Source organism: Nocardia halotolerans (assembly GCF_042650145.1).
In the GTDB taxonomy this organism is placed as follows: Bacteria; Actinomycetota; Actinomycetes; order Mycobacteriales; family Mycobacteriaceae; genus Nocardia; species Nocardia halotolerans.
The window spans coordinates 57,088-172,430 of the sequence record NZ_JBHSDL010000006.1; the positions used below are offsets into that span (position 1 = coordinate 57,088).

Annotated in this window: 108 protein-coding genes and 1 pseudogene (2 of these 109 only partly in view); 71 read left to right on the forward strand and 38 right to left on the reverse strand. The window is 69.4% G+C overall.

The window, feature by feature from the left end; translation table 11 throughout:
* From ACFO5K_RS05770 to ACFO5K_RS05795, 6 genes are all read left to right on the forward strand, one after another.
* Positions 1-17 carry the 3' end of a replication-associated recombination protein A gene (locus tag ACFO5K_RS05770; RefSeq protein WP_378556856.1) on the forward strand. 1,330 nt of this gene lie to the left of the window's left edge, so only the last 17 of its 1,347 coding nucleotides appear in the window; its start codon lies off the left edge, out of view; it ends in the stop codon at positions 15-17.
* A gap of 70 nt (positions 18-87) precedes the next feature.
* The gene (gene alaS / locus ACFO5K_RS05775; RefSeq protein ID WP_378556859.1) at positions 88-2,754 is read left to right on the forward strand and encodes an alanine--tRNA ligase; all 2,667 of its coding nucleotides are present in this window, start codon (positions 88-90) and stop codon (positions 2,752-2,754) included.
* Positions 2,754-3,302, forward strand: coding sequence for a Holliday junction resolvase RuvX (gene ruvX / locus ACFO5K_RS05780; RefSeq protein WP_378556862.1), 549 nt, complete (start codon positions 2,754-2,756; stop codon positions 3,300-3,302). Before alaS ends, ruvX begins: the two co-directional genes overlap by 1 nt.
* On the forward strand, positions 3,299-4,810 hold the full coding sequence (gene mltG, locus ACFO5K_RS05785) for an endolytic transglycosylase MltG (protein WP_378556865.1): 1,512 nt from the start codon (positions 3,299-3,301) through the stop codon (positions 4,808-4,810). The genes ruvX and mltG overlap by 4 nt, the downstream gene beginning before the upstream one ends.
* A complete protein-coding gene (locus tag ACFO5K_RS05790) occupies positions 4,803-5,627 on the forward strand; it encodes a shikimate dehydrogenase (protein WP_378556868.1) in 825 nt (274 codons plus the stop codon). The genes mltG and ACFO5K_RS05790 overlap by 8 nt, the downstream gene beginning before the upstream one ends.
* A gap of 75 nt (positions 5,628-5,702) precedes the next feature.
* Positions 5,703-6,149: a B-4DMT family transporter gene (locus ACFO5K_RS05795; RefSeq protein ID WP_378556871.1), complete on the forward strand. Its 447-nt coding sequence runs from the start codon at positions 5,703-5,705 to the stop codon at positions 6,147-6,149.
* Positions 6,150-6,159: 10 nt separating this feature from the next.
* On the opposite strand, the gene ACFO5K_RS05800 is transcribed toward ACFO5K_RS05795, so the two are convergent.
* From ACFO5K_RS05800 to ACFO5K_RS05835, 8 genes and pseudogenes are all read right to left on the reverse strand, one after another.
* Positions 6,160-6,819 carry a response regulator gene (locus ACFO5K_RS05800; protein ID WP_378556874.1) on the reverse strand — a complete coding sequence of 220 codons (660 nt, stop codon included), beginning with the start codon at positions 6,817-6,819 and terminating at the stop codon, positions 6,160-6,162.
* Positions 6,816-7,973 (reverse strand): sensor histidine kinase, encoded by a 1,158-nt coding sequence (locus ACFO5K_RS05805; protein WP_378556877.1) that lies wholly within the window; start codon positions 7,971-7,973, stop codon positions 6,816-6,818. Before ACFO5K_RS05805 ends, ACFO5K_RS05800 begins: the two co-directional genes overlap by 4 nt.
* A 26-nt stretch (positions 7,974-7,999) precedes the next feature.
* Positions 8,000-8,446, reverse strand: a complete 447-nt coding sequence (locus ACFO5K_RS05810; protein ID WP_378556880.1) for a hypothetical protein — start codon at positions 8,444-8,446, stop codon at positions 8,000-8,002.
* Entirely contained in the window at positions 8,446-8,946 is a 501-nt protein-coding gene (locus ACFO5K_RS05815) for a DUF1772 domain-containing protein (RefSeq protein WP_378556882.1), read from the reverse strand. The genes ACFO5K_RS05810 and ACFO5K_RS05815 overlap by 1 nt, the downstream gene beginning before the upstream one ends.
* Before the next feature lie 117 nt (positions 8,947-9,063).
* Entirely contained in the window at positions 9,064-10,182 is a 1,119-nt protein-coding gene (gene aroB / locus ACFO5K_RS05820) for a 3-dehydroquinate synthase (protein ID WP_378556885.1), read from the reverse strand.
* Positions 10,183-10,748: 566 nt separating this feature from the next.
* Positions 10,749-11,270, reverse strand: a pseudogene (locus ACFO5K_RS05825) (shikimate kinase); the annotation flags it as partial.
* Positions 11,271-11,350: 80 nt separating this feature from the next.
* Positions 11,351-12,559 (reverse strand): chorismate synthase, encoded by a 1,209-nt coding sequence (gene aroC, locus ACFO5K_RS05830; RefSeq protein ID WP_378556888.1) that lies wholly within the window; start codon positions 12,557-12,559, stop codon positions 11,351-11,353.
* A 188-nt stretch (positions 12,560-12,747) separates the two neighbouring features.
* A complete protein-coding gene (locus ACFO5K_RS05835) occupies positions 12,748-13,221 on the reverse strand; it encodes a prepilin peptidase (protein ID WP_378556891.1) in 474 nt (157 codons plus the stop codon).
* Positions 13,222-13,430: 209 nt separating this feature from the next.
* Here ACFO5K_RS05835 and ACFO5K_RS05840 point away from each other — a divergent pair, with 209 nt between their 5' ends.
* The 4 genes from ACFO5K_RS05840 to ACFO5K_RS05855 are packed head-to-tail and all read left to right on the forward strand — an operon-like array spanning position 13,431 to position 15,941.
* On the forward strand, positions 13,431-14,552 hold the full coding sequence (locus ACFO5K_RS05840) for a M24 family metallopeptidase (RefSeq protein WP_378556894.1): 1,122 nt from the start codon (positions 13,431-13,433) through the stop codon (positions 14,550-14,552).
* A 47-nt stretch (positions 14,553-14,599) separates the two neighbouring features.
* Complete coding sequence (gene efp / locus ACFO5K_RS05845; protein ID WP_378556897.1) at positions 14,600-15,163, forward strand: elongation factor P; 564 nt, start codon at positions 14,600-14,602, stop codon at positions 15,161-15,163.
* 2 nt (positions 15,164-15,165) lie between these two features.
* Positions 15,166-15,675 (forward strand): transcription antitermination factor NusB, encoded by a 510-nt coding sequence (nusB, locus tag ACFO5K_RS05850; protein ID WP_378556900.1) that lies wholly within the window; start codon positions 15,166-15,168, stop codon positions 15,673-15,675.
* 2 nt (positions 15,676-15,677) lie between these two features.
* Positions 15,678-15,941, forward strand: a complete 264-nt coding sequence (locus ACFO5K_RS05855) for a YciI family protein (RefSeq protein WP_378556903.1) — start codon at positions 15,678-15,680, stop codon at positions 15,939-15,941.
* A 185-nt stretch (positions 15,942-16,126) separates the two neighbouring features.
* Here the strand turns inward: ACFO5K_RS05855 and ACFO5K_RS05860 are convergent, their stop codons facing one another.
* From ACFO5K_RS05860 to ACFO5K_RS05885, 6 genes are all read right to left on the reverse strand, one after another.
* Positions 16,127-18,499, reverse strand: a complete 2,373-nt coding sequence (locus ACFO5K_RS05860) for an NERD domain-containing protein (RefSeq protein WP_378556906.1) — start codon at positions 18,497-18,499, stop codon at positions 16,127-16,129.
* A gap of 244 nt (positions 18,500-18,743) precedes the next feature.
* Positions 18,744-20,717, reverse strand: a complete 1,974-nt coding sequence (locus tag ACFO5K_RS05865) for a UvrD-helicase domain-containing protein (protein ID WP_378556909.1) — start codon at positions 20,715-20,717, stop codon at positions 18,744-18,746.
* Between the two features lie 195 nt (positions 20,718-20,912).
* Positions 20,913-21,362, reverse strand: coding sequence for an SgcJ/EcaC family oxidoreductase (locus tag ACFO5K_RS05870; protein ID WP_378556912.1), 450 nt, complete (start codon positions 21,360-21,362; stop codon positions 20,913-20,915).
* A 54-nt stretch (positions 21,363-21,416) separates the two neighbouring features.
* On the reverse strand, positions 21,417-22,040 hold the full coding sequence (locus ACFO5K_RS05875; protein ID WP_378556916.1) for an alpha-ketoglutarate-dependent dioxygenase AlkB: 624 nt from the start codon (positions 22,038-22,040) through the stop codon (positions 21,417-21,419).
* A gap of 130 nt (positions 22,041-22,170) precedes the next feature.
* On the reverse strand, positions 22,171-22,665 hold the full coding sequence (locus tag ACFO5K_RS05880; RefSeq protein ID WP_378556919.1) for a hypothetical protein: 495 nt from the start codon (positions 22,663-22,665) through the stop codon (positions 22,171-22,173).
* 121 nt (positions 22,666-22,786) lie between these two features.
* Positions 22,787-23,665 (reverse strand): RNA polymerase sigma-70 factor, encoded by an 879-nt coding sequence (locus ACFO5K_RS05885; protein ID WP_378557668.1) that lies wholly within the window; start codon positions 23,663-23,665, stop codon positions 22,787-22,789.
* Positions 23,666-23,837: 172 nt separating this feature from the next.
* Between ACFO5K_RS05885 and ACFO5K_RS05890 the strand changes: the two genes are divergently transcribed.
* From ACFO5K_RS05890 to pyrF, 10 genes are all read left to right on the forward strand, one after another.
* Positions 23,838-24,326, forward strand: a complete 489-nt coding sequence (locus ACFO5K_RS05890; RefSeq protein ID WP_378556921.1) for a carboxymuconolactone decarboxylase family protein — start codon at positions 23,838-23,840, stop codon at positions 24,324-24,326.
* A gap of 77 nt (positions 24,327-24,403) precedes the next feature.
* Positions 24,404-24,898 carry a VOC family protein gene (locus ACFO5K_RS05895; protein ID WP_378556924.1) on the forward strand — a complete coding sequence of 165 codons (495 nt, stop codon included), beginning with the start codon at positions 24,404-24,406 and terminating at the stop codon, positions 24,896-24,898.
* A gap of 18 nt (positions 24,899-24,916) precedes the next feature.
* Positions 24,917-25,717, forward strand: coding sequence for a MerR family transcriptional regulator (locus ACFO5K_RS05900; RefSeq protein ID WP_378556927.1), 801 nt, complete (start codon positions 24,917-24,919; stop codon positions 25,715-25,717).
* Positions 25,718-26,103: 386 nt separating this feature from the next.
* Complete coding sequence (gene pyrR / locus ACFO5K_RS05905; RefSeq protein WP_378556930.1) at positions 26,104-26,703, forward strand: bifunctional pyr operon transcriptional regulator/uracil phosphoribosyltransferase PyrR; 600 nt, start codon at positions 26,104-26,106, stop codon at positions 26,701-26,703.
* Positions 26,704-26,737: 34 nt separating this feature from the next.
* Positions 26,738-27,691 carry an aspartate carbamoyltransferase catalytic subunit gene (locus ACFO5K_RS05910; RefSeq protein WP_378556933.1) on the forward strand — a complete coding sequence of 318 codons (954 nt, stop codon included), beginning with the start codon at positions 26,738-26,740 and terminating at the stop codon, positions 27,689-27,691.
* Positions 27,688-28,986, forward strand: a complete 1,299-nt coding sequence (locus tag ACFO5K_RS05915; RefSeq protein ID WP_378556936.1) for a dihydroorotase — start codon at positions 27,688-27,690, stop codon at positions 28,984-28,986. Before ACFO5K_RS05910 ends, ACFO5K_RS05915 begins: the two co-directional genes overlap by 4 nt.
* A 12-nt stretch (positions 28,987-28,998) precedes the next feature.
* A complete protein-coding gene (locus ACFO5K_RS05920) occupies positions 28,999-29,523 on the forward strand; it encodes a PH-like domain-containing protein (protein ID WP_378556938.1) in 525 nt (174 codons plus the stop codon).
* Positions 29,520-30,635, forward strand: a complete 1,116-nt coding sequence (gene carA / locus ACFO5K_RS05925) for a glutamine-hydrolyzing carbamoyl-phosphate synthase small subunit (RefSeq protein WP_378556940.1) — start codon at positions 29,520-29,522, stop codon at positions 30,633-30,635. Before ACFO5K_RS05920 ends, carA begins: the two co-directional genes overlap by 4 nt.
* Complete coding sequence (gene carB, locus ACFO5K_RS05930; protein WP_378556943.1) at positions 30,635-33,997, forward strand: carbamoyl-phosphate synthase large subunit; 3,363 nt, start codon at positions 30,635-30,637, stop codon at positions 33,995-33,997. Before carA ends, carB begins: the two co-directional genes overlap by 1 nt.
* A gap of 1 nt (position 33,998) precedes the next feature.
* Entirely contained in the window at positions 33,999-34,820 is an 822-nt protein-coding gene (gene pyrF / locus ACFO5K_RS05935) for an orotidine-5'-phosphate decarboxylase (RefSeq protein ID WP_378557671.1), read from the forward strand.
* An 89-nt stretch (positions 34,821-34,909) separates the two neighbouring features.
* Here the strand turns inward: pyrF and ACFO5K_RS05940 are convergent, their stop codons facing one another.
* Positions 34,910-35,254, reverse strand: a complete 345-nt coding sequence (locus tag ACFO5K_RS05940) for a DUF6463 family protein (RefSeq protein ID WP_378556954.1) — start codon at positions 35,252-35,254, stop codon at positions 34,910-34,912.
* Between the two features lie 30 nt (positions 35,255-35,284).
* On the opposite strand from ACFO5K_RS05940, the gene ACFO5K_RS05945 reads away from it, so the two are divergent.
* From ACFO5K_RS05945 to ACFO5K_RS06010, 14 genes are all read left to right on the forward strand, one after another.
* Positions 35,285-35,875 carry a TetR/AcrR family transcriptional regulator gene (locus ACFO5K_RS05945; protein ID WP_378556957.1) on the forward strand — a complete coding sequence of 197 codons (591 nt, stop codon included), beginning with the start codon at positions 35,285-35,287 and terminating at the stop codon, positions 35,873-35,875.
* A gap of 348 nt (positions 35,876-36,223) precedes the next feature.
* Complete coding sequence (mihF, locus tag ACFO5K_RS05950) at positions 36,224-36,544, forward strand: integration host factor, actinobacterial type (RefSeq protein WP_030203531.1); 321 nt, start codon at positions 36,224-36,226, stop codon at positions 36,542-36,544.
* On the forward strand, positions 36,544-37,137 hold the full coding sequence (gmk, locus tag ACFO5K_RS05955; protein WP_378557675.1) for a guanylate kinase: 594 nt from the start codon (positions 36,544-36,546) through the stop codon (positions 37,135-37,137). The genes mihF and gmk overlap by 1 nt, the downstream gene beginning before the upstream one ends.
* Before the next feature lie 26 nt (positions 37,138-37,163).
* Positions 37,164-37,445: a DNA-directed RNA polymerase subunit omega gene (rpoZ, locus tag ACFO5K_RS05960; protein WP_378557678.1), complete on the forward strand. Its 282-nt coding sequence runs from the start codon at positions 37,164-37,166 to the stop codon at positions 37,443-37,445.
* A 27-nt stretch (positions 37,446-37,472) separates the two neighbouring features.
* Positions 37,473-38,693, forward strand: a complete 1,221-nt coding sequence (gene coaBC / locus ACFO5K_RS05965; RefSeq protein WP_378556960.1) for a bifunctional phosphopantothenoylcysteine decarboxylase/phosphopantothenate--cysteine ligase CoaBC — start codon at positions 37,473-37,475, stop codon at positions 38,691-38,693.
* A 209-nt stretch (positions 38,694-38,902) separates the two neighbouring features.
* A complete protein-coding gene (gene metK / locus ACFO5K_RS05970; RefSeq protein WP_378556963.1) occupies positions 38,903-40,114 on the forward strand; it encodes a methionine adenosyltransferase in 1,212 nt (403 codons plus the stop codon).
* Between the two features lie 14 nt (positions 40,115-40,128).
* Positions 40,129-42,240 carry a primosomal protein N' gene (locus tag ACFO5K_RS05975; protein ID WP_378556966.1) on the forward strand — a complete coding sequence of 704 codons (2,112 nt, stop codon included), beginning with the start codon at positions 40,129-40,131 and terminating at the stop codon, positions 42,238-42,240.
* Between the two features lie 102 nt (positions 42,241-42,342).
* Positions 42,343-43,119, forward strand: coding sequence for an acyl-CoA thioesterase domain-containing protein (locus tag ACFO5K_RS05980; RefSeq protein ID WP_378556969.1), 777 nt, complete (start codon positions 42,343-42,345; stop codon positions 43,117-43,119).
* 230 nt (positions 43,120-43,349) lie between these two features.
* Complete coding sequence (locus ACFO5K_RS05985; protein WP_378556972.1) at positions 43,350-44,015, forward strand: PadR family transcriptional regulator; 666 nt, start codon at positions 43,350-43,352, stop codon at positions 44,013-44,015.
* 62 nt (positions 44,016-44,077) lie between these two features.
* Complete coding sequence (locus ACFO5K_RS05990; RefSeq protein ID WP_378556975.1) at positions 44,078-45,097, forward strand: esterase/lipase family protein; 1,020 nt, start codon at positions 44,078-44,080, stop codon at positions 45,095-45,097.
* A gap of 86 nt (positions 45,098-45,183) precedes the next feature.
* The gene (gene def / locus ACFO5K_RS05995) at positions 45,184-45,723 is read left to right on the forward strand and encodes a peptide deformylase (protein WP_378556978.1); all 540 of its coding nucleotides are present in this window, start codon (positions 45,184-45,186) and stop codon (positions 45,721-45,723) included.
* Positions 45,723-46,646 carry a methionyl-tRNA formyltransferase gene (gene fmt / locus ACFO5K_RS06000; protein WP_378556981.1) on the forward strand — a complete coding sequence of 308 codons (924 nt, stop codon included), beginning with the start codon at positions 45,723-45,725 and terminating at the stop codon, positions 46,644-46,646. Before def ends, fmt begins: the two co-directional genes overlap by 1 nt.
* 799 nt (positions 46,647-47,445) lie before the next feature.
* Positions 47,446-48,771 (forward strand): RsmB/NOP family class I SAM-dependent RNA methyltransferase, encoded by a 1,326-nt coding sequence (locus ACFO5K_RS06005; RefSeq protein WP_378557681.1) that lies wholly within the window; start codon positions 47,446-47,448, stop codon positions 48,769-48,771.
* Between the two features lie 93 nt (positions 48,772-48,864).
* Entirely contained in the window at positions 48,865-49,209 is a 345-nt protein-coding gene (locus ACFO5K_RS06010) for an MmcQ/YjbR family DNA-binding protein (protein ID WP_378556984.1), read from the forward strand.
* Between the two features lie 27 nt (positions 49,210-49,236).
* Here ACFO5K_RS06010 and ACFO5K_RS06015 read toward each other — a convergent pair whose 3' ends face one another.
* Both ACFO5K_RS06015 and ACFO5K_RS06020 read right to left on the reverse strand, forming a co-directional pair.
* On the reverse strand, positions 49,237-50,103 hold the full coding sequence (locus tag ACFO5K_RS06015) for an RNA polymerase sigma factor SigF (protein ID WP_378556987.1): 867 nt from the start codon (positions 50,101-50,103) through the stop codon (positions 49,237-49,239).
* Positions 50,103-50,525, reverse strand: coding sequence for an ATP-binding protein (locus ACFO5K_RS06020; RefSeq protein WP_378556990.1), 423 nt, complete (start codon positions 50,523-50,525; stop codon positions 50,103-50,105). The genes ACFO5K_RS06015 and ACFO5K_RS06020 overlap by 1 nt, the downstream gene beginning before the upstream one ends.
* Before the next feature lie 97 nt (positions 50,526-50,622).
* On the opposite strand from ACFO5K_RS06020, the gene rpe reads away from it, so the two are divergent.
* Complete coding sequence (gene rpe, locus ACFO5K_RS06025) at positions 50,623-51,279, forward strand: ribulose-phosphate 3-epimerase (RefSeq protein ID WP_378557684.1); 657 nt, start codon at positions 50,623-50,625, stop codon at positions 51,277-51,279.
* Between the two features lie 6 nt (positions 51,280-51,285).
* Here the strand turns inward: rpe and ACFO5K_RS06030 are convergent, their stop codons facing one another.
* A complete protein-coding gene (locus tag ACFO5K_RS06030) occupies positions 51,286-51,744 on the reverse strand; it encodes a hypothetical protein (RefSeq protein ID WP_378556993.1) in 459 nt (152 codons plus the stop codon).
* Between the two features lie 330 nt (positions 51,745-52,074).
* Between ACFO5K_RS06030 and ACFO5K_RS06035 the strand changes: the two genes are divergently transcribed.
* The 4 genes from ACFO5K_RS06035 to ACFO5K_RS06050 all read left to right on the forward strand — a co-directional run bounded on the left by ACFO5K_RS06035 (position 52,075) and on the right by ACFO5K_RS06050 (position 55,073).
* The gene (locus tag ACFO5K_RS06035) at positions 52,075-52,698 is read left to right on the forward strand and encodes a riboflavin synthase (protein WP_378556996.1); all 624 of its coding nucleotides are present in this window, start codon (positions 52,075-52,077) and stop codon (positions 52,696-52,698) included.
* A 125-nt stretch (positions 52,699-52,823) separates the two neighbouring features.
* Positions 52,824-54,068, forward strand: a complete 1,245-nt coding sequence (locus ACFO5K_RS06040; protein ID WP_378556999.1) for a bifunctional 3,4-dihydroxy-2-butanone-4-phosphate synthase/GTP cyclohydrolase II — start codon at positions 52,824-52,826, stop codon at positions 54,066-54,068.
* 40 nt (positions 54,069-54,108) lie between these two features.
* A complete protein-coding gene (gene ribH / locus ACFO5K_RS06045; RefSeq protein ID WP_378557002.1) occupies positions 54,109-54,585 on the forward strand; it encodes a 6,7-dimethyl-8-ribityllumazine synthase in 477 nt (158 codons plus the stop codon).
* Between the two features lie 2 nt (positions 54,586-54,587).
* A complete protein-coding gene (locus ACFO5K_RS06050; RefSeq protein WP_378557005.1) occupies positions 54,588-55,073 on the forward strand; it encodes a PH domain-containing protein in 486 nt (161 codons plus the stop codon).
* Between the two features lie 116 nt (positions 55,074-55,189).
* On the opposite strand, the gene ggt is transcribed toward ACFO5K_RS06050, so the two are convergent.
* Positions 55,190-57,142, reverse strand: coding sequence for a gamma-glutamyltransferase (gene ggt / locus ACFO5K_RS06055; protein WP_378557008.1), 1,953 nt, complete (start codon positions 57,140-57,142; stop codon positions 55,190-55,192).
* A gap of 121 nt (positions 57,143-57,263) precedes the next feature.
* Between ggt and ACFO5K_RS06060 the strand changes: the two genes are divergently transcribed.
* A complete protein-coding gene (locus ACFO5K_RS06060) occupies positions 57,264-57,956 on the forward strand; it encodes an HAD family hydrolase (RefSeq protein ID WP_378557011.1) in 693 nt (230 codons plus the stop codon).
* A 48-nt stretch (positions 57,957-58,004) separates the two neighbouring features.
* Here ACFO5K_RS06060 and ACFO5K_RS06065 read toward each other — a convergent pair whose 3' ends face one another.
* Complete coding sequence (locus tag ACFO5K_RS06065; RefSeq protein ID WP_378557014.1) at positions 58,005-58,418, reverse strand: hypothetical protein; 414 nt, start codon at positions 58,416-58,418, stop codon at positions 58,005-58,007.
* Positions 58,419-58,676: 258 nt separating this feature from the next.
* On the opposite strand from ACFO5K_RS06065, the gene uvrC reads away from it, so the two are divergent.
* From uvrC to tpiA, 7 genes are all read left to right on the forward strand, one after another.
* Complete coding sequence (gene uvrC, locus ACFO5K_RS06070; RefSeq protein WP_378557017.1) at positions 58,677-60,761, forward strand: excinuclease ABC subunit UvrC; 2,085 nt, start codon at positions 58,677-58,679, stop codon at positions 60,759-60,761.
* Between the two features lie 121 nt (positions 60,762-60,882).
* Complete coding sequence (gene rapZ, locus ACFO5K_RS06075; RefSeq protein ID WP_378557020.1) at positions 60,883-61,839, forward strand: RNase adapter RapZ; 957 nt, start codon at positions 60,883-60,885, stop codon at positions 61,837-61,839.
* On the forward strand, positions 61,836-62,900 hold the full coding sequence (locus ACFO5K_RS06080) for a gluconeogenesis factor YvcK family protein (RefSeq protein WP_378557023.1): 1,065 nt from the start codon (positions 61,836-61,838) through the stop codon (positions 62,898-62,900). Before rapZ ends, ACFO5K_RS06080 begins: the two co-directional genes overlap by 4 nt.
* Positions 62,891-63,874, forward strand: a complete 984-nt coding sequence (gene whiA / locus ACFO5K_RS06085; RefSeq protein ID WP_019047780.1) for a DNA-binding protein WhiA — start codon at positions 62,891-62,893, stop codon at positions 63,872-63,874. Before ACFO5K_RS06080 ends, whiA begins: the two co-directional genes overlap by 10 nt.
* Positions 63,875-64,080: 206 nt before the next feature.
* Entirely contained in the window at positions 64,081-65,097 is a 1,017-nt protein-coding gene (gene gap / locus ACFO5K_RS06090; RefSeq protein ID WP_378557027.1) for a type I glyceraldehyde-3-phosphate dehydrogenase, read from the forward strand.
* A 5-nt stretch (positions 65,098-65,102) separates the two neighbouring features.
* Positions 65,103-66,317, forward strand: coding sequence for a phosphoglycerate kinase (locus ACFO5K_RS06095; protein ID WP_378557030.1), 1,215 nt, complete (start codon positions 65,103-65,105; stop codon positions 66,315-66,317).
* Positions 66,318-66,320: 3 nt separating this feature from the next.
* Positions 66,321-67,109, forward strand: coding sequence for a triose-phosphate isomerase (gene tpiA, locus ACFO5K_RS06100; RefSeq protein WP_378557033.1), 789 nt, complete (start codon positions 66,321-66,323; stop codon positions 67,107-67,109).
* A gap of 67 nt (positions 67,110-67,176) precedes the next feature.
* Here tpiA and ACFO5K_RS06105 read toward each other — a convergent pair whose 3' ends face one another.
* Positions 67,177-67,965: an META domain-containing protein gene (locus tag ACFO5K_RS06105; protein WP_378557036.1), complete on the reverse strand. Its 789-nt coding sequence runs from the start codon at positions 67,963-67,965 to the stop codon at positions 67,177-67,179.
* Positions 67,966-68,069: 104 nt separating this feature from the next.
* The gene (locus ACFO5K_RS06110) at positions 68,070-68,570 is read right to left on the reverse strand and encodes an MmpS family transport accessory protein (RefSeq protein ID WP_378557039.1); all 501 of its coding nucleotides are present in this window, start codon (positions 68,568-68,570) and stop codon (positions 68,070-68,072) included.
* A 235-nt stretch (positions 68,571-68,805) separates the two neighbouring features.
* Between ACFO5K_RS06110 and ACFO5K_RS06115 the strand changes: the two genes are divergently transcribed.
* Positions 68,806-70,392, forward strand: coding sequence for an MFS transporter (locus ACFO5K_RS06115; RefSeq protein ID WP_378557687.1), 1,587 nt, complete (start codon positions 68,806-68,808; stop codon positions 70,390-70,392).
* Between the two features lie 34 nt (positions 70,393-70,426).
* The gene (gene secG, locus ACFO5K_RS06120; RefSeq protein WP_378557042.1) at positions 70,427-70,660 is read left to right on the forward strand and encodes a preprotein translocase subunit SecG; all 234 of its coding nucleotides are present in this window, start codon (positions 70,427-70,429) and stop codon (positions 70,658-70,660) included.
* A gap of 27 nt (positions 70,661-70,687) precedes the next feature.
* On the opposite strand, the gene ACFO5K_RS06125 is transcribed toward secG, so the two are convergent.
* Entirely contained in the window at positions 70,688-72,946 is a 2,259-nt protein-coding gene (locus ACFO5K_RS06125; RefSeq protein ID WP_378557690.1) for a thiamine pyrophosphate-dependent enzyme, read from the reverse strand.
* Positions 72,947-73,146: 200 nt separating this feature from the next.
* Positions 73,147-73,929: an AraC family transcriptional regulator gene (locus tag ACFO5K_RS06130; protein WP_378557045.1), complete on the reverse strand. Its 783-nt coding sequence runs from the start codon at positions 73,927-73,929 to the stop codon at positions 73,147-73,149.
* 89 nt (positions 73,930-74,018) lie between these two features.
* On the opposite strand from ACFO5K_RS06130, the gene ACFO5K_RS06135 reads away from it, so the two are divergent.
* The 3 genes from ACFO5K_RS06135 to ACFO5K_RS06145 are packed head-to-tail and all read left to right on the forward strand — an operon-like array spanning position 74,019 to position 78,546.
* Complete coding sequence (locus tag ACFO5K_RS06135) at positions 74,019-74,969, forward strand: alpha/beta hydrolase fold domain-containing protein (protein WP_378557048.1); 951 nt, start codon at positions 74,019-74,021, stop codon at positions 74,967-74,969.
* Positions 74,966-76,840, forward strand: coding sequence for an ABC transporter ATP-binding protein (locus ACFO5K_RS06140; RefSeq protein WP_378557051.1), 1,875 nt, complete (start codon positions 74,966-74,968; stop codon positions 76,838-76,840). Before ACFO5K_RS06135 ends, ACFO5K_RS06140 begins: the two co-directional genes overlap by 4 nt.
* Positions 76,837-78,546 (forward strand): ABC transporter ATP-binding protein, encoded by a 1,710-nt coding sequence (locus ACFO5K_RS06145; protein WP_378557054.1) that lies wholly within the window; start codon positions 76,837-76,839, stop codon positions 78,544-78,546. The genes ACFO5K_RS06140 and ACFO5K_RS06145 overlap by 4 nt, the downstream gene beginning before the upstream one ends.
* A 222-nt stretch (positions 78,547-78,768) precedes the next feature.
* On the opposite strand, the gene pgl is transcribed toward ACFO5K_RS06145, so the two are convergent.
* The 5 genes from pgl to tkt are packed head-to-tail and all read right to left on the reverse strand — an operon-like array spanning position 78,769 to position 85,314.
* Positions 78,769-79,560, reverse strand: coding sequence for a 6-phosphogluconolactonase (gene pgl / locus ACFO5K_RS06150; RefSeq protein ID WP_378557058.1), 792 nt, complete (start codon positions 79,558-79,560; stop codon positions 78,769-78,771).
* A complete protein-coding gene (gene opcA / locus ACFO5K_RS06155; protein ID WP_378557693.1) occupies positions 79,553-80,461 on the reverse strand; it encodes a glucose-6-phosphate dehydrogenase assembly protein OpcA in 909 nt (302 codons plus the stop codon). Before opcA ends, pgl begins: the two co-directional genes overlap by 8 nt.
* The gene (gene zwf, locus ACFO5K_RS06160; RefSeq protein WP_378557061.1) at positions 80,458-82,026 is read right to left on the reverse strand and encodes a glucose-6-phosphate dehydrogenase; all 1,569 of its coding nucleotides are present in this window, start codon (positions 82,024-82,026) and stop codon (positions 80,458-80,460) included. Before zwf ends, opcA begins: the two co-directional genes overlap by 4 nt.
* Before the next feature lie 4 nt (positions 82,027-82,030).
* Positions 82,031-83,167 (reverse strand): transaldolase, encoded by a 1,137-nt coding sequence (tal, locus tag ACFO5K_RS06165; RefSeq protein WP_378557064.1) that lies wholly within the window; start codon positions 83,165-83,167, stop codon positions 82,031-82,033.
* A gap of 5 nt (positions 83,168-83,172) precedes the next feature.
* A complete protein-coding gene (gene tkt, locus ACFO5K_RS06170; protein ID WP_378557067.1) occupies positions 83,173-85,314 on the reverse strand; it encodes a transketolase in 2,142 nt (713 codons plus the stop codon).
* 546 nt (positions 85,315-85,860) lie between these two features.
* Here tkt and ACFO5K_RS06175 point away from each other — a divergent pair.
* Positions 85,861-86,760, forward strand: a complete 900-nt coding sequence (locus ACFO5K_RS06175) for a heme o synthase (protein WP_378557696.1) — start codon at positions 85,861-85,863, stop codon at positions 86,758-86,760.
* 57 nt (positions 86,761-86,817) lie between these two features.
* Here the strand turns inward: ACFO5K_RS06175 and ACFO5K_RS06180 are convergent, their stop codons facing one another.
* Positions 86,818-87,783 (reverse strand): quinone oxidoreductase family protein, encoded by a 966-nt coding sequence (locus ACFO5K_RS06180; protein ID WP_378557070.1) that lies wholly within the window; start codon positions 87,781-87,783, stop codon positions 86,818-86,820.
* A gap of 76 nt (positions 87,784-87,859) precedes the next feature.
* On the opposite strand from ACFO5K_RS06180, the gene ACFO5K_RS06185 reads away from it, so the two are divergent.
* On the forward strand, positions 87,860-88,225 hold the full coding sequence (locus tag ACFO5K_RS06185; protein WP_378557073.1) for a hypothetical protein: 366 nt from the start codon (positions 87,860-87,862) through the stop codon (positions 88,223-88,225).
* A 70-nt stretch (positions 88,226-88,295) separates the two neighbouring features.
* Here ACFO5K_RS06185 and ACFO5K_RS06190 read toward each other — a convergent pair whose 3' ends face one another.
* The 5 genes from ACFO5K_RS06190 to ACFO5K_RS06210 all read right to left on the reverse strand — a co-directional run bounded on the left by ACFO5K_RS06190 (position 88,296) and on the right by ACFO5K_RS06210 (position 93,835).
* Complete coding sequence (locus ACFO5K_RS06190; protein ID WP_378557076.1) at positions 88,296-89,270, reverse strand: COX15/CtaA family protein; 975 nt, start codon at positions 89,268-89,270, stop codon at positions 88,296-88,298.
* Between the two features lie 70 nt (positions 89,271-89,340).
* A complete protein-coding gene (locus ACFO5K_RS06195) occupies positions 89,341-90,123 on the reverse strand; it encodes an ABC transporter permease (RefSeq protein WP_378557079.1) in 783 nt (260 codons plus the stop codon).
* The gene (locus ACFO5K_RS06200) at positions 90,120-91,052 is read right to left on the reverse strand and encodes an ABC transporter ATP-binding protein (RefSeq protein WP_378557082.1); all 933 of its coding nucleotides are present in this window, start codon (positions 91,050-91,052) and stop codon (positions 90,120-90,122) included. The genes ACFO5K_RS06195 and ACFO5K_RS06200 overlap by 4 nt, the downstream gene beginning before the upstream one ends.
* A gap of 73 nt (positions 91,053-91,125) precedes the next feature.
* Positions 91,126-92,844, reverse strand: coding sequence for a polyprenol phosphomannose-dependent alpha 1,6 mannosyltransferase MptB (gene mptB / locus ACFO5K_RS06205; RefSeq protein ID WP_378557085.1), 1,719 nt, complete (start codon positions 92,842-92,844; stop codon positions 91,126-91,128).
* Positions 92,845-92,926: 82 nt separating this feature from the next.
* Complete coding sequence (locus ACFO5K_RS06210; protein ID WP_378557088.1) at positions 92,927-93,835, reverse strand: rhomboid family intramembrane serine protease; 909 nt, start codon at positions 93,833-93,835, stop codon at positions 92,927-92,929.
* Positions 93,836-94,051: 216 nt separating this feature from the next.
* Between ACFO5K_RS06210 and ACFO5K_RS06215 the strand changes: the two genes are divergently transcribed.
* The 11 genes from ACFO5K_RS06215 to ACFO5K_RS06265 all read left to right on the forward strand — a co-directional run bounded on the left by ACFO5K_RS06215 (position 94,052) and on the right by ACFO5K_RS06265 (position 103,800).
* Positions 94,052-95,545 carry an FAD-dependent oxidoreductase gene (locus tag ACFO5K_RS06215; protein ID WP_378557091.1) on the forward strand — a complete coding sequence of 498 codons (1,494 nt, stop codon included), beginning with the start codon at positions 94,052-94,054 and terminating at the stop codon, positions 95,543-95,545.
* A gap of 287 nt (positions 95,546-95,832) precedes the next feature.
* Positions 95,833-96,609, forward strand: a complete 777-nt coding sequence (locus ACFO5K_RS06220; protein WP_378557699.1) for a helix-turn-helix transcriptional regulator — start codon at positions 95,833-95,835, stop codon at positions 96,607-96,609.
* Complete coding sequence (gene sufB, locus ACFO5K_RS06225) at positions 96,606-98,042, forward strand: Fe-S cluster assembly protein SufB (protein ID WP_378557094.1); 1,437 nt, start codon at positions 96,606-96,608, stop codon at positions 98,040-98,042. Before ACFO5K_RS06220 ends, sufB begins: the two co-directional genes overlap by 4 nt.
* The gene (gene sufD, locus ACFO5K_RS06230) at positions 98,042-99,220 is read left to right on the forward strand and encodes a Fe-S cluster assembly protein SufD (protein WP_378557097.1); all 1,179 of its coding nucleotides are present in this window, start codon (positions 98,042-98,044) and stop codon (positions 99,218-99,220) included. The genes sufB and sufD overlap by 1 nt, the downstream gene beginning before the upstream one ends.
* A gap of 47 nt (positions 99,221-99,267) precedes the next feature.
* Positions 99,268-100,035: a Fe-S cluster assembly ATPase SufC gene (gene sufC / locus ACFO5K_RS06235; RefSeq protein ID WP_378557100.1), complete on the forward strand. Its 768-nt coding sequence runs from the start codon at positions 99,268-99,270 to the stop codon at positions 100,033-100,035.
* A 7-nt stretch (positions 100,036-100,042) separates the two neighbouring features.
* On the forward strand, positions 100,043-101,305 hold the full coding sequence (locus tag ACFO5K_RS06240; protein WP_378557103.1) for a cysteine desulfurase: 1,263 nt from the start codon (positions 100,043-100,045) through the stop codon (positions 101,303-101,305).
* A 3-nt stretch (positions 101,306-101,308) separates the two neighbouring features.
* Entirely contained in the window at positions 101,309-101,785 is a 477-nt protein-coding gene (sufU, locus tag ACFO5K_RS06245) for a Fe-S cluster assembly sulfur transfer protein SufU (protein WP_378557106.1), read from the forward strand.
* The gene (locus tag ACFO5K_RS06250) at positions 101,785-102,177 is read left to right on the forward strand and encodes a metal-sulfur cluster assembly factor (protein ID WP_378557109.1); all 393 of its coding nucleotides are present in this window, start codon (positions 101,785-101,787) and stop codon (positions 102,175-102,177) included. Before sufU ends, ACFO5K_RS06250 begins: the two co-directional genes overlap by 1 nt.
* A gap of 144 nt (positions 102,178-102,321) precedes the next feature.
* Positions 102,322-102,756: a DUF4189 domain-containing protein gene (locus ACFO5K_RS06255; RefSeq protein ID WP_378557120.1), complete on the forward strand. Its 435-nt coding sequence runs from the start codon at positions 102,322-102,324 to the stop codon at positions 102,754-102,756.
* A 155-nt stretch (positions 102,757-102,911) separates the two neighbouring features.
* Complete coding sequence (locus ACFO5K_RS06260) at positions 102,912-103,340, forward strand: DUF4189 domain-containing protein (RefSeq protein ID WP_378557123.1); 429 nt, start codon at positions 102,912-102,914, stop codon at positions 103,338-103,340.
* A gap of 94 nt (positions 103,341-103,434) precedes the next feature.
* Entirely contained in the window at positions 103,435-103,800 is a 366-nt protein-coding gene (locus ACFO5K_RS06265) for a hypothetical protein (RefSeq protein ID WP_378557126.1), read from the forward strand.
* 13 nt (positions 103,801-103,813) lie between these two features.
* On the opposite strand, the gene ACFO5K_RS06270 is transcribed toward ACFO5K_RS06265, so the two are convergent.
* A complete protein-coding gene (locus ACFO5K_RS06270; RefSeq protein ID WP_378557129.1) occupies positions 103,814-104,437 on the reverse strand; it encodes a TetR/AcrR family transcriptional regulator in 624 nt (207 codons plus the stop codon).
* 155 nt (positions 104,438-104,592) lie between these two features.
* On the opposite strand from ACFO5K_RS06270, the gene ACFO5K_RS06275 reads away from it, so the two are divergent.
* From ACFO5K_RS06275 to gdhA, 3 genes are all read left to right on the forward strand, one after another.
* Positions 104,593-105,924, forward strand: a complete 1,332-nt coding sequence (locus ACFO5K_RS06275) for a PucR family transcriptional regulator (protein ID WP_378557132.1) — start codon at positions 104,593-104,595, stop codon at positions 105,922-105,924.
* Between the two features lie 207 nt (positions 105,925-106,131).
* Entirely contained in the window at positions 106,132-106,719 is a 588-nt protein-coding gene (locus tag ACFO5K_RS06280) for an NADAR family protein (RefSeq protein WP_378557135.1), read from the forward strand.
* Between the two features lie 208 nt (positions 106,720-106,927).
* Positions 106,928-108,277 carry an NADP-specific glutamate dehydrogenase gene (gdhA, locus tag ACFO5K_RS06285; RefSeq protein ID WP_378557138.1) on the forward strand — a complete coding sequence of 450 codons (1,350 nt, stop codon included), beginning with the start codon at positions 106,928-106,930 and terminating at the stop codon, positions 108,275-108,277.
* Between the two features lie 8 nt (positions 108,278-108,285).
* On the opposite strand, the gene ku is transcribed toward gdhA, so the two are convergent.
* On the reverse strand, positions 108,286-109,191 hold the full coding sequence (ku, locus tag ACFO5K_RS06290) for a non-homologous end joining protein Ku (protein ID WP_378557141.1): 906 nt from the start codon (positions 109,189-109,191) through the stop codon (positions 108,286-108,288).
* Between the two features lie 137 nt (positions 109,192-109,328).
* On the opposite strand from ku, the gene ACFO5K_RS06295 reads away from it, so the two are divergent.
* Both ACFO5K_RS06295 and ACFO5K_RS06300 read left to right on the forward strand, forming a co-directional pair.
* Positions 109,329-110,408, forward strand: coding sequence for a lycopene cyclase family protein (locus tag ACFO5K_RS06295; protein ID WP_378557144.1), 1,080 nt, complete (start codon positions 109,329-109,331; stop codon positions 110,406-110,408).
* Positions 110,409-110,547: 139 nt separating this feature from the next.
* Positions 110,548-112,929 (forward strand): MMPL family transporter, encoded by a 2,382-nt coding sequence (locus tag ACFO5K_RS06300; RefSeq protein ID WP_378557147.1) that lies wholly within the window; start codon positions 110,548-110,550, stop codon positions 112,927-112,929.
* A gap of 61 nt (positions 112,930-112,990) precedes the next feature.
* On the opposite strand, the gene ACFO5K_RS06305 is transcribed toward ACFO5K_RS06300, so the two are convergent.
* The gene (locus ACFO5K_RS06305) at positions 112,991-113,755 is read right to left on the reverse strand and encodes an SDR family oxidoreductase (protein WP_378557150.1); all 765 of its coding nucleotides are present in this window, start codon (positions 113,753-113,755) and stop codon (positions 112,991-112,993) included.
* A 153-nt stretch (positions 113,756-113,908) separates the two neighbouring features.
* Here ACFO5K_RS06305 and ACFO5K_RS06310 point away from each other — a divergent pair, with 153 nt between their 5' ends.
* Positions 113,909-115,343: the 5' portion of an ABC-F family ATP-binding cassette domain-containing protein gene (locus tag ACFO5K_RS06310; RefSeq protein ID WP_378557153.1), read on the forward strand. The gene runs 197 nt beyond the window's last position; the window shows 1,435 of its 1,632 coding nt (coding positions 1-1,435); its start codon is at positions 113,909-113,911; its stop codon lies beyond the right edge, outside the window.

Here is a 115,343-nt window from a genome sequence, read left to right on the forward strand (position 1 = left end):
TCATCCGCGGGAAGTAGCGGTACGGGTGGGCTCGAGCACCCACTCCGCCGCAAAACCGGTGGATTGCAGACGGTAGGCTGGTCGGCTGTGCAGACCCACGAGATTAGACGGCGTTTCCTGGACCATTTCGTCCGTGCCGGACACACCGAGGTACCCAGTGCCTCGCTGATCCTGGCCGACCCCAACCTGCTGTTCGTCAACGCGGGCATGGTCCAGTTCAAGCCCTATTTCCTGGGTCAGGAGGCGGCGCCGTACTCGCGCGCAACCAGCGTGCAGAAGTGTGTGCGTACCGGTGACATCGAGGAAGTCGGCGTCACCACCCGCCACAACACCTTCTTCCAGATGGCGGGCAACTTCTCCTTCGGCGATTACTTCAAGGAAGGCGCGATCACCTTCGCCTGGGAGCTGATCGCCAAGCCCCAGGACGAAGGCGGTTTCGGTTTCGACCCCGAGCGCATCTGGGTCACCGTCTACGAGTCCGACCCCGACGCCGCCGAGATCTGGCAGCGCGTGGCCGGTATCCCGCCCGAGCGCATCCAGTTCCGCGACGGCAAGGACAACTATTGGGACATGGGTGTGCCCGGTCCCGGCGGTCCCTGCTCGGAGATCTACTACGACCGCGGCCCCGCCTACGGCAAGGAAGGTGGCCCGGTCGCCGACGAGGACCGCTACCTCGAGATCTGGAACCTGGTGTTCATGCAGGACATCCGCGGCGAGGAGAGCCCCAAGCTGGGGTACCCACCGGTCGGGTCCCTGCCGCGCAAGAACATCGACACCGGCATGGGCGTCGAACGTGTCGCCATGCTGCTGCAGGGCGTGGAGAACGTCTACGAGACCGACCTGCTGCGCCCGATCATCGACAAGGCCGAGCAGCTCACCGGCCGGTCCTACGGCGTGCAGCACGCCGACGACGTGCGCTTCCGGGTGATCGCCGACCACGTGCGCAGTTCGGCGATGCTCATCGCCGACGGGGTGAACCCCGGCAACGACGGCCGTGGCTACGTGCTGCGCCGCCTGCTGCGCCGCATCGTGCGCTCGGCGCGCCTGCTCGGCGCCGAGAAGCCGGTGATGGCCGAACTGATGCGGGTCGTCTCCGAACTCATGGCGCCGTCCTACCCGGAGCTGGCCACCGATTTCGAGCGCATCGAGACCGTCGCGGTCGGCGAGGAGACCGCCTTCCTGAAGACCCTCAACACCGGCGAGACCCTCTTCGACAACGCCGCCTCGGCGGTGAAGTCCAAGGGTGGCGAGCAGATCGCGGGCTCGGATGCCTTCGCCCTGCACGACACCTACGGTTTCCCGATCGACCTCACCCTCGAAATGGCCGCCGAGGCGGGCCTGTCGGTGGACGAGGCCGGTTTCCGTTCGCTCATGGCCGAGCAGCGCAAGCGCGCCAAGGACGACGCCCAGGCCCGTAAGCACGCCCACGCCGATCTCACGATCTACAAGGAACTCGTCGACCGCGGCGCCACCGAGTTCACCGGCTTCGACGAGCTCACCTCCGAGGCCACGGTCCTGGCCCTGATCGCTGACGGCGTGCGGGTCCCCGCCGCCGAGGCCGGCCACGACATCGAGATCATCCTCGACCGCAGCCCGCTCTACGCCGAGTCCGGTGGTCAGATCGCCGACCGCGGCACCATCACCGCGACGGGGCTGAAGGTGCGCGTCAACGATGTGCAGAAGATCGCCAAGAAGCTGTGGGTGCACAAGGCCACGGTCGAGCAGGGCCAGCTCACCGAGGGCGATGTCGTGCTGGCCCAGGCGGATCCGGCCTGGCGTCACGGTGCCACTCAGGGCCACTCCGGTACCCACATGGTGCACGCCGCGCTGCGTGAGGTGCTCGGCCCCAACGCCGTGCAGGCCGGTTCGCTCAACAAGCCCGGCTACCTGCGTTTCGACTTCAACTGGCAGGGCGCGCTGAGCGAACAGCAGCGCGCCGACATCGAGGCCGTGTCCAACGACGCCGTCGGTGCCGACTTCCCGGTGAACACCTTCGTCACCGACCTGCCCAAGGCCAAGAAAATGGGCGCGATGGCGCTGTTCGGCGAGAACTACGGCGACGAGGTGCGCGTCGTGGAGATCGGCGGCCCGTTCTCGATGGAGCTGTGCGGCGGCACCCACGTGGCGCACTCCTCCCAGATCGGCCCGATCACCGTGCTCGGTGAGTCCTCGGTGGGTTCCGGGGTGCGCCGGGTGGAGGCCTTCGTCGGCTTGGACTCCTACAAGTACCTGGCCAAGGAACGCGCACTGCTGGCCGGTGTGGCGTCGTCACTGAAGGTGCCCTCCGAGGAGGTGCCCGGCCGGGTGGAGCAGCTCGTGGAGCGGCTCAAGGTGGCCGAGAAGGAACTGGAGCGCACCAAGATGGCCGCGGTGCTGTCCTCGGCGGGCAGCTTCGCCGAGCAGGCCGAGCGGGTCGGGTCGGTGCGACTGGTCGCCGCCGCCGCGCCCGAGGGTGTGTCGGCCGGTGATCTGCGCACTCTGGCCACCGATATCCGTGGCCGCCTCGGCGGCGATCCCGCCGTGGTGGTGCTGTTGGGCACGGTCGAAGGCAAGGTTCCGTTCGTGGTGACCGCCAACAAGGCCGCCCAGGATGCCGGCTTCAAGGCGGGCGAGCTGGTGGCCGCCTTCGGCCCGAGCATCTCCGGTCGTGGTGGCGGCAAGCCGGAGATGGCGCAGGGCTCCGGTTCGGATCCGTCGGGTATCCCGGCCGGATTGGCCGCGGTCCGCGCGCGGGTGGCCGAACTCGCCGCCTGATGAGTGCCCCTGGTTCAGACGAGGCCCCGGCCGATCGGCCCGATCCGGCTACCGATCCCGGTCGGGGCCGCCGGATCGCGGTCGATGTCGGCAGCGTCCGCATCGGTGTCGCCTCGAGTGACCCCGACGGCATTCTCGCCACGCCGGTGGAGACCGTCGCACGTGCGAAATCCAGCCGCTCCGGCGGGCCTCCCGCCGACATCGCCAGAATTGCCGATATTGTGCGAGAGTACGAGGCGGTCGAGGTCATCATCGGTCTGCCCCGGACGTTGCGCGGCGAAAACGGTACTGCGGCAAGCATCGCCAGAAAGTTTGCCAAGCAATTGCGCCGGGTGATCGACCCGATTCCGATACGCCTTTCCGACGAACGTTTGACTACGGTGTCTGCTGCACGTGCGCTGCGCGAGAGTGGAGTTCGCGCACGTGGCCAGCGGCAGATGATCGATCAGGCGGCAGCCGTGGCGATCCTGCAAGGATGGTTGGACGAGCGGAGTTCGATGGTGAAGGACGCAACAGACACGGCAAGTGCGGTCGGAGACGATGCATGACCGACCGATGGGCCAGGGCTGAGGAGCGCTACCGTGCGCGCGAGGCCGACCGGCGCTACCCGCGCCGCGACGACTGGGGTCTGGACCCCCGGGCGCCGCGCGCCGAGGAGCCGATGGCCGAACCCGTCTCCTGGGACGACTACGACGACGACACCAACGTCATTCCGCGCTACGAGGACGAAGTCCCCGAAGCCGAGCCGGAACCGGCCGCCGCGCCGCGCCGGGTCGGGCAGCGTGGCGCGGCGGCCGAGCGTGGTGACGCCAAGCCGTCAGGGCGCGGCAGACCCGCCGGACGCGGCAAAGCGTCCGGGCGTGGCAAGAAGTCGCGGATCGCCTCGCGCAAGGCCGCCGAACGTAAACGCCGCCGCCGCAACATGTGGGTGGTCGGCGCGGTGTTCGCGCTCCTCGTCGTCGCCGCGGGCGGATTCGCCGGGTACAAGGTGATGAGCAGCTTCACGCCCGCCGCCGATTTCGCGGGCCCACCCGGGGAACTGGTTGTCGTGCAGGTGCATCCGGGCGATACGGCGACCCAGATCGCCGCTGTGATGCACGAGCGAGGTGTGGTCGCCAGCTCCGAAGCGTTCTACGAGGCCGCTGTGCAGAACACGGGCATGAACAGTGTGCAGCCCGGGTACTACGCGATCGGCGAACGCAGTCCCGCCGCCGATGCCGTCGCCGCTCTGGTCGGCGGGCAGTCCCGGGTCGGGAACGTGGTCGTCTCCGAAGGCCGCCTGCTCCACGACAAGCACGATGTGGGTACCGGTGGCCGCTACGACGGCATCTACCGCAAGATCGCGGAGGCCAGTTGCGTCGGCCCCGACGGCAGGTGCGTGACCTACGAGGAACTCGACGCCGCGGGCGCGAGCCTGGACCTGGCCGGTCTCGGCGTGCCCGCCTGGGCGATGCAGGCGGTGAGCGAGTGCCCGGATCGGGCCAGGCAGCTGGAAGGGCTGATCGCCGCCGGCACCTGGGATTTCGATCCGACCGGGACCCCGCAGGAGATCCTGCGGCAACTGATCACCACCAGTGTGCAGGCCTACGAATCCACCGGGCTGCTGCAGTCGGGCGCCGACACCGAGCTGTCGCCGTACGAGACGTTGATCGCCGCCTCCCTGGTGGAGCGCGAAGCGAAGCCCGAGGACATGGGCAAGGTGGCCCGGGTCATCGTGAACCGGCTGCAGGTGGGTCAGATGCTGCAGTTCGACTCGACGGTGAACTACACGTTGGACACCACCGAGGTGGCCACCACCGACGCCGACCGGGCCCGGGTCACCGCCTGGAACACCTACGCGATGGAGGGCCTGCCGAAGACGCCGATCGCCGCTCCGTCGGTGGCGGCCCTCGAGGCCGTGGAGAATCCGGAGCCGGGCGCGTGGCTGTACTTCGTGACCGTCGACAAACAGGGCACCACCAAGTTCACCGACTCCTATCAGGAACATCTGCGGCTGGTCACCCAGGCCCAGAGCAGCGGCATCCTCGACAGTTCACGGAGTGGGTCCGGTGGCTGAGGTCCGCAAGGCGGCGGTGCTCGGTAAGCCGATCGCGCACTCGCGTTCGCCACAACTGCACACGGCCGCCTACCGGGCACTCGGACTGCCCTGGAGCTATGAACGTGTCGAGTGCTCGGCCGAGCAACTGCCCGGGTTCGTCGACGGGCTCGGCCCGGAGTGGGTGGGCCTGTCGGTGACGATGCCCGGCAAGGACGCCGCCCTGGCATACGCGCAGGAGCGCACCGATCGAGCCGTGCTGGTCGGCTCGGCCAACACGCTGGTGCGCACCGGCGACGGCTGGCTCGCCGACTGCACCGACGTCGACGGCGTGCTCGGCGCACTGCGCGAGGGGGGTGTGGAGCGGCTCGGCGAAGCGGTCGTGCTCGGTGCCGGTGGTACCGCGCGACCGGCCTTGCTCGCGCTCTCCGAGCTCGGTGCCGAGTCCGTCACGGTGATCGCCCGCTCGGCCGCGCGGGCGGGTACCGCGGTGGAGCTGGCTCGTCAGCTCGGTATGCGGGCCGCGGTGGTGCCGCTGGACGTCGAGGAGGTCCGTGCGGTGTGCGCGAAGGCCGGGGCGGTGGTCAGCACGGTGCCGGCCGAGGCGGCCGCGCCGATCGCCGAAGCGGTCGCGGTGGTGCCGGTGGTTCTCGACGCCATCTACGACCCGTGGCCGACCCCGCTGGCCACCGCGGTCGAAGCGGCCGGTCACACGGTGGTGAGCGGTTTGCGGATGCTGTTGAACCAGGCCTACGGGCAGGTCGAATTGTTCACCGGGCAGCCGGCGCCGCGTGAAGCGATGGCCGCGGCCCTGGCCGAGACCTTTCCCCGTCCGTGACAGCGGCGCGGGCGGAGATGACCCGATCCGCTGAATTGACACCTGTTCTAGTTATGTCCGGCTAGGGTGTTGCTCATGACCGTTTGGGTGTTGCGAGCCGCCGTTCTCGGTGCGCTGGTCGTCGGGTTGCGAGTGCTGCTCGGATTCGCGATGGCGTCGGCGCCGACCTACGGGACGCTGTGGCGCACCGCCTGTCTGGTCGCGATCGTCGCCGTGGCCCTCGCCTGGGGTGCACGTGACGCGCGCGCGGTGGCGGGCGGGGATCTGACCGTCCGCTGGCTCAGCGCGGGCCTCGTGGCGGGGCTGAGCAGCGGCGCGGTGTGCTGGGCCCTCGACCAGCTGCCCGGTGTCGAACTCGGTGGCTCCGGCGCTTTGTTCGAGCTCACCTCGGCGGCCTCGTTCGTCACCCTGCTGATCTTCCTGCCCGCGATGGCGGGCGTGGGCTACCGGCGCATGCGTTCGCGGCGTTCGCCCGAAACGGCCCCGGTCACCAGCGAACCGGAGCTCGTGGCGGCGCGGTAATTCCGCCGGATCAGGGCCCGCCCGGCGTGATCAACCCCGTCTCGTAGGCCAGCCGCACCAGTTGCGGCCGGTCACGCGCGTCGAGTTTCGTCAGCAATCTCCCCACATGGGTGCGTGCCGTCGCCGGACTCATCGACAGGGCACCCGCGATCTCGGTGTTGGACCGGCCTGCCCCGACCTCGGCCAGCACCTCACATTCGCGGGGTGTCAGCCGGTCCAGTAGTTCGGCGGTGCGCGGGTCGGGGCCCGCCGCGGCCGCCCGCATCACCCGTTCGGTCACCGCGGGCGACAGCAGCGCCTCACCACCCGCGACGATCCGGATCGCGGAGCGCAACTCCTGTGGGTCGGTGTCCTTGAGCAGAAAGCCGGACGCGCCGGCCCGCATCGCCGACAGCACATTCTCGTCGGTGTCGAAGGTGGTCAGCACAACCACGCGCACCTCGCGCAGCGCGGTGTCGGCGACGATGCGCCGGGTCGCGGTCAGCCCGTCACCATCGGGCATGCGGACGTCCATGAGCACCACATCGGGTCTGGTACGCCACGCCAGATCCACCGCGGCACTGCCCGATCCGGCCATCCCGACCACTTCGATGTCGTCGCTACGTTCCAGCAGGGCCCGCAGACCCTCGCGGACCAGGTGCTGGTCGTCGACCACCGCGACCCGGATCATGCGGGGTCCCGCAACGGAATCCGCGCGTCCACCACGAAACCTCCCGTCGGCCCCGGCCCGGTGTCCAGGCTGCCGCCCAGCAGCGTAACTCTTTCCCGCATCCCGGTGATTCCCCAACCGCCACCGGCGATACCCACGCTGTCGGCGCCCGTTCCGTCATCACTGACGCGGACCCTCAACCGCGTGCCGGTGCGGTCTATTTCGATCAGCACGGTGGTCGCGGCCGCGTGCCGCAGCACATTGCTCAGCGACTCCTGCACCACCCGGTAAGCGGTCAGCCCGACGATGGTGGGCAGCGTCGCGGTATCGGTGTCGCCGTCGAGCGTGACGGTCAGGCCCGCGGCCTCGGCGGCCTCGATCAGCTCACTCAACCGGTCCAGTTCGGGCGCGGGTGGTTCGGTGGTGCTGTCCGCACGCAGGGCGGCGACGGTCGCGCGCAGTTCCCGGCCCGCGTCCCGGCAGGCGGCGCGGGCGGCGGTCAGGCACCGCTGGGCGGTGTCCGGATCGTCGTGAATCGCTTCTCGGGCCACGTCGGTGTGCAGGGCGATCACCGACACGGTGTGGGCGAGGGTGTCGTGCAGATCGCGGGCGACGCGCAGGCGTTCCTGTTCGAGGCGCGCGGCCAGCAGCCGCTCGCGTTCGGCGGCCGCGGCCCTGGCGCGTTCGGCGGTCTCGGCGCGCCAACCCCGCCGCGCCCGCACACCGTCACCGAGGGCGATCATCGCCGTCATCAAGGCCACCGAAGTGGGCAGTTCCAGGCCCAATACGAATGCCGGGTCGTCGCCGTCCAGCAGCCGCGTCCCCGTCGACACCGCGAGCAGCGCCACGGCGACACCGATCGCCCACCGTGGCCGGCCACGCTCCGCGGTGGAGAACAAGGCCGCCGCCAGGGGCAGGGCGAGCCCGATCGGTGGGTAACCGAGCATGTAGTACACCGGCAGCGCCGCGGCCGAGGCCACCAGGGTCGCGACCGGCCACCGCCTGCGTACCAGCATGGCGGCGGCGAACAGGGCGGCGAAAACATAGGCGCCGAGGCCGACCGACGACGAGCCGACGTCCGCGGTGATCGCGGTTCCCACCACCACGAAGGTCGCCGCGGCGAGGGTGACATCGACGGCGCGTTGTCGATGGGCCCCGGCCGATCCTCCTACCAACCCATTGCCTTCCTCGTCGCGACCGCTCACCCGCCGCGGTGCCCGTCCGTCGCGCGGGCGAGCAGCCAGCCGATCGCACCGGCCACCGCGCCGACCAGCACACCCGTCAGCAGGCTGCTGCCGACGGACAAGACTCGCACGAGTGCGTCCTCGACGCCGGGCGCCAGCCGTCCTTCCAGATTGCCACCGAGACGTGGCGGGTCGTCGAACGCCGCGGTCCACAGGATCTGATGGGTGATCGCCGTGGCCACACCGTAGGCGGTGCCGACCGCCAGCAACGCGCGGAACGGGTGTGTGACCCGGCGCCACCACACATAACCGACCCACACCGCGATCGGGGCGAACACCAGGACCGCGTTCACCGCTGGTCCGGCCAGGTCCAGATCGTGCGCGAGCACCCGAGGCACCCCGAGCAGCGCCAGCGCGCACACCACGGGCAGCGTCAGCCCGAGCGCGGGCTCCGTCGACCTCATCACCGCACCGCCGGATCCCGGTACAGGCGCAGGAACCCGACGCAGGCGGCGAGGGCGGTGATCGCGCTCATCGCGAGCCGGCCCCAGTGCGCGGTCTCGAATTCGGTCGCGGCGCGGCGCAGCGCTTCCGTCGAATGCACGGCGGCGCCTTCGTCGAACATGATCTGGTTGCGCGGCCAGAAATACAGCACGGAGAACAGGAACTCACCGAACACCAGCGTCAGCAGGCTTGCCAGGACCCACCAGCGTGCCGCGCGCACCCGCCACACCAGCACCGTGCTCGCCAGGGCGGCGACGATCGTGGCCGCGCCGAGCGGACGGAAGAAATCGGCGGGCCCGCTCACCTCGAAGAAGGCCGAGGTCTGCGTCAACGACGCGGGCACATCGTGGAAGACATTGGGGTAGATGATGATCGTCTCGACCGCGATGGCGCTGAAAGCCACCGTCGCGATCCACGCGTACACCGCGGGGACCCCGAGCGAGAGCCAGTGTTTTGTCATGCGACGACGGTAGATCCGCGCCGGGGGCGCCCGCGTCGGTCGAAATGCCCGACTCGGATACGCGTTCGGACGTACGTGACCGCCCGGAACCTACGTCCGCCGGGCGGTCACGGTCGCTCAGAGCAGGATCGCGCCGCCGCCCGGGGCGGCTTCGCGGGCGATCGCCGAATAGGCGGCGGCGAGCAGGCTCGGGTCCGGGCCCTCGAGGCGGCCCGGCTTGGCCAGGCCGTCGAGCACCACGAAACGCAGCACACCCGAGCGGGTCTTCTTGTCGGTCTGCATGGCGTCCAGCAGCTGGGGCAGCGCGTCGCCGTCATAGCTGACCGGCAGCCCGACGCTTTCCAGAATGGTGCGGTGCCGGTCGGCGGTCGCGTCGTCGAGGCGCCCCGCCAGGCGGCCCAGTTCGGCGGCGAACACCAGGCCGACCGAGACGGCGGCACCGTGGCGCCACCGGTACCGCTCGCGGCGTTCCACAGCGTGGCCGAGGGTGTGGCCGTAGTTCAGGATCTCGCGCAGGCTCGATTCCTTCAGGTCGGCGGAGACCACGTCGGCCTTGACCTGTACGGCGCGGCGGATCAGCTCCGGCAGCACGTCACCAGTGGGATCGAGGGCGACCTCTGGGTCGGCCTCGATCAGGTCCAGGATCACCGGGTCGGCGATGAAACCGGCCTTGATGATCTCGGCCATGCCCGCGACGATCTCGTTGCGCGGCACCGTCTCCAAGGTCACCAGGTCGACCAGCACGGCACTTGGCTCGTGGAAACTGCCGACCAGGTTCTTGCCGGCTTCGGTGTTGATGCCGGTCTTACCGCCCACGGCCGCGTCGACCATCGCCAGCAGCGTGGTCGGCACGTGCACGATGCGCACGCCGCGCATCCAGGTGGCGGCCACGAAACCGGCCAGGTCGGTGGCCGCGCCACCACCCAGACTCACGATCGCGTCATTGCGGGTCAGCCCGATCCGGCCCAGGACCTCCCAGCAGAAGCCGGCCACGGCCAGCTCCTTGCCGTCCTCGGCATCGGGAATCTCGATGCGGTGCGCGTCGACCCCGGTGTCGGCCAGGGCTTTGCGCACCGCCTCGGCGGTCTCGGCCAGCGGCGGCTGATGGAAGATCGCCACGGTCCGCACGGCGTTGCCCGCGGTGACCGACTCGACGAGATCGCCGAGCAGCCCGCGGCCGATGATCACCGGGTACGGATCGGCGGTGCGGACCTCAATGGTGGTCGGCTCTGTCACGTGCGCTGCTCCGATTCTGTCTGGTCGTTGTTCCTGCGCCGGGGACCGCGTCGCCGGGGCTTGCCGCGCCGCGCGCGCTCGCCCGGTGCCGCGTCGCCCTCGCCGGGTTGTCCTTGTGCACCGCGATGGGCGGCCGGTTCCTGGGTACCACTTCGATTCTTCGCCGGGCGCGGCGGTGTGCCCGTGCCGGTGGCCGAGGAGGTGCGCTCACCGCCCGCCGCACCCGTGCCGGTCCTGTTGTGCTCGCGCTCGTTCGCGGACCGGATCCGCGTACCACCACGGCGTGATCTGGCCCGGCGTGCTCGCCGGGCCTCACCCGGTGGCGTGGGTTCGGCGCCCGATCGTGTTGTGGCGGAACGGTTCCGATCGCCGTCGGCTGTCGATGTCCGATCGCCGGTACCGGGCTGTTCGGCATTGGCCCGGCGGGCGGCGGCGGCCCTGGCTCTGGCGCGCCGGCGCGCCTTGGAACGGTTGCTGCCGATCCCGGGTCGGCTGGTGGGCGCCCCGGCACCGGCCGTGGCGGCGCCCTGAGCGGCACCGAGATCGGCGCGTACCGATTCCAGGCCCAGCCTGGACAGGATCATCCGCACCACCCGTCCCGGGCTTCGCCCGTCGGTGCGCACGCGCACCGTGGCCACCTCCTTGTAGAGGGGGCGGCGCTGCTTCATCAGCTCGCGGTACCGGGCGCCGGGGTCGGTGCCGTTGAGCAACGGGCGGGCATTGCTCGAGCCGGTGCGCCGCAGCCCTTCGCCCACACTGATTTCCAGGTAGACCACGGTGGCGCCGCGCAGCACGCGCCGCGTGCGCTCCGAGAGCACCGATCCGCCGCCGAGGGAGACCACACCGTCGTGTTCGAGCACGGCGCGGCGCACCACCTGCTCTTCGATCCGGCGGAACTCCGGTTCACCGTCGGTGGCGAAGATGTCGGGAATGCTGCGGCCGGTGTCGGACTCGATCCCGGCGTCGGTGTCGTACAGCTCGACGCCGAGTTCCCTGGCCAGCTTGCGTCCGATGGTGGACTTGCCCGAGCCGGGCGGCCCGACCAGAACCACCCGCGCGCGCGGCGTGTGCGGGGAGTCGCCGGCCAGCTCGGTGCGGTGCGCGCCGGGGGCATCGGTCCTCGCCGAGGGGGCCGCGTCGCGCGCGGTTCCCTCGTGCCCCTGCTCGGTCACGACGTGCGGCTGTCCGCTGGCACGTGGGGACGGCTGCCGATCCGCTTGACGTAGCTGGTGATGTTGTCGACGGTCTCGGTCAGCGAGTCGCCACCGAACTTCTCCAGCGCGGCCTGCGCCACCACGAGTGCCACCATGGACTCGGCGACCACGGCGGCGGCCGGCACCGCGCACACATCGGAGCGCTGGTGGATGGCGACGGCTTCCTCGCCGCTGGACATGTCCACGGTCGACAGCGCACGCGGCACCGTCGAGATCGGCTTCATCGCGGCGCGCACCCGCAGCGCCTCACCGTTGGTCATGCCGCCTTCCAGACCACCCGCGCGGTTGGTCGAGCGCAGCACACCGTCGGGGCCGGGGCGCATCTCGTCGTGGGCCAGGCTGCCGCGGCGGCGCGCGGTTTCGAAGCCGTCACCCACCTCGACGCCCTTGATCGCCTGGATGCCCATGAGGGCCGCGGCCAGGCGCGAGTCGAGACGTTGCTCACCGCTGACGAAGGACCCGAGCCCGATCGGCAGGCCGTCCACGATCACCTCGACGACGCCGCCGAGGGTGTCGCCGTCCTTCTTGGCGGCTTCGATCTCGGCGATCATCGCCGCTTCGGCCTCGGTGTCGAACGCGCGCACCGGGCTGGCATCGATGGCATCGAGATCGTGCGGGCCGGGGGTCACCCCGGTGGCGTTGGCGGCGGCGCCGATCGACACCACATGCGAGATCACCTCGACCCCGAAGGCCTGGCGCAGGAAGTTCCTGGCCACGGTTCCGGCGGCCACGCGGGCGGCGGTCTCGCGGGCACTGGCCCGTTCGAGCACCGGGCGGGCGTCGTCGAAGTTGTACTTGAGCATGCCGGAGTAGTCGGCGTGACCGGGGCGCGGCCGGGTGAGCGGCGCGTTGCGCGCCATGCCGGCCAGCGCGGCCTCGTCGACCGGGTCGGCCGACATCACCTCGGTCCACTTCGGCCACTCCGAGTTGGCGACCTCGATGGCGACGGGTCCACCCATGGTGCGGCCGTGGCGCACGCCGCCGACGAGGGTGACCTTGTCGGCCTCGAACTTCATCCGGGCGCCGCGCCCGTAACCGAGCCGTCGGCGCGCGAGCTGTGCGGAGACATCGTCCGATGTCACCTCGACTCCGGCGACCATCCCTTCCAGGAGGGCGACGAGAGCGGGACCATGGGATTCTCCGGCGGTTATCCAGCGCAACACGCCGACCATCTTCCCATGTCGACGGGTGCCACCGGGCATGCGGTCCGACGTGACGAGCGGCACGTCGCCCCATCGTGGGGCCGAACGGTGGCGACCGGTGCTCTGACCCGGCCACACCGGAGCGCTACCGACCAGCATCGGGGTCCGGGTACCCGGGCCGTGACCGGTTCGGCGTGTCGCGCTGCCGCTCATGCCAGAGCCATCGCCGTCACCGTGGCCAGACACATCGCCGGCCCGTGTGGAACCAGGCGCTGCGCCGGGTCGTGGCGCGTGGCCCCGGCGGCACCGGACAGCGCCGTGCGCAGCCACCGCCGGGCCAGCACCACCGCGGCGGCCGTGGCGGTGAGCACGGGCGCGGCGATCGCGGCCCAGGTCCAGGCGCTGGATCCGGCGAGCGCGGCCGCCGCCCCCAGCGCGACCGCCAGTTTCACATCGCCGGCCCCGAGTGCGACGGGGGAGACGAGGTGGGTCACCAGATACGGCATGGTGAGCAGCGCGGCACCGATCACCGCGCTCGCCAACTGGTCGGTGTGCAGTGCGTAGAGGAACACCGTGACCGCACCGGCGCCGGTGAGCGCGTTGGGCAGTCGGCGGGCGTGGATGTCGATGACGCCGAGGAGTAGACACCAGGCGATGAGCAGGCAGAACGCGGCAGTGGTCATGTCTCGATCGTGCGGGGCCGCGACCTCCGGAACCAGGCCCGCGCGCCGAATGTGGACAACTGCGCGGTATGTGGACACCGTGCTGTCCAGAAGTGTTGCCGCGCAACGCCCACCCCGCCGTCGGCCCGGTGAACCGGCGGACGCGCCCGAGTTGGGCAACTGCGGAGTTCGGTGCCGACGTGTCGGTGGTCGAGCGGTAGCGTTGACACATGTGTGCTGACAACACGGGACCCGATCACGCGGCACGGCGGGGCGCGCTGCGGAGCCTGCTGGTGGAGAACGGCGTCGACGCGCTGCTCGTGACCGACCTCGTGAACATCCGCTACCTGACCGGCTTCACCGGCTCCAATGCCGTGCTGCTCGTGCACTCGTGGGACATGCGCGGCGCCGAGGACCGCACCATCATCGGGACCGACGGCCGCTACATCACCCAGGTGACCGAGCAGGTGCCCGACCTGGCCGCCGAGATCTCCCGGGCCACCACGCGCCGCGTCATCGAACTCGCCGGTGAATGGCAGCTGGGGCGGGTCGGCTTCGAGGGCCACGTGGTCACCTTCGCCCAGCACGAGTCGTTCCTGGCGCTGCGCACCGGCCTGCAGCTGGTACCGACCTCCGGTCTGGTCGAACAGCTGCGGATGGTGAAGGACGAGTACGAGGTGGCCCAGCTGCGGGCGGCGTGCGCGGCCGCCGATGCGGGCCTGGCCTCGTTGCTCGAGCGCGGACTGCTGCGCCCGGGCCGGACCGAACGCCAGGTCGCGCGCGACCTCGAGTGGGCGATGTTCGAACACGGCGCCGAGGCGATCTCGTTCGAGACCATCGTCGCCGCCGGCCCGCATTCGGCCGTCCCGCACCACCGCCCGACCGGCGCGGTACTGACCGCGGGCGACTTCGTGAAACTCGATTTCGGCGCCGTCGTCGCCGGCTACCACTCCGATATGACCCGCACCCTGGTCCTGGGAGCGCCGGCCGACTGGCAGCGTGAGATCTACGACCTGGTCGCGCGCGCGCAACGGGCAGGTCGGGAGGCGCTGAAGCCGGGCGCGAAGACCGCCGAAGTCGACGCCGCCGCGCGCGAGGTGATCGAGGACGCGGGTTATGGCGCGCAGTTCTTGCACGGGCTCGGCCACGGCGTCGGGCTGCAGATCCACGAAGCGCCCGGAGTCGCGAAAACCGGTACCGGTACACTTCTTGCTGGCGTGGCGGTGACCGTCGAACCAGGTGTGTACCTTTCCGGCCGCGGCGGGGTCCGGATCGAGGACACGCTCGTGGTGCGCGAAGGGGGCCCGGAACTGCTCACCCTCACCAGCAAGGACCTGACCGTCGTCGAGTGACGACAGTCCCCAGACACGCAGTAAACGAACGAGGAGATCCGAAGACAGTGGCGGACACCAGCGACTTCAAGAACGGCCTTGTGCTGAAAATCGATGGTCAGCTTCAGCAGATCGTCGAATTCCAGCACGTGAAGCCGGGTAAAGGCCCCGCGTTCGTGCGGACCAAGCTGAAGAACGTCGTGTCCGGCAAGGTTGTCGACAAGACCTTCAACGCGGGTGTCAAGGTCGAGACCGCGACCGTGGACCGTCGCGACATGACCTACCTTTACCACGACGGCACCGACTACATCTTCATGGACGGTGACACCTTCGACCAGATCGCCATCGCGGAGTCCACCATCGGTCAGGGCGCGCGCTTCCTGCTGGAGAACATGGGTGTGCAGGTCGCCGTGCACGAGGACGTGCCGCTGTTCGTGGAGCTGCCCGTCACCATCGAACTCGTCGTGAAGCACACCGACATCGGTCTGCAGGGCGACCGGTCCACCGGTGGCACCAAGCCCGCCACCCTGGAAACCGGCGCCGAGGTGTCTGTCCCGTTGTTCATCAACACCGGTGACAAGCTGAAGATCGACTCGCGCGACGGCAACTACCTCGGCCGCGTCAACAGCTGATCGTGGCGGACTCCTCGGCAGACAAAAAGGGCTCGTACAAGAAGCTCGGCGCACGCCACAAGGCGCGCCGCCGCGCGGTGGACATGCTGTTCGAAGCGGAGGCGCGCGACGTCGACGTCTCCGACCTGCTCGCCGAGCGCGCCGATCTGGCGACCCGCGACCAGAGCGTGGCCCCGGTGCACCCTTACACCAACACCCTCGTCGAGGGCGTGGCCGACGACCTCGATCGGGTCGACGGCACCATCGAGTCGTATCTGCAGGACTGGACGCTGGGACGGCTGCCCGCCGTCGACCGGGCGATTCTGCGGATCGCGGTGTGGGAGCTGTTCCACGCCGGCGATGTCCCGCCGGTCGTCGCGGTCGACGAGGCGGTGGAGCTGGCCAAGGAGCTGTCCACCGACGATTCCCCGTCGTTCGTGAACGGGGTGCTCGGCCAGGTCGTGCAGGTGGCACCGCAGGTGCGCGCCGCCGCGGCCGCCACCCGCGCCCCCCGGCCGGAACCGGACGCCTGAGTATGGCGAAGTACCTCGTGCTGGTCGCGCGGACCCAGGCTTTCGACGCGTCGGTCATCGAACCGCATCGCGACTTCCTGCGGGAACTGCTCGCCGACGGGCAACTGCAGGAGAGCGGCGGTTTCACCGACGGATCCGGCGGCGCCTACATCGTGCTGGCCGAAAGCCTCGACGGCGCAACGCAGATCGCGCACGCGGACCCGCTGCACACCACCGGTGCCGCGGAACTGACGATCCACGAATGGGAGATCACCGTCTCGGTGTGAACCCTTCCGGCAGCCGCACTTTCGCCATGAAAGTGCGGCTGTGCGTGTGAGTGTCCCCGACGGCCTCCGCCGGTGGGTGTACGTGGGACCGGCGGAGGCGCGACCGGCGCCGGGTGGCGCGGTGTCGGGTGTGCGCTGGGCACCAGACGATCCTGCTACCTCGAGTGCGCTTCAGGTCAAGTGGTTCAGCGGGCAGCGTGGACCAGGGGAGTGAGGAAGCCGGTGAGCTGGGCCGCCGAGGGTTGGCCCAGCCGGCGGCCGAGGTAGTCGGGGGCGTCGGCAGCGGCGCGGCAGCGGTCGGGATCGGTGTTGGCAGGATCGGCGGAATAGCGTTCGCCGAGCATGGTCGCTTTGGCCACTTCGCGGCCGGTGCGCAATTCGTAGACGACGATCTCGTAGGTCGCGCGGAACAGGTTGACGGTGCGCCCGACCGGCTCATCCGGTGCCGGACCGTATTGGCAGGTCTGCACCAGATCGCGCAGTTCGAGCTGCCGCATACAGGCGATGAGCTGTACCGATGACGGGTCTTTCGGGTTCCACGCGCTGGAGTCGTCGGCGCGGACCATTGTCGTGAGGGCGCCGGACAGGTAGATCGGGCGCGCACCGTCGCGCTGGTACGGCGCGGCATTCGCAAACGGCTTCTTGTCCTCGCCACACATGCGGTCGTAGTCCGACATCTCGAATCCGCTCGCCTGTACCAGCGTGATCGCGAAGAACCCGGCTCCGAACAGCGCGATGAACAGCAGCAAGCCGACACCGGGCCCGATCCGCAATGTGCGACGCGGTGCACTGTCCTCCCGGACGGGCCGGTTCTGCCACCGCTGTCGCAGCGAGGGGCCGGTCTTCACTTCGTTCGCGCGTTCGCGCAGCCGGCTCAGCAGGGACCGGCGATGTGGGGCTCGCTCACTGTCGACCCATTCGGACCAATGTTCCGAATCATCCTCGGGTGGTCCGGTTTCCGGACGTGGCGGTGCCGTCTCGGGGGATCGGCTCGCCGAACTCGCCCCGGTGGCACCGAGTGTGGGAGCAGCGCTGCTGGCGACGGGCTCGCCGTAATGCCCGGGGCGTGCGGTCGCCGTAGTGGTGCTGATGTGGCCGGGCCCGGGGGGCGGGGATTCGGCACCGGACTGATCTTCTTCGGACGCGGGTTCGCGGCGATGTTCCGTTGTTTCGGTGATCGGCGGTGTGGGTTCGTCGTAGTCGGGAAGTAGCGGACGCGGATGGTCATCACCCGCGTCCGTGGTGAATGTGCTCATCGCCGGGTCGAAACGAGTGTCGTTCCCGGCTGCGCCGGACCACAGTTCGGGGTCGGGCTGATTGCTGTCGAAATGAGTGTCAGCAGGCGATGTCCGCAGTGCGCCAACGCTTGCCGCGGGTGCGACGGGTGCCGAACCGGCTTTCGTGAGCGATGTTGCCGGGAAGGCTCGCTCGGCTTCTGGGGCGTCCTCATCGGCCGACACGTCGACCTCATCGTGATCCCGGTGGACGATGCCGGGCTCGGAATCCCCGGACACCGCAGCGTCGCGGGCGGTGGTGTCGGCGAGTTCGCTCTGCTCGGCATCGACCGCGACGTCGTCGCGGACGACCTGCTCGGCCTCGGCATCCGTACGATCGGTGGCATCAGCGGTGCGAATATCTGTGTCGGCTCCGTCGCCCCGGATCCGTGCCGGTGAGGAACTGTGTCCGCCCGAAGACGAGCTCTCCAGCCGCTGCAGCACTTCGGGGCGCGGCCGGTGTGCGAGCCGGTCGATCGCGGCCAGGAAGGCGGGAGTCGGTGACTGCGGGCCGCTCGGGGTTCCCCGCGAGCCGCCGCGGACCGCCGTCTCGGTTCCCGTGGCGGCGGATTGTGTTGTCCGGGTGTCGGATACGGACGTCTTTGCCATCTCCACGGCCGGCGGTGCCGCGGGTCGGCCGGTTACCGCGGGGTCGAGCGCGAGGGGAAAGCCCTGCGCGGTCAAAGCCTCCGGAGCCGGCAGCAGATGGCCGAGGTTCAGTGCCGCGAAGACCCGGCCCACGTCGTCGACGCTGAGCCGGACGGTGCGCCCGGTCTCAGCGTCGAAGTAGCCGTGCAGGGCGCTCGGGTCGTCGCGGTCGACGAGGACTGCCCGGTACCCGTCGGCGATGCGGGTTTCTTCGATGGTGATCTGCGCGCCGGGCTGGGGAACCAAGGCGATCACCGCGTTCACCCAGCCGAAGATCCCGGTCTGTTGCAGCAGGCTTTTCGCCGCGAACACCTGCCTGCGCACCTGGACGAACGGGTTCGGTACCCGTGCGGCGTGATACAGCGCGGCCGGTTCGCCGTCGATGGTCCACGGCCCGTTGGGTGGGGTGGCGAGGGTGCCCTCCTGGCGTGTGGTGAATCCCTTCACCTCCACGATGGTCACCGTCTGTGGGGTGCAGACCAGTGCGTCGACCTCGACCGATCCGCCCCGGTTCTCCGGCACATGGCAGCGGAACACGGCCACACCGCCCGCGCGCAACGCCGGGTCGCGGATCGCCGCACCGACGATCTGTTCTGCGCCTTCGAGTTCGGTCTCGTCCGCGACGACGACGATCACCACGACCCCCTGTGCACCCGATTGCGGACTGTTGTCAGGATACGGCCTCCACTAGCCGCACCGAAACCGAAACTCGTTCCCGAACACTATTGCCGGCAACGTAAAACAGTGCTTTCACCGCCGCGCTCCCGGATTTCGACGCGTCACCGGTACCGGACCGACCGGGCACGCGGCCAAAGTTGACTCCCCATGCCCGGAATCCTACGGCCGGCCACCGACAATCCGCCATGTCGGCGCGGTCGTCTCAGTCGCGCACAATGCCCAGCCAGACGTAATCTCTAGCCCTCGTCACGGCGACGAACTGCTGGCGCCGGAGCAACTCACGGCGTTCGATCTCGGCATCGGTGCGCGGCGGTGCGAGTTCGGGGAACGGGTGGATCACCGCCCGGAAGTCCAAACCCTTGGCGCGGTAGACAGTGCCGACCTTGACGCCGCTGTCGGTGTCGGCGCAGCGGTACTCCACGAGCTTCTGCGCGGCGATCCGCCACCGGTACAACTGGCGCAACATGGCGTCGGCTTCTGCGTTGGTGGTCGTGATGATCGCTGTTTCCGAGAGCGAAATGCCCTGTCGCACGATGTGTTCCAGCTGGCGGCGGATCTGTTCGGGCAAGTCCGCTCGCGTGCAGGACCGCTGCTCGGCGAACCCGTCCGGTAGCGCGGCGTCGGTGAGATCGAGGCTCTGTCGTTCCTCGGTGTCGAGGTCGTCGACGGGGTGAGCGCCCGGCAGGCTCGCCGCGAGGGTCAACACCGCCCGCCGGTTGCGGTAGTTCCTGGTCAGCTTCTCGCTGCGGCCCACAATGCTGACCCCCGCGTCGATGAACCGCCAACCTCCCGCGTAGATCTGCTGCTGGTGGTCGCCGACGAACAGCAGCGCGTTCGGTTCGTCGCCGGTCAGTGCGTGCACCAGGCGCACACTCTGCACGGTCATGTCCTGCATTTCGTCGACCACGACCATCGCGTACGGCCTGGGTAGCGGGCGTGCGCGCAGTTCGTCGAGGGCGGCGGTGATGATGTCGTTTCCGTCGAAGCACTGCCGCTGGGTCCGGTACGACTCATAGGCCCGGTACAGCTCCCACACATGTCGGCGTTGACCGGTACGCAACGACACTCGCCGACCCCGGCGATCCACCTCGGCGTACCCGTCGAACCCGGCGTCGGTGGCGGGCAGTCCACGCCCTTTGATCACTCGGTCGACTTCCTCGCGCCAGTAGGATCGATCCGTCGAGATCCCCGCCAGCGGACCGGATTTGCCGATGCGGGCCCAGGCGAGATTGAACGCGGTGTCAGCGCGCGTGAGTTCCATCTTTCGTGCGATCCCACGCTCGGCCAGAAACGCCTGTGCCCACGAGTGCAGGCTCTTGAACTCCGTACGGCCGGCCGAGTCCGGCAGCAATCGCGCGAACGCCGACTCCTGGCACGGTGGCAAACTCTTCACCAGCGTGGTGAACAGCAGCCGCCCGGTGCTGCGCCGGGCGCGGTGCGCCATCCGGTGCAGCGCCAGCACAGTCTTGCCCGATCCGGCCGGACCTACGATCCGCGCGGGCCCGTTGTGGTTGCGGGTGACCAACGCGAGCTGGGCCGGGTCGAGGAATGCCGGCCACGTCGGGAAAGGTTTGGCAAGCGCGCCGGCGATGTGGTCGGTCCGCAGCGTCTCCACATCCAGCAGTCCACCGGTGTCGGCGGCTGTCGCCACCGGCTCGAGCTGCGGAATCGGCTGGTAGTCGGCGTGGCGGCGGGCGGTGTGCGCGGCGAGTTCACCGGCCAGCCGGGCCGGTATCACCGACCGTCGGGCCGGCAGCGTGCGTACCGTCGCATCGGTGACGACCACGAACCGGCCGTCGCCCGTTGCCCGCCGCCCGGGTGGCAGCACGAACACCGATTCGACTGTTTCGCGGACGAATTCGTTGCGATTCGGCCCGATCGCCACGCTCGTGAACAACTGCTCGGCGTGCGCGCGTAGCCGCCGGATCAGTTCCTCGCCCGGCAACTCCTCGACCACCGAGAGGGCGAACACCCCACCCGGTCCGACCAGCAGCGCATCGCACCGACCGGCCGGTGCGGGCTGTGTGCGGTGCATCAGCAGCCGCCACCGCTGTCGTCCCGCCAACAGCAATGCGGTGTAGACCCCTCGCCGCCGCCCCGGCAGTTCACCGACGCTCGCCGCGAGCACCCCTTCCGCTCGCAGGCGCAGAAATTCGTGATCATTACCCGACGTCATCTCGGCCACCCCCGCTTGGTCCGCACTGCTCCGTCCCATCGAGTATCAGCGAAGACGCAGCCGCAGAACGGGATTCGATCAAAAGTGGCCGCTTCGGTCCGTGGTCGGAGCGGGCTGCCGGACGCGCTGCGCGTCGGTCGGCGCGAATCCCGGCCACGCCGTGTTCCCGGTCGGACGAAGCCGGTCCGGTCGGGTTCAGTCCGCCGAGGGCACCAAGGTGTTCTGCCGGGCCGCGGTCCACCACTTGCCGTCCTGCCGGACCAGCACGTACAGCGCGACCATCGCCGGTTCGGGGTCGAGCAGGGTGCCTTCGGCGGTGGTGGCGCGCGCCGTTTTGTGTGCGATGGCCACGTCCGGGCGCAGGAAGCTCACCTCGACGACGTCGTATCGGACGTACTCGTCCCGCAGGAATCCGGCCAGCCCGCGCCGGTTCGACTCGAGCAGTGCGTCGCGTCCGCTGATCACCATGCCGACCGCGTTGCCCACCACCGCGTTCGCGGTGAACTGTGCGGTCATGAGGTCGGCATCGTTGGTGTTGTACCCGGTCTGGGTATCGGCGATGATCTGGCGGATGGCCGCGATATCGGCGGCGTGGTCCACGCTGTCGTCCTCGACGATCGGAGCCTGCGTCCTGTTCGTGCTCATGTGGACGACTCTGGGCCCTCAACCGTTGTTCAGGTCAAGGACGGGTGTGCTGAGTCACCGCACGCCACGTGGCCGGAACTGGATGCTGATGCGGGGACCGACCGGGCGCGCCGTCTTCGGCACCGCGTGTTCCCATGCGCGTTGGCACGCTCCGCCCATCACCAGCAGGTCCCCGTGGCCGGCCGTGAACCGCACGCTCTCGCCGCCGCCGCGCGGCCGCAACAGCAGTGCACGGGCCGCGCCGACCGAGATGATCGCGACCATCGTGTCGTGGGTGGCGCCACGGCCGATCGTGTCACCGTGCCAGGCCACGCTGTCGCGCCCGTCGCGGTAGAAACACAAGCCCGCCGTCCGGAACGGTTCACCGAGTTCGGTGGCGTAACGGTCGTTCAACGCTGCTCGCGCCTCGACCAGAATTCGGTCCGGCAGTGGATCGTTCTCCCCGAAGAACGACACCAACCGCGGCACGTCCACCACCCGGTCGTACATCGGCCGGCGCTCGGCATGCCAGGGCACCCGCTCGGCCAGTCGCTCGAACAGCTCACTCGCCCCGCTGAGCCAGCCGGGCAGCGTATCGACCCAGCTCGACGCGTCGAGCCGGGTCCGCCGGATCGTCTCGATCGAACCCAGGCCGACCGCATCACCGTCGAACAGTGAACCTTGCAGGGGCAGCGACATGACTCCCATCCTAGCGTGTATTCGAATGTATGTTCGATAGCGTGGTTCCGGTGAACTCGCCGAGGAGTTCGGTCCGCAGGGACCGCGCGCGCTTACAGCTCGCCGCAGCTCTGCGGCGCGAGGGACCTTGTCAGTCGGCCTTGGTGCTCTGTCTTCGCAGCCGCGGCCGACGATTGGTCAGGCACAGGATCAGCAGTAAGGGGAAGGTGACCAAGGGAGTCAGGAACACGAGGTTGGCGGGGGAGTGATGGTAGAAGGCGTTGACCGGGATCCACGCAAGTACGGCCGCGAACAACTGGCCCAGCACCACCAGCCATGCCCCCGTGAGCAGCACGGGGCGGCCGGACGGTAGGCCCAGCAGGAGCGATACCGTGCCCCAGCCGAGCAACGCGGCGACCAGCAGGCTTGCCCTGCTGAGCATTGTCAGCAGGTCGTCTGCGTCGAGTGTGGTGCTGCCGAACGCGAGGTAGTCGCTGTGCTGCCACTTACCTTCCTGCGATTGCAGCCACGCGCCGAGTGCCTGCATCGTCCACAGCAGCGCACCGGCGATCGCCAACACGGCCGCGATGCCGTAACGCACTCTCCGAAACCGCGCCCAGCAGAGCCCGACCGCCACTGCGTCCATCTCATCCTCTCGCTCTATGTCGTCGAGCACAACGTATCGGCGCGAGGTGGACGTTCGTGGGGTCGCGTGTGGAGATTCTGTGCGGAGTGGACCGCAAGGGTGTACGGCCTGTGTGGCCCGATCAACGGGTGACGGCGGTTTCCTGACCGATTCGCGACAGCTTCTCCGGATTTCGCACGACGTAGAGGCCCGTGATCGCGCCGTCGTCGAGGCGCATGGCGACCACGTTGTCGACCACGCCGTCGATCCGCACGATCAGGGCGGGGCCGCCGTTGAGCTGCACCAGGTCGGTGGTGACGGTGCCGGTCAGCCGTGGCAGGCCCGCTGCCAGCAGCCGGGCGACCTTGTCGGCCCCGGCGATCGGGCGTACCACCGCCTTGACGATCCCGCCGCCGTCGGCGAGCAGCACGACATCGGGGGCGAGCTGGTCGACCAGGGTTTGCAGGTCGCCTGTTTCGACGGCCCGGGCGAAGGCGGCGAGCGCGCTGCGGCTCTGCTCCGACGACACGCCCCCGCGTGGGCGGCGGGCGGCGACGTGCGCGCGGGCGCGGTGCGCGATCTGGCGGACCGCGGCGGGGGTCTTGTCGACCGCCGCGGCGATCTCGTCGTAGCCCAGGTCGAACACCTCACGCAGCACGAACACGGCGCGTTCGACCGGGGCGAGAGTCTCCATCACCAGCATCATCGCCATCGACACGCTGTCGGCCAGTTCGACGTCCTCGGCCACGTCGGGGGTGGTCAGCAGCGGCTCGGGTAGCCACGAGCCCACGTAGTTCTCCCGGCGCCGCCCCATCGTGCGCAGCCGGGTCAGCGCCTGGCGGGTGGTGATCCTGACCAGGTAGGCGCGGTGGTCACGGACCGTGTCGTGGTCGACGTCGACCCAGCGCAGCCAGGTTTCCTGCAGCACGTCCTCGGCGTCGGCGGCCGAGCCGAGCATCTCGTAGGCCACGGTGAACAGCAGATTGCGATGGGCGACGAAGGCCTCGGTGGCGGAGTCCATGCTCACGGGTGATTCCTTGTCTGTCGGCACTCGGGGTCGCTCACCAGACGCCGCCCGGCGCCGCGTTGTGACACCTCGGCGCCGTGGGGTGTGTCACAGGTCCAGGGTGTCACGTCCGCGCACCCACCCGCGTCTTGTGTGCATCCATCCCGACCCGAGTGAGGAACACATCATGAACGCCCGATTCGACATGCTGGCCAACACGCTCGCCACCTCCTTCGCCAAGCGGTTCGCCGCGGCGGCGCTGGTGCTCGAACAGTCGACGCTGCCCAAGGCGACCAGGGAGCTGGTCAGCCTGCGGGCCAGCCAGATCAACGGGTGCGGCGCCTGCACCGATATGCACACCAAGGACGCCACCGTCGCCGGTGAATCGGCGGTGCGGCTGCACCTGGTCGCGGCCTGGCGCGAAGCCACCGTGTTCACCGAGGCGGAGCGGGCCGCGCTGGCCCTCACCGAGGAGGCGACCCGGATCGCCGACGCGGCCGGTGGTGTGTCCGACCGGACCTGGGACGCGGTGCGCGAACACTATGACGACGACGAGATCGCCACCCTGATCGCGACGATCGCGTTGATCAACGCAGCCAACCGGATGAATGTGATCGCGCGTACGCCGGCGGGATCCTACGAGCCGGGGATGTTCGCCGGCGCCTTGGCCGACTGATCCACCGCCCGGTCCGGCTCCGACCGGACCGGGCAGGATTTGACCCTCACGTTACGTCAGGGTCGACGATCGGTGTCATGACCTACCCAGCCTTCGACCTCAGCCCTGTCCCGGTGCCCGGCCCCGATGCCGTCGCCCCCGAACCCTTCCGCGGCCTCTACGGCATGCCGATGTTCGTGATTCTGCCGACCACCGACCTCGCCGCCTCGGTCGACTTCTGGATCCGCGGGCTCGGCTTCTTCGACCTGTTCTCGGTTCCGCAGCAGCTGACACACCTGCGGCGCTGGGCGTTCCAGGACGTCCTGCTCGTGCCGGGCTCGCCCGCGGCGGAACCGTCGGGGGCGACGGTGAGCTTCTCGTGCGTGCTCGACCAGATCGATGCGATCGCCGAGGCCTGCGAGAGCCTGGTGCCCGGATGCACCACCGGTCCGCAGGTGAAGCCGTGGAACTCGGTCGAACTCGAGATCATCACTCCCGAGAACACCCGGGTGGTCATGACCGCGGCCCGCCCCCTCGATCCGGACAGCCCCGAGGCCGCGCACCTGCGGTCGATCGGCATCGAAGCGCCCTGACCGGGCAGACTGGGCGAGGTGACCACCCAGCCACGCACCGTCGGCGCCGCGGCCCGGTTGCTCGGCGTCACCACGCGCACACTGCACCACTGGGACGCGGTCGGCCTGGTGCGCCCCTCCGAGCGCACCGGCGCCGGCTACCGCCTCTACACCGCGCCCGACCTGGCCCGCGCGCACCGCGTGCTGGTCTACCGCGAGATCGGGGTGCCGCTCGACGAGATCGGCACCCTGCTAGACGCGCCGGCCGCCGATGCCGTTGTCTCGCTGCGTAATCAGCGCGACGAACTGCGCACGCGGCTGGATCGTCTGCGGCGGATGGCCGAGGCACTCGACCGCATGATCGAGGCCAGGGAAGCCGGCATTCTGCTCTCGGCCGAGGAGCAGATCGCGATCTTCGGCGACGAGTGGGAACCGTCGTGGATCGAGCAGGCACGGCAGCGGTGGGGCGAGACTCCCGAGTGGACCCAGTACGCCGAACGCGCCGCGACCCGGACGCCACAGGACTGGCAGCGGATCGCCGACGACCTCACGGTGCTGCACGCGGATCTGGCCGAAGCGCTGCGCGCGGGCGTCGCGCCGGGTAGTCCCGCCGCCGACGCGCTCGCCGAACGCCACCGCGCCACCCTTTCGGTCTATTTCGACTGCACGCTCGCGATGCAGGTCTGCCTGGCCCGCAGCTACGTGCACGATCCCGGCTACACCGCCTTCTACGAGGCCATCGCACCCGGCCTCACCACCTGGCTCCGCGACATCGTCTACGCCGGTGCCCGCGCACACGGCCTGGACCCCGAGACGGCGACCTGGCCCTCGGCGCGGTGAACGGCGCACCGTTCGGCAAGAGCGCCGATCCGCCTCGCGTGAACGCGATCACGCAGCCCAGTCCGGAGTGTGTCACCCGGCCCGCGAATCACCGGCGCCGCCAGGGCATTCCACCTTCCTGTGATCGCGGCCGCGACGGTACGGCGCGAGCCGGCCGCGTGGCAGTGCTCACAGGCGGGCCCAGCTGGTCAAAGGGTGCGGGAGGCGCTGATAAGCTGGCCGGCGAGTGAGACATCCTTTAACGGACCGTCCGGTGAGGCGGGGAAGGAGGTCGGCATGGCTGTGCCCGAACGGGCGGCCGGAACCGGCGTGAGCGAGCGTGCGAGCGAACCATCAACACAGCGCGCATCGCGCACCTGTCCGCCGAGCGCCAGCGAGGTGGGCAGGTGAGCGAAACATCGCAGCGGCACACCCCGGAGTGGGTGGCGGCCGGGCGCGAATTGTTGTCGCCGTCGGATGTGCAGCGCACCGTGGCGCGTATCGCGCACCAGATCATCGAGAAGACCGCCCTGGATTCCGGCGACGCCGACGCACCACGAGTGGTTCTCATGGGCATCCCCACCCGAGGCACCACGCTGGCGAACCGGTTGGCGGACAAGATCGAGGAATTCTCCGGTGTGCGCCCCGCGCTCGGTTCCCTCGACATCACTCTCTACCGCGACGATCTGCGCAGCCGCCCGCACCGCCCGCTCGAGCGCACCTCGGTGCCCGACGGCGGGATAGAGAACTGCCTGGTGGTCCTCGTCGACGACGTGCTGTTCTCCGGTCGCACCGTGCGCAGCGCCCTCGACGGCCTGCGTGACCTGGGTCGCCCCCGGGCGGTACAGCTGGCTGTCCTCGTCGACCGTGGTCACCGGGAACTGCCGATCCGCGCCGACTACGTGGGCAAGAACGTGCCGACCGCACGCGCCGAGGACATCTCGGTGCTGATGACCGAACACGACGGACACGACGGCGTGTACCTGCATCAGGAGGCGAAAGCATGAGCGCGCGCAGCGACCGCATCGGTGGGGTGGCGGCGTGAAGCATCTGCTGACGGTCGCCGACCTGGATCGCGGCACCGCCACCGAACTCCTCGACGAAGCCGAACGTTTCGAACAGGCCCTGCTGGGCCGCGAGGTGAAGAAGCTGCCGACGCTGCGGGGCCGCACCGTGATGACGGTGTTCTACGAGAACTCCACTCGCACCCGGGTGTCCTTCGAGGTCGCCGGTAAGTGGATGAGCGCCGACGTGATCAATGTGAGCGCGTCGAGTTCCTCTGTCTCCAAAGGTGAATCGCTGCGCGACACCGCGCTGACCCTGCACGCGGCCGGCGCCGACGCGCTGATCGTGCGCCACCCCGCCTCCGGCGCCGCGCACCAGATCGCGCGCTGGATGGAGCAGTGGGCCCGCGAGGAGAACACCGTCGCGCCCTCGATCATCAACGCGGGCGACGGCACCCACCAGCACCCCACCCAGGCCCTGCTCGACGCGCTGACTCTGCGTCAGCGCCTCGGTGACGTCGAGGGCAAGCGCGTCGTGCTGGTCGGCGACATCCTGCACAGCCGGGTCGCGCGCTCGAACGTGCTGCTGCTCGACACGCTCGGCGCCGAAGTGGTGCTGGTCGCGCCGCGTACCCTGCTGCCGGTCGGGGTCGAGTCCTGGCCGTGCCGGGTCTCGACCTCCCTCGACGCCGAACTGCCCGGCGCCGACGCGGTGATGATGCTGCGGGTGCAGGCCGAGCGGATGAACGGCGGGTTCTTCCCGTCGGCGCGCGAGTACTCGATCAACTACGGACTGTCCGAGCGCAGGCTCGCGCTGCTCGACGACGACGCGGTGGTGCTGCACCCCGGCCCGATGCTGCGCGGCATGGAAATTGCGTCCGCGGTGGCGGACTCGCCGAAAGCCGCTGTGCTGCAACAGGTGTCGAACGGAGTGCACATGCGAATGGCCGTGTTGTTCCGGCTGCTCGTCGGCCAGGAGGAAACGGTATGAGTGAGCTGCTGATCAAGAACGTCAAGCCCTACGGCGAGGGCGAGCCGGTCGACGTGCTGGTGCGCGACGCCGTCATCGCCGATATCGGCCCGGGCATCACGGCTCGCGACGACGCCGAGGTGATCGAGGGCAACGGCCAGATTCTGCTGCCCGGCTTCGTCGATCTGCACACCCACCTGCGTGAACCCGGCCGCGAAGACACCGAGACCATCGAGACCGGTTCCGCCGCGGCGGCGCTGGGCGGATACACCGCGGTGTTCGCGATGGCCAACACCAGCCCGGTCGCCGACTCGGTGGTCATCACCGACCACGTGTGGCGCCGCGGCCAGGAGGTCGGCCTCGTCGACGTGTTCCCGGTCGGCGCGGTCACCGTGGGGCTGGCCGGCAGGCAGCTCGCCGAGATGGGCACCATGGCCGCGGGCGTCGGCCAGGTCCGGATGTTCTCCGACGACGGTCACTGCGTTTACGACCCGCTGATCATGCGCCGCGCCCTCGAATACGCGAACTCTCTGGGCGTGCTCATCGCCCAGCACGCCGAGGAACCGCGCCTGACCGAGGGGGCCATCGCCCACGAGGGCGCCAATGCCGCGCGCCTGGGCCTGCAGGGCTGGCCGCGCGCCGCCGAGGAGTCGATCGTCGCGCGTGACGCACTGCTGGCCCGCGACGCGGGCGCCCGGGTGCACATCTGCCACGCCTCCACCGCGGGCACCGTCGAACTGGTGAAATGGGCCAAGTCCCAGGGTATTTCGATCACCGCTGAGGTCACCCCGCACCACCTGCTGCTCGACGACTCCCGCCTGGAAACCTACGACGCGGTCAACAAGGTGAATCCGCCGCTGCGCGAATCCGCCGATGTCACCGCCCTGCGGCAGGCACTGGCCGACGGTGTGATCGACTGTGTCGCCACCGACCACGCCCCGCACGCCGAACAGGACAAGTGCTGCGAGTTCGCCGCCGCCCGCCCCGGCATGCTCGGCCTGGAGACCGCGCTGTCGATCATCGTGGCGACGATGGTCCGGCCCGGCCTGCTCGACTGGCGCGGTGTGGCGCGAGTGATGAGCGAGCAGCCCGCCGCGATCGTCGGCCTCGACGACCACGGCCGCCCGATCGCCGTCGGTGAACCGGCCAATCTCACGCTGATCGACCCCGACACCGAGTGGACGGTGCGCGGCGCCGAACTGGCGAGCATCTCGAACAACACACCGTTCGAGGACATGACGTTCCCGGCCGAGGTCACAGCCACCGTGCTGCGCGGTCGGGTAACTGCCCGCGAGGGCAAGGCGGTCGGGATCTAGGGAGGCCAGGACGTGGAAAGAACACTGTGGGTACTGGGGCTGCTGGCAGTATTCGTACTGTGCGTGTGGTTGATGTACCGGGCCTGGCAGAAGAAGGCCTCGCGCCAGCAGTCACAGATCGGTGAACTGCCGACGGTGCCTGCCGAACTGGGCGCCCAACTACTGGAACCGACCACCGGCCTCTACCTGGGCAGCACTTTCGCGCCCAGCTGGCAGCACCGGGTCGCGGTCGGTGACCTGGGATTCCGGGCGACCGCCGAACTGACGCGGTTCGAACGCGGAATCCTGCTCGAACGCGACGGGGCGACGCCGATCTGGATTCCGCAGGAATCCGTGACGGCCGTGCGCACCGAGCGCGGACACGCGGGCAAAGTGATGACAGACAATGGTGTGCTGGTAATTCGCTGGACACTGCCGACCGGAACCGAGATCGATACCGGATTCCGCGGCGACGACAAAACGGTGTACCCGGCCTGGACCGCCGGTACGACCGGAACAGCGGATGCGACCAGGGTGACGACGGGAGACGACGAATGAACAATACGAAGGCAGCTCTGGTGCTGGAGGACGGCCGCGTGTTCCGCGGTACCGCCTTCGGTGCCGAGGGCCAGACGCTCGGTGAAGCGGTGTTCTGCACCGCGATGACCGGGTACCAGGAAACCCTGACCGATCCCAGCTACGCGCGCCAGATCGTGGTGGCCACGGCCCCGCAGATCGGCAACACCGGCTGGAACGACGAGGACGACGAGTCCGGCAAGGTCTGGGTCGCCGGCTACGCCGTGCGCGACCCCTCCCGAGTCACCTCCAACTGGCGTGCCACCGGCACGCTGCAGGATCAGCTCGACAAGCAGCACGTGGTCGGCATCGCCGGTATCGACACCCGCGCGGTGGTGCGCCACCTGCGTACCCGCGGTTCGATGAAGGCGGGCATCTTCTCCGGCGCCGCCCTGGCCACCGACGAAGAACTCCTCGCTCGGGTCAACGGCCAGCCCTCGATGCTGGGCGCCGACCTCGCCGAAGAGGTCAGCACCGAGTCGATGTACACGATCGAACCGGCGGGCGAGCACAAGTTCACCGTCGTCGCGGTCGATCTGGGCATCAAGACCAACACCCCGCGCATGTTCGCCGAGCGCGGTGTGCGCACCCATGTGGTGCCGTCGAACACCTCCCTCGACGACATCCTCGCGCTGAACCCGAACGGGGTGTTCCTGTCCAACGGTCCCGGCGACCCGGCCACCCAGACCGGCGCGATCGCGCTCACCCAGGGTGTGCTCGAGCGCGGGGTCCCGCTGTTCGGCATCTGCTTCGGCAACCAGATCCTGGGCCGGGCGCTGGGCCGCAGCACCTACAAGATGAAGTTCGGCCACCGCGGCATCAACATCCCGGTGGTCGAAGCGGGCACCGGCCGGGTCTCGATCACCGCGCAGAACCACGGCTTCGCCCTCGAAGGCGAGAAGGGCGAGGTGTTCGACACCCCGTTCGGCAAGGCCGAGGTCTCCCACATCTGCGCCAACGACGGCACCGTCGAGGGTGTGCGACTGATCGACGGTCGCGCCTTCTCGGTGCAGTACCACCCCGAGGCCGCCGCAGGCCCGCACGACGCCGCATATCTGTTCGACCGTTTCGCCGGTCTCATGGAAGGAGCCTGATGCCTCGTCGCGAGGATTTGAAGCACATCCTGGTGATCGGCTCTGGCCCGATCGTGATCGGCCAGGCGTGCGAATTCGACTACTCCGGTACCCAGGCGTGCCGGGTGCTGCGGTCCGAAGGACTGCGCGTTTCGCTGGTGAACTCCAACCCGGCGACCATCATGACCGACCCGGAATTCGCCGACGCCACCTACGTCGAGCCGATCACCCCGGAGTTCGTCGAGAAGGTCATCGAGAAGGAACGCCCCGACGCCATCCTGGCCACCCTCGGCGGCCAGACCGCGCTCAACACCGCGGTCGCCCTGCACGAGAACGGGGTACTGGCCAAGTACAACGTGGAGCTGATCGGCGCGGACTTCGACGCCATCCAGCGCGGTGAGGACCGGCAGAAGTTCAAGGACATCGTCGCCAAGGTCGGCGGTGAGAGCGCCCGCAGCGCTGTTTGCTACACCATGGACGAGGTCCGCGAGACCGTCGCCGAACTCGGTTACCCGGTGGTCGTGCGCCCGTCGTTCACCATGGGCGGGCTCGGCTCGGGCATGGCCTACAACGAGGCCGACCTCGACCGCATCGCCGGTGGCGGCCTGTCGGCCTCGCCGACGGCGAACGTGCTGATCGAGGAGTCCATCCTCGGTTGGAAGGAGTTCGAACTCGAGCTCATGCGCGACCGCAACGACAATGTGGTCATCGTCTGCTCGATCGAGAACGTCGACCCGATGGGTGTGCACACCGGTGACTCGGTCACCGTCGCCCCCGCCATGACGCTCACCGACCGCGAATACCAGAAGATGCGTGACCTGGGCATCGCGATCCTGCGCGAGGTCGGCGTCGACACCGGCGGCTGCAACATCCAGTTCGCGGTGGACCCGGCCGACGGTCGCCTGATCGTCATCGAGATGAACCCGCGTGTCTCGCGTTCCTCCGCGCTGGCCTCGAAGGCCACCGGTTTCCCGATCGCCAAGATCGCGGCCAAACTGGCCATCGGCTACACCCTCGACGAGATCGTCAACGACATCACCGGCGAGACCCCCGCGAGCTTCGAGCCGACCCTGGACTACGTCGTGGTCAAGGCGCCGCGGTTCGCGTTCGAGAAGTTCCCCGGCGCCGATGCCACGCTGACCACCACCATGAAGTCGGTGGGTGAGGCGATGTCGATGGGCCGCAACTTCTCCGAGGCGCTCGGCAAGGTGCTGCGCTCGCTCGAGACCAAGGCCACCAGCTTCTGGACCGTCGACGACGGTCAGTGGGCGCCGCGGGATCCGAGCGATCCGGCCTCGGTGCGCGCGGCGATCGACGCCATCCTGGCCGACCTGCGCGTGCCCACCGAGGGCCGCATCTACCAGGTCGAGCGGGCCCTGCGCTTCGGCGGTTCGATCGAGGAAGTCGCCGCCGCCTCCGGTGTAGACCCCTGGTTCGTGGCCGAGGTCGCCGGACTGGTCGAGCTGCGCCAGGAAGTGCTCGACGCGCCGGTGCTCGACGAGGATCTGCTGCGCCGCACCAAGCATTACGGTCTGTCGGACCGTCAGCTCGCCGCCCTGCGTCCCGAACTCGCCGGTGAGGCGGGTGTGCGTTCGCTGCGCCACCGGCTCGGGGTGCGCCCGGTCTACAAGACCGTCGACACCTGCGCCGCCGAGTTCGAAGCCAAGACCCCGTACCACTACAGCTCCTACGAGCTGGACCCCGGTGCGGAGTCCGAGGTCGCACCGCAGCGCGAGCGCGAGAAGGTCATCATCCTGGGTTCGGGCCCCAACCGCATCGGTCAGGGCATAGAGTTCGACTACTCGTGTGTGCACGCGGCACAGACGCTCTCGGCCGCCGGGTACGAGACCGTGATGGTCAACTGCAACCCCGAGACGGTCTCCACCGACTACGACACCGCCGACCGCCTCTACTTCGAGCCGCTCACCTTCGAGGACGTGCTCGAGGTGTACCACGCCGAAGCCGAGTCGGGCACCGTCGCCGGTGTCATCGTGCAGCTCGGCGGCCAGACCCCGCTCGGGCTGGCGCAGCGGCTCACCGACGCCGGTGTGCCGGTGGTCGGCACGTCGGCGGCCGCGATCGACCTGGCCGAAGACCGCGGCGAATTCGGTGACGTGCTCATCGCCGCCGGCCTGCCCGCGCCCAAGTACGGCACCGCCACCACGGTCGAGCAGGCGAAGAAGATCGCCGCCGAGATCGGCTACCCGGTGCTGGTGCGCCCGTCCTATGTGCTGGGCGGACGCGGCATGGAGATCGTCTACGACGAGAAGTCCCTCGAGGGCTACATCTCCCGCGCCACCGAACTCAACCCCGAGCACCCGGTGCTGGTCGACCGTTTCCTCGAGGACGCCATCGAGATCGACGTCGACGCCCTGTGCGACGGCGAAGAGGTCTTCCTCGGCGGTGTGATGGAACACATCGAGGAAGCCGGCATCCACTCCGGTGACTCCGCGTGCGCGCTGCCCCCGATCACCCTGGGCCGCAGCGACATCGAGGCCGTGCGCCGCTCCACCATCGCCCTGGCCAAGGGGATCGGCGTCAAGGGACTGCTCAACGTGCAGTACGCCCTCAAGGACGACGTGCTCTACGTCCTGGAAGCCAACCCGCGCGCGAGCCGCACGGTGCCGTTCGTCTCCAAGGCCACCGCGGTGCCGTTGGCCAAGGCGTGTGCGCGCGTCATGCTCGGCGCCACCATCGCCGAGCTGCGCGCCGAAGGCATGCTGCCGCCCGAGGGCGACGGCGGCCACGTGCCGCTGGACGCGCCGGTCGCGGTGAAGGAAGCCGTGCTGCCCTTCTTCCGGTTCCGTCGCGCCGACGGCACCGGCGTGGATTCGCTGCTCTCCCCGGAGATGAAGTCCACCGGTGAGGTCATGGGCATCGACGCCGACTTCGGCACCGCCTTCGCCAAGAGCCAGGCCGCCGCCTACGGTTCGCTGCCCGTCGAGGGCACGGTGTTCGTCTCGATCGCCAACCGCGACAAGCGCGCCATGGTGTTCCCGATCAAGCGCCTGCACGATCTGGGCTTCCGCATCCTGGCCACCTCGGGCACCGCGGAAACCCTGCGCCGCAACGGCATTCCGTGCGAGCAGGTGCGCAAGCACTCCGACCCGGATGCCACCGACCCGGCCACCGGTATGCCGGAGGCCTCCATCGTGGAGCAGATCCGCGACGGCGAGATCGACATCGTGTTCAACACCCCCTACGGCAACTCGAGCCCCCGCGTGGACGGCTACGAGATCCGCACCGCCGCGGTGGGTGCCAACATTCCGTGCATCACCACCGTGCAGGGCGCGGCCGCGGCGGTGCAGGGCATCGAGGCGAGCATCAACGGTGGCATCGGGGTGCGTTCGCTGCAGGAACTGCACTCGAAACTGCGTGGCTGACATGACATTCGGTCACCGATTGCAGCAGGCGATGCGGCAGTTCGGACCCGTGTGCGTCGGTATCGACCCCCACCCCGCCCTGCTGCGGGCGTGGGGGCTCACCGAAGACGTCGACGGGCTCGAGGCTTTCGCCGAGATCTGTGTCGAGGCGTTCGACGGCCGGGTCGCTCTGGTGAAGCCGCAGGTCGCGTTCTTCGAGACCTACGGTTCCGGCGGTATCGCGGTGCTCGAGCGCACCATCTCGGTGCTGCGGGCCTCGGGCACCCTGGTGCTGGCCGATGCCAAGCGCGGCGACATCGGCTCCACCATGGACGCCTACGCGCACGCCTGGCTCGCCGACGGACCGTTGGGCTCCGATGCCGTGACGGTGTCGCCCTACCTCGGGTTCGGCTCGCTGGACCCGGCGCTGAAACTGGCCGAAGCCAATCACCGCGGGGTGTTCGTACTCGCGGCGACCTCGAACCCCGAAGGGGCCCGACTCCAGCGGATCACCGCGGCCGACGGTCGCACCGTCGCGCAGACGATGGTCGACGAGGCGGCGGCCCGCAACGCCGGTGCGGACTTCGGCTCGGTCGGCGTGGTCGTCGGCGCGACCCTGACCGAAGCGCCGGACCTGTCGGCGCTCAACGGTCCGATCCTGATGCCCGGTGTCGGCGCCCAAGGCGGGGGAGCGGACTCCATCCGCGCTCTGGTGCCGGAGGCGAACCTGTCCGCCGTCGTGCCCAACGTGTCCCGCGAGGTCCTCAACGCGGGGCCGTCGGTGTCGGCGCTGTGTGACAAGACAGCTCAGCTGCGGGAGGAATTCGCCTTCCTGCAGAACTGAAGACGTAGACGACGAGGCCGGGGTGGCGAACGCCACCTCGGCCTCGTCGTTTCACCGGGCGCGCACCGCGGCACGGCACCGGATCGACCTCAGGCCGCGACCCGCGTGTTCCTGGCCCGCCACCAGCCGAATCCGCCGACTCCGAGGGGTGCCAGCACGGTCACGAACCCCGACAGGGGCATGAAGGCCAGGCCGAACACGGTGCACGCCGCGAGTGCGAGCAGCACCGCACCCGGCACGTACCCCAGGGTGCGTTCCAGCGCGCTCATCGCGATGCCGAAACCGATGGCGAGCACGCCGAACTCGGTGAACCAGAACGTGAGTTCCGCGTCCTGATCGCCGACGGTGAACATCGCGATGCCCAGCGCGGTGTGCACGGCTCCGATGAAGATCAGTAGCACCCCGGCCAGCGGAAACCTAGTTATTGAATGCATATTCATAAACTGTGCCACTAGGCTGACCTGGTGGCAAGACCCCGGTTGTTCACCGACGATCACGTTCTCGACGCCGCCCGTGACCTGCTCGCCGACCCCGCCGTCGCCCGGCCGACCATCGCGGCCATCGGCCAGGCCGCCGGCGTGCACGCCGGTTCGATCTATGTGCGGTTCGCCTCCCGTGACGAATTGCTCGCCCGGCTGTGGTTGCGGTCGATCCGCCGCTTTCACGAAGGGTTCGTCACCGCCCTGACCGGGCCCGCGCCGCTGCTCGCCGCGGCCACCTTCCTGCCCCGCTACTGCCGCGAACACCCCACCGAGGCCCGGGCGATGAAGATGTTCCACCGCGACGAACTCCTCGGCATCGGGCCCGACGATCTGCGTGCCGCGATCGAGTCCGTCAACGACGGTATGCACGCCGCCCTGCGCGCCGCCGTGGTGGCCGAATTCGGGTCGGCCGAGGGTGAGGCGATGGCCATCGCCGAGGCGGCCGTGAAGGCGATTCCATACGGTTTGGTCCGCGACTACATCGCGCGGGCGGTGCCGATTCCCCCCTGGATCGACGCGATCACCGCGACCGCCTCGGGGGCGGTGCTGACCGACTTCCGCACCCGAACCTGACGACACGCGGTACGAAAACTTGCGACACGCGAAGGTTTTCGGGAAACCCGCTGGTCGGGCGGCATCGAGTTTGCCGGACCCGTCAGCCCCCGGCACGCTACCGGGTGGCTAACATCGCCCATATCGGTATAACCGCAGGTGAGGGGGCATTGTGGGAATTCGGCGCTACGATCGGTACAGCGGAATCAACCGTCACCGCATCTGGCCCGCGCGCCCCATACGGCATCCGTAATCCCGCCCTGACCTGGGGGTCGGGTTCGCAATCAGGGCGCGCCGTGGGTACGGTCGCACAGACCGTTCGGGTAACCGGCGGTAGATCTAGCAATGAACGATGAGACGGAGGAACCCGTGGCCCTTCCCCAGCTGACTGACGAGCAGCGCGCCGCTGCTCTGGAGAAGGCGGCTGCCGCTCGCCGCGCTCGGGCAGAGCTCAAGGAGCGCCTGAAGCGAGGCGGCACCAACCTGAAGCAGGTCCTCACCGACGCCGAATCCGATGAGATTCTCGGCAAGATGAAGGTGTCGGCGCTGCTCGAGGCTCTGCCCAAGGTGGGCAAGGTCAAGGCGGCCGAAATCATGACCGAGCTGGAGATCGCCCCAACCCGGCGGCTCCGCGGACTGGGCGACCGTCAGCGCAAGGCGCTGCTGGCTCGCTTCGACTTCGACTCCTGATCCAGGTGGTCGAACAACACACGCAGAAGGGCCGACTGGTTGTACTGGTCGGCCCCTCGGCCGTCGGCAAGTCCACGGTCGTGCGGTGCGTGCGGGAACGTCTGCCCGAACTGGTCTTCAGTGTGTCGGCCACGACCCGGGCCCCGCGCCCCGGTGAAGTCGACGGACGTGACTACCGCTTCGTGTCCCGAGCCGAGTTCGACGCCATGATCGAGGCGGACGAACTGCTCGAATGGGCAGACATCCACGGGGGGTTGCAGCGATCGGGCACCCCCGCCGCCCCGGTGCGCGAAGCACTGGCGAGCGGACATTCAGTTCTGATCGAAGTCGATCTGGCCGGTGCACGGTCGGTTCGCGCGGCGATGCCGGAAGCGCTGCTGGTGTTCCTGGCACCGCCGAGCTGGGAAGAACTCGTTTCGCGTCTGCGTTCGCGCGGCACCGAGACCCCCGAGGTGATCGAGCGCAGGCTCGCGACCGCCCGGGTGGAACTGGCGGCCTGTGACGAGTTCGACACGGTGATCGTGAACAGCGAGGTGACGACAGCCTGCGAGCAGTTGGTATCGTTATTCGTTAGCACAAATTCGAGTTCTTGACCCACTAACCCCGCAGGAGCCTCCCCATCGTGAGCACCGACATCACCGCAGTACCCGCGTACGACACTCCGATCGGGCTCACCAACCCGCCGATCGACGAGCTGCTCGAGCGCACCTCGTCCAAGTACGCCCTGGTGATCTACGCGGCCAAGCGCGCCCGCCAGATCAACGATTACTACAACCAGCTCGGTGACGGCATCCTCGAGTACGTCGGCCCCCTCGTGGAGCCGGGCCTGCAGGAGAAGCCGCTGTCGGTCGCCATGCGTGAAATCCACTCCGACCTGCTCGAACACACCGAGGGCGAGTGACAATCTCTAGTCCGGAGGCGTAAGACCATGCGGATCGTCGTCGGGGTCGGCGGGGGCATCGCCGCCTACAAGGCGTGTGCCCTCGTTCGCCGGTTCACCGAGACCGGGCATCAGGTGCGGGTCATTCCCACCGAATCGGCGCTGCAGTTCGTCGGCAAGGCGACCTTCGAGGCGCTGTCCGGTCAGCCGGTGCACACCGATGTGTTCACCGACGTGCCCGAGGTGCCGCATGTGCGGCTCGGCCAGGAGGCCGACCTGGTCGTCATCGCCCCCGCCACCGCGGACCTGATGGCGCGCGCCGCTCAGGGGCGCGCCGATGACCTGCTCACCGCCACCCTGCTGACGGCCCGATGTCCGGTGTTGTTCGCGCCCGCGATGCACACCGAGATGTGGGAGCATCCGGCAACGGTGGCCAATGTCGCGACCCTGCGCGCGCACGGCGCCAATGTCATGGAACCCGCGTCGGGCCGGCTCACCGGCACCGACACGGGCCCGGGCAGGCTGCCCGAGCCGGAGGAGATCTTCGGTCTGGCCTCGCTGCTGCTCGAACGCGCCGACGCCCTGCCGCGCGACCTGACCGGTCGCCGCGTGGTGATCACCGCCGGTGGCACCAGAGAGCCGCTCGACCCCGTGCGCTTCCTCGGTAACCGCAGCTCCGGCAAGCAGGGTTACGCCCTGGCCCGGGTCGCCGCCCAGCGGGGCGCCCAGGTGACGCTGATCGCGGGCAACACCATCGAACTCGCGCCGCCCGCCGCGGTGGAACTGATCCACATCACCACCGCCGATCAGCTCGAGACCGCCGTCGACAAGCACGCGGTCGGGGCCGACGCGGTGATCATGGCGGCCGCGGTCGCCGATTTCCGGCCGACCCACATCGCCGCGGCGAAGATCAAGAAGGGCGCCGCCGACGAGCCCGACACGATCCCGCTGACCAAGAATCCCGACATCCTCGCCGGTCTGGTCCAGGCCCGCACCGAGGGCACGCTGGCGGGCACCGCGATCGTCGGCTTCGCCGCCGAGACCGGTGACGACAACGGTGACGTGCTCACCCACGCGCGCGCCAAGCTGGCCCGGAAGGGCTGCGACCTGCTCGTGGTCAACGCGGTCGGGGAGGGCAAGGCTTTCGAGGTCGACACCAACGACGGGTGGTTGCTCGGTGCCGACGGCACCGAACAGGCGCTCGACCACGGTTCCAAGGCGCTGCTGGCCAGCCGGGTGCTCGACGCACTCGTCCCGCTACTTCGCTGACCGGGGCCTGCTCGCTGTTTCACGTGAAAGTTGTTGCGCTGCAACAGCTCGCGCAGTGTACCGCCCGCGGGAATTCGTCGGGTGGCTTGGTGTTTACCCGCCATCATGTCGGTGATTTGGAATAGTCTGAACAGAAGGGTTGCGCGGCGACTGCGAGAAGTCGCTGTCACAAGCCGAACGAGTAACCCGTTGAGGGAGAGGGAATAACTGTGCGTACGACAGGTAGTCGGCTATTCACCAGTGAGTCTGTGACCGAGGGGCATCCGGACAAGATCTGTGACGCGATCAGCGATTCCATCCTCGACGCCTTGCTCACCGAGGATCCGGGCAGCCGGGTCGCCGTGGAGACGATGGTGACCACCGGGCAGGTCCACGTCGCGGGCGAGGTCACCACCTCCGCTTACGCCGACATCCCGCGGATCGTCCGGGAGAAGGTCCTCGAGATCGGATACGACTCCTCGGCAAAGGGATTCGACGGTAACTCCTGCGGCGTCAACATCGCGATCGGCGCCCAGTCGCCCGATATCGCCCAGGGTGTCGACACCTCGCACGAGGCGCGCGTCGGCGGTTCCGACGACGCGATCGAGCGCCAGGGCGCCGGCGACCAGGGCCTGATGTTCGGCTACGCCAACACCGACACCCCCGAACTGATGCCGCTGCCGATCGCGCTCGCGCACCGGCTCTCGCGCAAGCTCACCGAGGTCCGCAAGTCGGGCGTGCTGCCCTACCTGCGTCCCGACGGCAAGACCCAGGTCACCATCGAATACGAGGGTGACCGGCCGGTGCGCCTCGACACGGTCGTCATCTCCACCCAGCACGCCGCCGACATCGACCTGGACAACCTGCTCGCGCCCGATATCCGCGAGAAGGTCGTCGATGCCGTGCTCGCCGATCTGGAACTGCCCTCGCTCGACATCTCCGACATCCGGCTGCTGGTCAACCCGACCGGCAAGTTCGTGCTCGGCGGTCCGATGGGTGATGCCGGGCTGACCGGCCGCAAGATCATCGTCGACACCTACGGCGGCATGGCCCGCCACGGTGGCGGCGCGTTCTCCGGCAAGGACCCGTCGAAGGTGGACCGCTCGGCCGCCTATGCCATGCGCTGGGTCGCCAAGAACGTCGTGGCCGCCGGCCTGGCCGAACGCGTCGAGGTACAGGTCGCCTACGCCATCGGCAAGGCGGCGCCGGTCGGTCTGTTCGTCGAGACCTTCGGCACCGAGAAGGTCGACCCGACGCGCATCGCCACCGCCATCTCCGAGGTGTTCGACCTGCGTCCGGGCGCGATCATCCGCGACCTGGACCTGTTGCGCCCGATCTACGCGCCGACCGCGGCCTACGGGCACTTCGGCCGCACCGACGTCGACCTGCCCTGGGAGCACACGGACCGCGCCGACAAGCTGCGCGCGGCCGTCGGCCTGTAGTACCCCAGGACCGCGTGGCAGCGGAGGAACCACCGACAGCAGCGGGACACCCGATCGCCCGGGTGCTCCCGCTGCTGTCGCCTGCCCACCTGGACCGCGACTTCGACTATCTCGTCCCACCCGAACTCGATGAGATCGCCCGACCCGGCGTGCGAGTGCGGGTGCGCTTCGCCGGGCGCCTCGTGGACGGCTACCTGCTCGAACGTCTCCCGCACACCGAGCACACCGGCAAAATGGTGAAGCTCGAACGTGTCGTCTCCCCGGAACGCGTCCTCACTCCCGATATCCTGCGCCTGGCCACCGCCGTCGCCACCCGCTACGCGGGCACCCGCGCCGACGTGTTGCGCCTGGCCATCCCGCCCCGTCATGCCCGCACCGAAAACGGTGGGGCCAAGAAGACCGCTGCTGCCCAGGATGGCGGATCGCATACGGGCGAGCAGAGTTCGTCGTCAGCTGCCGGCCGTTCCGATCCGAGCGTCGATGAGCACGGGCTGGTCGCCGCCGGGGCGGGAACGCAACCGCCTACCTCCCTGGACGCGTCGGCGTGGGATCGGTACCTGTACGGCGGTGCCTTTGTCGGCGCGCTGGCGCAGGGGCGGGGGCCGCGGGCGGCATGGCAAGCGATGCCGGGCGAGGACTGGGCGGCCCGGTTGGCCGAGCTCGCGGCGACCGTGGTGGCCGGTGGGCGCGGGGCGGTACTGCTGGTGCCGGACCAGCGGGACCTGGATCGAGTGCTCGCCGAATGCATTCGGCTAGTGGGGGATTCGGCCGTCGGGTTGTCGGCCGGGCTGGGACCGGCCGCGCGGTACCGGCGGTGGTTGGCGGTGCTGCGCGGACAGGCGCGCATCGTTGTCGGTACGCGGGCCGCGGTGTTCGCACCAGTGCGTGATCTCGGCTTGATCGCCATCTGGGACGACGGCGACGACACCTACGCCGAACCCCGCGCCCCCTACCCGCACGCCAGGGAAGTGGCGATGCTGCGCGCCCACGAGACCGGGGCGGCCTTCGTCGCGGCCGGTTTCGCCCGCACCGCCGAGATCCAAGCCGTGGTCGAATCCGGTTGGGCACGCGACCTGCTCGCTGAACGGCAGACCCTGCGCGAGGTGATGCCACGCATCAGCGCGCCCGGCGACAGCGATTTCGCGCTGGAACGCGACGCGCTCGCCCGCGCCGTACGCATCCCCGGTGTCGCCTTCGCGGCCGCGCGCGCCGCCATCAAGGAGAACGCGGCGGTGCTGGTGCAGGTGCCACGACGCGGGTACGTGCCGTCGCTGGCCTGCGCGAAGTGCCGCGCCCCCGCCCGCTGCCGACATTGCCACGGCCCGTTGGCATTACCGCAGTCGAGCACCGGGGAGGCCGCCAGTCCGCACTGCAAATGGTGCGGCATCACCGAGGCGGCGTTCCGCTGTCAGGCGTGCGGTGCCCGCGCCCTGCGCGCCATGGTGATCGGTGCTTCGCGCACCGCCGAAGAGCTCGGACGGGCCTTTCCCGGCGTGCCGATCCGGGGGTCCGGTGGTGGGGAAGTGCTCGACAGTGTCGAGCCGGGGGCGCAGGTCGTGGTCGCCACGGTCGGGGCCGAACCGCTGGTGCCCGGCGGTTACGGGGTGGCGCTGCTGCTCGACGGGTGGGCCCTGCTCGGCCGGGCCGACCTGCGTGCCACCGAGGACACCCTGCGCCGCTGGATGGGCGCGGCCGCCCTGGTCCGCCCGCGCGGCCAGGTGATCGTGATGGCCGAACCGTCGCTGCCCACCGTGCAGGCCCTGGTGCGCTGGGACCCGGTCAACCATGCCGCCGCCGAACTCGAGGCCCGCGCCGAGGTGGGGTTTCCGCCTGCCGTGCGGCTGGCCGCGATCGACGGGACCACCGCTTCGATCGCCGAACTGCTCGAGGCCGCACAGCTGCCCGACCTCGTGGAAGTGCTTGGCCCGGTGCCCCTGCCGCCGACGGCGCGCAAACCGTTCTCCGGTTCCGACGAACCCGCCGAGGTCGAACGCATGCTGCTGCGGGTCGCGCGATCCGCGGGCACCCCGCTGGCGCGGGCGCTCACCGCGGCGCAGGGGGTACGCAGTTCGCACCGGTCCGACGCACCGTTGCGGGTGCAGATCGACCCGGTCGACATCGGCTGAGGCGCACCACCGCCGCGACCGGGCCCCGCCCTGTCCTACGATGGCGCGGGGCGAGTGGAGAGGATCGTGGTGGAGTTCTTCACGACACGCGATGGACAGTATGTGCCGAGTCAACTGGCGGTCAGCCGCTGGTCACCGAACCAACTGCACGGTGTCGCGGTGTGTGGCCTGCTCGCCACCGAAGCCGAGAAGCACAGTCCTGGAGCAGGGTTCGTTCCCGCCAAGTTCACCGTCGACCTCTTCCAGCAGGTGTGCGCCGAACCGATCGAACTGCGCAGTGCGGTGGTGCGCACCGGTAACCGGATCAAGGTCGCCGACGCCTGGCTCGTCCAGCAGGGCCGGACCCGTGCCAGAGCCTCGGTGACCTTCCTCGCCGCCACCGAGGACCCGCCCGGCACGGTCTGGCGACCGCCGCACACCCTGCCGGTCCCGGACCAGCGCCTCGATCACCCCGAGGGCGCCACACCGCTGTTCAAATCCGGCGACGCGGACTGGATCACCGACTTCGCCACTGTCCGTGACGCCGAACGCAAGGTCGCCTGGCACAACCTGCCCACCCTGGTGGCCGGCGCGCCGTTCTCCCCTTTTCAGCGTGCGGCCGCGATCGGCGACCTCACGAATCTGGTCTGCCACTGGGGTTCGCACGGTGTCGGCTACATCAACGCCGACATGACCCTCACTCTGTCGCGGCTACCGGCGGGCCCGGAGCTGGGCTTGCAAGCGCTCGACCATGTCGCCGACGCGGGGGTCGCGGTGAGCACGGCCTCGCTCTACGACCGTGCGGGCAGGCTGGGCACCTGCATGATCACCGCCATCGCCAATGATCGCCGCCGCTCGGTCGCGCCGCGCGGCGCGACGGTCGCCGCGGCCGCCGAATAGGGCCGCTGGTCCGTCCGATCGAGCGCCTCGACCATGGTCGGGGCGCGTTCGTCGCGTGCGCACACGAGCCGGTCCCAGTTCTCCGGTCCGGCGGTCTGCTCGAGCGTGCCGACGCTGTCGCCGTGTGTCGACGGCCTCTCTCGTGCATCGCGATTACCCCTTGCTGAAGATGCATTGTCGATATATCGTTGATAGAGTCAAGGACATCGAGAGAGCCCGAGGAGGCTGTCATGCATCACCCAGAAGAACGAGAATTCGGACACTTCAGGCGGGGTCACGGACCGGGCCACCCGGAATTCGGGCCCGACCGGCGGCACTTCCGCCGCGGCGGCAGGCCCGGGCACGGCCCCGAGTTCGGTCCCGGTTTCGGCCCGGGCTTCGGGCCCGGCTTCGGCCGCGGACGCGGCCGTGGTGGCCGCGGCAGGCGTGGCGACGTGCGGGCCGCGGTGCTGCTGTTGCTCGCCGAGCGGCCCATGCACGGATATGAACTCATCCAGCAGATCCGCGACCGCAGCGACGACATCTGGCGCCCCAGCCCCGGCTCCATCTACCCCGCATTGGCCCAGCTCGAGGACGAGGGACTGGTCCTCATCGAGAAGGTCGCCGGCCGCAAGACCGCACAGCTGACCGGCGCGGGCAAGGCCCATCTCGAGGCTCATCGCGAGGAACTGGGCGATCCGTGGGCCGAGGTGCGAGACGATGTGGGCGCCCAGGCGCTGGATCTGCGCGGTCTGGTCGGACAGGTCATGGGCGCGGTCGGGCAGGTCGCTCAGGTCGGTACCCCGGAACAGGCCGCCAGGGCGGCCGAGGTGCTCACCGAGACCCGTCGAACCCTGTATCGCATTCTCGCCGAAGACGATCCGGCCCCCGGCCCCAGCGCAACCCCCGAGAACTGAGGGCGGCGCGCACCCGCCCGCCGGGGTGCGGAAGCCGGTCCGATGGAGTAGATCTTTGGAGTATGGAACAGCCGCGAGGTGTGTGGGGTTGGGGAAGATCACAACTGGGCAGGGCGGTGCCGTTGAAGGCATTGGCCTGCGCGGCGGCGATCGGGGTGGCACTGGCCCCGGTCGCGGCCGCTGAACCGGCGGGCTACCGGCCGCCCGTCGTGCCCACCGATCCGGGACCGGTACAAACCGACCATCTGGCCGCGGCTCGCTACATCAAGGACAACCCTGATGCGGTTCCCCTGGGGGTCAACGACTTCGAGTGCACTCCCACCGCCGGGCACCCGCGCCCGGTGATCCTCGTGCACGGTACCGACTCGAGTGCGTACTCCGACTACGCGGGTATCGGACCGCGACTGGTTTCGGCCGGATTCTGTGTCTTCGCGCTGAACTACGGCGGCGCCCCGGGCGCGGACACCTACGGCACCGAGGACATGCGGGTCAGCTTCGCCCAGCTCGCCGCCTTCGTCGAAAACGTACGCACCGCCACCGGAGCGGCGAAGGTGGACCTGGTCGGGTTCTCGCAGGGTGCGAACGTCAGCCGGTACTACGTCAACAAGCTCGGCGGCGCAGCGAAGGTCGGCACCTGGGTCGGGTTGGCCTCGCCCAGCTACGGCGGTGTGATGTACGGCCTGGTCCCGGTCGGGCAGGCGGTGCCGGGCATGATGGACGTCTACGCCAAGGTCACCTCGAAGGCCGCCGTGCAGCAGGCGCAGGGCGAACCCATCATGGTCGAGCTCAACGCCGGTGGTGACACCGTGCCAGGTGTCCGTTACGTCACCGTGGGCAGCCGTGTCGACGAGATGATCCAGCCGTTCGAGAACATCGCCCTGCACGGGCCGGGCGCGCAGAACCTCGTGCTGCAGGACCTGTGCGCCGACAACCTGACCGGCCATTTCAACCTTGTCTACGACCCGTTCGTTCAGCAATTGCTGCTCAATGTGCTCGACCCGCAGCGGGCGGTGCCGCCGGTGTGTGAGCCGGTGGCGCTGGGCACCGGGATCCCGCAGGTCATCATCGCCGGCAACTCCTGAGGTCCGCGCCGGACACGGCGGACGGGAGCACCCCCGGCGGGTCTCTAGAATGGGGCGACCGCCATTCGTCCTCCCCGGGAGCCGCCGTGACCATTCAGCCCGTTCGCCTGTTCGGCGATCCCATCCTGCGCTCGCGTGCCGACGTGGTCACCGAGTTCGGCGCCGAGCTCACGCAGCTGGTCGCCGATCTCACCGAGACCATGCACGACGACGGCGGGGTCGGGATGGCGGCGCCGCAGATCGGCGTCGGGCTGCGCGTGTTCGTCTACGACACCGGCGACGCCGCCGGGCACGTGGTGAACCCGCAGTGGACGCCGATCGGCGCCGACGAACAGATCGGCCCCGAAGGCTGCCTGTCGATCCCGGGCGTGCGCTACGACGTGTGCCGTGCCCAGCGCGTGGCCGTCACCGGCGTCGACAGTGCCGGTGCCCCGGTGGAATTCGAGGCCGAAGGGCTGCTCGCCCGCTGCGTGCAACACGAGACCGACCATCTCGACGGCGTGCTGTTCATCAACCGCCTCGAGCCCGCCGATCGCAAGGACGCGATGCGCACCATCCGCGAATCCGACTGGTTCCGCGCCGGTGTCACCGTCCGCGAATCCAGCGGCGTGGGCGGTGGCCGCTGATGCGCCTGGTCTTCGCCGGTACTCCCGAACCGGCCGTCCCGTCGCTGCGCAGGCTGCTCGACAGCGACCGCCACGAAGTCGTCGCCGTGGTCACCCGGCCCGACGCGGTCGCCGGTCGCGGCCGCAAGATCATGCGCTCCCCGGTGGGCCGGCTCGCCGACGAGCACGGCATCCCGGTGTACACCCCCGGTAAACCCACCGACCCCGAATTCGTCGACGCGCTCACCGAGCTGGCGCCGGACTGCTGCCCGGTGGTCGCCTACGGCGCGCTGCTGCCCCAGCAGGTCCTCGACATCCCCACGCACGGCTGGATCAACCTGCACTTCTCGCTGCTGCCCGCGTGGCGCGGTGCCGCACCGGTGCAGGCGGCGATCAAAGCCGGTGACGAGATGACCGGTGCGTCGACCTTCCAGATCGAGGCGGGTCTGGACACCGGCCCGGTGTTCGGGGTGATGACCGAGAAGATCGGCACCACCGACACCGCGGGCGAACTGCTCGCCCGCCTGGCCGAGGCGGGCGCGGTGCTGCTGGAGAAGACCATGGACGGCGTGGCAGACGGGACGCTGCAAGCGGTCCCGCAGTCCCACGACGGCGTGACCTACGCACCGAAAGTGACCGTGGAGGCAGGCCGGGTCCGGTTCGACGAACCCGCGCTGGCCATCCAGCGTCACATCCGCGCCGTGACCCCGGCGCCCGGTGCGTGGACCGAGGTGAACGGGCTGCGCCTCAAACTCGGCCCGGTGGAGATGGTGGAGGAAACCTTGCCCGAAAACGAGATCGAGGTGCGCAAATCCGGCGTCTTCGTCGGAACGTCGACCACAGCGGTCCGTCTCGGCCAGGTGCAGCCACCCGGTAAGAAGATGATGAACGCCCTCGACTGGGCTCGCGGTGCCCGGCTGACCCCCGGCGCGGTGATCGGATGAGTACCCGTGCCACATCGGCCGTGCCGGTGCCGAGCCTGCGCGAGGTGCGCGCATGAGCGCCTCCGACCGCCGTCGCCGCCGCGAAGCCGACGCCGCGAAGGGCGCCGCGCCCCGCGACGACCGCAAACCCACCGGCAAAGGCGGGGACCCGGGCGGTAGCTCCCGCGACGACCGCAAACCCCGTGGGGCAGGCGGGGACCCGGGCGGTAGCTCCCGCGACGACCGCAAACCCGGTGGCGAAGGGCGTGGCGGTGCTCGGCGTGCCGACCGCAGGCCCTCCGGGGGAGGTGGGCAGTCGCGTGGTAGTAGTCCCCGTGACGACCGCAAGATCACCGGCAAGAACGTCGACGGCGGTTGGGCCGCCCGCGCCGCGAAGGGCACCACCACCCCGCGCTCGGACGGCGACCGCTGGACCGGCCGCGACGACCGCGGCGGCTCCGGTCGCCCCCGCCGCGACGACGACCGCCCGGGTTTCGGTGGCGGCCCGCGCAACCATGAAGTGGGCAATCAGCGCGGCGACTCTTCGCGCTCGGGTGCGGCCCGCCGTGAGGACGACCGCCCAGGCTTCGGCCGTGGCGCGTCGCGCTCTGGTGCAGCTCGCGGTGAGGACGACCGCCCAGGTTTCGGCCGGGGCGCGGATGACCGAGCGCCGGGTCGCGGCGCGGGTGATTCGCGTGGTCGTGGTTCGGTCGGCAAAACGGGCACTCGCGGTGCGGGGGCAGGCAAGGCGCCCGTACAGCGTCGCCCCGAGCGGCCCGATCCCAGCGTCCCCAGTCCGCGTAAGCGGCGCGGTGAGCCTGTGGATCCGGCGCGTGAGGTCGCCCTCGACGTGTTGCGCGCGGTACGCGAGCGCGATGCCTATGCCAACCTCGCCCTGCCGAAGTTGTTGCGCGAGCGCAAGATCAGCGGACGTGATGCGGCGTACGCGACCGAGCTCACCTATGGCACGAGCCGTTCGCAGGGGCAGCTCGACGCCGTGATCGCGGCCTGCGCGGGCCGCCCCGTCGAGGAGATCGACGGGCCCATCCTCGATATCCTGCGCCTGGGCGTCTACCAGTTGCTGCGCACCCGGACCAGCGCGCATGCCGCGGTGGACACCTCCGTCGACCTGGCCAGTGCCGAATTCGGGCAGGGCCGTGCCGGTTTCGTCAACGCCGTGCTGCGGCGGGCGGGGGAGAAGACCGCCGAACAGTGGATCACCGAGTTGGCCCCCGCCGACCCGGTCGGCAAGCTCGCTTTCGAACACGCGCACCCGAAGTGGATCGCCCAGTCCTTCGCCGACGCGCTCGGCGCCGAGGCCGGTGAGCTCGGCGAACTACTCGCCGCCGACGACGAACGCCCGGTGGTGCACCTGGTCGCCCGGCCCGGTGACATCACCGCCGAGGAGCTCGCCCTGGTCACCGGCGGCGAGGAAGGGCGCTGGTCGCCGTACGCGGTGTACCTCGACGGTGGCGATCCGGGTCTGCTCGAACCCGTGCGCGACGGCATCGCCGGCGTGCAGGACGAGGGCAGCCAGCTCGTTGCCCTGGCGCTCACCCGGGCGCCGCTCGACGGTCCGGATCAGGGGCGCTGGCTCGACCTGTGCGCCGGTCCCGGGGGCAAGGCAGCGCTGCTGGGCGCCCTGGCCGCGATCGACCTGTTCACCGTCGACGCCGTCGAACCCGCCGAACACCGAGCCGAGCTGGTCCGCAAGTCCACTCGCGGCCTGCCCGTCACCGTGCACGTCACCGACGGGCGCGACAGCGGTCTGACTCCCGGCTACGACCGCATCCTCGTCGACGCACCGTGTACCGGCCTGGGCGCACTGCGCCGCCGCCCCGAGGCTCGCTGGCGCCGCACCCCGGCCGACGTCCCGGAACTGGTCACCCTGCAGCGCGAGTTGCTCACCGCCGCTTGGGATCTGCTGCGCCCCGGCGGGGTGGTGGTCTATTCCACCTGCTCACCGCACTTGTCCGAAACGGTGTCGGTGGTCGCCGATTTCGTGCGCCGCACCGGCGCCGAACAACTCGACACCCGCGACTACCTCCCCGGCGTCACGGGCCTGGGCGAGGGCCCCTCAGCCCAGCTGTGGCCGCACCGGCACGGCACCGACGCCATGTTCGTCGCCGCGTTGCGCAAGCAGTAGACCGAACACGATTCGACGGCGCCGCTCCCACCCGGGGGCGGCGCCGTTCCATTCATCCGAGCGCACGTGATCGCCGAAGCGGAGAATCGATGCATGACGATGACATGGGAACAGGTGGTGGCAGTCGCGACAGCACTGCCCGGCACGGAAGAAAGTACCTGGTGGAACAGTCCCGGCCTGAAAGTGGGCGGGAAGGGCTTCGCGCGGTTGCGCGTCGAAGCCGAGGGCGGACTGGCCCTGCTCTGTGAGCTCGCGGAGAAGGAGGCGCTGCTGGCCTCGGGGGACCCGGCGTTCTACACCACACCGCACTACGACGGGCATCCGTTCGTGCTCGTGGATCTCGCGGTGGTCGACCCGCGACAGCTGGCCGAATTGATCGACAGCGCCTGGTGGTTGCGGGCGCCGGCACGGCTGCGCCGCGAACGTTCGCGCGCGTAGGGGACGACGTTGTCCCGGCGGCGGTCGTCAGTCCCGCTCGGACAGTTCCCGCAGGCGGGCAAGGGTTTTCGCGAGAATTCGCGAGACGTGCATCTGGGAGATGCCGAGCTGGTTCGCGATCTGGGTCTGGGTCATCGACTCGAAGAATCGCATGGTGAGGATGCGGCGTTCGCGTTCGGGCAGGCCGGCCAGCAGCGGGCGCACCGCGATGTATTCCTCTACCCGGTCGAACTGGGACTCTTCCTCGCCGAGGGTGTCGAGCAGGGAGGCGTCGCTGTCGCGGCCCACCGAGGCGGCATCGATCGAGGTGGGCTGGTAGGCATTGCCCGCGATGACGGCCTGGGTCACCTCGTCGGGGTCGACATCGAGCTCGGCCGCGATCTCCTTGGCCGTGGGGGCGCGGCCGAGCCGCTGCGACAACTGGTCCACGGCGGCGCCGATGCGCAGGTGGGTCTCCTTGACCCGGCGCGGAACCCGCATGGCCCAGGTGTGGTCGCGGAAGTAGCGCCGCACCTCACCCATGATCGTGGGCACCGCGAAGGACAGGAAGTTCGAGCCACGGCTCAGATCGAACCGGTCCACCGCGTGCACCAGCCCCACCCGCGCCACCTGCGACAGGTCGTCGAAAGGCTCACCGCGCCCACTGAACTTGCGGGCGATGTGATCGGCCAGTGGAATACACCGGTTGATCAGCGCGTCTCTGGCCACCGCGTGCGCGGTGCTGCCGGGTTCGGTGGCGGCCAGCCGTTCGAACAGGGCGCTGACGTCGTCGTAGCCGGAGACGGGCTCGTGCGGTTCCTCGGCCGGGGTCTGCTCGGCGGCTTCGGCCTGCGGCGCGGGTTCGGGTGTCTGCTGGTCGGGCTTGTGATCTTCGGTGGTGTCCTCGCCGTGCACTACGCCTTCCCCCGCACCCGACGGATGCGGACCGTCGTCGGATAACCGGAGACGGCGGGGTCGAAGCCCTGCTGCTCGGCGTTCACTTCGTCGCTGAGCGTGCGCAGCACGTGCCAGCCGAAACTACGCTGATCAGGCATCCCCTCGTTGCCGGCCACCCCCTCGACCCGCACCAGCAGTTCGGTCTCGCCCACGACGAATTCACAGGTCAGCATCGAACCGGGCGCGGCGATCGCGATCAGCGTCGAGCACACCTCGTCCACGGCCAGACGCACGTCGGCCACCTCGTCGAGGGTGAAATCACTGAGTAGGACCAGTGTTTCGGCCAGCCCGCGCAGAATGGGCAGCTGGGTCAGCGATGCTGCCACGCGAATCTCCACCGGGGCGCTGAAGAGCCCTTGTTCTGCCGAAATATTGGTCACGATATGCAGGCTACCCATAACTGGGCGGGCAATCACCTTGCGGTCGCTACACTTGCGGGCTGTGTCCACATCGACGTTCTCCCGCCCGGCCCAGCCGATGATCGCCCCGTCCATCCTGTCCGCGGACTTCGCGAACCTGGCTGCCGAGGCCGCCGCCGTCGAGGGGTGCGACTGGTTGCACGTCGACGTGATGGACGGCCACTTCGTACCGAACCTGACTCTCGGACTGCCCGTGGTGCAGAGCTTGCTGAAGGCCACCACCATCCCGTTCGACTGCCACCTGATGATCGACGACCCGGGCCGCTGGGCGCCGGGCTACGCCGAGGCCGGTGCCCACAACGTCACCTTCCACGCCGAGGCGACCGACGATCCGATCGCGGTGGCCCGCGACATCCGGGCAGCGGGCGCGCTCGCCGGGCTGTCGGTGAAGCCGAAGACCCCGATCGAGCCCTATCTGGAAATTCTGCGCGAATTCGACACTCTGCTGGTGATGAGCGTCGAACCCGGTTTCGGTGGGCAGTCCTTCATCGCCGACGTGCTGGAAAAAGCGCGGATCGTGCGCAATCTCGTCGACGCGGGCGAATTGCGGCTCGTCGTGGAAATCGACGGCGGCATCAATACCGACACCATCGAACAGGCCGCCGCGGCCGGTATCGATTGTTTCGTCGCCGGTTCGGCGGTGTACAACACCGCCGATCCCGGCGCCGCCGTGCAGACGCTGCGCAATATGGCAACAGCCGCCTGGTTGCGGTAGCTGCGGCTAGAGGCGTTCGTGGGTGCCGAGGACGGCGTCGAGCACCGCGGGTAACGGCGGCCGGTGGTCGCCGGCCTCGGGAGCCTGCACCCAGGTGCGGTAGCCGGTGCGCTCGTCGTCGGGGGAGGGCAGCACGATGTGGCTGCCCACGCACGCGACCGTGGCGTAGAGGCGGAACAGCTCGGCCGAGGTGGTCGGTGTCAGCGCGTCGGGGCTGCCCGGACCGGTGAGGAAGGTCCAGCAGCTGGCGCGCGGATGGTCGACGACCGGACCGGCGACGGCCTCCTCGCGCAACCGGGCCTGCACCCGCTCGCCGAGATCACCCGGCATGGTGACCGCGCCGTAGTGCGTGCCGATCTGTAACAGGATGCGCCGGGAATCCGGATCGATGGTCGCGGGTAGATGTAATTCCCGCCGATAGCGGACGCAGCGCATTTCCAGTGTGGAATCCAGTAATGTGCTCACGCGGCAGCCTCACATGTGTCGAACCTGTTGTGACCCACAGTGTTGTCTGACTTCCTCGAGTGGTGGACTTTCCCTGGGTCGAACTTCCGGCGGCTTTTCCTTGAACAGCCGGAATCGGTGACGTAACAATATTGCTTCAGCGGCGCGCCGCTGGCAAGCCTCCGCACCGCAATATCGCGTCCTGTTTCCGGGCGCCCCTACGGGCCTGCGGTCGGGTTCAGTCGGCGCCCACCCCGCCGTTAGGCTGTGCCCGAACGGGTACCGGGAATAGCGGTCACCCACCTGCTGTTGGGCCCAACGGGCACAGATGACGCGACAAGGGAGTCAGGCATGTTCACAGGGATCGTCGAGGAACTGGGCGAGATCGTGGCCACCGAAGAGCTGGCCGACGCCGCCCGGTTGACGATCCGCGGCAAGCTGGTGACTTCCGATGCCGGACACGGCGACTCGATCGCCGTCAACGGCGTGTGCCTGACCGTCGTCGACGTGCTCGACGGCGGCAGCTTCACCGTCGACGTGATGGCCGAAACCCTCAACCGTTCCAGCATCGGCGCGCTGGTGCCGGGCTCGCGGGTCAACCTCGAACGCGCCGCCGCCCTCGACAGCCGCCTCGGCGGTCACCTCGTGCAGGGCCACGTCGACGGCACCGGCACCGTGCTCGCCCGCACCCCTTCGGAGAACTGGGAGGTCGTGCGCATCTCGCTGCCCGACGCGATCGCCCGCTATGTGGTGCAGAAGGGCTCGATCACCGTCGACGGTGTCTCGCTCACCGTGTCCGGTCTCGGCATCGCCGACGACCCGGCGACCGACGGCAGTCGCGACTGGTTCGAGGTGTCACTGATCCCGACCACCTTGGCGCTGACCGTGCTGGGCACCGCACCGGTCGGTACCACCGTGAACCTCGAGGTCGACGTCATCGCCAAGTACGTCGAACGCCTCGCGCAACGCGGCTGACCCGCACGCGCGCCGGGCCCCACCGGGTGGACCGGGCGCACGCCGTACTGTAGTAGTCATTGCCATCCCCAGGGTCGGCCGAGAAACTCGCGGCGTCAGCCGCCAAGATTACGGAGCAAGCAGACGTGACCAGGTTGGACAGCATCGAGCGCGCGGTCGCCGATATCGCGGCCGGCAAGGCTGTTGTCGTCATCGACGACGAGGACCGGGAGAACGAAGGCGACCTCATCTTCGCGGCCGAGAAGGCCACTCCGGAGCTGGTCGCGTTCATGATCCGCTACACCTCCGGCTACATCTGCGTACCGCTGACCGCCGACGACTGTGATCGCCTCGGCCTGCCGCCCGCCTACGCGATGAACCAGGACAAGCACGGCACCGCCTACACCGTCTCGGTCGACGCCCGCGAAGGCATCACCACCGGTATCTCCGGCGCCGACCGGGCCGTCACCATGCGCCTGCTGGCCAGCGCCGAGGCCAAGGCCGACGAGTTCACCCGTCCCGGCCATGTGGTGCCGCTACGCGCCAAGGAGGGCGGTGTGCTGCGCCGCCCCGGCCACACCGAGGCCGCGGTGGACCTGGCGCGGATGGCCGGCCTGCGGCCCGCCGGGGTGATCTGCGAGATCGTCAGCCAGAAAGAAGACGGGCACATGGCCCGCACCGACGAACTGCGCGTGTTCGCCGACGAACACGACCTGGCGATGATCTCGATCGCCGACATGATCGCCTGGCGGCGCAAGCACGAGAAGCACGTGGTGCGGGTGGCCGAGGCCCGGATCCCGACCGCGCACGGTGATTTCAAGGCCGTGGGCTACCAGAGCATCTTCGACGAGCCCGAACACGTCGCGCTGGTGCGCGGCGACATCGGCGACGGCGAGGACGTGCTGGTGCGCGTGCACTCCGAATGCCTGACCGGCGACGTGTTCGGTTCGCTGCGCTGCGATTGCGGCCCGCAGCTGGACGCGGCCCTGGACATGGTCGATCAGGAGGGGCGCGGCGTCGTGCTCTACATGCGCGGCCACGAGGGCCGCGGCATCGGCCTGATGCACAAGCTGCAGGCCTACCAGCTGCAGGACACCGGTCGCGACACCGTCGACGCCAACCTCGATCTCGGCCTGCCCGCCGACGCCCGCGACTACGGCACGGGCGCCCAGATCCTGGTCGACCTCGGAATCCGGTCGATGCGCCTGCTCACCAACAACCCGGCCAAGCGCGTCGGCCTGGACGGCTACGGGCTCGCGATCACCGAGCGCGTTCCGATGCCGTTGCGCGCCAACGCCGAGAACCTGCACTACCTGCGGACCAAGCGGGATCGGATGGGCCACGACCTGGTCGGCCTCGACGACCTGGATCTGGGCGAGACCGCGCAGTGAACCTCCGCGCACCGAACACCACTTCCGAAAGGCGGCAACGATGAGCGGCACCGGTGTCCCGGCCTTCGCACTGGCCCAGGCCACAGACGTCAAACTCGGCATCGTCGCCTCCCGCTGGCACACCGAGATCTGCGACACCCTGGTGGCCAACGCGGAACGGGTCGCCACCGAAGCCGGGGTCGAGCAGGTGACCGTGGTGCGCTGCGCCGGCGCGATGGAACTGCCGGTGGTGGCCCAGGAACTGGCGCGCACCCATGACGCGGTCGTCGCCCTGGGCGTGGTGATCCGTGGTGGCACACCGCATTTCGAGTACGTCTGCGATGCGGTGACCGCGGGCCTGACGCGGGTGTCGCTGGACGCGGCCACCCCGGTGACCAACGGGGTACTCACCACCGACACCGAGGAGCAGGCACGCGATCGGGCCGGTCTGCCCGGTTCGGCCGAGGACAAGGGCGAACAGGCCTGTGCCGCCGCGCTCGACGCCGCGCTCACCCTGCGCGCGCTGCGATCGGCCTAGCCGTGCCGGTGGTGCGGACCTGGCGTCGCGGGACGCCCGAACCCGCGACGGGCTGGGAGTTCGAGGTGCGTCCGCGCCGGGCGATCCGCACCGCGGTGGTGGTCGCGATCGTCATCCTGCTCGCCTTCACCGCCGGTGGGCTGCTGTTGCGCACCGGCTCGACGGGGGTCAACTTCCGGGTGGCCGATCAGGTGGCGATGATCCTCATCGGTGTGCTCGGGGCCGGCGCGGTACTGCTGCTCACCCGGCCACGCGTGCGGGCGGGGGCGCCGGGCGTCGCGGTGCGCAACATCCTCGGTGACCAGGTGTATCCCTGGGCCTACGTCCGGGGTGCGTCGTTCCCCGACCGCAAGTCCTGGGCGCGGCTCGAGCTGGTCGACGACGATTACGTCCCCATGCTGGCGATTCGCTCCAACGACAAGGCGCACGCCGCCGACGCGATCGAACGACTTCGTGAGCTGGGCGCGCGCTACTCCGCGCCCGACTGACCCCGCCGGCCGCAGCCTGCGCGGTCCGTCTGCCCGCGACATCATGCGATCGACGTTCCGAATCAGAAAACCGACTGTCGGCAGCCCCATCGCACGATTACGCCGGGCCCGCGCCGTCAGCGCACATCGCCCAGCACCGCACCTTCGCGCCGCGGGTCCGCGCCGCCGACCCATCCGTCCATCCCCTCGCGCTGTAGCACGCTCAGACCGCTGGACTGCGGCGCCACCGACACCTCGTGGCCCATCTCCCGCAGTCGCTGTACCAGGGGGTCGTCGTCGCCGTTGTGGGCGGCATCGATGGCGGGGTGCTCACCGCCGACGCCGGTGACCGGCGTATTGCCCGCGCCGAAGGACACCGCCGACACCGCCTGCTGCGGGTCCAACCCCCAATCCAGCATGCCCACCAAGGTTTTCACGACGAACTGGATGATCACCGAGCCGCCGGGCGAACCGACCACCAGGGCGATCTCGCCGCGGTCGCCGCTGTCGTCGCGGTCGAAGACCAGGGTGGGGCTCATCGAGCTGCGCGGTCGCTTGTTCGGCTGCAGACGATTGGCGACCGGGACGCCCTCGGGATCGAGCGGATCGGCGGCGAAATCGGTGAGCTGGTTGTTGAGCAGGAATCCGTTGACGAAGTGGAACGAACCGAACGCCGACTCCACCGTGGTGGTCATGGCGGCGGCATTGCCGTATTTGTCGACGACCGAGATGTGACTGGTGCCGTGCTCGGGCGGCTGTGGCCCCTCGCCGCGCGGAGCGGGGCCGAACTCGCCCGGTTGCGCCGTACCCATGCTGCGCTGCGGGTCGATCAGCGTCGAACGCTGCTTCAGGTACTGCGGGTGCACCAGTGACAGCACCGAATCGCCCGGCAGCGGCACGAAGTCGGTGTCGGCCACGTATTTGTTGCGGTCGGCGTAGGCCAGTCGTTCGGCCTCGGCGATCAGGTGCACGGCGCGGGCGTCGGGGCGGCCGCCGTTCGCGTCGGGGTCCTGTGGGCCCAGCGCGGCCAGGTCGAAGTTGGCGAGGATGCCCATGATCGCCGCGACGGTGCTGCCACCCGAGGACGGGGCGGGCATACCGCACAGTTCGAACTTGCGGTAGCCGGTGCACACGGCGGTGCGCTCGACCGCCTCGTAGTTCGCGAGATCGGAGGTGGTGAGCAGCCCGGGGGTGCGGCCACCCTCGGTGCTGCGGACCGCCTCGACGATGTCCTGGGCCAGGGGTCCGCTGTAGAAGGCTTGCGCGCCGTCGGTCGCTACGGCCGACAGCGTTTTCGCGTAGGCGGGGTTGGTGAGCACGGTGCCCGGCTGTTTGGGAGCGCCGTCGGGGTGGAGGAAGTACGCGCGGGCGCCCCCGTCGGTGGCCAGCTGTGACGCCGACTCGGCGATCTGGGCGGCCAGCCGGGGGCTGATCTCGAAACCGCTGTCGGCCAGATCGATCGCCGGTTCGAACAGCTCCCGCCAGGTGGTCATCCCGTGCTCGCGGTGGGCGAGTTCGAGCATCCGCAGCACACCGGGTACCCCGATCGAGCGGCCGCTGGCGCGGGTGTCGGGGGCGGGCTCGGTCCGGTCGGTGTCGCTGACCCAGCGCAGATAGTTCTCGGTCGCGGCGGCGGGAGCGGTCTCGCGGCCGTCGTAGGCCTCGACCGTGCGCGCGGCCGCGTCGTAGTGCAGCAGGAACGCGCCGCCGCCGATGCCGGAGGCCTGAGGTTCCACCAAACCCAGTACGGCCTGCGCGGTGACCAGGGCATCGGTGGCGGTGCCACCGGCGCGCAGCACCCGGCACGCGGCTTCGGTGGCGAGCGGGTTGGCGGTGGAGACCGCGTAGGTGGTGGTGCGCACCGCCGTCATGCCGGTGCGGTAACCCGACGCGATCTCGGGGTTGGTGCGCAGATCCTGCGAGGTCGGCCGGGCGCCGGTGTTCGCGGGTTCGGTGGGTACCGGGGTGCCGTTCGGTGCGCTCACACACTCGGTGCCGGTGCGGCTGTCGGCCGCACATCCGGACAGCATTCCCACCGTGAGCACTGCGGCCGCCGCGGCCCCGATCCACGTCCGTCGCCTTGGCGTCATGCTGGCAGCGTAACGCCGAACTGTTGGTCGCCACGCGGATTTCCGGGTGGCGTGAGGGTCGGCGCACGTCCGCCGGGCCGAGTCGGGTCGGCGCCTTGGCCGGGCTCGCTACCCTGGTGGGATGGCCATCGACGCGGTGCTGTTCGACTTCTCCGGCACGGTATTTCGACTCGAGGACGACCCGAGCTGGGCGGACGAGCTGGTGGGGGCCGACGGCACACCGTTCGACGTGGCCGCCAAAGCCGAAGTGCTGCGCCGGATGACGGCCCCGGTCGAGCAGTTCATGACCTTCGACGCCGCGGGGCAGCACGCCTGGGACAATCGCGATCTGGATCCGGCGCTGCACCGGCACGCCTACCTCGACGTGCTGCGTGGCTCGGGGGTTCCCGACACCCAGGCCGCGCGGCTCTACGAACGGCTCATCGACCCGCTGGCCTGGACGCCCTACCCGGACACCGGGACGGTGCTCAAAGCCCTGGCAGCCCAGGGTATTCCGATCGGCGTGGTCAGCAACATCGCCTTCGACATCCGACCCGCCTTCGCCGCCGCCGGCTGGGACGCGCTGATCGGCGCGATGACACTGTCCTACGAGGTCGGTGCGATCAAGCCCGACGCGCTGATCTTCCGCGACGCCATCGACCGCCTCGGCGTCGATCCGCAGCGGGTGCTGATGGTGGGTGACAGCGCCGAAGCCGACGGCGGCGCCACCGTACTCGGCGCCCACTTCGCCCTCGTGGAACCGCTGTCGACCGCCGAGCGGCCCCGAGCCCTGATCGACGCGCTGCGCGCCCACGGGATCACCACCGAGACCTGAGGCCGGTCGCCGCGGAAGACCGAACCAGCTTGTCAGCGCGAGTGGGATTCAGCGTTCGCGGGTGAACCAGGTGCGGGCGGAGGGGCGCAGCAGCATGGCGGCGATGGCACCGTTGGCGACGATGCCGACCGCGCCCGGTGGCAGTCCGGTGAGGATGCCGGTCGACGACACCACGCACGCCAGCCCGGCGACGCCGACCGCCGCCTTGCGCACCAGATCGCCGCCGCGCCGGAACAGCGCCACCAGCGGCAGCAGGGCGAAGGTGGGCAGGTAGCCGGCGAGCAGCAGACCGAGCGAGCCGCCCAGCGCGATCGTGAGCGAGATCAGCACCAGGCCGACGGCGGCGGCGACCACGGCGACGAGCCGGGCACCGCGCACGGCACCGGGCATCATCCAGGACGGGGTCGCCTCGTCGTCGAGGTCTTCGTCGTGCGGTGACCCGAGGGCGGGAGCGTTGGTCATCGGCGGTCCTTTCCGGCACGGCAGCCGGACACCGACGCTACACAGGCCCGCCGGGGCGGCTCCGGTCGGCAAGCCCGGGGGCGGCCCGCGTCACACCCGCCGTCACCTACCCGCGCGTCGAAACCGAACCGCCGTGATCACCGACCGCGCATTCGACCGGCGCCGCGCGTCCGCTGGAACGCGCCCGGGCGAGTGGACGGTGCGCGGGCCGGAACGGACGAGAACGGAGCTGTCGGTGCCCCTCGCTAGGCTGGATGGGTGGCAGATCCCGCGACGTACCGGCCGGCGCCGGGCACCATCCCCGTCGAACCCGGTGTGTACAAGTTCCGGGACGTGCACGGGCGGGTGATCTACGTCGGCAAGGCCAAGAGCCTGCGCAGCCGATTGAACTCCTACTTCGCCGACGTGTTGTCCCTGCATCCGCGCACCAGGCAGATGGTCACCACCGCGGCCGGGGTGGAGTGGACGGTGGTGTCCACCGAGGTCGAGGCGCTACAGCTCGAGTACAACTGGATCAAGGAATTCGATCCACGCTTCAATGTGCGCTACCGCGACGACAAGTCGTACCCGGTGCTCGCGGTCACACTGAACGAGCAGTATCCGCGCCTGTTCGTCTATCGCGGTGCCCGGAAGAAGGGCGTGCGCTACTTCGGTCCCTACGCCCACGCCTGGGCCATCCGCGAGACCCTCGACCTGTTGTTGCGGGTGTTCCCCGCCCGCACCTGCTCCAACGGAGTCTTCAAGCGCCACAACCAGATCGGCCGCCCCTGCCTGCTCGGCTACATCGACAAGTGTTCGGCGCCGTGCGTGGGCCGGGTCAGCGCCGGGGAACACCGCGCGATCGTCGAGGACTTCTGCGACTTCCTGTCCGGCAAGACCGACAAGATGGTGCGCGCGCTCGAACGCCGGATGCACGAAGCCGCCGAGGACCTGGACTTCGAGACCGCCGCCCGCCTGCGCGACGACGCGCAGGCCCTGCGCCGGGCACTGGAGAAGCAGGCGGTGGTGCTGGGCACCGGCACCGATGCCGACGTGATCGCCTTCGCCACCGACGAACTCGAGGCCGCCGTCCAGATCTTCCACGTGCGCGACGGCCGGGTGCGTGGTCAGCGCGGCTGGGTGGTCGACAAGTCCGGCGACGCGCTCGATGTCGCCGAATCCGGCACCGAACTCGCGGCGCTGGTCGAACAGTTCCTCACCCAGTTCTACGGCGAGCAGGCCGCACTGGCCGAACAGAACGCGATCGCCGACCCGAACGCCGAGGTGGCGGCGGCCGCCATCGTCCCGCGCGAGGTGCTGGTCCCCGAACTGCCCGCCGACGCCGTCGAGATCCAGGAATGGCTGAGCCGGCTACGTGGTTCGGCGGTGTCGTTGCGCATCCCGCAGCGCGGCGACAAGAAGGCACTGGCCGAAACGGTCCAGCGCAACGCGGGCGAGGCGCTGGCCCAGCACAAACTCAGACGCGCGGGCGACCTCACCTCGAGATCCCAAGCGCTACAGGACATCCAGGACGCCCTCGAACTCGACAGCGCCCCGCTGCGGATCGAGTGTGTCGACATCAGCCACGTCCAGGGCACCGATGTGGTCGCCTCGCTGGTGGTGTTCGAGGACGGCTTGGCCCGCAAATCCGACTACCGCCACTACACGATCAAGGAGGCGGCGGGAGAGGGCCGCTCCGACGACGTGGGCAGCATCGCCGAGGTGACCCGGCGCCGCTTCGCCCGCCTGGCCCGCGACCGTGAACAACCGGTCGACGTCGTCACCGGTGACCTCGCCCCCGGTGACCTCGCCGCCGAGGGCCTGGCGACCGCGACCCCCGCAACGGGGGAACTCGTGGCAGAGGAGGCCGACGAACCCGCCTCGCGTCCGGGCATCGACCCGACCACCGGCCGACCACGCCGGTTCGCCTACCCGCCGAACCTCTACGTCGTCGACGGCGGCGCACCGCAGGTCGCCGCGGCCGCCGAGGTGCTCGACGACCTCGGCATCACCGATGTCGCGGTGATCGGCCTGGCCAAGCGCCTCGAAGAGGTGTGGGTGCCCGGCGAACCCGACCCGGTGATCATGCCGCGCAACAGCGAGGCGCTTTTCCTGCTGCAACGGGTGCGTGACGAGGCACACCGATTCGCCATCACCTTCCACCGCAGCAAGCGCTCACGCCGGATGACGGCGTCGGCGCTGGACTCGGTGCGCGGGCTCGGCGAAGCCAGGCGCACCGCGCTGGTGACCCATTTCGGTTCGGTCGCCCGGATCAAGGAGGCGACCGTCGAGGAGATCACCTCGGTGCCCGGCATCGGCGTCTCCACCGCCAAAGCCGTTCTCGAAGCGCTCAACAGCCCATAGCCGGCGGCGGGGTGGGATCGCAGGACGCCACATTGCGAGTGCCGTACGTTGTGTGTCTGCGCCCGATACCCGAACCGGTGCGGGATGATCGAAAGGCACCCAGAAACGGATCCGGTAGGACATGACACGCGTCGAATCGAACAACAATGCGGGGGCAGGACCCGAACACGCCGGGTCGGTCACCGAAAAACAGCAACCAGTAGAAGTGGTCATCGTGACCGGCTTGTCCGGCGCGGGCCGCGGCACCGCCGCGCGCGTATTGGAGGATCTCGGCTGGTACGTGACCGACAATCTGCCACCCGAACTGATCGGGCGGATGATCGAACTCGGCGCGGCGGCCGATCCGCCGATCCGCCGGCTCGCCCTGGTGATGGACGTGCGGAGCCGGTTCTTCACCGGTGACCTGTCCGGTGTCACCGAACAACTACGCTCGGCGGGCATCCGCACCAGGGTCCTGTTCCTGGAAGCCTCCGACGACGTACTGATCCGGCGGTTCGGCTTCGCCCGGCGCAGGCACCCCCTGCAGAGCGACAGCGCCGACGGCACCCTCTCGGCCGGTCTGACCGCCGAACGGGTGCGCCTCGGCGCGGTGAAGGGCGCCGCCGACCTGGTCATCGACACGACCGAACTCTCGATTCACCAGCTGCACCGCAAGCTGGAGGAGGCCTACGGCGCGGGCGCGCCCGCCGCGCTGCAACTGACCGTGCAGTCCTTCGGCTTCAAGTACGGTGTTCCACTCGACGCCGACACGGTGCTGGATGTGCGATTCCTGCCCAATCCGCACTGGATTCCGGAGTTGCGCGAACACACGGGACAGGAAGCGGTGGTCAGCGATTACGTGCTGTCGCGACCGGGCGCGCAGGACTACCTGCGGACCTGCGGCCACCTGGTCGACCTGACCACGACCGGATACCGCCAAGAGGGGAAGCGATACATGACGGTGGCAGTGGGGTGCACCGGCGGCCGACACCGCAGCGTCGCGATCGCCGAGGCACTCGGCGAACTCGTCGGTGACGGGACCGGGCACGCGGCGGTGGACGTCGTGCGCGTGGTCCACCGGGATCTGGGGCGCGAATGAGTGGCTGGGAGTCCGATCCCGCCGTCGTCGCGCTCGGCGGCGGGCACGGGCTGTACGCGACGCTCACCGCCGTGCGCAGACTGACCAGGCGGATCACCGCGGTGGTCACCGTCGCCGACGACGGCGGCTCGTCCGGGCGCTTGCGCGCGGAACTGGGCATGCTCCCGCCGGGTGATCTGCGCATGGCACTGGCCGCGCTGTCCGAGGACGCCGGCGGCGTCTGGACCACGACGGTGCAGCACCGCTTCGGCGGCACGGGTGCGCTGTCGGGGCACTCGGTGGGTAATCTGCTGCTGGCCGGGCTCACCGACGTCCTCGGTGACCCGGTGGCCGCGCTCGACGAGGTGGGCCGGATATTGCGCGTCACCGGTCGGGTCCTGCCGATGTCACCGATTCCGCTCGACATCGAGGCCGAAGTGTCGGGGCTGGAATCGGATCCGCGGATCGGCCGGTGCGTGCGCGGGCAGGTGGCGGTGGCCACCACACCGGGTAAGGTCCGGCGGGTGCGGCTGATTCCGTCCGATCCCCCCGCCGTCCCCGCGGCCACCGCGGCCATCGAACACGCCGATGTCGTTGTGCTGGGCCCGGGTTCGTGGTTCACCAGCGTCATCCCGCACGTGCTGGTGCCGCAGTTGCACGATGCGCTGGTGCACACCGGAGCGCGTAAGGTGCTGGTGCTGAACCTGGCCGCGGAGCCGGGGGAGACGGCCGGCTTTTCGGCCGAACGTCATCTGCATGTATTGTCCCAGCACGCACCGGATTTCGCGGTCGACGAGGTGCTCGTCGACTCGGCGTCGGTGCCCGAGGGGCGGCAGCGGGAACATGTGGCAAGAGCCGCCGAACAGTTGCGTGCACGGGTAACGTTCTGCGATGTGGCCGAGCCGGGAACGGATCGGCATCATCCCGGAAAACTTGCCGCCGCACTGGATCAGCTGATCCGGTCGCCGCGGCCGCAACTGGCTGGGCTTCGAGTCGATGGACGACACAGTGTCTCAGATGTGCACAGTGTTGCAGATGAGCGTCCGCGGTCGGTGGGAAAGGAGCGCGTCTCGTGGCGATGACAGCCGAGGTGAAGGACGAGCTGAGCAGGCTCGTGGTATCGCAGGTCAGCTCACGCAAGGCGGAATTGTCGGCATTGCTGCGGTTCGCGGGTGGTCTGCATATCGTCGGTGGCCGGGTGATCGTGGAAGCCGAAGTGGACATGGGCTCCATTGCGCGCAGGCTGCGCAGGGAGATCTTCGAGCTCTACGGTTACGGCTCCGACGTGCACGTACTGGGCGCGGGAGGATTACGCAAGACCTCCCGCTATGTGGTGCGCGTGTCGAAGGAAGGCGAGGCGCTGGCGCGCCAGACCGGTTTGCTCGACGTGCGTGGCAGGCCGGTGCGCGGGCTGCCCGCGCAGGTGGTCGGCGGCAGTATCGGTGATGCCGAAGCGGCATGGCGCGGGGCGTTTCTCGCGCACGGGTCGCTCACCGAGCCGGGGCGTTCCTCGGCACTGGAAGTGAGTTGCCCCGGTCCGGAGGCGGCGCTGGCCCTGGTCGGCGCGGCGCGGCGGCTCGGTATCACCGCCAAGGCTCGCGAGGTGCGCGGCACCGACCGGGTCGTGGTGCGTGACGGTGAGGCGATCGGCGCGCTGCTCACCCGGATGGGTGCGCAGGACACCAGGCTCACCTGGGAGGAACGGCGGATGCGCCGCGAGGTGCGCGCCACCGCCAACCGGCTGGCCAACTTCGACGACGCCAACCTGCGTCGTTCGGCGCGTGCGGCGGTCGCGGCGGCGGCCCGGGTGGAGCGAGCGCTCGAGATCCTGGCCGACGACGTGCCCGATCATCTGGCGGCGGCGGGCAGGCTGCGGGTGCAGCACCGGCAGGCCTCGCTCGAGGAGCTGGGACAGCTGGCCGAGCCACCGATGACCAAAGACGCGGTGGCCGGACGGATCCGGCGGCTGCTGTCGATGGCCGACCGGCGTGCCAAGGACCTCGGTATCCCGGACACGGAGTCGGCGGTGACGGCGGAACTGCTCGACGACGCCTGAGGCGGCAGCCGAGCGGAAAACAACGTGGTGAATCCGACGTTCAGGGCAGAGCGGTCATGCGTGACCGCTCTGCCCTTTATTCTGGGTGCTCCACGGGCAGGGGGCCGGGGAGCTCACAACGCACAGGTGGCTGTCGTGATGGGGAGGGCGGCTACTACTGTGGTTACGGTCGGAATGAATCCGCTTGAAAGCTGAGGAGCGATAACGTGACTGTCCGGGTAGGTATCAACGGCTTCGGTCGTATCGGACGAAACTTCTTCCGTGCGGTGGAGGCGCTGAAAGCTGTCGGCAAGACCGATATCGAGATCGTCGCGGTCAACGACCTCACCGACATCAACACGCTGGCCACCCTGCTGAAGTACGACTCGATCCTGGGCCGGCTGCCGCAGGACGTCTCCGTCGACGGCGACACCATCGTGGTCGGCGAGCAGCGCATCAAGGCGCTCGCCATCAAGGAGGGCCCGGCGGCCCTGCCGTGGGCCGACCTGGGCGTCGATGTGGTCGTCGAGTCCACCGGCATCTTCACCGCCGCCGAGAAGGCCAAGGGCCACCTGTCCGCGGGTGCCAAGAAGGTCATCATCTCCGCGCCTGCCACCGGTGACGACATCACCATCGTGATGGGCGTCAACGATGACAAGTACGACGGCAGCCAGAACATCATCTCCAACGCGTCGTGCACCACGAACTGCCTGGGCCCGATCGCCAAGGTGCTCAACGACTCGTTCGGCATCGTGAACGGCCTGATGACCACCGTGCATGCCTACACCCAGGACCAGAACCTGCAGGACGCGCCGCACAAGGATCTGCGTCGCGCCCGCGCCGCGGCCCTGAACATCGTGCCCACCGGCACCGGCGCGGCCAAGGCCATCGGCCTGGTGCTGCCCGAGCTGCAGGGCAAGCTCGACGGCTACGCGCTGCGCGTTCCGGTCCCGACGGGCTCGGTCACCGACCTGACCGCGACCCTGGCGAAGCCGGCCACCATCGAGGAAGTCAACGCCGCGATGAAGGCCGCTGCCGAGGGCCCGATGAAGGGCATCCTCAAGTACAACGAGGACCCGATCGTGTCCAGCGACATCGTCACCGATCCGCACTCCTCGATCTACGACGCGCCGCTGACCAAGGTGATCGACAACCAGGTCAAGGTCGTGTCCTGGTACGACAACGAGTGGGGCTACTCCAACCGCCTCGCCGACCTGGTCGATCTCGTCGGCAAGTCGCTCTGAACGCGATGACGGTCCAGACACTCCAGGATCTCCTGGCCGAGGGTGTCGAGGGCCGGGGCGTGCTCGTGCGCTCCGACCTGAACGTCCCCCTCGACGACAACGGACAGATCACCGACCCCGGCCGCATCATCGCCTCGGTTCCCACCATCGAGGCACTGGTCGAGGCCGGCGCCAAGGTGGTCGTGATGGCGCACCTGGGCCGGCCCAAGGGCGAGCCCGATGCCAAGTTCTCGCTCGCCCCGGTGGCGGCGAAGCTGGCCGAGCTGCTGGGTCGCAACGTCCAGCTCGCCGGCGACGTGGTGGGCTACGACGCGCTCTCGCGCTCGGAGGGCCTCACCGACGGCGACGTGCTGCTGCTCGAGAACGTGCGTTTCGACCCGCGTGAGACCAGCAAGGACGAGGCGGAACGGGCGAAGCTCGCCGCGGCGTTGGTCGAGCTGGTCGGCGACGACGGCGCGTTCGTCTCTGACGGTTTCGGTGTGGTGCACCGCGAGCAGGCCTCGGTCTACGACGTGGCGAAGGTGCTGCCGCATTACGCGGGCACCCTGGTCGCCGCCGAGGTCGACGTGCTGCGCAAGCTCACCCAGGACCCGGCCCGCCCGTACGCGGTGGTGCTCGGTGGCTCCAAGGTCTCGGACAAGCTCGCGGTGATCGAGGCGCTGGCCCCCAAGGTCGACACCCTGGTGATCGGCGGCGGCATGTGCTTCACCTTCCTTGCCGCACAGGGGCTTTCGGTGGGCACCTCGCTGCTGCAGGAAGAGATGATCGACACCTGCAAGGAACTGCTCGAGCGCTTCGGCGACGTGCTGCACCTGCCGGTCGACATCGTCGCGGCCGACAAGTTCGCGGCCGACGCGGACTCGAAGACGGTGGCCGCGACCGAGATCCCCGACGGCTGGATGGGTCTGGACATCGGCCCCGAGTCGGTGGCCCGGTTCTCCGCGCTGCTCACCGAAGCCAAGACGGTGTTCTGGAACGGCCCGATGGGCGTGTTCGAGTTCGAGAAGTTCGCCGCCGGCACCCGTGGTGTCGCCGAAGCCATCGTGACCGCCACCGCCAAGGGCGCGTTCACCGTGGTCGGCGGTGGTGACTCGGCGGCCGCCGTGCGCACCCTCGGCCTGCCCGACGACGGCTTCTCGCACATCTCCACCGGCGGTGGCGCTTCCCTGGAATACCTGGAAGGCAAAGAGCTGCCCGGTATTTCGGTGCTGGAGGGCTGAGCGATGGCAGCACGTAAACCGCTCATCGCGGGCAACTGGAAGATGAACCTCAACCACCTCGAGGCCATCTCGCTGGTACAGAAGGTGGCGTTCGCGCTGCCGGACAAGTACTTCGCGAAGGTCGACGTCGCGGTGATCCCGCCGTTCACCGATCTGCGCAGCGTGCAGTCGATCGTGGAGGGCGACAAGCTCCTGCTCACCTATGGTGCCCAGGACGTGTCGGTGCACGACTCCGGCGCCTACACCGGCGAGGTCAGTGCGCCGATGCTGGCCAAGCTCGGCTGCAGCTATGTGGTGGTCGGGCACTCGGAGCGGCGTCAGTACCACCAGGAAGACGACGCGACCGTGCTGGCCAAGGCCAAGCAGGCGCTGAAGTCCGAGATCACCCCGATCGTCTGCATCGGCGAGGGGCTGGGTGTGCGCGAGGCGGGCACCCACGTCGAGTACAACCTCGAGCAGCTGCGTGGTTCCCTCAAAGGCCTGAGCGCCGAACAGATCTCGCAGATCGTCATCGCCTACGAACCGGTGTGGGCGATCGGCACCGGCAAGGTGGCCTCGGCGGCCGACGCGCAGGAAGTGTGCGGTGCGATCCGCGGCGAGCTGGAGAAGCTGGCCTCCCCGGAGGTCGCCGCCGGAGTGCGGGTGCTCTACGGCGGGTCGGTGAACGCCAAGAACATCGGCGAGCTGATCCGGCAGACCGACATCGACGGCGCCCTCGTCGGTGGTGCTTCGCTCAAGGGTGACGAGTTCGCCACCCTGTCAGCGATCGCCGCGGGCGGGCCGCTGCCCTGATCGGGTAGGACGACACCACACGACGGGCCGGAAACCGACCAGGTTTCCGGCCCGTCGTCATCGATGCCTATTCGGTGTGCAGAACCAGGCCGTGGCCGTTGTCGTTGCGCAGCGTGAGGGTGTCGGCGTCGACGGTGGCGGTGGTGTGCCCGTCGAGGGCGCGCAGCACCTGCTGTTCGACGTCCATCACGTCGGGGGCGCACATCACCTTGGTGGTGGCGACCGCGAAGGTCACCGACTCGCCCGGCCCGAGTTCGGCGGTACCGGTGAGCCGATTGCATCCCGCGTGCCCGCTGACCCGGCCGTCTTCGGTGATCGTGAGATTGGGCGCCACTTCGTCGAGCACCGTCGAGCGCACCTGGGCGTCGGGGGTGAGCAGCGCCGTGACCACCCACTCGGTGCCGGTGAGCGGCTTGTCGGGGTGCACGATCTCCTTGTCGGTGAGCCGCACGGTGATGTTGTCGCCGGTCAGTGTCAGGGTGGGGCCGTCGAGGTGCCAGCGCGGGTCGGCTTCGAGGAACGAGTTCTGCCAGGCATCGGCTTCGCCGCGGCCGTCGGTGCACGCCATCAGGGTGCTCGTCAGTTTGTCCACCCGCAGCGTGTGCTCGCTCAGGTCGACCGGACCGCTGGCGGTGTTGCAGCCCGAGTGCGCCGAGATCCGGCCGTCGGCGAAGGTGAGCGTCATCGGCCCGCCGCCGGGAATCGCGCCGCCCTCGACCTCGGTCGAGATGTAGGTGTGGCCCATCGGCATCGCGGTGTCCTGCGGCGGTTCGTCGTCGTCGGCGGATCCGCAACCGGCCACGACCGTGCCGGCCAGTGCGAGGAGAACGACGAGACGACTGGGGGTTATCCGCATGGAGCCGATGGTACGGCCGCGCCCCGGACACCGATCGGCGTTGCGCGGGTGTGTCCCGGCGAGCGCGCGAACGTGGTGGTGTCCGGGGCGGGTGGGCGAAACGCTCAGTCGGCGGTGCCCGAGCAGGTGGCGGTCGCGAACTGGCCGCTGGCCTGCTCCTCGGCGATCACCTTGCCGTCGGCGGTGATCTTGCAGGACACCTGCCCGCCGTCTACGCCCGCCATGACGCTCAGGGACATGAACTTCGCGAGGCCGTCCATGGCGATGTCCTTGGACCACGGCAGCGCGACATCGGACTCCTGCCCGACGTCGAGACCTGAACCGGAGTAGGTGATCGAGGAGGCGGTGCCGGTTCCGCCCGCCTCGTAGGAGACGTTGACCACGCGCTTGGACTCGTTGTCGATCTCGTTGGCGACCGAGCCGACCAGTGCGACACAGCCGCCGATGATCAGCAGCAGCACGAGCAGGATGCCGCCCAGTACCCAGGGCCACACTTTCTTCTTCTTCGGCGGCTGGGGGTATCCGCCGTGGGGCGGGTAGCCGCCGGGTGGCTGCTGGCCGTAGGGCGGCGGTTGCTGGCCATAGGGCTGCTGCGGGACAGACATGCGATTCCTTCGTGTCGTGAAAAGCTCCCCCCGAACGAAACGGGAGCTCGTTACTGCGTGCTCGAGAGCGATCAGAAATTAGCACTTTTCACGATATTGCGTTGGGCCACAGGTTGTCCGGCGGTTCGCGGTGGTCGTCGCGGCCGGCGGTCGAGTGCCGGCCGCGACGGCCGGAGCCGGGGAGGACGTCGCCTCCGGGGCCGGTCGCCAGGGATATGCTCGACGCGTGGGCAATGTGGCGGCGGATCGGATCTCGACCTGGGCGCCGCTGCGGTCCCCACTGTTCCGCGCGCTGTGGATCGCGCAGCTGGTGTCGAATCTGGGCACCTGGATGCAGACCGTCGCCGCGCAGTGGCTGGTGGTCGACGAGCCGAACGCGGCGGTGCTGGTCGCGCTCGTGCAGACCGCGCTCACGCTGCCGGTGATGCTGCTGTCGATCCCGTCCGGTGTGCTGGCCGACCTGCTCGACCGCCGTCGCCTGCTGCTCGGCGCGCAGACCGGGATGGCGCTGGTCTCGCTCACCCTCACGATCTTCACCGCCACCGGTCACACCACGCCGGCGGTGCTGCTCACCCTGCTGTTCCTGCTGGGCTGCGGGCAGGCGCTCACCGCGCCCGCGTGGCAGGCCATCCAGCCCGAACTGGTACCGCGCGACCAGATCTCCTCCGCGGCGGCGCTGGGCTCGATGAGTGTCAACATCGGCCGGGCGGTCGGGCCCGCCGTGGCCGGTGTGCTCATCTCGATCCTGGGGCCGACGGTCGTGTTCGGTTTCAACACCCTGTCCTTCATCGGCATCGTCGCGGTGCTGGTGGTGGCGAAATGGCCGACCCACCACTCGACGCTGCCCACCGAGCGGCCGCTGGCCGCCCTGCAAGCGGGCACCCGGTTCATTCGCGCCGCACCGGCGATCCGGCGGGTGCTGTTCCGGGCCATCCTGTTCATCGCCCCGGCCAGTGCCGTGTGGTCGTTGCTGCCGGTCATCGCGCACGACCGGCTCGGGCTCAGCGCCGACGGTTACGGCTTGCTGCTGGGCGCGCTCGGGCTGGGCGCGGTGTGCGGTGCGCTGGGGCTGTCGCGGTTGCGGTTGCTGTTCACTCCCACCCAGCGGCTCGCGCTCGCGGCGGTGCTGTTCGGTCTGGGCGCGCTCGCGGCCGCGCTCGTGGACAGCGTGCCGGTGGTGCTGGTGCTGCTGGTGGGCGCCGGGCTGGCCTGGTTGCTGGCGATGTCGACGCTGAACTCCACCATGCAGTTGCTGTTGCCGGCCTGGGTGCGGGCACGTGGGCTGTCGGTGTACATGCTCGTGTTCATGGGCGGGCAGGCGATCGGCTCGCTGGTGTGGGGTCTGGTCGCCGGTGCCTACGGTGCGGTGACCGCGCTGCTGATCGCGTCGGCACTGCTGGCCGGTTGCGCGGTGAGCGCGCTGTGGTTGCCGATCCGGCACAACGCGGAGCAGATCGACCTCTCCCCGGCGGCGTTCTGGCCCGAACCGCAACTCGTCGTCGAACCCGAACCCGCGGACGGCCCGGTACTGGTGATGCGCGGCTACGACGTGCCGCCCGCCGAAGTCGCCGGATTCACCGCATCGATGGCGCTGGTGGGGCGCTCCCGGCAGCGGACCGGGGCGATGGAATGGCGGCTGTATCGCGACGTCGGCACCGTCGACCGGTTCGTCGAGGCCTTCGTCGTGCGGTCCTGGGCCGAACACATGCATCAGCACCAGGTGCGCCTGACCGCCCGCGACCGGGAGATCGAACAGACTGTCGCGCACTTCGCCGCGGGCCCCGAAACCGTCTCCCACCTGGTGGCGGTCGAGCCTGGTTAGACCAGTCGGTCGCCGACCGCCTAGGATGAACGCCATGTCGCTGTTCCTCGATATCCTCCTCATCGTCACCAGCGTGCTGCTGGTGCTGCTGGTGCTGCTGCATCGCGCCAAGGGAGGTGGCTTGTCCAGCCTGTTCGGCGGCGGCGTGCAGTCGAGCCTGTCCGGCTCCACCGTCGTCGAGAAGAATCTCGACCGCATCACCATCTTCGTCGGCATCGTCTGGCTGATCGCGATCCTCGGCATCGGCCTCGAGATCAAGTTCGCCTGAGCCCGGCGCCGGCTCGCTGATCGCCGCTCACCGCAGCAAGCGGTGCGCGGCTTTCTCGATCGCGGCCTCGCTCAACAGCACGGTCTCGGCGGCCGGGCCGAGCGGGACGAAACTGTCCGCGCTGGTCGCGCGGGCCAGCGCACCGCGGTAGTCCGCGTCGACGAGAGCGGCATACACCGACTCGGACACCCCGCCACCGCGCCGCGTCTCATCGGCCACCAGTACGCGACCGGTGGCCTCGGCATGGCGGACCAGGTCGGCGACCGGCAGCGGATTCAGCCAGCGCAGGTCCAGCACTCGTGCGTGCAGGCCCTGCGCGGTGAGACGATCCGCGGTCCGCAAGCTCATCGGTACCCCGTTGCCGAAGGTGACGATGGTCAGGTCAGCACCCGTCCCGTGGACGCGGGCGCGGCCGATCGGGACGTGCTCGGTGGTGGGGGAGGCGAGCCAGGATTCGTCGCCGGGATGCAGGTCCCGGGTGTGGTACAGCGCGATCGGTTCGACGAACAGGCACACCCGGCCCTCGACCCGGGCGGCCGCGACACAGGTGCGCAGCATCGCGGCGGCGTCGTCGGCGCGGGCGGGCACCGCGACCACCACGCCGGGGATGTCACGCAGTGCGGCAAGGGAATTGTCGTTGTGGAAGTGGCCGCCGAAACCCTTCTGATAGGCCAGCCCGGCGATCCGTACCACCATCGGATTGCGGAACTGCCCGTCGGAGAAGAACCGCAGGGTCGCGGCCTCACCACGGATCTGATCGATCGCGTTGTGCACGTAGGCCAGGTACTGGATCTCCGGGATCGGCACGAACCCGGCCAGCGCGGTGCCGAGCGCGGTACCGAGCACGGCTTGTTCGTCGAGCAGGGTGTCGAACACCCGCCGGGCACCGAACCGCTTCCGCAGGCCCTTCGTGACGCCGTACACCCCGCCCTTGCGGCCGACGTCTTCGCCGAAGACGAGCACATCGCGGTCGCGGGACAGGAGTTCGCCGAGGGTGTGGTTGATCGCCTGGGCGAGAGTCATCGGCGGTGGCGCCGCGGGCGCTCCCGAGCTGTTGGGAGTCGAAATCGTGGAAGCCGCAACTGTCGGAGCCGGAGCAGTCGAGGTTGCCGGAGTCGGGGTTCCGATCGCCGGGGTTGCGTGCGGCGGGTTCGAGGTGGGTTCGGCGGTGGGAGGCCAGTCGCTGACGATCGCCGCCGCTGATGCGCGCATGACCTCAGCTTGTACGGCACCCGGTCGCACCGGGGCCAGCGCGGCGGTGACAGCTTGTGCTGAATCGAGCCGCGCCTCTCGCACGACCTGCGCGCCCACCTCGCGCACGTGCGCCCCGATCCGGTCGTAGCGGGCGAGCAACTCGCCCGGCTCGGCGACACCGGCGGCCACGAGATACCGGGCGGTGCCGACCAGCGGATCCCGGGCCAGGTCGGCCGCGATCTCGGCCGGACTGCGATAACCCGACTCGACATCGGAGCCCGCGTGCCCACCCAACCGCACGGTGCGCACATGCAGGAACACCGGCACCCGCCACGTCCGTGCCAGATACACCGCGTCCTCGGCCGCGCCGAGCACATCGGGTAGCACGCACCCGTCGGCGGCCAGGTAGGTGAGCCCGGGGCGGGGACCGTAGGCGCGTTCGATCCAGTCCGGGGGAGTCGGCACGCTGATGCCGAGACCGTTGTCCTCACACACGAACACGATCGGCATCGCCACGCCCTGATGGGCGGCATGCACGGCGGCATTGATCGCCCCGGCCGCCGTGGAGTGGTTGGCCGAGGCATCCCCGAAGCTGCACGCCACCACCGCGTCGGCCGGCCACGGGCACGCAACACCTTGTCGCGCGGCACGATCCAACGCGAAGGCCAGCCCCACCGCGCGCGGCAGATGCGACGCGACGGTCGAGGTCTGCGGGATGACCGAAGCCGCCGCGCTCCCGAAGACCTTGTGCCGGCCACCTGAAATCGGATCGGCCGCCGCGGCGACCACCCCCAGCAGCACATCCCGGATCGGATCCACTCCCTGGATCTGCTTGCACCGCTGCACGAAGAACGCGCCCGACCGGTAGTGCAGCAATGCCGGATCGTCCACCCGCAGCGCCGCCGCCACCGCCGCGTTCCCCTCGTGCCCCGAGGACCCGATGCTGTAATACCCCTGCCGGTCCGCACCCAGCCGCCGTGCCACCAGATCCAGATGCCTACTGGCGGCTTGGGATTCGAAAAGCTCCAGCCCGAACGCGGCATCGATGCCCGTGGCCGCGTCGAGTCCGCCGGGCGCCGCGAGCCCGTTCATCGCGGCCCGGAAGGCCCCATCCAGGTCGAGCGATCCCAGCGCCACCGCACCAACTCCTCGCCCGTAGTCGAGTCGACATCCGAACCTCGCCTGTGCCGTGTAGCCGATGCTAGTGCGTGCCTGCCGGGGATCGGCCACCATTCCGGCACCGACCCGCAGCACGGGAAGTACCGGGTCCTGCGTCCCGCAGCCGGCGGCGCTCAGGTGTCAGCGGAAGTCCCGAGGTCGAAACGCACACCGGCGCGCAGGATTCTGGTCAACGAGGTGCCGAACATCCGGTGGACCGTCTCGCTGAAATGTGAGGGGGTGGCGAACCCGGCGTCGATGGCACAACGGGTGAGGTCGTGACCGTCGGCCACGGCGCGTATCGCGTGCATCACTCGTGACCACTGCTGGTAGCGGCGGAACGTGGTGCCGCACTGCTGGGCGAACAGGCGCAGGAAATGTGAGGTGGACAGGTCGAGTCGGGCGGCCACGGTGTCGGCCCGGAAGGTGCGCTGCGGGTTGCGGCGGATCGCGTGGGCGACCGATTCGATCCGTGGGTCGATGAGCTGGGTGCGCCCCGGCGCGGCGGCGGCGAAGATCCGCTCCGGGCTCACCTCGCCGGCGCGGCACAGCTCGACGAGTTCGGCCTCGCGGCGGTGGCCGAGCCGGTAGGGGCCGACGGTGCTCGTCATCTCGGCGGCGATGGCGGTGGCCGGTGAACCGGCGATGTCGACGAACAACAGCAGGATCCACGCCTCGGGTGCGTTCACGCGGTGCACCGCGCGGGCGGGGGCCAGCGCGCTGCCGGTGCGCAACTCGCCGTGGGTGGCGGTCTCGAGCACGAACGGCCCGTCCAGACCGGCGCAGAACACCGCCACCGAGGTGGAATGCGGGTCGACGCCGATCTCGGGCCCGATGTAGCCGGCATGGCCGGGCCGGATCCACACCAGTGGTGACCGCGGGGGACCGCATATTTCCGAAAGCGCAACGACGGTCACACCTGCCAGGGTATCGCTACACCGCCCACCTCGGCCGGTGCGCGGCAGGATCGGAAAGGCACATCATGCGAGGCAGGATTCCCCTTCGGATGCGGGCATTGTCCGCACTCGACAGCGGCCCGGACTGGGATTCGATCACCCCCGCCCAGCTCGTCGAAGCACGCGAAGCCCAGGAGCGGGTGCGCCGGAGCGCGCTCGGTGCCCTCGTCAACGGCAGACCCGACCGGGGCGCCCACATCAGCACGCACGCACTCGAGCTGCCCGGTCGCACCCTGTCGGTGCGCGTGTACCGGCCCTCGGGCGGTGGCACCGACCTGCCGCTGATCGTGGCCTTCCACGGCGGCGGGTTCATCACCGGCGTCCCCGGCCAGGACGACTGGCTGCTCAGTCACCTGGCCGCCGCAGGCCCGGCGGTGGTCGCCTCGCTCGACTACCGGCTCGCCCCCGAGCATGTGCTGCCCGCCGCCGTCGAGGACGCCTGCGAGGCGACACCGCTGCTCCTCGCGCGGGCCACGCAGTGGGGAGCCGACGGCACCCGGCTCGCGTTGCTCGGCAGCAGCGCGGGCGCCACGCTCGCGGTTCGCGCCGCCGACCACGCCGCAGCACTGGGCCTGCGGGTGCGCACCCAGGTGCTGATCAACCCCCAAATCGACTGGACCGACGCGGTGTTCGAGTACCCGTCGTTCACCGAGAACGCCGAGAGCCCCACCGCCACCCCCGCGAATTGCCGTGCGGTACAACGCCTCGCGATGCGCCCGGGCTTCGACGCCCGCACCGTCTCACCGATGTACCTCGACGTCACCGGCACCGCCCCGGTCCTGATTCAGTCCGCGGGCCTGGACCCCTTGGAAGACCACTCCCCGGCGTACGCCGAACGGTTGCGCGCGGCGGGGGTGGAGGTCACCCTCACCCGGTATCCCCGCGCGACGCACGCCTTCCTGAGCATGCCCGGCCTGGTCTCCGCCGCCCGTCCGGCCCGCGCGGAGGTGCTCGCGCATCTGCGCAGCCGGTTGGCGGCGACGAAAGCGGTACAGCGATGACCATCGACAGCGGCACGGCGAAGCCGACGAGCAGCGATGGTGGTACCGGGGCCCCCGTGGACAGTGGCGTGGCGGGGACTGCGGCCAGTGGCATGGCCGAGTCTGCGGACAGCGGCACGGCGGGGACCGCGGATTCCGGTGCGGCGGGTCCGCCGGGCGTGGCCGGACTGCTGCGCCCGCACGCGTCCCGATTCGCCGCCGTCGCGGTGTTGCAGGTGATCGGCGCGGTGGCGGGCCTGGCGCCGCTGCTCGCGGTCGTGGAGGTGGGCCGGGAACTGTTGTCGCCCGGTCCGATCGATCAACGGCACGTATGGGTCGTCGTGGTGGCCGGTGCGCTCGGACTGTTCGTCCGACTGTTGTGCTCGGCGGGTTCGGCGGCCATCGGGCACCTGCTCGACGACCGGGTGCAGCTGGATCTGCGCAGGCGGCTGGCCGCGCGACTGGGGCAGGTGCCGCTCGGGTGGTTCTCCCGGCGCCGCACCGGTGAGCTGGCCAAAGTCGTGGGCGAGGATGTCAGCGCCGTGCACCCGATCATCGCGCACACACCGGGTGAACTGGTCTCCGCGTTCGTGGTGCCGCTGGTGTCGCTGATCTACCTGTTCACCGTCGACTGGCGGCTCACCCTGATCACCCTGATACCGGTGGTGCTCGCCGTCGCGTTGGTCCCGCTGATGATGACGCCCACCCGCCTGCGTGAACAAGCCGACTTCGACACGGCGATGGGCGCGATCGCGAACTCGGTGGTCGAATTCGTCCAGGGCATCGCCGTGGTCAAGACATACGGCGGATCGGCGCGGGCGCATCGCCGTTTCCTGCGCGCCGTGGACGATTTCGCCGACATCTTCCTGCGCATGGTGCGCGGGCTGGCCGGGCCCGCCGCGGGGATGCAGGTGGCGTTGTCGCCACCGTTCGTGCTGCTGGTGGTGCTGGTCGGCGGCACCGTACTGATCACCACAGGCGGCATGGCCCCGGCCGATCTGCTGCCGTTCCTGCTGCTCGGGATCGGGCTGACCGCGCCGGTGGCGGCGCTGGGACACGGGTTCGACGACCTGCAAGCCGGCCGTCGCGCGGTCGGGCGGATCAGTGCGGTCCTGGCCGAACCCGCGCTGCCCGAGCCCGCGCACCCGCGAATCCCGCAGGGGCACCGGGTGGAACTGCGCGATGTCGGTTTCGGCTACGACGCCGACCGCGCGGTGCTGCGCGGAATCGACCTCGTGCTCGAACCGGGTACCACCACGGCACTGGTCGGCCCGTCCGGCAGCGGCAAGTCCACCCTGGTGCAGTTGCTGCCCCGGTTCTTCGACCCCACGCACGGCGCGGTGCTGCTCGGCGGTGTCGATCTGCGTGAACTCACCGGCGCCGAGCTCTATCGGCGGGTGTCGTTCGTGTTCCAGGACGTGCGGCTGTTGCGCGCGTCGGTCACCGACAACATCGCGCTGGCGGTGCCCCACGCCGCCCCCGACGCGGTGATCCGCGCCGCCCGGCTAGCCGGTATCCACGACCGCATCCTCGAGTTGCCGCACGGCTACGACACCGTGCTGGGTGAGCAGGCGCGGCTCTCCGGTGGCGAGGCGCAACGGATCTCGCTCGCTCGCGCCCTGCTCGCCGACACCGCGGTACTGGTGCTCGACGAGGCGACCGCCTTCGCCGACCCACAGACCGAACAGGCGGTGCGCCGCGCCCTGGCGAGCCGCGGTGCGGATCGGACGCTGCTGGTCATCGCCCACCGCCTGGAAACGATCGCCGACGCCGACACCGTCGTCGTACTCGACAACGGTGTGATCGTCGAACGTGGCACCCCCGCCGAACTTCTGTCCCGCAACGGCCGATTCGCCGATATCTGGCACACACACCGAACGGTGACCTCATGATTCGCTTACTGCTACGCGTCCTCGGTGACGAATACGCCCAGCCGGTGCGCCGCACCGTCGTCCTGATGACCACGACGGCCGTCGTCGAAGGTCTGTCCTACGCGCTGCTGGTGCCCGTGCTGCGGGCCCTGTTCGGCAGTGACCCCAGCCAGGCCTGGCCCTGGCTGATCGCGCTGGCCTTCGCGGTCGCGGGCTTCGCCGTGCTGCGCTACCTCAGCGACCTGTCCGGCTTCCGTGGCGGCACCACCCTGTTGCGCGGGGTGTACCACCGGCTCGGTGACCAACTGGCCCGGCTGCCGATCGGCTGGTACACCACCGGGCGCGTCGGGGACGTGTCGGTGCTGGCCAGCCGGGGCGTGCTACAGGCGATGAGCGTGATCGCGCATCTGCTCGCACCGATCATCAGCGCCGCCGTCACCCCGTTGACGATCGTGGTGGTGATGCTGGCCTTCGACTGGAGGATGGGGGCGGCCGCCCTGGCCGCGGTGCCCGTCGTGGTGGCGATCCAGGCGTGGGCCGGGCGACGGATGGACGAGGGCGACGCCGAACGCCACGAACGTGACCACGAGGCCGCCCGTCGGGTGATCGAATACTTGCAGGCCCAGCCGGTGCTGCGCGCGGGCGGGCGCAGCACCGAAGGTTTCCGGCAACTCGACGACGCCCTGCGCGAAGCCGGCCGGGCCGCACGCCGACGCACCCGGACCGCCGTACCCGCCGTGCTCGGGCTCTCGCTCGCCGTCCAGACCATGTTCACCGTGCTCCTGGTCCTCGGCACCTATCTGGCGCTGGGCGCCGACATCGGTACCGCGGAGGTGCTGGCCGTCCTGGTGCTGGCCGCCCGCTGCGCCGACCCGCTGCTGTCGCTGGCCGACCTCGGCGGTCAGCTCCGGGCGGCGCGGTCGGAACTGATCCGGCTCGACGAGGTCCTGCGCACCGAACCACTTCCCGAACCGTCCGCGCCCATCGCACCACGGGGCCACGGTCTGGCCTTCGAGTCGGTCACGTTCCGGCGTGACGGCCGCACGGTCGTCGACGACCTGACCCTGACCGTGCCGCAAGGGCAGCGGCTGGCGATCGTCGGGCCCTCGGGTGCGGGCAAGACCACCCTGCTGCAACTGCTGGCGCGGTTCTACGACGTGGACGCGGGTACGGTGCGCGTGGGCGGTGTCGATGTGCGCGACATCGGCACCGAGACGCTCAGCTCCCTGTTCGCGATCGTCTTCCAGGACGTGTACCTCTTCGATGCCACCATCGAGGAGAACATCCGCCTCGGCTGCCCCGACGCCGACACCGCCCGAGTACACGCGGCGGCGAGCGCGGCGGGTCTCGACGAGGTGATCGACCGCCTCCCCGACGGGTGGTCCACCCCGGTCGGCGAAGCGGGTGCGCTGCTGTCCGGCGGTGAGCGCCAACGGGTCTCGATCGCCCGAGCGCTGCTGAAGGACGCCCCCATCGTGCTCCTGGACGAGGTGACCTCCGCCCTGGACCCGCGCAACGAAGCCGTGGTCAACAACGGCATCGAACGACTGATGGCGGGCCGCACGGTGGTCATGGTCGCGCATCGGCTGGAAACGGTGCGCCGCGCCGACCGCATCGTCTTCCTCGACGGCGCCACCGTCATCGAAGACGGCACCCACGCCGAACTGCTCCGACAGGAAGGTCGCTACGCCCAGTTCTGGGCCGCTGGGCTCACACCGACCACCTGATCTCGCCGGTCCCACAGCTCACTGGTCGTAGCTTGCCCGGGCAGGCGCCCGGCGCGAGCGCGGATTCGCGGCAGCGGTGAGCACGGTCGAATACGGCGACCTGCACCGCCGCATCGTGGCGAACAGCGCACGGCTACGACCGTCCGCGCCGCCTGGCGAGCCGTTCCCGACGAGTGAGCCGGGCCGCGATTCGGACCCAGCCCACTCGAGTACGAGTGGCGTTCAGTCGGTTCCGTCGTCGAGCAGCAGGTCGGCGGCGGCCGCCTCGTCGATCACCCAGGTGGTCGAGTCGATGCCGACCGCACCGGCCGACGGGACATCGTCGGGCGAGGCGCCGCTGACGGCGGCGGCGACCGCGGCCGCTTTACCCTCGCCGCTGACCACCAGCATCACGTGGCGCGACCGGTGCACCGCGGGCAGGGTCAGGGTGACCCGGGTGGGCGGCGGCTTCGGGCAATCGTGCACGGCCACGACATAATCGGTCTGCTCCCGGACGGCGGGGGAGTGCGGGAACAGCGAATCGATGTGGCCTTCGGGTCCCATACCGAGCACCGTCAGATCGAATTCGCCGCGCTCGTCGAGTTCGGTGTGGATCGCCTGGGCGTAGGCGGCGGCCGCTTCCTCCGGGGAACCGTACGGGCCGTCGGAGGCGGCGATGGGGAACACGTGAGCCGGGTCGAGCGGGACGAAGTCCAGCAGCGCCTGCCTGGCCTGCAGTTCGTTGCGTTCCGCGTCACCCGCCGGGACGAAACGTTCGTCGCCCCAGTACACGTAGAGCTGGGACCAGTCGATGTCGCCCGGCGCCTGACGAACCTTCTCGAGCAGGCGGATGCCGTCGCTGCCGCCGGTGAGCGACACCGAGGCGGTGCCACGTTCGGCCTGCGCGGCCGCGAGCACCGCCACGAAACGTTCGGCGGCGGCGTCGGCGAGCAGCTCTTTGTCGTCGTGGATCTCGATCGTGTCGGCCGGGAACTCTTCGCCGAGGTCGTCGTGCACGTCGATGTGGTCACTCATAGGTCACCTTCTCGATTCCGGCGAGCGCCTCGGCGTAGATCTCGTCGGCATCGAGCCGGCGCAGTTCTTCGGCGAGACAGTCGCGAGTTTCCCGGCGCGCCAGCGCGATCCGCTGGTCGGGTTCGCCGGTCCGGGTCAGCGTTGCCGTCCTTCCCAATTGAGGTCGTGAGATCGCGATCGAATCGGCCCCCCGGTGGATCTCCACCCGCAGCTCACCCGACTTGCGGATCACCGGGCAGTGCAACCGTGAAGCCAGCCAGCCGGCCAAGGTGTCCAACGCGGGCTCGCTGGACAGGCCCGACACGGTGACCGAGGTGATCGGCTCGAACGGTGGTTCGTCGAGCGCGGCGGCCAGCAGCGCGCGCCAGTAGGTGATGCGGCTCCACGCCAGATCGGTGTCGCCGTCGGCGTAGGAGAATCGGCGTTGCTTGATCGCGGCCTGTGGATCGGCGGCGAAGGTGGCGTCGGTGATGCGGCGCTTGGCCAGCCTGCCCACCGAGTCCTGCGAGGGGAACTCCGGTGCGCCCCGCGGCCACCACGCCACCACCGGGGTGTCGGGCAGCAGGAACGGGGTGACGACACTGCTCTCGTGGTTCACCAGCGGGCCTTGCAACCGCAACACGATCACCTCGGCGGCTCCGGCGTCACCACCGACCCGGATCTGGGCGTCGAGGCGGGCCTCGGCATCGCGGTCACCGCGGGCCAGCACGATCACCCGGCAGGGATGTTCACGGCTGGCGTCGTTGGCGGCGTCGATCGCGTCCTCGGCCTCGGAGGAATCCAGCGTGCACACCACCAGGGTGAGCACCCGGCCCTGGGTGATCACACCGTTGGTCTCGCGCAACTGCACCATCCGCTTGCCGACCTCGACGGTGTCGGTGTCGGGCATGTCGACGATCACGGGCGCCGCCATTCGCGCCCGCTGCGCGCGAGCATCTCATCGGCCGAGGTGGGACCCCAGGTACCGGCCTCGTAGGGTTCGGGTTTGCCCTCCGCCGCCCAGTGCGCGAGCACGGGATCGAGGATGCGCCAGGACAATTCGACCTCCGCGTTGACCGGGAACAGGGACGGGACACCGAGCAGCACGTCGAGGATCAAGCGTTCGTAGGCCTCCGGGGAGGACTCGGTGAACGCTTCGCCGTAGCTGAAGTCCATGTTCACATCGCGCACCTCCATCCCCGAACCCGGCACCTTGGAACCGAAGCGCAAGGTGATGCCCTCGTCCGGCTGCACCCGGATGACGAGCGCGTTCTGGCCCAGTTCCTCGGTCATCGTCTGGTCGAAGGGCAGGTGCGGCGCGCGTTTGAACACCACCGCGATCTCGGTCACCCGCCGTCCCAGCCGTTTTCCGGTGCGCAGGTAGAACGGCACACCGGCCCAGCGGCGGTTCTCCACGTGCAGGGTGATCGCGGCGTAGGTCTCGGTGCGCGACTGCGGATCGAAACCTTCCTCCTGATGCAGGCCGACCACATGTTCGCTGCCCTGCCAGCCCTCGGTGTACTGGCCGCGCGCGGTCGTCTCGTCCAGTGGCGCGACGAGTTTGGTGGCCGAGAGCGCCTTGATCTTCTCGGTGGTGAGCTGCATCGGCTCGAAGGAGGTGGGTTCCTCCATCGCGGTCAGCGCGAGCAGTTGCAGCAGGTGGTTCTGGATCACGTCCCGCGCGGCGCCGATACCGTCGTAATAGCCCGCGCGCCCGCCCAGTCCGATGTCCTCGGCCATGGTGATCTGCACGCTGTCGACGTAGTTGGCGTTCCAGATCGGCTCGAACAGCTCGTTGGCGAAGCGCAACGCCAGGATGTTCTGCACCGTCTCCTTGCCGAGATAGTGGTCGATGCGGAACACCTGCTCCTCCGGGAAGACCCGGTTCACCAGGGCATTGAGCTCCTTGGCGCTGGCCAGGTCGTGCCCGAAGGGCTTCTCGATCACCACTCGCCGCCACGGGGTGTAGCCGTCGGGGTCCGGGGCGGCCTGGGCCAGCCCGTGCTCGGAGAGCTGATCGAGCACCACCGGGAACATGTTCGGTGGGATCGACAGGTAGAAGGCGTAATTGCCGCGGGTGCCGCGGGTTTCGTCGAGATGACGCAGGGTCTGCGCGAGCGAGGCGAAGGCCGCGTCGTCGTCGAAACTGCCCTGGGTGAAGCGCAGCCCCTCGGCCAGATGGTCCCAGACCTCCTGGCGGAAGGGGGTACGCGCGTGCTGTTTCACCGCCTCGAGCACGACCGACGCGAAATCCTCGTCGGCGTAGTTGCGCCGGGCGAAGCCGACCAGGGCGAAACCAGGGGGCAACAGCCCCTGGTTCGCCAGGTCGTAGATGGCCGGCATCAGCTTCTTACGGGACAGATCTCCGGTCACCCCGAAGATCACCATGCAGCACGGGCCCGCGATGAAGGGCACCCGCTTGTCGCGTTCGTCGCGCAGCGGGTTGTGCCACAGCCCCGCCTGATCCGTCGATGCTGTGCCGACCATCGATTCAGTTGTCCTCTGCCGCCGCCGTGCGCAATTCCGCGGTGGTCGCCTCGATCAGCTCACCCCACGAAGCCTCGAACTTGTCGACGCCTTCGCGCTCGAGCTGGACGAACACCTCGTCCAGGTCGACACCGGCCGCCTCGAGGTCGGCGAAGACCTGCGCGGCCTCCACCGCCCGCCCGCTGAGGGTGTCACCGCGCACCTCACCGTGATCGGCGAAGGCCTCGAGCGTCTTCTCCGGCAGGGTGTTGACCGTGTTCGGGCCCACCAGCTCGGTGACGTAGAGGGTGTCGGAGTAATCCGGGTTCTTCACCCCGGTCGAGGCCCACAGCGGCCGCTGCCGGTTGGCACCCTGGGAGGCCAGGTGGTTGTAGGTGGAGGTGTGCGCCCCACCGTCGAACACGTCCTGGTACTCGGCGTAGGCCAGCCGGGCGTTGGCCACGCCCGCCTTGCCGCGCAGCGCGAGCGCCTCGGGGGTGCCGATCTTGTCCAGGCGCTTGTCGATCTCGGTGTCCACGCGGGAAACGAAGAACGAGGCGACCGAATGGATCTTGGCCAGGTCGTGGCCGCCGATCTTGGCGTTGCGCAGGCCGTCGAGATAGGCGCCCATCACCGCGCGGTAACGCGGCACCGAGAAGATCAGCGTCACGTTCACACTGATGCCCTCGCCGATCACCGACGTGATCGCGGGCAGACCCGCCTCGGTGGCCGGGATCTTGATGAACAGGTTCTTGCGGTCGACGATCTTCCACAGCTCGATCGCCTGGGCGACGGTCTTGTCGGCGTCGAAGGCGAACCGCGGATCGACCTCGATCGACACCCGGCCGTCGGTACCGCCGGTCGACTCGAACACCGGGGCGAGCACGTCGCAGGCGGCGCGCACGTCGTCGGTGGTGATGGTGCGGATCGCGGCGTCGGCGTCGGCACCCTCGGCGGCGAGCGCTTTCACCTGCGCGTCGTAGGCGTGGCCCACGCTCAGCGCGGCCTGGAAGATCGACGGGTTCGTGGTGACCCCGACGACGCCCCGGGTCGCCACCAGATCGGCCAGATTGCCGGACTGGATGCGGTCCCGCGACAGATCGTCGAGCCACACCGAGACCCCGGCGGCCGAGAGCGCGGCGAGATTCTCGTTCTGTGCCATGGTCTTTACCCCTTAGCCTTGTCGGTCGAACGCAGCGCGGCGCGCACGACGGCATCGGCGGTGATGCCGAATTCGCGGTACAGCGTCTTGAAGTCGGCCGACGCGCCGAAGTGATCGATGGACACGATCTCGCCCGCGTCACCGACGAATCGGTGCCACGGCATCGCGATACCGGCCTCCACCGCCACCCGGGCGCGCACCGACGGCGGCAGCACCTCGTCGCGGTAGCCCTGGTCCTGCGCGTCGAACCACTCCACACACGGCATCGAGACCACGCGGGTCGCGATGCCCTGCTCTTCCAGCGTAGTGCGCGCGGCCACCGCGAGCTGGACCTCGGAACCGGTGCCGATCAGGATCACCTGCGGGGTGCCGGTGGACGCCTCGGCCAGCACGTAGCCGCCCTTGCGCACGCCCTCGTAGCTGGTGCCATCGAGCGTCGGCACGTTCTGGCGGGTCAGCGCCAGCGCCGACGGGCCATCCTGCTTGGGCTCCTCGTGCACCGGGAAGTGCGAGCTGTGCTCGTCGGAATCGCGCTCGAGGATGGTGCGCCAGGCGTGCACGGTCTCGTTGGCGTCGGCGGGGCGCACGACATTGAGGCCGGGGATCGCGCGCAGCGCGGCCAGGTGCTCGATCGGCTGATGGGTGGGGCCGTCCTCGCCCAGGCCGATGGAGTCGTGGGTCCACACGTAGATGGCGGGCACGCGCATCAGCGCGGCCAGGCGCACCGGCGGGCGCATGTAGTCGGAGAACACCAGGAAGGTGCCGCCGTAGGGGCGGGTCGGGCCGTGCAGCGCGATGCCGTTGAGGATCGCGCCCATGGCGGCCTCGCGGATACCGAAGTGCAGGGTGCGACCGTACGGGTCGGCCTTCCACGTGCCGGTGGAGATCGACTCGGGGCCGAAGCTCGGCTGACCGGGCATGGTGGTGTTGTTCGACTCGGCCAGGTCGGCCGAACCGCCCCACAGTTCGGGCAGTTCGTCGGCGACGGCGGCGAGGAACTTGCCCGACGCCTTGCGGGTGGCCAGGCCCTGCGGGTCGGTCTCGAAGCTCGGCAGCGCCTCCACCCAGCCCTTGGGCAGCGAACGGGTCTGCAGGCGATCGAAGAGCGCCTTGTTCTCCGGGTTCGCCTCGGCCCACTTGTCGAAGTCCTGCTGCCAGCGCGCCTTGGCCTCGCTGCCACGGCCCAGCGCCTTGCGGGTGTGCTCGATGACGGCGGGGTCGACCTCGAAGGACTTGTCCGGATCGAAGCCCAGCGCCTTCTTCACCTCGGCGACCTCGTCGGGGCCCAGTGCCGCGCCGTGCGCGCCACCGGTGTTCATCTTGGTGGGCGCCGGGAAGCCGATGATGGTGCGCAGGATGATGATCGAGGGCTTGTCGATCTCGGTCCTGGCCGCGGACAGCGCATTCTCGATCGCCACCACGTCTTCGCCGCCCTCGACGATCTGCACGTGCCAGCCGTAGGCCTCGTAGCGCTTGGCGACGTCCTCGGTGAAGGCGATGTCGGTGTCGTCCTCGATGGAGATCTCGTTGTCGTCGTAGATGACGACGAGATTGCCCAGCTGCTGGGTGCCCGCGATCGAGGAGGCCTCGGCGGTGACACCTTCCTGCAGGTCACCGTCGGAGGCGATGGTGTAGATGAAGTGGTCGAACGGGCTGGTGCCGGCCGGGGCGGCGGGGTCGAACAGGCCGCGCTCACGACGAGCGGCCATCGCCATGCCGACCGCGGAGGCCAGGCCCTGACCCAGCGGGCCGGTGGTGATCTCGACACCGTCGGTGTGGCGGAACTCGGGGTGGCCCGGGGTCAGCGACCCCCACTGGCGCAGCTGCTCGAGGTCGGTGAGTTCCAGGCCGTAACCGGCCAGGTACAGCTGGATGTAGAGGGTGAGGCTGGAATGCCCGCACGAGAGCACGAAGCGGTCGCGCCCGGCCCAGCTGGGATCGGCGGGCGCGGAGCGCATGACGCGCTGGAACAGGGAGTAGGCGACGGGAGCGAGGCTCATCGCGGTGCCCGGGTGACCGTTGCCCGCCTTCTGCACCGCGTCGGCGGCGAGAACACGGACGGTATCGACGGCCTTGGTGTCCAGGTCCGTCCAGTCGCTGGGATAGTTCCGCTGAGTGAGGGCGCGAATGTCGTCTGTGACTGACACGACCGTGGTTCTCCTGACCTAGGTTTCGTCGACGGCGATAACTGGCAGCGGCGATCGTGTCGTACGGGATCGCACGCGGCCGGGGTGCGTACCGATGTACAGGAATACCCTAAAGGTGCCGCTGCACCGGATCAGCGCGAACCCTGGTAGTGAGTGTAGTTGGCGGCACAGCGATCCGGTGGGGCGTCGTGGATGCTCGTCGGCGCGCCGCGCGCCGGAGCCCGCGCGACGGCGTTCACCTGCGCGTCGGCGGCAGTTCATCGCCGCGTCGGTGCGCTGGGAGCCCGGTCGGGGCACAGTGACCGCGCCCACGGTGGCAGGGCCCTGGCGCGGAGCGGTACCCCTGTGGGTCTACCATCGTCTGTAGTAGTGGCCGCGCCGCAGCCGCGCGCTGCTCGTTCCATTACCGGAATGCGAAGTGTAGCGAAGCACAGCGTGCGAGGAGATACAGTGCGGATCGGTCACGAGCCGGGTAGTAGCGGTGCGCACGGATCATCGTCGACGGCACTCGCCGATCGACTCGACGGCGACGGACTCGCCGCGCGGATCGTGCGCAAGCCCCTGGCCTACATCGCGCTCACCAAGCCGCGCGTCATCGAGTTGTTGCTCGTCGCCACCATCCCCACGATGTTGCTGGCCGACCGCGGCAACGTCGACATCCGGCTGATCCTGGTCACCCTGTTCGGTGGCTGGATGGGCGCGGCCAGCGCCAACACCCTCAACTGTGTGGCCGATGCCGACATCGACAAGGTGATGAAGCGGACCGCGCGCCGCCCGCTGGCGCGCGAGGCGGTACCCACCTCGCACGCGTTCGTCTTCGGCGTGGTGCTCGGCGCCGCGTCCTTCGCCTGGCTCTGGTGGCAGGCCAACCTGCTCAGCGGCCTGCTGGTCGTGGCCACGATCCTGTTCTACGTCTTCGTCTACACCAAGGGCCTCAAGCGCCGGACCTCGCAGAACGTGGTGTGGGGTGGCGCGGCCGGGTGCATGCCCGCCCTGGTCGGCTGGTCGGCGGTCACCGGCGACATCGGCTGGCCCGCGATCGTGTTGTTCGCGGTGATCTTCTTCTGGACACCGCCGCACACCTGGGCGCTGGCCATGCGCTACAAGGAGGACTACCGCGCGGCCGGCGTGCCGATGCTGCCGGTGGTGGCCACCGAACAGGTGGTGACCAAGCAGATCGTCATCTACACCTGGCTCACCGTGCTCGCCACCTTGGCGCTGGTGCCCGCGACCGGTGTCATCTACGCCGCCGTGGCCCTGGTGGCCGGTGCCTGGTTCCTGCTGATGGCCCACCAGCTCTACGCCGGTGTGCGCCGCGGGGAATCGGTGAAGCCGCTGCGGTTGTTCCTGCAGTCCAACAACTACCTGGCCGTGGTGTTCTGCGGGCTGGCAGTGGACTCGGTGCTCGGCTGGGACACCATCGGCAGTCTCGTGGGGCTCGGCTAGCGATACTTCGCGAACCGGCGGTCGGGCAGTGGATGCCCGGCCGCCGGTTTTTCGTCGCTAGGGCAGCAGCACGATCGAGCCGGTGGTCTGACGGGCGGCCAGGTCGCGGTGGGCCCGGTCGGCTTCGGCGAGCGGATAGGTGGCGCCGATGCGCAGGTCGAGGGTGCCCGCGGCGATCCCGTCGAAGACATCGGTTGCCCGCCACAGGAACTCCGTGCGGTCGCGGGTGTAGGCACCCAGCGACGGGCGGGTCAGCCACAGCGATCCGGCCGGATTGAGCCGCTGCGGATCGAAGGGCGGTACCGCGCCGCTTGCCGCGCCGAACAGGGCCAGGGTGCCGCGCACCCGCAGCGAGGCCAGGCTCGCTTCGAAGGTGCTCGCACCGACACCGTCGTACACCGCGGCCACCCCGAGGCCGTCGGTGCACTCGCGGACCCGTTCGGCCAGGTCGTCGCCGTAACGCAGGACTTCGGTGGCGCCCGCCGCGCGGGAGAGTTCGGCCTTGGCGTCGGTGGACACCGTGGTGAGCACCCGCGCACCCTTGGCGACGGCCATCTGGGTGAGCAGCAGGCCCACCCCGCCCGCGCCCGCGTGGATGAGCACCGGATCGCCCGGTTCGGGAGTGAACACCGATTCGCACAGGTAGTGCGCGGTCATGCCCTGCAACAAGGCGGCGGCCGCGACGGTCGGTTCGACGCCGTCGGGCACCTTCACGGCCACCGCCTCGTCCACGGCGACCTTGTCGGCGTAACTGCCCGGTGCCGCCGCCCAGGCCACCCGGTCGCCGACAGCGAATTCGGTGACACCGGACCCGACAGCTGCCACCACACCGGTGCCCTCGGACCCCGGCACATAGGGCGTGGCCTGCGGGTAGAGGCCCGTGCGGAAGTAGATGTCGATGTAGTTGACGCCCACGCCCTGGGTGTCGACCAGTAGCTGACCCGGCCCGGCCGACGGGTCGGGCACCTCCTCATACCGCAGAACCTCGGGGCCACCGTGCTCGGAAACTCGAATCGCGCGCATGAGTTCCTTTTGTACACCCCGTGTTCGGTGTCACTCGGGGGTGGACGGAAATCTACCGGCCGGTAAACTCTCGCTCATGAGTACAACCGCCGCCCCCGAGGCCGTGAAGGTGCCGGCCGAGGTCGAGAAGTCCATCGTGAAGTTCGTCGCCGAGCACGGTGGGTCGGGGACGGCCGTGCTGCAGTATCTCGGCGAGCAGGGCGTGCGGATCACCCTCGTCGGCGCCGACGGCATCCTCGGCGACCGGGTGGTGACCGATATGGCGACCGCGAAGGCTGTCGTCGAACGCGTCGCTGGGCTCGAGGAGACCGACGAGTGGAACCGTGAGCTGGTCTCGGTGGTGACACCTACCGCCAAGCACTGGAAGAAGATGGCCGGCTGGGTCGCCCATCAGACCCGGTTCCCGAAGGCACGCAACTGGAAGTTGTTCGCGGGAGCCTGATCCCGGTCACGACGCACAGCCCGCGATCAATATTGATCGCGGGCTGTGCTGTCGGCGGGGGTGTCGCGGTTCAGCGCGTGGCGGGCTGGGCCACCACGGCAGGGACCGCGACCGTTTCCCTGGTGCGCAGCGAGGCCCACAGCGCGGCGGTCGCCGCGGTGCAGGCCGCGGCCCCGCCCACATGGATGGCGACCAGCGCGGCGGGCACATCGGTGAAGTACTGGACCACGCCCACCAGCGACTGCGCCAGCACCAACCCGAGCAGCACGAACAATCGCTTGCGGATCGCCGCCGACATCCCGACCGCGAACAGGCCGAACGCCAGGCCGATCAGCAGCGCCAGATAGCCGATGAGCAACTGCGAGTGCAGGTGCACCAGCGTGACGATCTCCACCTGCAACCGCTCGACCGGCCGTTCGATGCTCTTGTCCCCGGCGTGCGGCCCCGCGGCGGTGACCAGCGTGCCCGCGATCAGCACGCCCGCGAGCGCGACCCCGCTCAGGGCGGTGAGCCAACGTAGCGGAGCGGGTACCTGCACGGTGTCGATACCGTCGTCGGGTTCGCCGATCTTCGCGTACAGCACCACCGCCAGCCACACCATCGCCATCGAGGCCAGCAGGTGGATCGCCACGGTCCACCACAGCAGACCCGTGCGCACGGTGATGCCGCCGATGATCGCCTGCACCACGGTGCCACCGGGCATCAGCCACGCGTACACCAGAACTTCCCGGCGACGCCGGGCCCGGACCACGGCCAGCACGATCAGGGCGGCGCACAGCGTCACCACGAAGGTGAGCAGCCGGTTGCCGAACTCCACGGTCTGGTGCAGCACCGGCACTTCCGAGACGCCCACCGGGGTGAAGCTGCCGGGGAAGCACTGCGGCCAGGTGGGGCAGCCCAGGCCGGAGGCGGTGACGCGCACGATGGCGCCGGTCACCGAGATCCCGGCCTGGCTCAGGATCACCGCGACGGCGATGAGCCGCTGAGTCCGCAGCGAGGGGAGCGGCAGCCGGTCGACGAGTCCCAAGAAGGCGCGATACAGCACGTCACGATGGTACTGGGCGCGAAACAGCGCTCGATACCCGGGCTACTACAGTGCGTCGTTTGTCACTCGATCAGTGGAACCGGAACAGCCGCGTCGCGAGCCACCCGCACACCGCGCCCCACACCGCGAGCACCGCCACGCCGAACCAGTCGACCGAGCCCGCCAGCGCCAGTTCCAGCGCATGCGCCAACGCTCCCGACGGTATGAGCCGCGCCGGCACCGACAGCGCGGCGGGCAACGAATCACCGACGAGCACCAGGCTCGCCACACCCAACATGACGAACCACAGGATATTGGCCAGCGCCAACACGGCCTCGGCCTTGAGCGTGCCACCCAGCAGCAGGCCCATCGCGGCGAAGGTGGCCGTACCCAGCGCGATCACCAGCGCGCCCAGCGCCAGCCCGCCGAGCCCCGGCCGCCAGCCCAGCGCCAGCCCGATCACCCCGAGCAGCACCGCCTGCAGGACGACCACGATCAGCACCGCCGCGCACTTGCCGGCGATCACCCCCCAGCGGGGCAGTGCGGTGGCGCCGAGGCGCTTGAGCGCCCCGTACCGGCGATCGAAGCCGACCGCGATGGCCTGGCCGGTGAACGCGGTCGACATCACCGCCGTCATCATCACCATCGGCACGATCTTGTCCACCCGGTGCTCGCCCAGCTCGCCGAAGGGCAGCAGACTGAGCCCGATCAGCAGGGTGATCGGGATGAACATGGTGAGCAGCAGCTGTTCGCCGTTGCGCAGCAACAGCTTCAGCTCCAGCCCGGTCTGCGCGGTGAGCATCGCCGCACGCGAGGCGGGACGTGGATCGGGGGCGAAGGTCCCGGGCCGGAAACGCCGTTCGGTCTCGGTCATCCGCGCAGGTCCCGTCCGGTCAGTTCGAGGAAGACGTCCTCGAGGCGGCGCTGATCGATGCGGATGTCGGTGGCGAGCACGTCCATCCGGGCGCACCAGGCGGTGAGCGTGGCCAGCACCTGCGGGGTGATCTCACCCTCGAGCAAGTAGGTGCCCGGCGCGGTCTCCTGCGGCGCGAAGCCTTCCGGCAGCGCCGCGGTGAGCAGCGCCATGTCGAGTTCGGGTGGGGCACAGAACCGGAGCTGGCCCGCCGCACCGTGCGCGGTGACCTCGGCCGGGGTGCCCTGCGCCACGATCCGGCCGTGGTCGATGATCACCAGCTGGTCGGCGAGCTGTTCGGCCTCGTCCATCATGTGCGTGGTGAGCACCACGCTCACCCCGTCGCGGCGCAGGGCGTCGATGAGCTCCCACACGATCAGCCGGGCATGGGCGTCCAGGCCCGCGGTCGGTTCGTCGAGGAACACGATCTCGGGTCGGCCGACCAGGGCGCAGGCCAGCGCCAGGCGCTGCTGCTGGCCGCCGGAGAGCCGACGATAGGGCGTGCGGCGGTTGTCCTGGAGTCCCAGGGTGGCCAGCAGCCAGTCGGGGTCGATCGGGTCGGCGGCGTAGGCGGCGACCAGGTCGAGCATTTCCCCGGCGCGCGCACCCGGGTAGGCGCCGCCGCCCTGCAACATCACGCCGATGCGCGGGCGCAACTGCTCGGAGTCGGCGATCGGATCCAGGCCGAGCACCCGCACCGTGCCCGCGTCGGGGCGTACGAAGCCCTCGCACATCTCCACGGTGGTGGTCTTGCCCGCGCCGTTGGGGCCGAGCAGCGCGAAAACCTGAGCACGCTCGACATCGAAGCGCAGGCCGTCGACCGCGGTGATCTCGCCGAAGCGTTTCACGACACCCTCGATACGGACGGCGGGTCCCGAGTGCGCGGTCACCACAGCGCCCCGCCGGCACTCGGCTCCGTCGCGCCGAAGGGTGCTGTGCCCATGGTTCGCTCGCTTCGCTCCCTCACGACGTCACACGGTAAGCCGTGGCCTCCTGTGACGGAGCCGACACCCCCGCCTGTGCCCGCCAGGGCAGGGTGTGCCGGGTGAGGGCGAAGAACAGGGCGAAGCAGACCGCGGCGGCCAGGGCGGCCCCGATGATCTGGAAGACCTGGAACTCCGCGCCGCGCGGCATCACCAGCATCGAGACGACCGCCGAGAAGGCCACGGCGGGTACGCGGAACACCGGTTGGGTGGCCCAGGCGGCCAGCGGCACGATCGCCCACAGCAGGTACCAGGGCTGGACCACCGGGAACAGCAGCACGATCGCACCGAGCGAGACACCGAGCGCGCCGACCGGATGCAGGCGGCCGGTGCCGGCTGCGACGAGCATCCGGATCGTCACCCAGGCCGCCACCAACGCGGCGATCGGCCGGGTGATCGACAGCAGCGCCGTGGTGTGGTCGCCCAGGCCGAGCAGCACGCCACCGAAGCCGGTGATGATGCCGGTGACGGTGGGTAGCGACATCCAGCTGCGCACCGCGCTCGCGGTGTTGAGGGTGAAGATCCAGCCGAAGCCCAGCCCGCTGGCCCAGCTCACGAACAGTGTTGTGGCCCCAGCGATCAGACCCAGTAGAACGGCGGCTTTGACGATGGCTGTGAAACTGCCGCCCCAGCGTCTGGCCAGGGCCATACCGACGAAACCGAGCGCGATGATGGAGGTGAACTTCACCGACGACGACAGGGTGATCACCACCGCGCCGCCGACTAACAGGCCGTAACCCCGCGCATCCAGTGGCGGCAGGTTCTTCGCGGTCAACTGGTCGCGTGTGCCGCCGTCGCCGTAGATCGCGCGCAGCATGAGTTCCACCCCGGCCAGCATCAGCCCGAGCATCAGCGCGTCGTTGTGCACGCCACCGACCAGGTGGAACAGCACCAGCGGGTTGGCCGCGCCGAGCCACAGCGCGCTCACCGGCGCCACCCCGCAGCGCACCGACAGCCGCGGCAGCGCCCACACGATCAGCGCGACACCGGCGAGGGCGAGCAATCGGTGCACCCACACCCCGGCGATGATGTTGTCCCCGGTCAGTTCGGCGATGCCGCGCCCGATCCACAGGAACAGCGGGCCGTAGGGCGCCGGGGTGTCCCGCCAGATCGTGGGCACATTGTTGGTGAGCACATTGTCGATGCCGAGCCCGGCGACCGGCCCCTCCGCATAGGGGTCGATGCCGCGCGCGGCGATCTCGCTCTGAGCCAGGTAGGAGTAGACGTCGTTGCTGAACATCGGTGGTGCCACCGACAGCGGGATGATCCACAGCAGCAGGGTGCGGTCCAGTTGCGAGCGGCTCAGCCGGTGCAGCGGCGAACCGGCCAGTCCGCCGATCGCGAATCGGCCCAGCAGCAACCACGCGCCGATCACCAGCACGGTGCCGAACATGCACATCGCCAGCGACCCGGTGTGTGCGCGCGCGAAGATGCCGAGCACCCGCACTCCCGACACCGGGTTCTGGTGCACCGGTTGCGCGCCGATGCCCAGTGCGGCGATCGCCATCAGCACGGCGCCGGTCGCGCCCATCAGGCGGATCCGGTCCAGTTGCGCGCGTTCGCGCTTGTCGAGTCCGGGCACCTCGGTCTCGTCGCGGTGCAGGACCGCGACGGTGTGATCGGGCGTCGTCACGTCGAGCCCGAGAGCCCGTCGCCCGAACGCCGATATCTTGCGCGCCGCGCCCTCCAGTACCGCCACGAACGCAGAGCCTAGTTGTCCCGGGCGCGGTCCACGCTCGGCCGGTCAGTGCGCCGCCGCGACCTGGGCGAACCCGCGAAGCCTAGGGGACCGTGATGACGGTGGGCGGCACCGGCGGCAGCTGCGAGTGCACCTGCACCGTCGCGACGACCGCCACGAGCAGACACAGCGCCGCGACCCCGCCGAGGCAAGCCCAGCCGATCCGCCGCGCCGCCTCCGGAGTGCGTGCGGACAGCCACGCGGGTGCGAACAGGATGCCCAGCGCGCTGAGTGTGCCCGCCGCCAGGCCACCGAGGTGGCCCCACAGCGAAATGCCGGGCAGCGACACACTGATCAGCACGTTCACGCCGATCACGACCAGCATCGGGGTGGGGCTCTGCCGCAGCCGGATCAAGGTCACCGTGACCGCGCCGAACAGGCCGTACACCGCGCCCGAAGCGCCCGCGGTGGCGGTGATCGGGTCCGACAACAGCATCACCGCGGCCGACCCGCCCAGCAGGGAGAGCAGGTAGACGCAGCCATAGCGCACTCGGCCCAGCACCTTCTCCAGGTCGCGGCCGACGATGTAGAGGGCGAACATGTTGACCAGCAGGTGGATCGCGCCGTAGTGCAGGAAGCCCGAACCCAGCAGCCGCCACCACTGGCCGTCGGCCACCAGCAGCGGCACCAGCACGAAGTCCCCGAACAATGCCGAGCCGCGGAAGTTGTCCATCGGGTCGCCCGCTTGGGCGGCGGTGAGCACGTAGACGAGCACGTTGATCGCGATCAGCCCGTAGGTGACGTAGGGCACCGCCACTCCGACCGGGCCACCGCCTACGGTGCGCGCCTGGCGCACGTCGCGCTGCCCCTGGCGCACGCAGTCCACGCAGTGCTGCCCGACCGCGGCCGGGCGCAGGCACTCAGGACAGGCGGGCCGCCCGCAGCGCGTACAGGCGAGTCCGGTAGGTCGATCGGGGTGGCGGACACACGAGGGTGTGGGCGGGTTGGACACGCTGCCATCGTGCCATGCGGCGCCGAGCGCGGCGGGGGAGCCGCATGGCTGCCACCGTTGCTGTGCGGCCGGGCGCGAGTCGCGGTCGGACGGGCCGTGACGGCAAGGCAGCCGCCGTCACCTCCGCGGCCGGGTGAGAGCCGCGTGCCCCAAGGATCATCCGACTGGTTGGGAGTGTTCTCGTTTCGGTTGCGCCGGCCGGGCTATGTCCGGGACATGACGTCACTGTGGTTGAACCATGCCGAGGTCCCCGCCCGACTACGTCTCACCCCGGGCTCCCGGTACGACACCGTGGTCATCGGTGCCGGGCTGGTCGGGCTGGCGACGGCGTTGTTGCTGGCCGAAGACGGTCGTGAGGTGGCGGTGCTCGAGGCGAAACGGGTCGGGGCGGGCACCACCGTCTCCTCGACGGCCAAGATCTCGGTACTGCAGGGCACCAGAGGCCAGACCATCGCGCGGCGGCACGGCATCGCGACGTTGGCGCGCTATGCCACGGCCAATCTCGCGGGCCTGGACTGGTTGCTCAACTTCTGCGCCGAACACGACGTCAGCGCCCAGCGGGTGGCGGCGCTGACCTACGCTCAGCACGCTGGTGAGAAGGCCGCCGTGCGCGCCGAGCTCGACGCCACGCGCGCCGCCGGTCTGCCCACGGAGTTCGTCGACGATCTCGACGTGCCCTACCCGTTCCACGGCGCGGTCCGGTTGCGTGAGCAGGCCCAGGTCGACCCGATGGCGCTGCTGGCGGCGCTGGCCGCGCAGGTCGAGTCGCACGGTGCCCCGATCTTCGAGTCCACGCGCGCGCAGAGCCTGCACCACCGCGACGACGAGGTCGTCATCGGCACCGAACACGGGGAGGTGACCGCGTCCGACGTGGTGGTGGCCACCGGTACCCCGATCTTCGACCGCGGTGGCTTCTTCGCCCGGCTCACCGCGCAGCGCTCCTATCTGGCGGCGTTCCGGGCGCCCGGCCCGGTGCCGCAGGAGATGTTCGTCAGCGCGGGGGCGCCCATCCGATCGATGCGGGTGTTCCCGGCTCCGGACGGTGAGGTCCTGCTCGTCGGTGGCAGCGGCCACGACGTGGGCCGCGAACAGTCCGCGAACACCCACGTCCAGGAATTGCTCGACTGGACCGGGCGATGGTTCCCCGGCGCGGAGCTGCTCTACCGGTGGTCGGCCCAGGACTATCACCCGGTGGGCGAACTGCCCTACGTCGGCCCGCTGCTACCCGGCCGTGACAACGTTCTGGTGGCCACCGGTTTCGCGAAGTGGGGCCTGACCAACGGCGCGGCCGCCGCGCTCGCCCTGTTCGGCCGCCTGACCGGAAACCGCCCGCCCTGGGCCGAGACCCTGGCCACCTGGCGCCCCGGCGACGTGGCCTCGGTGCCCGCTGGCGCCCGAGTCAACGCCACCGTGGCCCAATACCTGTCCACCGGCTGGCTACACCTCATCGGCGCGGGCGAACACACGGTCCCCCCGGAAGGCTGCGGCCGCATCCAACGCCACGGCCTCCACCCCACCGCGGTAGCCACCGTCGACGGCAAAACCACCGAAGTCTCAGCCATCTGCCCCCACCTCTACGGCATAGTCCACTGGAACGACGCCGAACGCACCTGGGACTGCCCCCTCCACGGCTCCCGCTTCACCCCCCAGGGCACCGTCATAGAAGGCCCAGCCACCCACCCCCTCGCTCCCCGGAAACTGGGCGATTGACCACTAGGCTCTGAGGTAAGTATCGCCCGAGAGGGGACAGCCACGAGAGCCTGGTGATCGGCCGTTCAGGCTTCTGGTATGTGGATGGGCGGGTGTGCGATGGGTCACCGGTGCGGGGTGGGGGCGGTTGGGGTGTGAGGGCTGCACCTGGGGTTTTGGTGGGGGTGCGGGTTCGGTGGGGAAGCTCTTCGCAGGTCAGGGGAGCCTTGGGTAGGGGACCCTTATTAGATTTAGGGAAGTAATTCCGCCACACTGGTGTTGTGAAAACCGTGGGTTTGCGGACAGATATGGAAGGGACCGGGCGTAAAACGGCCGGTGCCCGGAGCTCTGCTGTGCCCGCTGCGACCGCGCACGAGGGCCAGACTCGGGCGGCCATCGTCCAGTTGCTGCTCGAACAGGGGCCGATCACCGCTACCGCGATCGGTGCCGAGCTCGGGCTCGCGCCCGCCGGGGTGCGCAGGCACCTCGACGCGCTCATCGACGCCGGTCAGGCTCGGGCGAACCGGTCCGCGCCGTGGCAGCAGAAAGGCCGCGGCAGGCCCGCCAAGCAGTACCAGCTCACCGCGGCCGGACGCGGCAACCTCGGACACGCCTACGACGATCTGGCCGGGGCGGCGATCCGCCAACTCGGGGAGCTCGGTGGCGACGCGGCGATCAGCGAATTCGCGCGCCGGCGGGTACGCACCATCGTCGACGGGATCGAACCGGTCGACGAACACACCGCGCCGGTGATCGAGGCCAAGGTCGAAGAGATCGCCGAAGCGTTCGCCGACGCCGGATTCGCCGCGACGACCCGCCAGGTCGGGGCCGGCGTGCAGATATGCCAACATCATTGCCCGGTGGCCCACGTGGCCGAAGAGTTCCCGCAGCTGTGCGCGGCCGAACTGGACGCATTCCGCGACCTGCTCGGCACGCACGTGCAGCGCCTCGCGACCATCGCCAACGGCGATTGCGCGTGCACCACCCATGTGCCGCTGGCTGCGGTGCCGAAGAAAGCTTCCCCCTCAACCGCCGCACAGCCCGCGGCGGGACGAACGAACGACTCCGGAAGGAGTGCCGAATGACGACAACCACCGACCAGGTGCAACCGCTCACCCAGGACGAAACGATCGCCTCGCTGGGCAACTACGGTTACGGCTGGGCCGATTCGGATGTGGCCGGTGCCAGCGCACAACGTGGCCTGTCGGAGGCTGTCGTCCGCGACATCTCGGCCAAGAAGAGCGAGCCGGACTGGATGCTCGACATCCGCCTCAAGGCCCTGCGCATCTTCGATCGCAAGCCCATGCCGAACTGGGGTTCCGACCTCGGTGGCATCGACTTCGACAACATCAAGTATTTCGTGCGCTCGAGCGAGAAGCAGGCCGAGACCTGGGAAGACCTGCCCGAGGACATCAAGAACACCTACGACAAGCTGGGCATCCCCGAGGCCGAGAAGCAGCGCCTGGTCTCCGGTGTCGCCGCGCAGTACGAGTCCGAGGTCGTCTACCACTCGATCCGTGAGGACCTCGAGAAGCAGGGCGTGCTGTTCCTCGACACCGACACCGCGCTGCGCGAGCACCCCGAGGTCTTCAAGAAGTACTTCGGTTCGGTGATCCCCGCCGGTGACAACAAGTTCTCCGCGCTCAACACCGCCGTGTGGTCGGGTGGCTCGTTCATCTACGTGCCGCCGGGCGTGCACGTCGACATCCCGCTGCAGGCCTACTTCCGGATCAACACCGAGAACATGGGCCAGTTCGAGCGGACGCTGATCATCGTCGACGAGGACGCCTACGTCCACTACGTCGAGGGCTGCACCGCGCCGATCTACAAGTCCGACTCGCTGCACTCCGCGGTCGTGGAGATCATCGTGAAGAAGGGCGGCCGCTGCCGCTACACGACCATCCAGAACTGGTCGAACAACGTCTACAACCTGGTCACCAAGCGCGCCAAGGCCGAGGCGGGCGCCACCATGGAGTGGGTCGACGGCAACATCGGCTCCAAGGTCACCATGAAGTACCCGGCGGTCTGGATGACCGGTGAGCACGCGCACGGCGAGGTCCTCTCCGTCGCGTTCGCCGGCCCCGGCCAGCACCAGGACACCGGCGCCAAGATGCTGCACCTGGCCCCGCACACCTCCTCGACCATCGTGTCGAAGTCGGTGGCGCGTGGCGGTGGGCGCGCGTCGTACCGCGGTCTGGTCCAGGTCAACAAGGGCGCCTACGGCTCCAAGTCGACCGTGAAGTGTGACGCGCTGCTGGTCGACACGATCAGCCGCTCCGACACCTACCCCTACGTCGACATCCGCGAGGACGACGTGACCATGGGGCACGAGGCCACGGTCTCGAAGGTGTCCGAGGACCAGCTGTTCTACCTGATGAGCCGTGGTCTGTCCGAGGACGAGGCGATGGCGATGGTGGTGCGCGGCTTCGTTGAGCCGATCGCCAAGGAACTGCCGATGGAATACGCGTTGGAATTGAACCGGCTCATCGAGCTGCAGATGGAAGGGGCCGTGGGCTGATGTCGACGCTCGAGACGCCGATCCAGAATCCCGGCGCGGGCGCCGCGATCAACAAGGGCGAGGTCTTCACCTCGTTCGATGTGGACGCCTTCGAGGTCCCGTCGGGTCGCGACGAGGCGTGGCGGTTCACTCCGCTGCGCCGTCTGCGCGGCCTGCACGACGGCACCGCGGTGCGCGACGGACAGGCCACCGTCGAGGTGAGCGAGGTCGCCGGTGTCACCGTGGAAACGGTGGACCGCACCGACGCCCGCCTCGGCCAGGCCGGCACCCCCGCCGATCGCGTCGCCGCTCAGGCCTATTCGGGCTTCGAGACCGCGACCGTGATCACCGTCGGCAAGGAGACCGAGGTCTCGGATCCGGTCACCGTGACCATCACGGGCCCCGGCGAGGGCAAGACCGCTTACGGTCACCTGCAGGTGCGCCTGGACGCGTTCGCCGTGGCCACCGTGGTCATCGACCAGCGTGGCAGCGGCACCTACGCCGAGAACGTGGAGTTCGTGCTCGGTGACAGTGCCAAGCTCACCGTCGTCGCCGTCCAGGAATGGGCCGACGACGCCGTGCACGCCACCGCGCATCACCTGAAGCTGGGCCGTGACGCGAACCTGCGCCACGTGTCGGCGACGCTGGGTGGCAACCTGGTGCGCCTCACCGGCACCGTGCGCTACGCCGGTCCGGGCGGGCAGGCCGAACTGTTCGGCCTGTACTTCGCCGACGCCGGTCAGCATTTCGAGCAGCGGCTGCTGGTGGATCACTCCGAGCCCAACTGCAAGTCCGATGTGCTGTACAAGGGTGCGCTGCAGGGCGACCCGGCCTCACCCAAGGGTGACGCCCGCACGGTCTGGGTCGGCGACGTGCTGATCCGCGTGGCCGCGGAGGGCACCGACACCTACGAGGCCAACCGCAACCTGGTGCTCACCGACGGCGCCCGCGCCGATTCGGTGCCGAACCTCGAGATCGAGACCGGCGAGATCGCCGGTGCCGGACACGCCAGTGCCACCGGCCGCTTCGATGACGAGCAGCTGTTCTACCTGCGTGCGCGCGGCATCCCCGAAGATGTCGCCCGCCGCCTGGTGGTGCGTGGCTTCTTCTTCGAGATCATCCAGAAGGTCACGGTCCCCGAGGTCCGGGAGCGGCTCGAGGCGGCCATCGAGGCCGAACTCGCCACTGTCGGTATCTGAGACCACGACCTGACTCCCCAAAAACTTCCACGAAGGATTCGAATTCGATGACCACCTTGGAAATCAAGGACCTGCAAGCCGAGATCACCACTCCCGAGGGTGAGTCCAAGCAGATCCTCAACGGCGTGAACCTCACCGTGAAGTCGGGCGAGACGCACGCCATCATGGGCCCCAACGGCTCGGGTAAGTCCACGCTGTCCTACGTGATCGCGGGCCACCCGAAGTACACCGTCACCCAGGGCACGATCACCCTCGACGGCGAGAACGTGCTCGACATGTCGGTCGACGAGCGTGCCCGGGCCGGGCTGTTCCTGGCCATGCAGTACCCGGTGGAGGTCCCCGGCGTCTCGATGTCGAACTTCCTGCGTACCGCCGCCACCGCCGTGCGCGGCGAGGCGCCCAAGCTGCGCACCTGGGTCAAGGAGGTGAAGGAGTCGATGAAGGAACTCGACATCGACTCGGCCTTCGCCGACCGCTCGGTGAACGAGGGCTTCTCCGGTGGCGAGAAGAAGCGTCACGAGGTGCTGCAGCTGGGTCTGCTCAAGCCGAAGATCGCGATCCTCGACGAGACCGACTCCGGCCTCGACGTCGACGCGCTGCGCATCGTCTCCGAGGGCGTGAACAGCTACAAGGAGCGCGAAGACGGCGGCGTGCTGCTGATCACCCACTACACCCGCATCCTGCGCTACATCAAGCCCGACTTCGTGCACGTGTTCATCAACGGCCGCATCGTCGCCGAGGGCGGCGCGGAGCTGGCCGAGGAACTCGACGCGAACGGCTACGAGCGCTTCACACCTACGACCACCGGAGCCTGAGGCGACGATGACCGCTGTCTCTGTGTCGGGTCCGGCCCTCGATGTCGCCCGGATCCGAGCCGACTTCCCCATCCTGAACCGCACGGTTCGGGACGGGAAGCCGTTGGTGTACCTGGATTCCGGTGCGACCTCGCAGCGTCCGCTGCAGGTGCTCGACGCCGAGCGTGAGTTCCTGCTCACCCGTAACTCGGCGGTGCACCGCGGCGCGCATCAGCTGGCCGAAGAGGCGACCGACTCCTACGAGGACGCGCGCGTGGACATCGCGCGCTTCGTCGGCGCCGACGCGGGCGAGATCGTGTTCACCAAGAACGCGACCGAGTCGCTGAACCTGGTGGCCAACGCGTTCGGTGACGACCGGTTCCCCCACAAGGTGGGCCCGGGCGACGAGATCGTGATCACCGAGCTCGAGCACCACGCGAATCTCGTTCCGTGGCAGGAGCTCGCGCGTCGCACCGGTGCCACGCTGAAGTGGTACGGGCTCACCGACGACGGCCGCATCGACCTGGATTCGCTCGAACTGTCGTCGGCGACCAAGGTTCTCGCCTTCACCCACCAGTCCAATGTGACCGGTGCGGTGGCCCCGGTGGCCGAATTGGTGCGCCGGGCGCAGGCCGTCGGTGCGCTGGTCGTGCTCGACGCCTGCCAGTCGGTGCCGCACGCGGCGGTGGACTTCCGGGAGCTCGGTGTCGATTTCGCCGCGTTCTCCGGTCACAAGATGCTCGGCCCGATGGGTGTGGGCGGACTGTACGGTCGCCGTGCGCTGCTCGAGCAGGTGCCGCCGTTCATCACCGGTGGGTCGATGATCGAGACCGTCACCATGGAGAAGACCACCTACGCGCCGCCGCCGCAGCGTTTCGAGGCCGGCACCCCGATGACCTCACAGGTCGTCGGCCTGGCCGCCGCGGTGCGCTATCTCGAGGATCTCGGCATGGACGCGGTCGCCGCCCACGAGCACGCGCTCACCGGCGCGGCGCTCGAGGGTCTCGGCGCGATCGAGGGTGTGCGGATCATCGGGCCCACCGAGAACGTGGACCGTGGTGGCGCGGTGTCGTTCGTGGTCGACGGGGTGCACGCGCACGATGTGGGCCAGATCCTCGACGACCAGGGTGTCGCCATCCGGGTCGGGCACCACTGCGCGTGGCCGTTGCACCGCAAGTTCGGTATCGCGGCCACCGCACGCGCGTCTTTCGCGGTCTACAACACACTCGACGAGGTCGACGCACTGGTCACGGCCGTGCGGAAGGCCCAGACCTTCTTCGGAGTTGTCTGAGTCATGCGCATGGAGCAGATGTACCAGGAAGTGATCCTGGATCACTACAAGCACCCACACCACCGGGGGTTGCGGGATCCGTTCGGTGCCGAAGTGCACCACGTGAACCCGACCTGTGGTGACGAGGTGACCCTGCGGGTGCACATCGACGGTGCGGGCGAAGTCGCCGATGTGTCCTATGACGGCCAGGGTTGTTCGATCAGTCAGGCCGCCACCTCGATCCTCACCGATCAGGTGATCGGGCTGCCGGTGCAGCAGGCGCTGAAGGTGGTCGACTCGTTCAGCGAGATGATCTCGAGCCGCGGCGCCGTCGAAGGCGACGAGGACATGATCGGCGACGGCATCGCCCTCGCCGGTGTCGCCAAGTACCCCGCGCGCGTGAAGTGCGCACTGCTGGGGTGGATGGCGTTCAAGGACGCCGTCGTGCAGATCGCCTCGGCCGAAGATGCCAAGCCTGCCATGGGAAATGGGGAAGCGTGATGAGTGAGACCAAGGCCGATGACGCCACGACCGAAACCGCCGCGCGCACTCCCGAAGCGGAGTTGACGCCCGAGCAGATCCAGCACATCGCCGACCTCGAAGAGGCCATGCGCGATGTCGTCGACCCCGAACTCGGGATCAATGTCGTCGACCTGGGCCTGGTCTACGGCCTGTCCGTCGACGACGACAACATCTGCACTCTCGACATGACGCTCACCTCGGCGGCCTGCCCGCTGACCGACGTCATCGAGGACCAGTCCCGCAACGCGCTGGTGCGCAGCGGCCTGGTCGAGGACCTGAAGATCAACTGGGTCTGGATGCCCCCGTGGGGCCCGGACAAGATCACCGACGACGGCCGCGAACAGTTGCGCGCGCTCGGTTTCACCGTCTAGCAGTACTTTTCACCGCAGGCCCGGATCCGCACGGATCCGGGCCTGTGGTGTCTCACCGGCGCTTTCGAGTGGCGCCCGGCACCCATCGGTGGTTGGCTGGACTGTTCCGGACTTCCGGAGCAGTTTCCAGAGGAGAATTTTCGAATGAGTTTCATGGGTAAGGTCGGCTTCGCGGTCGCGGGGCTGGGCCTTGCGGCCGGGTCGGTGCTCGGCGCCGGTCCGGCGGACGCGGCCGGCGACCAGTGGGCCGCGTACGGATTCAGTGATCTGCAGCACGGCACCTGGGCTGCGGTGAACGCCGACAGCGAGGAAGCGGCAATAGCGTGGGTGCTCGAGCAGTGCGGCGGTGGGCCGGACTGCACGATCCTCAACTCGTGGGCCAACGGTTGTGGCGCCATCGTGCACAGCAACGAGGGCTGGATCACCGCGGCATCGGGACGCGACCGTGGTGAGGCGGTGCGAAACGCCGTCGACAAGCTGGCGAAAGACGCCCCGATGGCGCAACTGGCCAACTTCGGTTCGTCGGATCTGAGCGGTACCACGGTCGTCGACGTGATGTGCACGCAGAACGCGAGCTGACCTCGCGGTGTACCGGGCCGGACCGCTGCGTTCGTGATCATGCGCAGACCGCCACACTGTGACACTTCCCGGCCCGGTTTTGCTCTCGGCGGTCAGCCGGTGATGATCTTGAAGGTTCCGGGCATCCGGAACTGTTTCCAAAGGAGAATTTTCGAATGAGTTTCATGGGTAAGGTCGGCTTCGCCGTCGCGGCGTTCGGCCTTGCGGCCGGTTCCGTGCTCGGCGCCGGTTCGGCGAGCGCGGCAGGCGACCAGTGGGCCTCGATCGCGCTGAGCGACAGCCAGGCGATCTACGGCATCGGCGTCAACGAGGCGAGTGCCGATGCGGCGCGCGCCGCCGCGATCGCGGACTGCCACCTGTCGGACTGCCGGGTGGTCAAGACCTGGGCCAACGGTTGCGGCGTGATGGTCCAGAGTGAGAACACCCTGGCGTGGGCGACGGGTGCGACGCGCGCCGACGCCGAGCGCAAGGCCTACGAGAACCTGGCGGAGCGGCATCCGGCCGCGCTGCTGGCCAACACCGGTTCGGCCGGCCTGAGCGGCACGGTTCTCGTCGACGCGATCTGCACCGCGAACGCACGCTGATCGTCCCCCGGGTACTCGGGCCCGGATCCTCTCGTGGGATCCGGGCCCGTGGTGTCTCGACACCCGGACACCGGAAGCAGGCGATGATGGAGCCATGGTCGACGACAGCACCGCGCAGCGGATGAAGCACGCCCTGGTCGGTGGGCTCGCCGCCATCGTGCTGGCCCCGGCCGCGGCGGCGGTGACGGCCACCGTCTATCGCTTCCCGGTCCCGATGGTCGGCTACACCAGCGGGTTCGGGGGTGCGCTCACCGCCGCGGTGGGCAGCGTGTTCTACCTGGTACTCGGCGGTGCGCTGGTGCTGGGAGCGCTCGGCGCGGTGGGTGGCTACGTGGCTGTCGGCCCGAAGCGCCCGGCCGGCGCGGGCACATACGCCCTGGCTGTCCTCATCGGGCTGGGCGTCGCTGTCGCCGGTGCCGTCGCGCTGGCATTGCTCGAGTACGTCATCGGGCCCTGGTGACAGCGCGCACCGGTCACACCGGTTCGGTGACGGTGGCCAGCCAGGCGCCGATCATGTCGGCGGTGTGGTCGATGACCACATCACGGTCCAGGCCCTCGTCTTCCATCTCGACCGAACGCAGGGCGGTCGCGAAACCGGCGTTGAGCACCACGAACGCCATGATGTCGATGTCCACGCCCCTGGTCGGTCCGAGCAGCGAGATCAGGTACAGCTTGATGATCATGCGCAACCGTGGCTCGAATTCGGGGATGCCGCTGCCGTAGAAGTGCAGGTCGGCGACGAGCGCGCGGACCAGTGGTCCGTTGGCGACGAGGATTTCGACCGCCGTGCGGATCACGTCGGCCACCGCATCGCGTGGGCTCATGTCGGCGGCGACGGTGAGCAGCTTGCTGTATCGCTGTTCGACCTGCAGGAACAGCCCGTCGGTGAGCTCCTTGACGATCTCGTCGCGGTCGGTGAAGTACCGGTACAGCGTGCCGATGCTCATGCCCGCCTCGGCGGCGATCCGGTTGGTGGAGGTGTTGCCGATACCGCGGGTGCCGAAAAGCTGAGCGGATACCTCGAGAATGCGGGTCCGCGTTTCCTTCGCCCGGTCCTGTTTGGGTCGTTTGCGCTGCTTATCGGGTTGCACTGGCATCGGATGACCTCGGTGGAAAGAGGAGTAGAAGGTGAGCAGTCACTCACCCTACAGTCATGTTCACCGAGAAACCGGAGTGCGGGCCATCACAGTCGCTCGCGCACCGGAAGATTGACACCGCCGGCGGCACCGGGCGGGTGTGAAAGGAGTCGACGATGACGATCCCACTGGACGCGATGACGATGTGGCAGCCCCTGCGCGACGTGCGGGGGTTGACCGGCACGCTGGTCGGCCACTTCGTGGACAACGTGGCCACCTGCCGCACACTGCCGGGGGATGCGATCTCCGGCGACATCACCACCGTCACGCGCATGTGCCTGGAAATCGTGAGCGGCATGCTCGACGGGCGCGACGAGGCAGCCAAGCTGCACCGGCTCTCGATCGCCGCGGCCGACTGGGCCCGTGAGGGCGTGCCGATCGACACCATCCTGCACGCCTTCCACGAGGGGTTCCGGCTCGGCTTCGACGCGGTGTGCGCGGGAGCCGCCGACGGCGACCGCACCAACCTGATCGACGAATTCCGCCGGTGCGCGGCCATTTCCGACCTGCTGTGCACCACGGTGGCCCGCGCCTACATCCGTGAGCACCGTGAGATCGCCGGCGAACACCACACGGCCGTGCACACGCTCACCTCCGCGCTGCTGGCCGGGCAACAGACCAGCACGATGGCGCGCGAGTGCGGTGTCACCGTGGCGCAGGCGTATTCGGTGGTGGCGCTGTCGATTCCCGAACATCCCGACGAGCGCGACCCGCGCCTGAACGCGGCCGTGGTGGCCCGGCGCAAGCTGCGCAGGGTGCAGGCCGCGCTGGCGCATCAGTGCGGCGAACAGGTGCTGTCGCTGCTGTCGGTGGACGGGGGCACCCTGCTGGTTCCGGCCGAGCTGCTGGTGGGCGAACAACTCGACACGCTGATCGAGGCGCTGTCGCGGGCGGCGCGCGTGGAGGTGATGGCGGCTCTGGTGCCCGCGCCCACCGACGAGATCCCCGACGCCACCCAGCGCGCGCACGAACTGCTCGACATGGTCGAGCGGCTGGACTGCGCGCCCGGTCTCTACCGTTTCGGTGACCTGGCCCTGGAATACCAGCTCACCCGCCCCGGGCCGGGCCGCGCCCGCCTCGGTGAACTGCTGACACCGCTGGACAAGCACCCGGAACTCTACGAAACCCTGCGAGTGCACATCGCCAACAACATGAACCGGCAGCGCACCGCCCGGTTGCTGCACATCCACACCAACACCGTCGACTACCGCTTGCGCCGCGTCGCCCAGCTCACCGGGCTGGATCCGGCGCAGGCAGCGGGGTTGTGGCAGTTGCGTTCGGCGATGATCGCGCGCAGCTTCCACACCGGACCGACGGTCACCGCCGAGTCGCTCGGACCCGACGCGTTCGCCGCCCCCGTCGGGGTGGGCGCCGGCCGGGCCCGCCGGCGACGGTCGGAGACCCGGCCCCGTCCGTCGCCGGACCCGGTCGGGGTGCGCTCGGCGTAGTCATCGACCCCGCACTCACCGCCAGGCCACTCCGGCGGCCGGAGCAGGCACGCACATCGCCCGCGGCGAAACACCCGGCACGGGCGGTAGCGGAGTGCGGCGGTCAGGTCACGTCGACGATGCGCCGACGCCGGTGGTCGACCGTAATCGCCTCGCGCAGAGCGCCTTCGCACCCCTATCGTTGCCTGACCGAAACCAGGAGGGGCGATGCCAGTCGAATCGGTAGAAGAGTTGCGCGAGGCGATCGCACAGGGCGCTGTACCGAAGTACCTGCTGTTCTGGGGGCACAGTCCTCGCCGTGACGCGACGATCGGGTCGAGTTGCCTGAGCCAGTGGTGGCCGGCGAGTTTCGTCGTCGACGGAGTGGACTTCGCCACCGCCGAGCACTACATGATGTGGCGAAAGGCGCTGCTGTTCGGTGACGCCGACATCGCCACCCGGGTACTCGAGGTGGCGCATCCGAGCGAAGCCAAGAACCTCGGCAGGCGCGTGCGCAACTTCGACGAGCAGGTCTGGGATCGGGCGCGTTTCGACATCGTTGTGGCCGGTAGCGTAGCCGAGTTCGGGCAGGACGAGGCGCTGGGTGGCTATCTGGCCGGCACCGCGGGCCGGGTGCTGGTGGAAGCGAGTCCGATGGACCGGGTCTGGGGGATCGGGCTGACCGCCGACGATCCACGGGCCGCCGATCCGGCGCGCTGGCGGGGCCTGAATCTGTTGGGGTTCGCGTTGATGCGGGCGCGCGGCGAGCTGATCGCGGCGCACGATCGTGGTGTGGCGGGAACTCCGAGCTCCTGACCGGTTGTGTCGGGTGTGGCGGGTCGATCGGGGCGGCGCTGCCCCGGCGCGAAACCGATGCGTGTCCGAACCTCACCACCGGTGCGGCTAGCCTGTGAGGCATGGCCGGGAATGTCCGGATGACCGACATCCTCGGGGTGACAGCCGGTGCCGTGTGCGCGCACGCGGTCCGGCCGCGGAGGCAACGACAACGACAAGGAGTCCACGGGTGGCTGTCCTGGACGCGAAGCTGAGCGACATCTACGACGAGGTGTTGCATCGCAACCCCGGCGAATCCGAGTTCCACCAGGCGGTTCGCGAGGTGCTCGACAGCCTCGGCCCCGTCGTCGCCAAGCACCCGCAGTACGCCGACGCGGCCGTGATCCGCCGGTTGTGTGAGCCCGAACGCCAGATCATCTTCCGGGTGCCGTGGGTCGATGATTCCGGCAACGTGCAGATCAATCGGGGCTTCCGGGTGGAGTTCAATTCCGCGCTCGGCCCGTACAAGGGCGGGCTGCGCTTCCACCCGTCGGTCTACCTGGGCATCGTGAAGTTCCTGGGCTTCGAGCAGATCTTCAAGAACTCGCTGACCGGACTACCCATCGGTGGCGGCAAGGGCGGTTCGGATTTCGACCCGAAGGGCCGCTCGGAGGGCGAGGTGATGCGCTTCTGTCAGGCGTTCATGACCGAGCTCTACCGGCACCTCGGCGAACACACCGACGTCCCGGCCGGTGACACCGGAGTGGGTGGCCGCGAGATCGGCTACCTGTTCGGCCAGTACAAACGGATCACCAACCGCTACGAGTCCGGTGTACTCACCGGCAAGGGCCTGTCCTGGGGTGGTTCGCAGGTGCGCCGCGAGGCCACCGGTTACGGCGCGGTCTACTTCGTCAACGAGATCCTCGCCGCGGCGGGCCGGTCGCTCGAAGGCCAGCGCGTGGTGGTGTCGGGCTCGGGCAATGTCGCCATCTACGCGATCGAGAAGGTCCACGAACTCGGCGGCACCGTGGTGGGGTGCTCGGATTCCAGCGGTTACGTCGTCGACGAGCAGGGCATCGATCTCGAACTGCTCAAGGAGATCAAGGAGGTCCAGCGCGGCCGGATCGCCGACTACGCCGAGGCCCGCTCGCGGACGGCGCGATTCGTCCCGGGGGGTTCGCTGTGGGAGGTGCCCTGCGATATCGCCCTGCCGTGCGCGACCCAGAACGAACTCGACGGCGCCGACGCGGGCAAGCTCATCGCCAACGGTTGCCGGATCGTCGCCGAGGGCGCCAACATGCCGTGCAGGCCGGACGCGGTGCGGTTGTTCGGCGAGGCCGGGGTGATCTTCGCGCCCGGTAAAGCGGCCAACGCCGGCGGCGTGGCGACCAGCGCGCTCGAGATGCAGCAGAACGCCTCGCGCGACTCGTGGACCTTCGAGCACACCGAGGAGCGGCTGGCCGAGATCATGCGCGGCATCCACGATCGTTGCCTGGCCACCGCCGACGAGTACGGCGTACCGGGCAACTATGTGGCGGGCGCCAACATCGGCGGCTTCATCCAGGTCGCGGACGCGATGCTGGCCCTGGGCGTCATCTGAGCGGTACCTCAGGCGCCCTTGCGGGTCTGGGATTTGCTCGCGGTTGATTTGCTCGCCGACTTGCGGGGCGCGGACTTCTTGGCGGCGGCCTTTTTGGCCGGCTTCTTCTTCGGCGCGGATTCACCCTCGCCGCGGCCGCTGGCCGCCAAGCTGCGCTGCAATGCCGCGACCAGGTCGACCACTTCGGCGTCGGCCTGTTCGGCGGGTTCGGCGGCGGCGGATTCCACCTTGCCCGACCCGCTGGCAATGGCCTCGTCGAGCAACTTCTGCAATTCGATCTGGTATTCGTCGGTGTAGTCGCCGGGGTCGAAGTCACCCGACATCGATTCGACGAGGGTTTCGGCCATTTTCAATTCCTGTGGGCGCGGCGCCGGGGCGTCCTCGAGTGACGGAAAATCGACGGCGCGCACCTCGTCGGGCCACAGCAGCGTCTGCAGCACCAGTACCCCTTCGCGCACTCGCAGCGCCGCCAGCCGGGTCTTCTGGCGCAGTGTGAAGTGCACGAGCGCGGTCTTGTCGATGCGTTCGAGGGTGGCCGCCAGCAGCTGGTACGCCTTGGGAGTGGCCGAATCGGGTTCGAGGTAGTAGCTCTTGTCGAACAGCACCGGGTCGATCTGATCGGAGGGCACGAATTCCAGTACCGGGATCTCGTGCTTCTCCGCCGCGGGCAATTTCGAGAAGTCGGTATCGGTGAGCACCACCTGGTCACCGTCGGGGGAGACGTAGGCCTTGTCGATATCGGAATACTGCACCGATTTACCGCACACCTGACAGACACGGTCGTATTTGATCCGGCCGCCGTCCTCGGCGTGGACCTGATGGAACCGGATGTCGTGGTCCTCGGTCGCGGTATACACCTTGACCGGGACATTGACCAGCCCGAAAGCGATCGAGCCTTTCCAGATCGACCTCATGCCACCATCATTACCGATAGCTGTGGCCGCCGGGAGAAAGCGATGCCGAACCGGTGCGCCGCCGTAACCCGCCGTCACTTGAAATCATTGTGGGCACCGAGTGGGGCCGGTGGCATTCGATCTGATCGAATCTTGGCGTGCGTACCGATCTGATCGTTTGCGGGCTCGGCCCAGCGGGGCGGGCCGTCGCCCACCGCGCGGTGGTTCACGGCCTGTCGGTGCTCGCGATCGACCCGCGCCCCGAGCGGGTGTGGACACCGACCTACGCGGCGTGGGCCGACGAGCTGCCCGGCTGGCTCGACCCGGCGGCGGTCGCGGCGACCGTGGCGGTGCCGAGGGCGTGGGCGCTGCGCGAGCATCGGATCGAGCGCGCGTACCGGGTGCTCGACACGGCGGGGTTGCAGCGGTCGCTGACGCTGGACGGGGTGCGGGTGATCGCGGACCGGGTGGTGGCGGCAAACAGGCAGGGGGTCCGCACCGCGAGCGGGGCGGTGTACAGCGGGCGGGTGGTCGATGCGCGTGGGCTCGCGCGCGCACCGGAGCGCGCCGAGCAGACCGCCTACGGCGTGGTCGTGGACCGGCAGCGGCTCACCGCCGCCCCGCCTGCGGTGTTCATGGACTGGCGACTCGACAACGGGGCCGCCGCCGACGAACCGGCCTCGTTCCTCTACGCGGTGCCGCTGGGCGCGGACACGATGCTGTTCGAGGAGACCTGCCTCGTGGGCCGGCCGGCGCTCGCGCCCACGGTGCTGCGCGATCGGCTCGCGCATCGGTTGCGGGTGCGTGGCATCGACCTCGACGGCACCGAACCGGTTGAACGAGTGCGGTTCCCGGTGCAGGGCGGGCGTCCCGGCGATGGACGCTACGGCGCCGCGGGCGGTCTTGTCCATCCCGCCACCGGGTACAGCGTTGCCGCCTCGCTCGCCGCCGCCGACACCGTCGTCGCGGGTGAGCGGCGGTGGCCGGCGCGGTCACGCGCGGTGGCCGCGCTGCGGCGGGCCGGCCTGCGCGCCCTGTTGAGACTGCCGCCGCGCGATGTCCCGGTCTTCTTCGAGGCCTTCTTCGGTTTGCCGGCGCCCCGGCAGCACGCGTACCTCTCCGCCCACGACGACCTCCGCGGCACCCTCGCCGCCATGGCCTCCCTGTTCGCGGACCTGCCACCACACCTGCGGACCACGGTCATCTCCTCGGTTCTCGGCATAACGCACTCCGGCTGAAGCACAACGGGTTACCGGGTTCTCGCAGCCGGGGCGGGGACACCGTGAAGTTGCTACGATCTGCGGGCGAACGCGCCGACCCGCCATCAGGATCGGGCCGACGAGACGGGCCGACCACGGAAGCCCCGCACGTCGAAATGTGCGTGCCGCACTGTTGCTCGACCAGACAGGGGTATATCCGGTGTTCGAATTCACCAAGCGGCGTGGCCGCTGGGTGCTCGGTGTTTTCGCGGTGCTCGCGCTGGTGCTCGGTGCACTCGGCGCCACGCTGTTCGATCGCGTGGAGGGCGGCGGATATACCGACCCCGGCGGTGAGTCCAGCCGGGCCCTCACCGTGCTGCGCGAGGAGTTCGGACAGGGCACACCGAACCTGGTGCTGCTGGTGGACACCGAGAACTCCGTCGACGACCCCGAAACCACCGCCGCCGCCACGGCACTCGTGGCCAACCTGCACGAACGTGACGGTGTCACCGATGTGGTGTCCTACTGGACCACCCATCAGCCCGCGCTGCGCAGTGTCGACGGCAAGCGGGGCCTGATCGTGGCCAGTGTGCTCGGCGGCGAACGCGAAGTCGACGAACGGGTCGGCGCCGTCGCCGACGACCTGTCCGGCGAGCAGGGTGCGCTGCGGGTGCGCGTGGGCGGGTTCGCCATGCTCATGCACGAGACCGTCGAACAGAGCAAGACCGACATCATCAAGGGCGAGGCCATCGCGTTCCCGCTCACCCTGATCGCGCTGCTGTTCGTCTTCGGTGGTCTCGTCGCCGCCAGTCTGCCGATGCTCGTCGCCTTGGTCACCGTGCTCACCACGATGGGCGCGCTGTGGTTGCTCACCCTGTTCACCCCGCTGGCGGTCACCGCGACCAATGTGGCCAGCCTGCTCGGGCTCGGCCTCGCGATCGACTACAGCCTGCTGATCGTCAACCGGTACCGCGACGAACTCGGTGCCGGCCGCAGCCCGTCCGACGCGGTGGCGACCACCTTGCGCACCGCGGGCCGCACGGTCGCCTTCTCCGCGCTCACCGTGGCGGTCGCGCTGGCCGGGCTGCTGTTCTTCCCGCTGCTGGCGATCCGGTCGATGGGCTACGCGGGCATCATCGTCGCGGCCCTGGCGGCGCTGGTCTCGCTCACCGTGCTGCCCGCCACGTTGCTGTTGCTGGGCAACAACATCGACCGGGGCCAGCTCGGCTGGTGGTTCCTGCGCGCGCCGCGGCCCGCACCGGGGGAGGGTGCCTGGCACAAGCTGGCCACCGCGGTGATGCGCAAGCCGGTGCCGATCGGGCTCGCCGTGGCCGCGCTGCTGCTGTTGCTCGGCACCCCGTTCCTCGGTGTGCAACTGGGCTTCCCCGACGAGCGCACCCTGCCCGCGTCGATGACTTCGCGCCAGGTCACCGAGATCGTGCAGCGCGACTTCGGCGACAGTGATCAGCAGAGCCTGGTGGCCGTGCTGCCCGACAGTGCCTACAGCGCGAGCGGACTCGACGCCATCGCCCGCGAGATGTCGGATCTGGACCACGTGCGCCGCGTCGACACCGCCACCGGCAGCTATGTCCAGGGCGGGCTGTTCGCCGAGCCGACCGCACAGAACGCGCGCTTCCGCGTCGATCGTGCCGCTTATCTGTCGATCGTGCCCGCCACCACCGACACCGATGAACTGAACGCACTGGTCGGTCAGCTTCGCGCCCAGCAGGTTCCGAGTGAACTGCTGGTGGGCGGGGTCGCCGCGGCCAACGCCGATTCGATCGGCGCCATCGAGGACGCGCTGCCGTGGGCGATCGGGTTCGTGGTGGTCCTGATGCTGGTGGTGCTGTTCCTGCTCACCGGCAGCGTCGTGCTGCCCGTGCTGGCGGTGATCCTGAGCGCGCTCAGCCTCACCGCCGCCTTCGGCGCGCTGGTCTGGATCTTCCAGGACGGGCATCTGTCGGGTCTGCTGGGCTTCACCGCCACCGGTGATCTGGCCGCGACGGTGCCGGTGATGCTGTTCGCCGCCGCGTTCGGTCTGGCGATGGACTACCAGGTGTTCCTGCTCTCGCGCATCCGCGAGGAATACGACCGCACCGGTAAGAACGAGGCGGCCGTGGCGCTGGGGCTGGAACGGATCGGGCGCATCGTGACCGCCGCCGCGATTCTCATCTCGCTGGTGTTCCTCGGATTCCTGGCCTCCGACATCACCTTCATGAAGGCGTTCGGCATCGGCCTGCCGCTGGCGGTGCTCGTCGACGCCACCCTGGTGCGCGGGTTCCTGCTGCCTGCGGCGATGAAGGTGCTCGGCGACGCCAACTGGTACGCCCCGGAATTCCTGCGCCGCCTGCACGACCGGTTCGGGATGGACGAGGGCGGGGCGAAGCGGTCACGGCTGCCCGAACACGATGTGGCAGTGCGTGATCCGCTCGGGATGGCAGCGGGCAGAACGATGGTCGAGGATCCGGTCATCGTGGTCGATCCGCTCGCCAGGGCCGAGGCCGCCCGCGCGGAGGAAGCGCTGACGGCCGCGGCCGCCCGGCGCGACACCGCGGACTGAGCCGGCAGCGGCGGGGCGGGCAGCCGGAATCCGGTGCCCGCCCCGCCGTTTCGCGCAGAACTCAGATGCCGCCGGTGGCGAGCAGGCCGCCGTCCACGCGCACGCAGTCGCCGGTGATCCAGGCGGCCTCGTCGGAGGCCAGGAACGCGATCAGCCGCGCCACATCCTCCGGGACGCCGAGCCGCTTCATCGGGTACACGCTCGCCGCGCTCTCCTCGTCGGCGGAGTAGAGGGCATCGGCGAACTTGGTCTTGATCACGCCCGGCGCCACCGCGTTCACCCGGATCTTCGGGCCCAGCTGCCAGGCCAGCTCCTCGGTGAGCCGGATCAGGGCCGCTTTGGAGGCACCGTAGGCCGAGATCACCCCGGAGGACCGGATCCCGGCGACGCTGGCCACGTTGACCACCGCGCCACCGTGCTCACCCATCCACGCCCGGTAGGCCTGCTGGATGTAGCCCAGCGCCGCGACCACGTTCACGTCGAAGATCTTGCTCACCGCGCCGAGGTCGGCGTCCATCAGCGCGCCGTAGACCGGATTGATGCCGGTGTTGTTGATCAGGATGTCGAGCGAACCGAACTCGCTCACCGCGCGGGCGACGGCCTCGGCGCGGGCGTCGGCGTCGCCGGCGTTGCCCGCGACCGCACTCACCTGACCGGGATGGCCCAGTGCCCGCAGCTCGGTGGCCGCGGCTTCGAGTGGTTCGGGTTTACGGGCGGTGATCAGCACGTTCGCGCCTCGGCTCAGCAGCTCGGCCGCGGTCGCGAGGCCGATACCCCGGCTGGCTCCGGTGACGAGGGCGGTCCGGCCCAGTAGATCGGTAGTCATGCGAACAGAGTAACCACGCTCACAGTCGGCAACGCCGGGTTCGGCCGCGATATCGACCGGGCGGTAGAATTGGTGATTCTGGCCGAGTCGACGGTGCGCGACGCCTCGATACGGCGGCCACCGAATTCGCTTGCTACCTCGAGGAGAACACCTGTGATCACGGCGACCGACCTGGAGGTCCGGGCCGGAGTCCGCACCCTGCTCTCGGCCCCCGGGACGGCGCTGCGGGTGCAGTCCGGCGACCGGATCGGGCTGGTCGGGCGCAACGGTGCGGGCAAGACCACCACCCTGCGCATCCTGGCCGGCGAGGGTGAGCCCTACGCGGGCAAGATCACCCGCTCCACCGATATCGGCTACCTGCCCCAGGATCCCAAGGAAGGCGATCTCGATGTGGTGGCCCGCGACCGGGTGCTGTCCGCGCGCGGCCTGGACGTGCTGATGCGTGACATGGAAAAGCAGCAGCTGCGCATGGCCGAGGTGGCCGACGAGAAGGAACGCGAGAAGGCGATCCGCACCTACGGGCGCCTCGAGGATCAGTTCTCCTCGCTGGGCGGTTACGTCGCCGAGAGCGAGGCCGCCCGGATCTGCAACAGCCTGGGGCTGCCCGACCGCGTCCTCGATCAGCAGTTGCGCACCCTCTCCGGTGGTCAGCGCCGCCGTATCGAGCTCGCGCGCATCCTGTTCTCGGCCTCCGACGGCAGTGGTGGGCGTTCGGATCGCATCCTGCTGCTCGACGAACCGACCAACCACCTCGACGCCGACTCCATCACCTGGCTGCGCGGATTCCTGCAGAACCACGACGGTGGCCTGATCGTGATCAGCCACGATGTGGAACTGCTCGACGCGGTGGTGAACAAGGTGTGGTTCCTCGACGCGGTGCGCGGCGAGCCCGATGTGTACAACATGGGCTGGAAGAAGTACCTCGACGCGCGCGCCACCGATGAGCAGCGCCGGGTGCGCGAACGCGCGAACGCGGAGAAGAAGGCGGGTGCGTTGCGTCAGCAGGCCGCCAAGCTCGGCGCCAAGGCCACCAAAGCCGCTGCCGCGCATCAGATGGTGCGCCGGGCCGACCGGTTGATCGCCGAACTCGACGACGTGCGCGTGGCCGACAAGGTGGCCCGCATCCGCTTCCCCGAGCCTGCGGCGTGCAGCCGGACACCGCTGATGGTCAAGGATCTGACCAAGCTCTACGGTTCACTCGAGATCTTCACCGGCGTGAACTTCGCCGTCGACAAGGGCAGCCGGGTGGTGGTGCTCGGCCTCAACGGTGCCGGTAAGACCACCATGCTGAAACTGCTGGCCGGTGTCGAGACGCCCACCGCGGGTGGTGTCGAGCAGGGCCGTGGCCTCAAGGTCGGTTACTTCGCGCAGGAACACGACACCCTCGACGATCAGGCCACGGTCTGGGAGAACATCCGCAATGCCTCGCCCGACGCGGGCGAGCAGGAGCTGCGAAGTCTGCTGGGCGCGTTCATGTTCACCGGTCCGCAGCTCGAGCAGCCCGCGGGCACGCTCTCCGGTGGTGAGAAGACCCGGCTGGCGCTGGCCGGGCTGGTATCCTCGGCGGCGAACGTGCTGCTGCTCGACG

Coding starts and splice junctions, on each gene's coding strand:
- ruvX (WP_378556862.1), top strand. CDS start 2,754: ATGAGTGCCCCTGGTTCAGACGAGGCCCCGGCCGATCGGCCCGATCCG.
- mltG (WP_378556865.1), top strand. CDS start 3,299: ATGACCGACCGATGGGCCAGGGCTGAGGAGCGCTACCGTGCGCGCGAG.
- ACFO5K_RS05795 (WP_378556871.1), top strand. CDS start 5,703: ATGACCGTTTGGGTGTTGCGAGCCGCCGTTCTCGGTGCGCTGGTCGTC.
- ACFO5K_RS05800 (WP_378556874.1), bottom strand. CDS start 6,819: ATGATCCGGGTCGCGGTGGTCGACGACCAGCACCTGGTCCGCGAGGGT.
- ACFO5K_RS05810 (WP_378556880.1), bottom strand. CDS start 8,446: ATGAGGTCGACGGAGCCCGCGCTCGGGCTGACGCTGCCCGTGGTGTGC.
- ACFO5K_RS05815 (WP_378556882.1), bottom strand. CDS start 8,946: ATGACAAAACACTGGCTCTCGCTCGGGGTCCCCGCGGTGTACGCGTGG.
- ACFO5K_RS05835 (WP_378556891.1), bottom strand. CDS start 13,221: ATGACCACTGCCGCGTTCTGCCTGCTCATCGCCTGGTGTCTACTCCTC.
- ACFO5K_RS05840 (WP_378556894.1), top strand. CDS start 13,431: ATGTGTGCTGACAACACGGGACCCGATCACGCGGCACGGCGGGGCGCG.
- ACFO5K_RS05855 (WP_378556903.1), top strand. CDS start 15,678: ATGGCGAAGTACCTCGTGCTGGTCGCGCGGACCCAGGCTTTCGACGCG.
- ACFO5K_RS05865 (WP_378556909.1), bottom strand. CDS start 20,717: ATGACGTCGGGTAATGATCACGAATTTCTGCGCCTGCGAGCGGAAGGG.
- ACFO5K_RS05870 (WP_378556912.1), bottom strand. CDS start 21,362: ATGAGCACGAACAGGACGCAGGCTCCGATCGTCGAGGACGACAGCGTG.
- ACFO5K_RS05875 (WP_378556916.1), bottom strand. CDS start 22,040: ATGTCGCTGCCCCTGCAAGGTTCACTGTTCGACGGTGATGCGGTCGGC.
- ACFO5K_RS05880 (WP_378556919.1), bottom strand. CDS start 22,665: ATGGACGCAGTGGCGGTCGGGCTCTGCTGGGCGCGGTTTCGGAGAGTG.
- ACFO5K_RS05885 (WP_378557668.1), bottom strand. CDS start 23,665: ATGGACTCCGCCACCGAGGCCTTCGTCGCCCATCGCAATCTGCTGTTC.
- ACFO5K_RS05890 (WP_378556921.1), top strand. CDS start 23,838: ATGAACGCCCGATTCGACATGCTGGCCAACACGCTCGCCACCTCCTTC.
- ACFO5K_RS05895 (WP_378556924.1), top strand. CDS start 24,404: ATGACCTACCCAGCCTTCGACCTCAGCCCTGTCCCGGTGCCCGGCCCC.
- ACFO5K_RS05915 (WP_378556936.1), top strand. CDS start 27,688: ATGAGTGAGCTGCTGATCAAGAACGTCAAGCCCTACGGCGAGGGCGAG.
- carA (WP_378556940.1), top strand. CDS start 29,520: ATGAACAATACGAAGGCAGCTCTGGTGCTGGAGGACGGCCGCGTGTTC.
- carB (WP_378556943.1), top strand. CDS start 30,635: ATGCCTCGTCGCGAGGATTTGAAGCACATCCTGGTGATCGGCTCTGGC.
- pyrF (WP_378557671.1), top strand. CDS start 33,999: ATGACATTCGGTCACCGATTGCAGCAGGCGATGCGGCAGTTCGGACCC.
- ACFO5K_RS05940 (WP_378556954.1), bottom strand. CDS start 35,254: ATGCATTCAATAACTAGGTTTCCGCTGGCCGGGGTGCTACTGATCTTC.
- coaBC (WP_378556960.1), top strand. CDS start 37,473: ATGCGGATCGTCGTCGGGGTCGGCGGGGGCATCGCCGCCTACAAGGCG.
- ACFO5K_RS05985 (WP_378556972.1), top strand. CDS start 43,350: ATGCATCACCCAGAAGAACGAGAATTCGGACACTTCAGGCGGGGTCAC.
- ACFO5K_RS05990 (WP_378556975.1), top strand. CDS start 44,078: ATGGAACAGCCGCGAGGTGTGTGGGGTTGGGGAAGATCACAACTGGGC.
- fmt (WP_378556981.1), top strand. CDS start 45,723: ATGCGCCTGGTCTTCGCCGGTACTCCCGAACCGGCCGTCCCGTCGCTG.
- ACFO5K_RS06010 (WP_378556984.1), top strand. CDS start 48,865: ATGACGATGACATGGGAACAGGTGGTGGCAGTCGCGACAGCACTGCCC.
- rpe (WP_378557684.1), top strand. CDS start 50,623: ATGATCGCCCCGTCCATCCTGTCCGCGGACTTCGCGAACCTGGCTGCC.
- ACFO5K_RS06035 (WP_378556996.1), top strand. CDS start 52,075: ATGTTCACAGGGATCGTCGAGGAACTGGGCGAGATCGTGGCCACCGAA.
- ribH (WP_378557002.1), top strand. CDS start 54,109: ATGAGCGGCACCGGTGTCCCGGCCTTCGCACTGGCCCAGGCCACAGAC.
- ggt (WP_378557008.1), bottom strand. CDS start 57,142: ATGACGCCAAGGCGACGGACGTGGATCGGGGCCGCGGCGGCCGCAGTG.
- ACFO5K_RS06060 (WP_378557011.1), top strand. CDS start 57,264: ATGGCCATCGACGCGGTGCTGTTCGACTTCTCCGGCACGGTATTTCGA.
- ACFO5K_RS06065 (WP_378557014.1), bottom strand. CDS start 58,418: ATGACCAACGCTCCCGCCCTCGGGTCACCGCACGACGAAGACCTCGAC.
- rapZ (WP_378557020.1), top strand. CDS start 60,883: ATGACACGCGTCGAATCGAACAACAATGCGGGGGCAGGACCCGAACAC.
- ACFO5K_RS06080 (WP_378557023.1), top strand. CDS start 61,836: ATGAGTGGCTGGGAGTCCGATCCCGCCGTCGTCGCGCTCGGCGGCGGG.
- ACFO5K_RS06095 (WP_378557030.1), top strand. CDS start 65,103: ATGACGGTCCAGACACTCCAGGATCTCCTGGCCGAGGGTGTCGAGGGC.
- tpiA (WP_378557033.1), top strand. CDS start 66,321: ATGGCAGCACGTAAACCGCTCATCGCGGGCAACTGGAAGATGAACCTC.
- ACFO5K_RS06105 (WP_378557036.1), bottom strand. CDS start 67,965: ATGCGGATAACCCCCAGTCGTCTCGTCGTTCTCCTCGCACTGGCCGGC.
- ACFO5K_RS06110 (WP_378557039.1), bottom strand. CDS start 68,570: ATGTCTGTCCCGCAGCAGCCCTATGGCCAGCAACCGCCGCCCTACGGC.
- secG (WP_378557042.1), top strand. CDS start 70,427: ATGTCGCTGTTCCTCGATATCCTCCTCATCGTCACCAGCGTGCTGCTG.
- ACFO5K_RS06125 (WP_378557690.1), bottom strand. CDS start 72,946: ATGAACGGGCTCGCGGCGCCCGGCGGACTCGACGCGGCCACGGGCATC.
- ACFO5K_RS06135 (WP_378557048.1), top strand. CDS start 74,019: ATGCGGGCATTGTCCGCACTCGACAGCGGCCCGGACTGGGATTCGATC.
- ACFO5K_RS06140 (WP_378557051.1), top strand. CDS start 74,966: ATGACCATCGACAGCGGCACGGCGAAGCCGACGAGCAGCGATGGTGGT.
- ACFO5K_RS06145 (WP_378557054.1), top strand. CDS start 76,837: ATGATTCGCTTACTGCTACGCGTCCTCGGTGACGAATACGCCCAGCCG.
- pgl (WP_378557058.1), bottom strand. CDS start 79,560: ATGAGTGACCACATCGACGTGCACGACGACCTCGGCGAAGAGTTCCCG.
- zwf (WP_378557061.1), bottom strand. CDS start 82,026: ATGGTCGGCACAGCATCGACGGATCAGGCGGGGCTGTGGCACAACCCG.
- tal (WP_378557064.1), bottom strand. CDS start 83,167: ATGGCACAGAACGAGAATCTCGCCGCGCTCTCGGCCGCCGGGGTCTCG.
- ACFO5K_RS06180 (WP_378557070.1), bottom strand. CDS start 87,783: ATGCGCGCGATTCGAGTTTCCGAGCACGGTGGCCCCGAGGTTCTGCGG.
- ACFO5K_RS06185 (WP_378557073.1), top strand. CDS start 87,860: ATGAGTACAACCGCCGCCCCCGAGGCCGTGAAGGTGCCGGCCGAGGTC.
- ACFO5K_RS06195 (WP_378557079.1), bottom strand. CDS start 90,123: ATGACCGAGACCGAACGGCGTTTCCGGCCCGGGACCTTCGCCCCCGAT.
- ACFO5K_RS06215 (WP_378557091.1), top strand. CDS start 94,052: ATGACGTCACTGTGGTTGAACCATGCCGAGGTCCCCGCCCGACTACGT.
- ACFO5K_RS06220 (WP_378557699.1), top strand. CDS start 95,833: ATGGAAGGGACCGGGCGTAAAACGGCCGGTGCCCGGAGCTCTGCTGTG.
- sufB (WP_378557094.1), top strand. CDS start 96,606: ATGACGACAACCACCGACCAGGTGCAACCGCTCACCCAGGACGAAACG.
- sufD (WP_378557097.1), top strand. CDS start 98,042: ATGTCGACGCTCGAGACGCCGATCCAGAATCCCGGCGCGGGCGCCGCG.
- sufC (WP_378557100.1), top strand. CDS start 99,268: ATGACCACCTTGGAAATCAAGGACCTGCAAGCCGAGATCACCACTCCC.
- ACFO5K_RS06240 (WP_378557103.1), top strand. CDS start 100,043: ATGACCGCTGTCTCTGTGTCGGGTCCGGCCCTCGATGTCGCCCGGATC.
- sufU (WP_378557106.1), top strand. CDS start 101,309: ATGCGCATGGAGCAGATGTACCAGGAAGTGATCCTGGATCACTACAAG.
- ACFO5K_RS06250 (WP_378557109.1), top strand. CDS start 101,785: ATGAGTGAGACCAAGGCCGATGACGCCACGACCGAAACCGCCGCGCGC.
- ACFO5K_RS06255 (WP_378557120.1), top strand. CDS start 102,322: ATGAGTTTCATGGGTAAGGTCGGCTTCGCGGTCGCGGGGCTGGGCCTT.
- ACFO5K_RS06260 (WP_378557123.1), top strand. CDS start 102,912: ATGAGTTTCATGGGTAAGGTCGGCTTCGCCGTCGCGGCGTTCGGCCTT.
- ACFO5K_RS06265 (WP_378557126.1), top strand. CDS start 103,435: ATGGTCGACGACAGCACCGCGCAGCGGATGAAGCACGCCCTGGTCGGT.
- ACFO5K_RS06270 (WP_378557129.1), bottom strand. CDS start 104,437: ATGCCAGTGCAACCCGATAAGCAGCGCAAACGACCCAAACAGGACCGG.
- ACFO5K_RS06275 (WP_378557132.1), top strand. CDS start 104,593: ATGACGATCCCACTGGACGCGATGACGATGTGGCAGCCCCTGCGCGAC.
- ACFO5K_RS06280 (WP_378557135.1), top strand. CDS start 106,132: ATGCCAGTCGAATCGGTAGAAGAGTTGCGCGAGGCGATCGCACAGGGC.
- ku (WP_378557141.1), bottom strand. CDS start 109,191: ATGAGGTCGATCTGGAAAGGCTCGATCGCTTTCGGGCTGGTCAATGTC.
- ACFO5K_RS06305 (WP_378557150.1), bottom strand. CDS start 113,755: ATGACTACCGATCTACTGGGCCGGACCGCCCTCGTCACCGGAGCCAGC.